The organism is Chthoniobacterales bacterium (assembly GCA_039930045.1).
Classification (GTDB): domain Bacteria; phylum Verrucomicrobiota; class Verrucomicrobiia; order Chthoniobacterales; family DASVRZ01; genus DASVRZ01.
In genome coordinates this window covers 1-115,343 of the sequence record JBDSQB010000010.1, presented here as the reverse complement: position 1 = coordinate 115,343, position 115,343 = coordinate 1, and the positions used below count along the sequence as shown (strand labels likewise).

94 protein-coding genes and 2 tRNA genes (1 of these 96 running past the window's edge) are annotated in these 115,343 nt (G+C 58.8%); 46 read left to right on the top strand and 50 right to left on the bottom strand.

The window, feature by feature from the left end; genetic code table 11:
* The 3 genes from rpiB to ABIT76_08305 all read right to left on the bottom strand — a co-directional run.
* Positions 1 to 176, bottom strand: the start of a protein-coding gene (gene rpiB, locus ABIT76_08315; protein MEO7933147.1) for a ribose 5-phosphate isomerase B. 2,002 nt of this gene lie to the left of the window's left edge; 176 of the gene's 2,178 nt are visible here — the first part of the coding sequence; it begins with the start codon at positions 174 to 176; its stop codon lies beyond the left edge, outside the window.
* A gap of 120 nt (positions 177 to 296) precedes the next feature.
* Positions 297 to 1,214 carry a DUF72 domain-containing protein gene (locus tag ABIT76_08310; GenBank protein MEO7933146.1) on the bottom strand — a complete coding sequence of 306 codons (918 nt, stop codon included), beginning with the start codon at positions 1,212 to 1,214 and terminating at the stop codon, positions 297 to 299.
* 83 nt (positions 1,215 to 1,297) lie between these two features.
* Positions 1,298 to 2,074 carry an enoyl-ACP reductase gene (locus ABIT76_08305; GenBank protein MEO7933145.1) on the bottom strand — a complete coding sequence of 259 codons (777 nt, stop codon included), beginning with the start codon at positions 2,072 to 2,074 and terminating at the stop codon, positions 1,298 to 1,300.
* Positions 2,075 to 2,386: 312 nt separating this feature from the next.
* On the opposite strand from ABIT76_08305, the gene ABIT76_08300 reads away from it, so the two are divergent.
* Entirely contained in the window at positions 2,387 to 3,784 is a 1,398-nt protein-coding gene (locus tag ABIT76_08300; GenBank protein ID MEO7933144.1) for a dipeptidase, read from the top strand.
* A 2-nt stretch (positions 3,785 to 3,786) separates the two neighbouring features.
* On the opposite strand, the gene mscL is transcribed toward ABIT76_08300, so the two are convergent.
* Together mscL and mrdA are read right to left on the bottom strand one after the other, a co-directional pair.
* A complete protein-coding gene (gene mscL, locus ABIT76_08295) occupies positions 3,787 to 4,251 on the bottom strand; it encodes a large conductance mechanosensitive channel protein MscL (GenBank protein MEO7933143.1) in 465 nt (154 codons plus the stop codon).
* 37 nt (positions 4,252 to 4,288) lie between these two features.
* The gene (gene mrdA, locus ABIT76_08290; protein MEO7933142.1) at positions 4,289 to 6,190 is read right to left on the bottom strand and encodes a penicillin-binding protein 2; all 1,902 of its coding nucleotides are present in this window, start codon (positions 6,188 to 6,190) and stop codon (positions 4,289 to 4,291) included.
* A 156-nt stretch (positions 6,191 to 6,346) separates the two neighbouring features.
* Between mrdA and bamD the strand changes: the two genes are divergently transcribed.
* The 4 genes from bamD to ABIT76_08270 all read left to right on the top strand — a co-directional run bounded on the left by bamD (position 6,347) and on the right by ABIT76_08270 (position 9,332).
* Positions 6,347 to 7,531, top strand: a complete 1,185-nt coding sequence (bamD, locus tag ABIT76_08285; GenBank protein ID MEO7933141.1) for an outer membrane protein assembly factor BamD — start codon at positions 6,347 to 6,349, stop codon at positions 7,529 to 7,531.
* Between the two features lie 12 nt (positions 7,532 to 7,543).
* On the top strand, positions 7,544 to 8,047 hold the full coding sequence (locus tag ABIT76_08280; protein ID MEO7933140.1) for an LptE family protein: 504 nt from the start codon (positions 7,544 to 7,546) through the stop codon (positions 8,045 to 8,047).
* A gap of 31 nt (positions 8,048 to 8,078) precedes the next feature.
* Entirely contained in the window at positions 8,079 to 8,798 is a 720-nt protein-coding gene (gene rsmI / locus ABIT76_08275) for a 16S rRNA (cytidine(1402)-2'-O)-methyltransferase (protein ID MEO7933139.1), read from the top strand.
* A 159-nt stretch (positions 8,799 to 8,957) separates the two neighbouring features.
* A complete protein-coding gene (locus tag ABIT76_08270) occupies positions 8,958 to 9,332 on the top strand; it encodes a hypothetical protein (GenBank protein ID MEO7933138.1) in 375 nt (124 codons plus the stop codon).
* A gap of 477 nt (positions 9,333 to 9,809) precedes the next feature.
* On the opposite strand, the gene ABIT76_08265 is transcribed toward ABIT76_08270, so the two are convergent.
* Together ABIT76_08265 and ABIT76_08260 are read right to left on the bottom strand one after the other, a co-directional pair.
* Entirely contained in the window at positions 9,810 to 10,490 is a 681-nt protein-coding gene (locus ABIT76_08265; GenBank protein ID MEO7933137.1) for a hypothetical protein, read from the bottom strand.
* A gap of 66 nt (positions 10,491 to 10,556) precedes the next feature.
* The gene (locus tag ABIT76_08260; protein MEO7933136.1) at positions 10,557 to 10,745 is read right to left on the bottom strand and encodes a 2-oxoisovalerate dehydrogenase; all 189 of its coding nucleotides are present in this window, start codon (positions 10,743 to 10,745) and stop codon (positions 10,557 to 10,559) included.
* A 104-nt stretch (positions 10,746 to 10,849) separates the two neighbouring features.
* Between ABIT76_08260 and ABIT76_08255 the strand changes: the two genes are divergently transcribed.
* The gene (locus tag ABIT76_08255; protein ID MEO7933135.1) at positions 10,850 to 13,060 is read left to right on the top strand and encodes an excinuclease ABC subunit UvrB; all 2,211 of its coding nucleotides are present in this window, start codon (positions 10,850 to 10,852) and stop codon (positions 13,058 to 13,060) included.
* Positions 13,061 to 13,267: 207 nt separating this feature from the next.
* Here the strand turns inward: ABIT76_08255 and ligD (ABIT76_08250) are convergent, their stop codons facing one another.
* The 6 genes from ligD (ABIT76_08250) to ABIT76_08225 all read right to left on the bottom strand — a co-directional run bounded on the left by ligD (ABIT76_08250) (position 13,268) and on the right by ABIT76_08225 (position 18,592).
* Positions 13,268 to 14,203, bottom strand: coding sequence for a non-homologous end-joining DNA ligase (ligD, locus tag ABIT76_08250; GenBank protein ID MEO7933134.1), 936 nt, complete (start codon positions 14,201 to 14,203; stop codon positions 13,268 to 13,270).
* A 3-nt stretch (positions 14,204 to 14,206) separates the two neighbouring features.
* The gene (gene ligD / locus ABIT76_08245; GenBank protein ID MEO7933133.1) at positions 14,207 to 15,805 is read right to left on the bottom strand and encodes a non-homologous end-joining DNA ligase; all 1,599 of its coding nucleotides are present in this window, start codon (positions 15,803 to 15,805) and stop codon (positions 14,207 to 14,209) included.
* 12 nt (positions 15,806 to 15,817) lie between these two features.
* Positions 15,818 to 16,651 carry a Ku protein gene (locus tag ABIT76_08240; protein ID MEO7933132.1) on the bottom strand — a complete coding sequence of 278 codons (834 nt, stop codon included), beginning with the start codon at positions 16,649 to 16,651 and terminating at the stop codon, positions 15,818 to 15,820.
* A 45-nt stretch (positions 16,652 to 16,696) separates the two neighbouring features.
* A complete protein-coding gene (locus ABIT76_08235) occupies positions 16,697 to 17,575 on the bottom strand; it encodes an SDR family oxidoreductase (GenBank protein MEO7933131.1) in 879 nt (292 codons plus the stop codon).
* Between the two features lie 76 nt (positions 17,576 to 17,651).
* Positions 17,652 to 18,359 (bottom strand): DUF72 domain-containing protein, encoded by a 708-nt coding sequence (locus ABIT76_08230; GenBank protein ID MEO7933130.1) that lies wholly within the window; start codon positions 18,357 to 18,359, stop codon positions 17,652 to 17,654.
* A 35-nt stretch (positions 18,360 to 18,394) separates the two neighbouring features.
* On the bottom strand, positions 18,395 to 18,592 hold the full coding sequence (locus ABIT76_08225; GenBank protein MEO7933129.1) for a hypothetical protein: 198 nt from the start codon (positions 18,590 to 18,592) through the stop codon (positions 18,395 to 18,397).
* A 124-nt stretch (positions 18,593 to 18,716) separates the two neighbouring features.
* On the opposite strand from ABIT76_08225, the gene ABIT76_08220 reads away from it, so the two are divergent.
* The 6 genes from ABIT76_08220 (at position 18,717) to ABIT76_08195 (ending at position 24,219) form a co-directional block, all read left to right on the top strand.
* Positions 18,717 to 19,568, top strand: coding sequence for an aldo/keto reductase (locus ABIT76_08220; GenBank protein MEO7933128.1), 852 nt, complete (start codon positions 18,717 to 18,719; stop codon positions 19,566 to 19,568).
* 123 nt (positions 19,569 to 19,691) lie between these two features.
* The gene (locus tag ABIT76_08215; protein MEO7933127.1) at positions 19,692 to 20,807 is read left to right on the top strand and encodes an ABC transporter substrate-binding protein; all 1,116 of its coding nucleotides are present in this window, start codon (positions 19,692 to 19,694) and stop codon (positions 20,805 to 20,807) included.
* A gap of 53 nt (positions 20,808 to 20,860) precedes the next feature.
* Positions 20,861 to 21,787 carry a branched-chain amino acid ABC transporter permease gene (locus ABIT76_08210; GenBank protein ID MEO7933126.1) on the top strand — a complete coding sequence of 309 codons (927 nt, stop codon included), beginning with the start codon at positions 20,861 to 20,863 and terminating at the stop codon, positions 21,785 to 21,787.
* Positions 21,787 to 22,749, top strand: a complete 963-nt coding sequence (locus ABIT76_08205) for a branched-chain amino acid ABC transporter permease (GenBank protein ID MEO7933125.1) — start codon at positions 21,787 to 21,789, stop codon at positions 22,747 to 22,749. Before ABIT76_08210 ends, ABIT76_08205 begins: the two co-directional genes overlap by 1 nt.
* A complete protein-coding gene (locus tag ABIT76_08200; protein ID MEO7933124.1) occupies positions 22,746 to 23,507 on the top strand; it encodes an ABC transporter ATP-binding protein in 762 nt (253 codons plus the stop codon). The genes ABIT76_08205 and ABIT76_08200 overlap by 4 nt, the downstream gene beginning before the upstream one ends.
* A 4-nt stretch (positions 23,508 to 23,511) precedes the next feature.
* Positions 23,512 to 24,219 (top strand): ABC transporter ATP-binding protein, encoded by a 708-nt coding sequence (locus ABIT76_08195; GenBank protein ID MEO7933123.1) that lies wholly within the window; start codon positions 23,512 to 23,514, stop codon positions 24,217 to 24,219.
* 96 nt (positions 24,220 to 24,315) lie between these two features.
* Here the strand turns inward: ABIT76_08195 and tsaB are convergent, their stop codons facing one another.
* From tsaB to ABIT76_08125, 14 genes are all read right to left on the bottom strand, one after another.
* Positions 24,316 to 24,906, bottom strand: coding sequence for a tRNA (adenosine(37)-N6)-threonylcarbamoyltransferase complex dimerization subunit type 1 TsaB (gene tsaB / locus ABIT76_08190; protein MEO7933122.1), 591 nt, complete (start codon positions 24,904 to 24,906; stop codon positions 24,316 to 24,318).
* Positions 24,887 to 25,309 (bottom strand): tRNA (adenosine(37)-N6)-threonylcarbamoyltransferase complex ATPase subunit type 1 TsaE, encoded by a 423-nt coding sequence (tsaE, locus tag ABIT76_08185; protein ID MEO7933121.1) that lies wholly within the window; start codon positions 25,307 to 25,309, stop codon positions 24,887 to 24,889. Before tsaE ends, tsaB begins: the two co-directional genes overlap by 20 nt.
* Positions 25,306 to 26,196 (bottom strand): thiamine-phosphate kinase, encoded by an 891-nt coding sequence (locus ABIT76_08180; GenBank protein MEO7933120.1) that lies wholly within the window; start codon positions 26,194 to 26,196, stop codon positions 25,306 to 25,308. The genes tsaE and ABIT76_08180 overlap by 4 nt, the downstream gene beginning before the upstream one ends.
* Positions 26,193 to 26,957 carry a CPBP family intramembrane glutamic endopeptidase gene (locus ABIT76_08175; GenBank protein MEO7933119.1) on the bottom strand — a complete coding sequence of 255 codons (765 nt, stop codon included), beginning with the start codon at positions 26,955 to 26,957 and terminating at the stop codon, positions 26,193 to 26,195. Before ABIT76_08175 ends, ABIT76_08180 begins: the two co-directional genes overlap by 4 nt.
* Before the next feature lie 3 nt (positions 26,958 to 26,960).
* Entirely contained in the window at positions 26,961 to 27,986 is a 1,026-nt protein-coding gene (gene sppA, locus ABIT76_08170) for a signal peptide peptidase SppA (protein ID MEO7933118.1), read from the bottom strand.
* A gap of 63 nt (positions 27,987 to 28,049) precedes the next feature.
* Positions 28,050 to 29,516 carry an NAD(P)H-hydrate dehydratase gene (locus ABIT76_08165; protein ID MEO7933117.1) on the bottom strand — a complete coding sequence of 489 codons (1,467 nt, stop codon included), beginning with the start codon at positions 29,514 to 29,516 and terminating at the stop codon, positions 28,050 to 28,052.
* A gap of 8 nt (positions 29,517 to 29,524) precedes the next feature.
* Positions 29,525 to 29,598 (bottom strand) — tRNA-Arg (locus ABIT76_08160).
* 133 nt (positions 29,599 to 29,731) lie between these two features.
* Positions 29,732 to 42,955 carry an autotransporter outer membrane beta-barrel domain-containing protein gene (locus ABIT76_08155; protein MEO7933116.1) on the bottom strand — a complete coding sequence of 4,408 codons (13,224 nt, stop codon included), beginning with the start codon at positions 42,953 to 42,955 and terminating at the stop codon, positions 29,732 to 29,734.
* A gap of 536 nt (positions 42,956 to 43,491) precedes the next feature.
* Positions 43,492 to 48,837 carry an autotransporter-associated beta strand repeat-containing protein gene (locus tag ABIT76_08150; protein ID MEO7933115.1) on the bottom strand — a complete coding sequence of 1,782 codons (5,346 nt, stop codon included), beginning with the start codon at positions 48,835 to 48,837 and terminating at the stop codon, positions 43,492 to 43,494.
* Between the two features lie 141 nt (positions 48,838 to 48,978).
* Positions 48,979 to 49,602 (bottom strand): response regulator transcription factor, encoded by a 624-nt coding sequence (locus ABIT76_08145; protein MEO7933114.1) that lies wholly within the window; start codon positions 49,600 to 49,602, stop codon positions 48,979 to 48,981.
* Complete coding sequence (locus tag ABIT76_08140) at positions 49,603 to 52,557, bottom strand: two-component regulator propeller domain-containing protein (protein ID MEO7933113.1); 2,955 nt, start codon at positions 52,555 to 52,557, stop codon at positions 49,603 to 49,605.
* Between the two features lie 160 nt (positions 52,558 to 52,717).
* Positions 52,718 to 53,341 (bottom strand): transcriptional repressor LexA, encoded by a 624-nt coding sequence (gene lexA, locus ABIT76_08135; GenBank protein MEO7933112.1) that lies wholly within the window; start codon positions 53,339 to 53,341, stop codon positions 52,718 to 52,720.
* A gap of 60 nt (positions 53,342 to 53,401) precedes the next feature.
* Positions 53,402 to 53,626, bottom strand: a complete 225-nt coding sequence (locus ABIT76_08130; protein ID MEO7933111.1) for a hypothetical protein — start codon at positions 53,624 to 53,626, stop codon at positions 53,402 to 53,404.
* 275 nt (positions 53,627 to 53,901) lie between these two features.
* On the bottom strand, positions 53,902 to 54,615 hold the full coding sequence (locus ABIT76_08125; GenBank protein ID MEO7933110.1) for a response regulator transcription factor: 714 nt from the start codon (positions 54,613 to 54,615) through the stop codon (positions 53,902 to 53,904).
* Between the two features lie 96 nt (positions 54,616 to 54,711).
* Here ABIT76_08125 and ABIT76_08120 point away from each other — a divergent pair, with 96 nt between their 5' ends.
* The 4 genes from ABIT76_08120 (at position 54,712) to ABIT76_08105 (ending at position 58,257) form a co-directional block, all read left to right on the top strand.
* On the top strand, positions 54,712 to 55,320 hold the full coding sequence (locus ABIT76_08120; protein MEO7933109.1) for a TetR/AcrR family transcriptional regulator: 609 nt from the start codon (positions 54,712 to 54,714) through the stop codon (positions 55,318 to 55,320).
* Positions 55,317 to 56,933: a DHA2 family efflux MFS transporter permease subunit gene (locus ABIT76_08115; GenBank protein ID MEO7933108.1), complete on the top strand. Its 1,617-nt coding sequence runs from the start codon at positions 55,317 to 55,319 to the stop codon at positions 56,931 to 56,933. Before ABIT76_08120 ends, ABIT76_08115 begins: the two co-directional genes overlap by 4 nt.
* Positions 56,934 to 56,945: 12 nt before the next feature.
* Positions 56,946 to 58,091 carry an HlyD family secretion protein gene (locus ABIT76_08110; protein MEO7933107.1) on the top strand — a complete coding sequence of 382 codons (1,146 nt, stop codon included), beginning with the start codon at positions 56,946 to 56,948 and terminating at the stop codon, positions 58,089 to 58,091.
* 92 nt (positions 58,092 to 58,183) lie between these two features.
* A tRNA-Gln gene (locus ABIT76_08105) sits at positions 58,184 to 58,257 on the top strand.
* A gap of 40 nt (positions 58,258 to 58,297) precedes the next feature.
* Here the strand turns inward: ABIT76_08105 and ABIT76_08100 are convergent.
* Together ABIT76_08100 and ABIT76_08095 are read right to left on the bottom strand one after the other, a co-directional pair.
* Entirely contained in the window at positions 58,298 to 61,495 is a 3,198-nt protein-coding gene (locus tag ABIT76_08100) for a metallophosphoesterase (GenBank protein ID MEO7933106.1), read from the bottom strand.
* Positions 61,496 to 61,751: 256 nt separating this feature from the next.
* Complete coding sequence (locus tag ABIT76_08095) at positions 61,752 to 62,015, bottom strand: hypothetical protein (protein ID MEO7933105.1); 264 nt, start codon at positions 62,013 to 62,015, stop codon at positions 61,752 to 61,754.
* Between the two features lie 9 nt (positions 62,016 to 62,024).
* Here ABIT76_08095 and ABIT76_08090 point away from each other — a divergent pair, with 9 nt between their 5' ends.
* The 4 genes from ABIT76_08090 (at position 62,025) to ABIT76_08075 (ending at position 66,071) form a co-directional block, all read left to right on the top strand.
* The gene (locus tag ABIT76_08090) at positions 62,025 to 62,726 is read left to right on the top strand and encodes a hypothetical protein (GenBank protein MEO7933104.1); all 702 of its coding nucleotides are present in this window, start codon (positions 62,025 to 62,027) and stop codon (positions 62,724 to 62,726) included.
* Positions 62,727 to 62,873: 147 nt separating this feature from the next.
* Entirely contained in the window at positions 62,874 to 63,266 is a 393-nt protein-coding gene (locus tag ABIT76_08085) for a hypothetical protein (GenBank protein MEO7933103.1), read from the top strand.
* A gap of 30 nt (positions 63,267 to 63,296) precedes the next feature.
* Entirely contained in the window at positions 63,297 to 63,845 is a 549-nt protein-coding gene (locus tag ABIT76_08080; protein ID MEO7933102.1) for a pyridoxamine 5'-phosphate oxidase family protein, read from the top strand.
* 243 nt (positions 63,846 to 64,088) lie between these two features.
* A complete protein-coding gene (locus tag ABIT76_08075) occupies positions 64,089 to 66,071 on the top strand; it encodes an SPFH domain-containing protein (protein ID MEO7933101.1) in 1,983 nt (660 codons plus the stop codon).
* 4 nt (positions 66,072 to 66,075) lie between these two features.
* Here ABIT76_08075 and ABIT76_08070 read toward each other — a convergent pair whose 3' ends face one another.
* The gene (locus tag ABIT76_08070; GenBank protein ID MEO7933100.1) at positions 66,076 to 67,137 is read right to left on the bottom strand and encodes a M20/M25/M40 family metallo-hydrolase; all 1,062 of its coding nucleotides are present in this window, start codon (positions 67,135 to 67,137) and stop codon (positions 66,076 to 66,078) included.
* 58 nt (positions 67,138 to 67,195) lie between these two features.
* On the opposite strand from ABIT76_08070, the gene ABIT76_08065 reads away from it, so the two are divergent.
* Positions 67,196 to 68,107 carry a lysophospholipid acyltransferase family protein gene (locus tag ABIT76_08065; protein MEO7933099.1) on the top strand — a complete coding sequence of 304 codons (912 nt, stop codon included), beginning with the start codon at positions 67,196 to 67,198 and terminating at the stop codon, positions 68,105 to 68,107.
* A gap of 13 nt (positions 68,108 to 68,120) precedes the next feature.
* The gene (locus ABIT76_08060) at positions 68,121 to 69,110 is read left to right on the top strand and encodes a glycoside hydrolase family 43 protein (protein MEO7933098.1); all 990 of its coding nucleotides are present in this window, start codon (positions 68,121 to 68,123) and stop codon (positions 69,108 to 69,110) included.
* On the opposite strand, the gene ABIT76_08055 is transcribed toward ABIT76_08060, so the two are convergent.
* Entirely contained in the window at positions 69,107 to 70,330 is a 1,224-nt protein-coding gene (locus tag ABIT76_08055; protein ID MEO7933097.1) for an NAD(P)/FAD-dependent oxidoreductase, read from the bottom strand. The genes ABIT76_08060 and ABIT76_08055 overlap by 4 nt on opposite strands.
* A 24-nt stretch (positions 70,331 to 70,354) precedes the next feature.
* Between ABIT76_08055 and rsmH the strand changes: the two genes are divergently transcribed.
* Both rsmH and bla read left to right on the top strand, forming a co-directional pair.
* Positions 70,355 to 71,362, top strand: a complete 1,008-nt coding sequence (rsmH, locus tag ABIT76_08050; GenBank protein ID MEO7933096.1) for a 16S rRNA (cytosine(1402)-N(4))-methyltransferase RsmH — start codon at positions 70,355 to 70,357, stop codon at positions 71,360 to 71,362.
* Between the two features lie 35 nt (positions 71,363 to 71,397).
* The gene (gene bla / locus ABIT76_08045) at positions 71,398 to 72,255 is read left to right on the top strand and encodes a class A beta-lactamase (GenBank protein ID MEO7933095.1); all 858 of its coding nucleotides are present in this window, start codon (positions 71,398 to 71,400) and stop codon (positions 72,253 to 72,255) included.
* A 29-nt stretch (positions 72,256 to 72,284) separates the two neighbouring features.
* On the opposite strand, the gene mqnE is transcribed toward bla, so the two are convergent.
* The gene (gene mqnE, locus ABIT76_08040) at positions 72,285 to 73,421 is read right to left on the bottom strand and encodes an aminofutalosine synthase MqnE (protein MEO7933094.1); all 1,137 of its coding nucleotides are present in this window, start codon (positions 73,419 to 73,421) and stop codon (positions 72,285 to 72,287) included.
* Between the two features lie 30 nt (positions 73,422 to 73,451).
* Here mqnE and ABIT76_08035 point away from each other — a divergent pair, with 30 nt between their 5' ends.
* The 8 genes from ABIT76_08035 (at position 73,452) to fabD (ending at position 79,189) form a co-directional block, all read left to right on the top strand.
* Positions 73,452 to 74,120 carry a sigma-70 family RNA polymerase sigma factor gene (locus ABIT76_08035; protein MEO7933093.1) on the top strand — a complete coding sequence of 223 codons (669 nt, stop codon included), beginning with the start codon at positions 73,452 to 73,454 and terminating at the stop codon, positions 74,118 to 74,120.
* 47 nt (positions 74,121 to 74,167) lie between these two features.
* The gene (coaD, locus tag ABIT76_08030; GenBank protein ID MEO7933092.1) at positions 74,168 to 74,659 is read left to right on the top strand and encodes a pantetheine-phosphate adenylyltransferase; all 492 of its coding nucleotides are present in this window, start codon (positions 74,168 to 74,170) and stop codon (positions 74,657 to 74,659) included.
* 46 nt (positions 74,660 to 74,705) lie between these two features.
* Entirely contained in the window at positions 74,706 to 75,182 is a 477-nt protein-coding gene (locus ABIT76_08025; GenBank protein ID MEO7933091.1) for a DUF177 domain-containing protein, read from the top strand.
* 1 nt (position 75,183) lies between these two features.
* A complete protein-coding gene (gene rpmF, locus ABIT76_08020) occupies positions 75,184 to 75,363 on the top strand; it encodes a 50S ribosomal protein L32 (protein MEO7933090.1) in 180 nt (59 codons plus the stop codon).
* 94 nt (positions 75,364 to 75,457) lie between these two features.
* The gene (plsX, locus tag ABIT76_08015) at positions 75,458 to 76,501 is read left to right on the top strand and encodes a phosphate acyltransferase PlsX (GenBank protein ID MEO7933089.1); all 1,044 of its coding nucleotides are present in this window, start codon (positions 75,458 to 75,460) and stop codon (positions 76,499 to 76,501) included.
* Entirely contained in the window at positions 76,473 to 77,477 is a 1,005-nt protein-coding gene (locus ABIT76_08010; GenBank protein MEO7933088.1) for a beta-ketoacyl-ACP synthase III, read from the top strand. The genes plsX and ABIT76_08010 overlap by 29 nt, the downstream gene beginning before the upstream one ends.
* Before the next feature lie 3 nt (positions 77,478 to 77,480).
* Positions 77,481 to 78,248, top strand: a complete 768-nt coding sequence (locus tag ABIT76_08005; GenBank protein MEO7933087.1) for a TatD family hydrolase — start codon at positions 77,481 to 77,483, stop codon at positions 78,246 to 78,248.
* Positions 78,245 to 79,189 (top strand): ACP S-malonyltransferase, encoded by a 945-nt coding sequence (gene fabD, locus ABIT76_08000; GenBank protein MEO7933086.1) that lies wholly within the window; start codon positions 78,245 to 78,247, stop codon positions 79,187 to 79,189. Before ABIT76_08005 ends, fabD begins: the two co-directional genes overlap by 4 nt.
* A 6-nt stretch (positions 79,190 to 79,195) precedes the next feature.
* On the opposite strand, the gene ABIT76_07995 is transcribed toward fabD, so the two are convergent.
* The 4 genes from ABIT76_07995 to ABIT76_07980 form a co-directional block, all read right to left on the bottom strand.
* On the bottom strand, positions 79,196 to 79,627 hold the full coding sequence (locus ABIT76_07995) for an OsmC family protein (protein ID MEO7933085.1): 432 nt from the start codon (positions 79,625 to 79,627) through the stop codon (positions 79,196 to 79,198).
* A 59-nt stretch (positions 79,628 to 79,686) separates the two neighbouring features.
* Positions 79,687 to 80,784 (bottom strand): crosslink repair DNA glycosylase YcaQ family protein, encoded by a 1,098-nt coding sequence (locus ABIT76_07990; GenBank protein MEO7933084.1) that lies wholly within the window; start codon positions 80,782 to 80,784, stop codon positions 79,687 to 79,689.
* Positions 80,785 to 80,899: 115 nt separating this feature from the next.
* Positions 80,900 to 82,582 carry a 30S ribosomal protein S1 gene (locus ABIT76_07985; GenBank protein MEO7933083.1) on the bottom strand — a complete coding sequence of 561 codons (1,683 nt, stop codon included), beginning with the start codon at positions 82,580 to 82,582 and terminating at the stop codon, positions 80,900 to 80,902.
* A 214-nt stretch (positions 82,583 to 82,796) separates the two neighbouring features.
* Positions 82,797 to 83,705 (bottom strand): acyl-CoA desaturase, encoded by a 909-nt coding sequence (locus ABIT76_07980; protein MEO7933082.1) that lies wholly within the window; start codon positions 83,703 to 83,705, stop codon positions 82,797 to 82,799.
* Between the two features lie 204 nt (positions 83,706 to 83,909).
* Here ABIT76_07980 and ABIT76_07975 point away from each other — a divergent pair, with 204 nt between their 5' ends.
* Together ABIT76_07975 and ABIT76_07970 are read left to right on the top strand one after the other, a co-directional pair.
* Complete coding sequence (locus tag ABIT76_07975; GenBank protein MEO7933081.1) at positions 83,910 to 84,560, top strand: hypothetical protein; 651 nt, start codon at positions 83,910 to 83,912, stop codon at positions 84,558 to 84,560.
* Positions 84,561 to 84,578: 18 nt separating this feature from the next.
* Positions 84,579 to 85,052, top strand: coding sequence for a hypothetical protein (locus tag ABIT76_07970; protein MEO7933080.1), 474 nt, complete (start codon positions 84,579 to 84,581; stop codon positions 85,050 to 85,052).
* On the opposite strand, the gene ABIT76_07965 is transcribed toward ABIT76_07970, so the two are convergent.
* Positions 85,049 to 85,840, bottom strand: coding sequence for an ABC-2 family transporter protein (locus ABIT76_07965; protein MEO7933079.1), 792 nt, complete (start codon positions 85,838 to 85,840; stop codon positions 85,049 to 85,051). The two genes, ABIT76_07970 and ABIT76_07965, sit on opposite strands and share 4 nt — an antisense overlap.
* 63 nt (positions 85,841 to 85,903) lie before the next feature.
* Here ABIT76_07965 and ABIT76_07960 point away from each other — a divergent pair, with 63 nt between their 5' ends.
* The 4 genes from ABIT76_07960 to ABIT76_07945 all read left to right on the top strand — a co-directional run bounded on the left by ABIT76_07960 (position 85,904) and on the right by ABIT76_07945 (position 90,185).
* Positions 85,904 to 86,728: a hypothetical protein gene (locus ABIT76_07960; GenBank protein MEO7933078.1), complete on the top strand. Its 825-nt coding sequence runs from the start codon at positions 85,904 to 85,906 to the stop codon at positions 86,726 to 86,728.
* Between the two features lie 210 nt (positions 86,729 to 86,938).
* The gene (locus ABIT76_07955; GenBank protein MEO7933077.1) at positions 86,939 to 88,921 is read left to right on the top strand and encodes a helicase C-terminal domain-containing protein; all 1,983 of its coding nucleotides are present in this window, start codon (positions 86,939 to 86,941) and stop codon (positions 88,919 to 88,921) included.
* A 143-nt stretch (positions 88,922 to 89,064) separates the two neighbouring features.
* Complete coding sequence (locus ABIT76_07950; GenBank protein MEO7933076.1) at positions 89,065 to 89,451, top strand: SHOCT domain-containing protein; 387 nt, start codon at positions 89,065 to 89,067, stop codon at positions 89,449 to 89,451.
* On the top strand, positions 89,451 to 90,185 hold the full coding sequence (locus ABIT76_07945; GenBank protein MEO7933075.1) for a glycosyltransferase family 25 protein: 735 nt from the start codon (positions 89,451 to 89,453) through the stop codon (positions 90,183 to 90,185). Before ABIT76_07950 ends, ABIT76_07945 begins: the two co-directional genes overlap by 1 nt.
* Here the strand turns inward: ABIT76_07945 and ABIT76_07940 are convergent.
* The gene (locus ABIT76_07940) at positions 90,182 to 91,630 is read right to left on the bottom strand and encodes a family 10 glycosylhydrolase (GenBank protein MEO7933074.1); all 1,449 of its coding nucleotides are present in this window, start codon (positions 91,628 to 91,630) and stop codon (positions 90,182 to 90,184) included. The two genes, ABIT76_07945 and ABIT76_07940, sit on opposite strands and share 4 nt — an antisense overlap.
* A 106-nt stretch (positions 91,631 to 91,736) precedes the next feature.
* Here ABIT76_07940 and modA point away from each other — a divergent pair, with 106 nt between their 5' ends.
* The 7 genes from modA (at position 91,737) to hisB (ending at position 97,986) form a co-directional block, all read left to right on the top strand.
* A complete protein-coding gene (gene modA, locus ABIT76_07935; protein ID MEO7933073.1) occupies positions 91,737 to 92,495 on the top strand; it encodes a molybdate ABC transporter substrate-binding protein in 759 nt (252 codons plus the stop codon).
* Positions 92,496 to 92,541: 46 nt separating this feature from the next.
* Positions 92,542 to 93,480 (top strand): hypothetical protein, encoded by a 939-nt coding sequence (locus ABIT76_07930; GenBank protein MEO7933072.1) that lies wholly within the window; start codon positions 92,542 to 92,544, stop codon positions 93,478 to 93,480.
* A 50-nt stretch (positions 93,481 to 93,530) separates the two neighbouring features.
* On the top strand, positions 93,531 to 94,340 hold the full coding sequence (locus ABIT76_07925; GenBank protein MEO7933071.1) for an SDR family NAD(P)-dependent oxidoreductase: 810 nt from the start codon (positions 93,531 to 93,533) through the stop codon (positions 94,338 to 94,340).
* 6 nt (positions 94,341 to 94,346) lie between these two features.
* Positions 94,347 to 95,609, top strand: coding sequence for a lactate racemase domain-containing protein (locus ABIT76_07920; GenBank protein MEO7933070.1), 1,263 nt, complete (start codon positions 94,347 to 94,349; stop codon positions 95,607 to 95,609).
* Positions 95,606 to 96,091: a gluconokinase gene (locus ABIT76_07915; protein MEO7933069.1), complete on the top strand. Its 486-nt coding sequence runs from the start codon at positions 95,606 to 95,608 to the stop codon at positions 96,089 to 96,091. The genes ABIT76_07920 and ABIT76_07915 overlap by 4 nt, the downstream gene beginning before the upstream one ends.
* Positions 96,092 to 96,201: 110 nt before the next feature.
* A complete protein-coding gene (locus ABIT76_07910; GenBank protein MEO7933068.1) occupies positions 96,202 to 97,338 on the top strand; it encodes a PTPDL family protein in 1,137 nt (378 codons plus the stop codon).
* Positions 97,339 to 97,395: 57 nt separating this feature from the next.
* A complete protein-coding gene (gene hisB / locus ABIT76_07905; protein ID MEO7933067.1) occupies positions 97,396 to 97,986 on the top strand; it encodes an imidazoleglycerol-phosphate dehydratase HisB in 591 nt (196 codons plus the stop codon).
* An 89-nt stretch (positions 97,987 to 98,075) separates the two neighbouring features.
* Here the strand turns inward: hisB and ybeY are convergent, their stop codons facing one another.
* The 8 genes from ybeY to ABIT76_07865 form a co-directional block, all read right to left on the bottom strand.
* Positions 98,076 to 98,405 (bottom strand): rRNA maturation RNase YbeY, encoded by a 330-nt coding sequence (gene ybeY, locus ABIT76_07900; GenBank protein MEO7933066.1) that lies wholly within the window; start codon positions 98,403 to 98,405, stop codon positions 98,076 to 98,078.
* 110 nt (positions 98,406 to 98,515) lie between these two features.
* Positions 98,516 to 100,123: an HDIG domain-containing metalloprotein gene (locus ABIT76_07895; GenBank protein MEO7933065.1), complete on the bottom strand. Its 1,608-nt coding sequence runs from the start codon at positions 100,121 to 100,123 to the stop codon at positions 98,516 to 98,518.
* A complete protein-coding gene (locus ABIT76_07890; protein MEO7933064.1) occupies positions 100,123 to 101,097 on the bottom strand; it encodes a PhoH family protein in 975 nt (324 codons plus the stop codon). Before ABIT76_07890 ends, ABIT76_07895 begins: the two co-directional genes overlap by 1 nt.
* An 83-nt stretch (positions 101,098 to 101,180) precedes the next feature.
* A complete protein-coding gene (locus ABIT76_07885) occupies positions 101,181 to 101,771 on the bottom strand; it encodes a SprT-like domain-containing protein (GenBank protein MEO7933063.1) in 591 nt (196 codons plus the stop codon).
* 5 nt (positions 101,772 to 101,776) lie between these two features.
* Positions 101,777 to 102,910 (bottom strand): cysteine desulfurase family protein, encoded by a 1,134-nt coding sequence (locus tag ABIT76_07880; GenBank protein MEO7933062.1) that lies wholly within the window; start codon positions 102,908 to 102,910, stop codon positions 101,777 to 101,779.
* A gap of 33 nt (positions 102,911 to 102,943) precedes the next feature.
* Positions 102,944 to 103,810: a formyltetrahydrofolate deformylase gene (gene purU, locus ABIT76_07875; GenBank protein MEO7933061.1), complete on the bottom strand. Its 867-nt coding sequence runs from the start codon at positions 103,808 to 103,810 to the stop codon at positions 102,944 to 102,946.
* A 51-nt stretch (positions 103,811 to 103,861) separates the two neighbouring features.
* Positions 103,862 to 106,279, bottom strand: a complete 2,418-nt coding sequence (locus ABIT76_07870; GenBank protein MEO7933060.1) for a DUF4349 domain-containing protein — start codon at positions 106,277 to 106,279, stop codon at positions 103,862 to 103,864.
* Complete coding sequence (locus ABIT76_07865) at positions 106,276 to 106,851, bottom strand: sigma-70 family RNA polymerase sigma factor (GenBank protein MEO7933059.1); 576 nt, start codon at positions 106,849 to 106,851, stop codon at positions 106,276 to 106,278. The genes ABIT76_07870 and ABIT76_07865 overlap by 4 nt, the downstream gene beginning before the upstream one ends.
* 144 nt (positions 106,852 to 106,995) lie before the next feature.
* Here ABIT76_07865 and ABIT76_07860 point away from each other — a divergent pair, with 144 nt between their 5' ends.
* Entirely contained in the window at positions 106,996 to 107,718 is a 723-nt protein-coding gene (locus tag ABIT76_07860) for a spermidine synthase (protein ID MEO7933058.1), read from the top strand.
* Here the strand turns inward: ABIT76_07860 and ABIT76_07855 are convergent.
* The 4 genes from ABIT76_07855 to ABIT76_07840 form a co-directional block, all read right to left on the bottom strand.
* Positions 107,715 to 110,171, bottom strand: coding sequence for a hypothetical protein (locus tag ABIT76_07855; GenBank protein ID MEO7933057.1), 2,457 nt, complete (start codon positions 110,169 to 110,171; stop codon positions 107,715 to 107,717). The genes ABIT76_07860 and ABIT76_07855 overlap by 4 nt on opposite strands.
* A gap of 131 nt (positions 110,172 to 110,302) precedes the next feature.
* Entirely contained in the window at positions 110,303 to 111,295 is a 993-nt protein-coding gene (locus ABIT76_07850) for a Gfo/Idh/MocA family oxidoreductase (protein MEO7933056.1), read from the bottom strand.
* 751 nt (positions 111,296 to 112,046) lie between these two features.
* Positions 112,047 to 113,087: a hypothetical protein gene (locus tag ABIT76_07845; GenBank protein MEO7933055.1), complete on the bottom strand. Its 1,041-nt coding sequence runs from the start codon at positions 113,085 to 113,087 to the stop codon at positions 112,047 to 112,049.
* Positions 113,088 to 113,728: 641 nt separating this feature from the next.
* Positions 113,729 to 114,715, bottom strand: a complete 987-nt coding sequence (locus tag ABIT76_07840) for an integron integrase (GenBank protein MEO7933054.1) — start codon at positions 114,713 to 114,715, stop codon at positions 113,729 to 113,731.
* Positions 114,716 to 115,343 lie beyond the last annotated feature (628 nt).

Sequence of the window (115,343 nt, the reverse complement as noted above, 5' to 3'; positions counted from 1 at the left end):
CCTTTTTCCTTCAACGCCTCAATGGCGTTGAAGCTCGTTTCCTGACCATTCATCGCCGCGACGCCAGCGGAAGCGACGGCGATGTCGCCCCGGTTTTTGACCATGTGCCGGAAGAGACCCTCAGCCATCGGGCTGCGGCAGATATTACCGGTACAGATAAAAAGGACGTTTTTCACGGGGCAATCGAAGAGAAAGAGATGGTAGAGGACTTTGCCCGCAAGTCAACGCGGCAGGGTTTGGCCGGAAGGTTTTTTGATCCTCCAAACCTGCACGCCGAATCGAAGCGGCGATCCGGGTTAGATCGCAATCTTAGCCGTTTTCCGGCCGAGCTGACGGCGGAGTTCCATTGCATTCTGGATCGCGAAGCCGTCGCGATCGTTGTTGAAGTAAGCCCAGACCCGTCTCGCCCCGCTGGCCCGGATACGTTCGGTCCAGACGGCCAATTCCTCTCGCGTGTAGTCGTGGCGATACCATTGTTTCAGCCCGTGGAAGCGGATGTAAATGTCGTCCGCCGTGGTGATGAGTTCGTCGGGCAGACGAGGGCCGCTGCAGGAGCAAAAGATGATGCCAGCAGCGCGAAACGCCTCATAGACGGCCTCATTCCACCAACTGCGATGGCGAAATTCGACGACGTTGCGCCTGGCGGGGTCGAGTTGCATCACGATCTGAGTCAGCCGCTCCTCGGTGTAGGTAAAACTCGGCGGAAGCTGGAAAAGAAAACAGCCCATGCGCGGTCCGAGCACGTCGGCGATGTGACCGAAGTCGCGCACGAGTTCGCCCGTGCCGTCGAAGCGTTTGACGTGGGTGATGAGTTCCGAGGCTTTCACCGTGTAAACAAACCGCCGCCGCCCGGCCTGCCGCAGCCAGGTCTGGACATTGGCGCTAGTCGGCCAGGAGTAAAACGGCGCGTTCAGTTCCACGGTTTTGAAGCGGCTGGCATAATGGGAAAACCAGTCGCGCGTCGCTAATTCCGCCGGATAAAACCCGCCGCGCCAGTGCCAGTAAAACCAGCCCGAGCAGCCAATGTTCACCGCTGGCAATTCAGCCGCCGGGCGCTTGGCGGGCTTCGGCGGGTGCGCCTCCCGTCGGAGACGCTCCAGATGCATCCTGGCGGCGCGACCGACATTGGCCTCGCGCTGCTTTGCCCGGCGCGCCTCCCGCCGGGCGCGACGCTCCTCCAGGGTCAGCGGGGGAGAATCGCTGGAGAGAGCCATCACCTTTCCATCGCGGGCCAAGCCAGCGGCGGCGGGCTTTTTTGCCTCACGCCAAGGAAGGACGGGATTGACCCGCAGCCGACTTACATGCCCATGATCTGGTAGCCGCCATCCACGTAGATGACCTGACCAGTGATGGAAGCCGCGCCGTCGCTGGCGAGGAAAACGCCCATCGCACCCAGCTCGTCGGGAGTGCAACTGCGCTTCAGCGGTGCGTGCTCCTCGTAGTGCTTCATCATGCTGGAAAATCCGCTGATGCCACGGGCGGCGAGCGTCTGAACGGGGCCGGCGCTGATGCAATTCACGCGCACTTTTTTTGCCCCGAGATCGGAGGCGAGGTAACGGCAGGAGGCTTCGAGACTGGCCTTGGCGACGCCCATGACGTTGTAATGCGGGACGACTTTTTCGGCTCCGTAATAGGTCATCGCAACGATGCTGCCGCCGTCGGTCATGAACGGAGCAGCGGCGCGGGCGAGGCCGACGAGCGAATAGGCGCTGATGTTGTGCGCGATTAAAAAGGCGTCGCGTGTGGTGTCGAGGAAGTTGCCCTCAAGCGCTTCTTTGGGAGCGAAGGCGACGGCGTGCAGGAGCAAATCGATGCGGTCGGTTTTCTTTTTTACCTCGGCGAAAAAGGTGTCGATCTCGGCGTCGCTGGTCACGTCGCAAGGGAATAGAAACGTCTCCGGGCCAAACTCTGTGACGAGGTCCTCGACGTTTTCCTTGAGGCGCTCGCCCTGGTAGTTGAAGTAAAGCGTGGCGCCAGCCTTCGACCAGGCTTTGGCGATGGCCCAGGCGATGCTGCGTTTATTGGCGACGCCGAAAACGACGCCGATCTTACCGGTAAGTGGGAGTTGGCTCATAGTCGGGCCATGTTTGGGGATTTTGGAAAAGGGCGCAAGCTCATCTTAGCGGAGGTCGCGCAACGAGGTGTGGCCCGGCTGAAACTGGCGTCCGTCCTTGGCCACGCCGATGCGCTGCGAGAGGTAGATTCCGGAGTGTCCGCTGCACAGATAAGAGATGAAACAGACCGTCGCTATAAACCGAAAGACACACTGGTGGCGAGCACTTTGAAGAACAGGATCGGACTCAAATGAAAAACGCCAGTCGGGAGTTCAAATCGCGTGCATCGCAAAAAACAGCCGGGTTCCATTTGCCTCGCGTAAGTAAAAGTCATGCAAAATCTCTTTTCCCTGCCCGGCGATCTTGCCGCCGCCGTCGAGCCCGCTACACTCGGCGGCATGAAATCCATGCAGGTCGAGCAACTCCTCCAATTTCTCAGTTTCCCCAGCATCTCGGCGGACCGCGCATACGCCGATTACGTGAGCGATTGCGCGGAATGGGTTTTACAAAAGCTGACTTCCATCGGACTCACCGCCGAGCTGCACAAGACGGCGGGTCATCCCATCGTCATCGGGAGAAATGAGCATCAGCCCGGCCTGCGCACCGTACTCATTTACGGCCATTACGACGTGCAACCAGTCGATCCGCTGGAACTCTGGGACTCGCCGCCGTTCGATCCGAGGATTGTCGATGAAGTCGTTTTCGCTCGCGGCGCGACGGACAACAAAGGCCAGATTCTCGCGCACATTCTCGGAGTCGAGGAGGCGCTGAAAACGGGTCCGCTGCCGGTGAATTTGATCTTCCTGATCGAAGGCGAGGAAGAAGTCGGCAGCGAGCATCTCGGGCCGTTTTTGCTGGAGCACCGGGACGAGTTGCAGTGCGATGTGATCGCCATTTCCGACACGGGAATGATCGCGCCGGGCGTGCCGACGTTCACCTACGGATTGCGCGGAATCGCCGCCATGGAAGTGGAACTTACCGGGCCGCAAATGGACCTGCACTCCGGCATTTACGGCGGCACGGTGGCGAATCCCCTCGCCGCGCTCTCGCGGCTGCTCGCCACGTTGCACGATGAGTCGGGTAAGGTCGCGATCTCGGGCTTTTACGACGACGTGGAGCCGCTACAGGACTGGGAGCGCGACGCCTGGAAAAAACTGCCAATGAACGACGCGAGTTTCATCGCACTCACCGGCGTGAGCGCACTTTTCGGCGAGTGCGGTTTTTCTGCGGTGGAACGCGTCTGGGCGCGTCCGACGGCGGAAATCAACGGCATTGGCGGCGGCTATCAGGGCGAAGGCTCGAAGACCGTGATCCCGTCGCGGGCGTTTGCGAAGCTGACGTTCAGGCTTGTGCCGAATCAGTCGCCCGCGAAGATTTTGGCGCTGGCCCAGGCGCATTTGGAAAAGCACTGCCCCGCTGGCGTGCAAATGAAAGTCACTCCCGGCCACTTTGGCAGCGCGTATGTGGTCGATCCGCACAATCGTTTCGGACTCGCCGCGCAAGGTGCTTTGCGCGACACATTTGGCTCCGAAGTGGCGTTGATTCGCGAGGGCGGCAGCATTCCAATCGTGCAGAATTTCAAGGATGTCCTCGGCGCGGACACGCTGCTGCTCGGCCTCGCGTTGCCCGATTGCCGGGCGCATTCGCCGAATGAAAATTTCCCGCTGGCCAATTTCTTCGCCGGCATCGAACTCAACCAGCACCTCCTCCGCAACCTCGCGGCGATCTAAGACTATTCCTTTTTCGCCACCAGCGCGTCGCGGATCTCGGTGAGGAGAATGGCTTCGCGGCTCGGCTCAGGAGCGGCGCTGGGTTTGGCTTCTTCCTTGCGCTTGAGGATGTTGACGACTTTTACGAGGAGAAAGACGCCGAGCATGGTGAAGAAGAAGGTGACCAGGGCGTTGAGCAGGTTGCCGTAGGAAATGACGGAGCCGAGTTTCTTTGCTTCCTCCAAGGGCAGCACGGGTGTGTGGGCGAGGATGGACTCCCGCAGCAGGGCGATGCCTTTGCCGGACAGGGGCAGGTAGAGGTTTTTGAAATCCACAGCCCCGAGCGGGATGGAGATGATGGGCATAATGATGTCCTCCACCATGGATTTGACGATGGGTGCGAAGGCCGCCCCGGCGATGACACCGACCGCGAGGTCGAAGGCGTTGCCCTTGGCGATGAAGTTTTTGAATTCGGAAATAAGGCTCATGGTTTTAGTTTCGGCAGAGTGGAGTAAGGGTGGAAAGCTATTCCTCATCGGGCGCTTCATCTTTCGCAGGTTTTTTGGCGTCGTCGTCGGCTTGATCTTTCTTATCCTGCTTGTCTTGCTTGTCCTTGGCGTCGCTGGCTTTTTTCTCTTCAGCAAACAATTGGCGTAGGACTTTGCCAATCAAGGGCGCGGCCTGGGTGCCGCCGTGGACGTTGTTATTATTGATCTCGCCTTCATAGACAACGGCGAAGGCATACTTCGGATTAGTGGCTGGAGCGAAGCCTGCAAACCACGCGGCGGTGCGCTGTTTCTTGGTCGGCCCCCATTGCGCGGTGCCGGTCTTGCCCGCGACTTCGATGCCGGGGACAGCAGCCTGATGCGCCGTGCCGGCAGCACCGGAGACGACGTTGATCATGGCGGCCTTGAGGAGTTTCTGCACGTCGGGCCGGATCTCGATCTTGGCTTTGGCGCGGGGTCCGTAGGCGTTGACGACCTTGTTGTCCGGCGTCTGGATTTGCAGGACGAGCCGGGGCTGGAATACGGTGCCGCCGTTGCCCACAGCCATCATCGCCTGCGCCATCTGGAGCGGCGAAATCTGCAAATCGCCCTGCCCGATCGCCATGTTTGCGGTGTCGCCGTTGAGCATCTTGCGTTTGTAAACCTTCGTCATGTACTCGTCGTTCGGGAGGCGGCCATTCGTCTCCGATCCCAATGGAACTCCCGTTTTTTTGCCAATGCCGAGGCGGCTGGCGTAGTCGATGATCGTTTTCGAGCCGGTCTTCATGCCGACCTGGTAAAACCACGTATTGCAAGACTGGGTGAGCGCCTGCATGAAATCGAGCGAGCCGGAATCTTTTTTCTTCCAGTTGCGCATCACCGTGTTGCCCACGGTAAGGGCGGCGGGGCAGTCGAAGTTGTCGCCGGGATCAATCGAACCACTCTCCAGCGCGGCGAGCCCGGTGATCACTTTGAAAGTCGAGCCCGGCGGATACGACGAGCGAAACGCACGGGGCAGCAGCGGGATGTTGATGTCCTTGTTGTAACGATCAAAGTCCTTCGGAGCGATGGTCGGGATGAAGTCGTTGGGGTTGTAGGACGGCCACGAGGCCATCGCGAGAATGTCGCCGTTGTTCGGGTCGAGAATGACCATCGCGCCGCGTTTGCAGCCTTTTTCGAGCGCGTCCTCGGCCAGTTTTTGAATATTCGCGTCGAGGCTGGTGACGACGTTGTAGCCGGGGTTTGGCGGCATCGCGATGTTGTCGGAAACCTTGCTGCCATTTTTGTCGAAGACGACCTTCGTCATGCCCGCCTGGCCGGTAAGCTGGGTGTTAAACGCCTGCTCCAGTCCGTCGCGGCCCTCGACTTCGGGCCAGAGTTTTTCGCCATTGTCGATGGGCCCGGTTTGAATGTGACCCTGACGCCCGGCGTAACCGATGACGTGTGCCGCCAGTTTTCCATTGGGATAAATCCGGAAATAATTCGGCAGAAGCACGAAGCCAGTCGGGAGTTGTTTCTTGAGCCGGTCACTGACGGCCTCGGGCAGGTTGCGGGCGAGTTCGAACGGCAGCACGCCTCGATTCCGATAATGCTTGATCAGCGCGGTCTCGTCGAAAGTCACCTCGCCACCGATCAAGGTCTGCGCGATGGCCGCCTGCCGCCGTGCGTAGGCCACGATCTCGGGATCTTTCATCGTCAGCGGCGGGGTAAACTTCAGCCCGAGATTGTAGCCGAGCCGGGTCTGCGCGAGCGGAGTTCCATTGCGATCTGAAATCTGACCGCGCGGAGCCGGGATGTTCAGCTCGTAATTTCCCGCGAGCGCCCGCGTTTCCCAGGCCGGAACGATGGCCGGCGCTGGCGGCTGCAAGGCAGGCGCGGTTTGTCCGTGCAGCGAGTGGATCGCAATCAGGGAGACGAGCACGGCGGGCGAGAAATTTTTCATGTTGGAGAGCCCCTGTAGTTTCCACGAACTGCCCGGGAGGTCCAATTGAAAAAGCGGCGTTTTCCGGGTGATTCCCACCTCGTGAAAACTCTCCCGATTTCACCCCAAGGCCCGCTTGACGCTGGGCGGCGCGCCCTATACTCTGCGACTTCTTATATGAGCCGCTGGTTTAGATTTTCCCTTATTCTCGTCATTGCCTGTGTCAGTTTCCCGCAGAAAAGCCCTGCTCCGGTCGTCTTTCGCGAAGGCGAAGGCATGACCACGACGGGCGTCGATGAGGAACCGGTGGAGCTCAAGAAAAATGCCGCCGAGCAGATGAAACTCGCCGAAGCCACCGAGGCCGAGGGCAATCTCAAAAAGGCCGTGTCGAGTTATCGCGTAGTGGTGAAGCGTTACCCCCGCTCCGACGTTGCCGCCCATGCGCAGTTCAAGGTCGCCCAACTTACCCAACAACTCGGCGACGCCAACCGTGCTTTTGCCGAGTATCAGAAAATGATCACGAAGTATCCGAAGAGCACCGACTTCGAGGCCGCCATCGAGGGTCAGTTTAACATCGCCAAGCTCTATCTGGACGGAAAGCGCCTGGAGTTGTTCGGCGTTCCGACCCTGCCCTCCATGGTGAAGGCCGAGGAAATGTTCACGACCGTCATCACCAACGCCCCTTTCAGCGCGAAATACGCTTCGGCGGCGCAGTTTGATATTGGTCAGGCTCGCGAGCGTCAGGGCGATTACAAACGCGCCATCGAGGCTTACCAGAAAATCATCGATGACTATCCGTATTCCGAAATGGCCGACGATGCGCAGTATCAGATCGGTTACGTTTATATGAAAGCCAGCCGCGAGGGCGAATACGACCAGTCGGCCTCAATCAAGGCGCGCGAGGCGTTTGAGGACTTCATTTATCGCTACCCGAACAGCGAGAAAGTCGCCCAAGCCAAGCAAAACATGGCCACGCTCGGAGCCAAGCAAACCGACAGCGCGTTTAACGTCGCGCAGTTCTACGACAAGCAAAAGAACTACAAGGCGGCCGCCATTTACTACAACGAGGTGATCAAGACCGAGCCCGACTCGCCCAACGCCAAGACCTCCCAGGAGCGTCTCTCCGCTCTCAAGGCTCAGGTCGGCGAGGACAAACTCACCTTCGCTGCTCCCGCGCAAAACGCCTCAAAGGCCAAGCTGAAGCAAAAGATGCAGGCTCAGGTGGACACCACATCGCGCCCCGATTTCGTTGGCCCGGCTCTCCCCGAGGAAACGCCCGCTCCGAAGACTCCGATGCGCACCTCGCCCGATGACGTGGCCCCCGTCGCCGCCCCGGTGGAACCCGCCCTGCCCACTCAATAGTCCGCCAGCCCGATGAAACACTGGCTCCTTCTTCTGCTCGCCGCCGCGCTCACTGGTTGCGCAGGCTACCAAATCGGACCCGCCAAACCCGCTTATCTGGCGTCGATTCATAGCGTCGCCGTCCCCATTTTCCGCAATAAAACCCTCGAGCCCCGCATCGAGGCGCTTGTGACCGACAGCGTCATCCAGCAAATCCAGCAGGACGGCACCTACACAGTCGAGTCTGAGTCCAATGCGGACGCCATTTTGGAAGGCGAGATCGAGACCATCAACCGCAAGCGCGCCCGCTCCGTTCGCGGAAATGTGGACGCCACCCGCGAGTTCACGCTCAACGTGAACCTCGTCTTCAAGCTCACCAACCGCGTCACCGGCGAACTGCTCAGCACCCAGAAAGTCACCGGCACCACCAGCTTCTTCGTCGGCGCCGACCTCCAGCAGCAGGAGCGCCAGGCCGTCGTCCTCGCCGCCCAGGACGCCGCCATTCGGCTCACGTCAAAAATCAGCGAAGGCTGGTAAAAAAATTCAGTCGAGTTCCATTCGACTCGCCATGCTCTACATCGTCGGCACGCCCATCGGAAACCTCGACGACATCAGCGAACGCTGCGCCCGCACCTTGCGCGAAGTCGATCTGATCGCCGCCGAGGACACGCGCCATTCGCTGCGGCTCTTGCAACGGCTCGAGCTCCACAAGCCGATGATCAGCTACCACGAGCACAACGAGGCCAGCCGCACCCCAGAGCTCATCGAACGCCTCCGCCAGGGGACAAACATCGCCCTCATCACCGACGCCGGCATGCCCAGCGTCTCCGATCCGGGCCGCCGCCTCATCGCCGCCTGCATCGAGGCGCAGTTGAGTTACACCGTTATCCCCGGCCCGTCCGCCGTCCTCGTCGCCCTTACCGGGTCCGGCTTTGAAAACGACCAGTGGAGTTTCAGCGGATTCCTCCCCAACAAAAGCGGCCAGCGCGAACGCATCCTCAGCGAAGCCTGCGCCACGGGAAACACCGCCATCTTCTTCGAGTCCCCTCATCGCTTGGTGAAATCGCTCGCTGTCCTCGTGCAACTCGCCCCCACCCGCCGCATCTGCGTCGCGCGCGAACTCACCAAGCAATTCGAGGAATTTCGCATCGGAGTCGCATCCGACTTGCTCGCGCACTACGAAGCGCACCCGCCCAAGGGCGAAATCACCCTCCTGATCGACGGCCTCAACCGCCAGGAAGTGAAAGACCAAAAACGCGCCGAGCGAGACGAGCGGCACAGTTACTAGCCTGTCAAAAAGAACAATTTTCCCGCGAGCCGCTGGATTTTTTTCTTCCTGCTAAAAAGAAGTCGCAATCTTTATTGCACGATCTAAAAGACTGCGGTGCAGCGGTCGATATTCCATCGGCCACGGCCAACAACCACGCAAAGAAAGGAAACAACCATCATGTCCAACCTCACCGACGCCGATAAAAAGTCGTTCATCGACAAAGTCATTGGCACCTTAAAGAACCCCGAAATCAAAGCGCGTCTGATCGCGAAAGAATGGGACCCCACCCTGCGCACCACGTCGCTGGAAAATGGCGTCACCTCCGTCAGGGCCGACGAGGGCATTATTTCCGGGCTCGAATCCACCCTCACCACCGCCATCAAAGTCCGCCGCGCCGATCTGGATAATAACTACGATATGGCCAGTTCCACCATCAGCTCCATCGAGGGAGCCTTGGGCAAGGACGACCCGCTCGTCCGTGATTTGCGCCAATTCCGAGGCTCGCTCTCCAACGCCAGCGCCCCCGCCACACCTCCCACCGGCGGCGGCTAAACTAGAACTGCCTGACCGACCATAACGATCCAACTGGGATCAAAAATCAAAGAGGACGCCGAGGTAAAACCGGCGTCCTCTTTTCGCGTCGCGACCCCGTTTCTTCGGCACCGTCTCCGCCTCACCGGCCCACTCCCTTCGCCAATAAAACCCAAAACGACGAGCATCGCTCCCCAAGGCTAAACCATCGCTCCTCAACGTCCGACCGCCTCCAGCCCTCTCTGTTTTCCCTCCATCCAAGGTCCGAGCCCCGCCAACTCTCAGGAAATCCCCTCCAGCCTCCTCTGATTGCACTCCAACTCCGGTCAAACCCGCACCATCCAAGTCTGTTTACAGTCTCCCCTTGTCTGTTTGCTCAATCCCAAAAGAAATCCCGGCTCCAACCCGATCTGTTTGGCAAATCCTCCTCATCCGCAACAACTTATGGAAGTTACGAAAATGTGAAGACGGCGTTTTCTCGTTTGCATTGGGCCGTCCTTAGCCAGCTACTAGGGACGCGTTCGCAGCACGAGTTGCACGATCCCAAAGCCCCCGGAGCCTCGCGAAATCATGTCCCCATCCGAAGAATTCATCGGATTTCCCATGTGGAATCTTTCGGATTGTTATGTCCATTTGGTTCCTCCGGATTTCGCGCCTCGGCATGATGTAAAATCCACAACGCGTAAGAAAAGCTGCGTCGTGCGGCCAAGTTGAATAATCGAAGGGCCGACCCGCAGCCAATTCCCGCTTCCGAAGAGCATGTAAATATTTCCAATATTCACGCGAATCCTCAAGGCCGGGTCCTAGAATCCCCACAGCGAAGAGTATCTCGTAATCGCAGCGCTCTGCTCCACTTGCAGATGAGCGCTTTAGTTTACTAAAATTCCAACGAGCAGCAGGATCGGCTGTCCGACGCGATTTTGCGGACATTATTTGTCGTGAGAGTTTTGTTTCGATGCTGTAGGAGCGACCTCCTATACGGATGCCAGCGTCGCAAAGGTCCTTATAGTTCCCTTCATCCCCTTGTCGTGAGATGGGAATGCGAATGTCTTTTTCTCTTATCCCGAGCACGTTCATTGCAAAGTTCTTTAGCAAAATCTTGCCAAGAATATCAGGGTCAAGATAGCGAGCGTATTCCGCCGGAATTGAGACGGCGGATGTATCAAGGAAGCCAGGCATACAAGTGTTGTAGCCTAGGGTCCAAACCGAGTCAGCGACTCTTTTATCTGAAACCAATTCCAACGATTAGTACGGTAGGAGTCGGATAATTTTCGGCTGCTCCTCCAGATTCACAAAATGACACGCCACAGCCTCTTTCACCATTGTCCGCAGTTCGTCCCAATCTTCTCCTTGGGTGAAGATTCCATATCCCAATGCCTTCGCCCAGAAACCGCCTTCCTCTGCTTCCTGCACCTCGAAAATGATTTCGCTCATGGTGAAATGAGACGTCGGGCGCTGATCAAAAGCAAGTTGTTCTCCATATTCCTCAAACTCCGCTCAACTTGCCGTTCCAGCCGCCTCGGTTTACTTTGCGGGCCATGCCTTTCCAACTGGCTTCCGACTACCAGCCGCAGGGCGATCAGGCGCAGGCGATTGCTAAATTGACGCAGTCCATCGCCTCGGGGAACCGGCATCAGACGTTGCTCGGGGTGACGGGGTCGGGGAAGACGTTTACGGCGGCGAACATCATCCGCAACATCGACCGGCCCACGCTCGTGATGTCGCACAACAAGACGCTCGCGGCCCAGCTTTACTCGGAGTTTAAGCAGTTTTTCCCTGACAACGCGGTGGAATATTTCGTTTCCTACTTCGATTACTACCAGCCCGAGGCCTACATCCCGCGGTCGGATACTTACATTGAAAAAGACTCGTCGATCAACGAGGAGATCGAGCGGTTGCGCCTCTCCACGACGAGTTCGCTGCTGACCCGGCGCGATGTGATCGTGATCGCCAGTGTGTCGTGCATTTACGGCTTGGGCTCGCCGGAGGATTACGCGCAGATGCTCTCGCAGCTCTATGTGGGCCAGCAAATTTCCCGCGAGGGGCTGCTGGCGAAGCTCGTGGACATGCTCTACGAGCGCAACGACATCGGGTTTACGCGGGGCAAGTTTCGCGTGCGCGGCGATGTGGTGGAGGTGCATCCGGCGAACGTGGATGAGGACGCGTTTCGGATCGAGTTTTTTGGCGACGAGATCGACCGCATCTCGCGCTTCGATCCGCTCACGGGGACGGTCGCGGAGTCGCTGAAGAAGCTGACGATTTTCCCGGCGAAACAATTCGTCACGCCCACGGACAAGCTGCGGCGGGCGCAAGTGACGATTCGTGAGGAACTGGACGAGCGCATCGCGTGGTTTGAGTCGCAGGGGAAGCTGCTGGAGGCGCAGCGGCTGAAAATGCGGACGGAATACGACCTGGAGATGATTCAGGAAATGGGCTTTTGCTCCGGGATCGAGAATTATTCGAGGCATCTCAGTGGGCGTCCGCCGGGTGCGCGACCGGGGACGTTGCTGGATTTTTTTCCCCGCGATTTCCTTTGCGTGATCGACGAAAGCCATGCGTCCGTGCCCCAGATCGGCGGCATGTATGAAGGCGACCGCTCGCGCAAATCGGTGCTGGTCGATTACGGATTTCGCCTGCCCAGCGCGATGGACAACCGCCCGCTGCGGTTCCCGGAATTCATGGAGCGCACTGGGCAGATTCTCTACATTTCGGCGACGCCAGCGGAGTTCGAGATCACGAATAGCGTCGTAGGAAACAAGGATTACGTGCCGCACAAACGCGACCGCATTGGCGTGGACGAGAGCGTTCCCTTCGCCATCGCCGGAGCCCCGCGCGTGGAATCCACCCAAGGCGCGAGCACCGTTTCGCCGGACACATTCGACACCAACTCGCCCGGGATGCCGCTCGTCGTGGAGCAGATTATTCGCCCGACCGGATTGCTCGATCCGCAGATCACGATCCGCCCGCTGAAGACGCAGATCGACGACACGCTGGAACTCTGCCGCGTCCGCATTGAAAAACAGGAGCGCGTGCTCGTGACAACGCTCACCAAGCGGACGGCGGAAGATCTCTCGGACTACTTTCGCGACCTCGGGATCAAGGTCCGCTACCTGCACAGCGACATCGACACCATCGAGCGCGTGGAGATTTTGCGGGCGTTGAGGGCGGGCGAATTCGACGTGCTGGTCGGCATCAATCTCCTCCGCGAAGGGCTCGACCTGCCCGAAGTCTCGCTGGTATGCATTCTCGACGCGGACAAGGAAGGCTACCTCCGTTCGCAGACTTCGCTCATTCAGACGGCCGGACGCGCGGCGCGTCACATCAACGGCGAGGTGATCCTTTTTGCCGACACCATCACCGGCTCGATGCAGCGGCTCATCGAAGTCACCGAATACCGCCGCGCCCGGCAAATCGCCTACAACACCGAGCACAACATCACGCCGAGGAGCGTCCGCCGCGCCGTTCAGGAATCGCTCCATCTCATTCTGAAGAGTGGAAAAAAAGAGACGAGTCTGAGAGAAATGACGGGTGATTTCGACCTGAGCGAAGTCCTCACGGAATTGGAAGTCGAAATGCAGGAAGCCAGTGCCAGCATGGAATACGAAAAAGCCGCCCTCCTGCGCGACCAGATCATGGAACTCAAAGCCGGCGCCGGCATCGACAAGATCGAGCCGAAGCGGCAACCGGTGAGCTACAAGGCAGCGGCCAAAGGGATGAAATTTGGCAAGAAACTCGGCAAGCGCGGCTAAATTGATTCTTTCTAACTCGCACCGGGAACAGATGTCCGCCTCCTCCTCGTTCCCAAACTCCTGTTTGGGAACGCACTTGCTCAGGAAACTCCAGTTTCCTTGGTCCGATGCGTCGCCCAAGCGAAACAGAGTTTCGGGGACAAGGCATTCCCAAACGGGAGTTTGGGAACGAGGAATAGGGCGTTTCGCCGCTGTGCGTGACTCGACTCAGATTGTTTTCGCAGCCTCGGCGATGGCGGTGAGGGGCGGGAGTTTTTGTTTGAGGGTGAGGACTTCGGCGAATAAATCGCCCTGCTCGGCGACGCGTTGCAGGACTTGCTCGGACTCGAAGGTGAGTAAATTCGGGTTCTTCTTTCGCAGCGCCAGCGTGACTTCATCCCAAGTCACGGGCGTCGATACGGTCGGGTGATCTTTCGCCCGCAACGAGTAAACATTCACCGTCGTTTTCTTGTCGTCGTTCTGGCTCCAATCGACGAGCACTTTGCCGGTGCGCAGGCTTTTTAGCATCTTGGAAACGACGCGGTCGGGGAATTTTTGCTCCAGCGTTTCTGCGATCCGCAGCGCGAAGGCCTTCGTTTTGTCGTAGGTCACAGGCGTGTTCAGCGGCACGTAAACTTGCAATCCCTTCGATCCCGAGGTCTTCGGAAAACTGGCCATGCCGAGCGCGTCGAAAATGGATTTCAGCCAGAGACCGACCTGGCTGCATGTGAGAATGTCCGCTGGCGGGCCGGGGTCGAGATCGAAGGCGATGGAAGTCGGCCGCTGCAGCGCGGGTGCCTTGTGCAGAAAGGTATGCAACTCCAGGTCCGCCAGGTTTGCCGCCCAGACGAGCGCGGCCAGATCGTTCATCACGCAATAGTTGATCTCGCCGCCGCTGTCTTTCGGGACCTTGGTGGTTTTGATCCACGGCGGGCGTCCTTTCGGGGCGTTTTTCTCGTAGAAAAAGAATCCCTCCACACCGTTGGGATAACGCTTCAAGCTGATCGCCCGGTTCTTCAAATGCGGCAGCAGCACCGGGGAAATCCGCACGTAATAGTCGATGATATTGCCCTTGGTGAACCCCGTCTTCGGATAGAAAATTTTGTCGAGATTCGTCACGTCCACCTTGCGTCCGTGGATGTCGAGTGTGGCTTTGGTCGGCATAAATCAGGTGGCCTTTTCGCGAATGACTTCGCTGGCTTTTTTGTCGTCGCGCAGGCCGAGAAAGACCGGCTGGCGCAGGTGCTCGTCGCGGGTCCATTCCGAGAATTTGATCTGGCAAACAATCACCGGTTCGACCCAATGGCAGCGCTTCATCTCGGATGCGGTAATGGTCTGACCCCACTTGCTCGCGCGCTTTTCCGGGAGGTTGACGAAGGGGCAATCCTCGCTGGCGATTTTCTGAAACGTCGCGTGCAGACTACGGAGGAGCTTCGCATTAAACCCGGTGCCGACCTTGCTGGCGTAAGTCAGTTTTCCATTCTTATGGAACCCGACCAGCAGCGCGCCGAAGTTTTTGCGCGTGCCCGCAGGTTCGGTGTAGCCGCCAATGACGAATTCCTGCTCCAGCACGAGTTTGAGCTTAATCCACGCGCCACTGCGATGGCCGCTTTCGTAAACGGAGTCGGCTTTTTTTCCGATCAAGCCTTCGAGCCCGAGCTTTTTCGCCTGTACCAGCAAGGGTGCAGCGTCGCTCCCCAGACTGGCGGAGAAACGAATCACACCCGGCGCGTCGGTGATGAGTTTTTCCAACTGCGTCTTGCGTTCTGCCAGCGGAAGCCCGCGCAGATCGCGTCCGTTCAGTTGCAGCAAATCGAAGACGTAGAAGAAAATCTGCGGTCGCTCCTCGCCCATGTCGTAGGCCTGGAGCAACTGAAATGACGACCTCCCCTGCTCGTCCAGCGCCACGATTTCGCCGTCGATGATCGCGTCCTGCGCATCGAGCGCGGCAACGGATTCCATAATCTCGGGGAACTTCGCGCCAAGGTCTTTTTCGTTGCGCGAGAGGAGCCGGGTCTGACTCCCGCCTTTCAATGCCAGCGCGCGCCAGCCGTCGAACTTGATTTCATACGCCCAATCTCCATGTGGCGCGGCGGCGGCGAGCCGGGCTTTCATCGGCTCGACGAACTTCGGTAACGGCGCGGCCTTGGCAGCTTTTGCGGCTTTTTTCTTTACTGGCACGTTTGCGGTGGAAGTCTCCTTCGACTGCCAGATCCGGTCGCCATGGGAGAGTTCCTCCATGTTTTTTCCGGAGAGAACGGACGTGTCGTCGAGCTTCTTCGAGAGCGGTTTCAGGTCCTCGCCGCCCTTGATCATGAGCCATTCGTCGCCGTCGCGCAGGCGAACGAGATACCATTCTCCCTGCAGTTTTTGACCACTCAGAATGAAATGCAACTTGCCCCCGGCGAGTTCCTTTTCGGCGTTCTCAGTCATGATCGGCTCGAACGTTCCCTGGTCCCAAACCATCACCGTTCCGCCGCCATATTGCCCCTTCGGAATCGTCCCCTCGAAGTCGATGTAGGCGATCGGATGATCCTCCACATGCACGGCCAGATGCTTTTCGCCCTTCGCGTAGGGCAACCTTTTCGGCACCGCCCAAGACTTCAATGTGCCGCCCATTTCCAATCGAAAATCGTAGTGCAAGCGACTTGCCGCGTGCTTTTGAATGACGAACCTGTGCCCACCTTTTTTCGCCGGGGCTGAAGTTGCATCGGGCTCAGCCGTCTTCTGGAAATTCCGTTTTCTGGCGTATTCCTTGAGCGACATCGCGAGGTCCCGTTAGGCGGCTTTCTTGCGTTTCGCGGGAGCCTTTGCCGGAGGCTTTTTCGCGGCCGGCTTGGACTTGGTTTGCTGAATGCTTTGCTGCAAGACGGAAACCAGATCGACCACGTTTGTTGGGCGCTTCGTTTTCGCCGGGGCAGGCGAGCCAGCGTCGCCTTTCTCGATTTTTTCCTCGATCATTTTTTCCACCGCCTCGTGGTATTCGTCGGTGTATTCCTCCGGGTCCCACTCGGTCGTCATGCTGGTAATGAGCTGCTGGGCCATTTGCATTTCGGCCTTCCCCACACTCTTCTCAGCGGGCGCGGTGAACTCAGAAACATCGACCAGTTCGCTCGGAAAATGCATCAGTTCCAGCATGAGGCCAGCTTTCTGTGGCTTCACCGCAGCGAGATGTTGCCGGGTGCGGATGACCACTTTTGCGATCGCGATCTTACCCGACTCGACGAGGGCGTCGCGCAGGAGCACGTAGGCTTTATCGCCGCCTTTGCCCGCTTCGAGAAAGTAGGGTTTGTAGAAAAGCAGCGGGTTCACGTCTTCGATTTTTACGAAGTTCATGATGTCCACCGTCTGCGTCGCCTCGACATCCACGCGGGCAAAATCCTCGTCCTTGATGACGACGAATTTCCCTTTCTCGTGCTCGTAGCCCTTCACGATTTGATCCCACGGCACCTCTTTGCCATCGGCTTCCGCGACCCGTTTATAACTGACCGGGCTGAGGTCGCTGGAGCGCAGCAACTTGAACTTCAACTCCTCCCGGCGCGTCGCCGGATAGAGCGACACCGGGATGGTGACCAGGCCAAAACTAATGGCACCTTTCCAGAGGGCTCTCATAACCCGAAATCGTTTTTAGCCCCGACGACGGCTGTAGATTTCGAGTTAGATCGGCATCTGAGCGCCCGTGGCTCCGTAGATTTCGCCGGAGACGTAGCTGGCCTCGTTGCTCGCGAGAAAGACAAAGATCGGAGCCATTTCCGCAGGCTGGCCGGGCCGCTCGAAGATGGTGTTCGCCCCAAACTGGCTCGCCTTTTCCGCCGGCATCGTCGAGGGAATAAGCGGCGTCCAGACGGGTCCGGGTGCAACCGCATTCACCCGCACGCCCTGCTTCATGGCGAGTGACGCGAGGGATTTCGTGAAGCTCGCAATCGCAGCCTTGGTCGCAGCGTAAGGGAGTAGATTCTCACTCGGATCGACGGACTGAATCGACGCGGTGTTGATGACCACGCCGCCCGCTGGCATCTGCGGGAGGAGGCGTTTACAGAGGCGAAACATCCCAAAAATATTCACCGCGAAATGCCGCTCAAACTCGTCGTCGGGGATTTCCTCCAATTTGGAATACGTCCTCTGATACGCGGCGTTGTTCACCAAAATATCGATGCAGCCCAGGGCTTCGAGCGACTCCTCGGCGATTCGCTGGCAATCCTCCGGCGACTCCAGATCACCTCGCACCAGCACCGCCTCGCGGCCGGCCTCGCGCACCAGCCGCCCGGTTTCCCGCGCGTCGTCGTCCTCCTCCAGATAGGCAATCGCCACGTCGGCTCCCTCGCGGGCAAAGGCAATCGCCACCGCGCGTCCGATCCCGCTGTCGGCCCCGGTGACGAGAGCTTTGCGGCCCTCCAATCGGCCCGTGCCTCGATAGGTGGATTCGCCGTGATCGGCGGGTGGATCCATCGCCTCTTCGCTGCCGGGAGGGGGTTGTTTAGCCTTGGAAAAGGGCGGTTTCGGGTAGAGTTCGCGCGGATCTTCGAGTGTGCTCATGGTAAAAGGAACTACGCACTCGCCGCCGCCATTGGACGGCTTCCATCCGCCGCCTGACCCACGATCAGGTGAAAACCTAGGACTCGACTAACATCCCGATCATCTGCCGAGCAAACTTCGGCCCGACTCCGCTTTCCTCGTGCTTGAAATAGATAAAAGCCTCACTCCACTGCGAGCTGGTTTTTTGAATCGTCTCCGCCCATTTCCGGATGTCCGTCGTCGTATAATCCTCGCGCCGTAAACGCAGATAACCGAAGTCTGCCGTGACCTCGGGCGGCGTGGAAAGATCGGCGCTCTCCGCGATGCAAAGCGCGGCATTGTGCGAGCGCAGCGTCTGGAAAACCGCGTCGTCAAACCACGAGGCATGACGAAACTCAAAGGCGACTCGCATCGATATCGGCACGTCTCGGAGGAAGTCGTCCAGCAAAACCGCGTCTTTCTGAAACGTCGGCGGCAACTGAAACAAGACCACGCCGCGCTTTTCTCCTAGCATCGCAATGATGCTCTCGAAGTAGTTCAGAGTGTCCGCAGAATCGCGCAGCTTGGCGAAGTGCGTCACCTTTTGCGGCGCCTTCAGGCTGAACTTGAACCGAGCCGGAGTTGCATCCGACCAGCCCTGGATCGTCTTCGGACTCGGGATGCGGCGGAAAGAATAATTGATCTCCGTGGTGGAAAATCGCTCCGCATAAAACGGCAGCATCTTGCTAACAGGCATCGTCTCTGGATAGAACGTCCCCTTCCATTCCGGATATTGAAATCCCGAGGTGCCTATCCAGTGTTTCATGCCGCGATGTTAGCCGTTTCTAACATCAGACCGCCCTACTCCTCGGTCTTCTTTTCCCCGGTTTCCTCGTCATCGGCGGCTTCCTCGCCCTCGGCGGGTTCGGTTTCACCGTCGCTCAGGCCGCTGGTGCCGGCGGCTTTTGCGGCCAGTTTGTCCAGGCGCTTCTGCTCCTTCTTTGCTTTCTTCTCCAGATCTCTGCGACGTTTTTCAAATGAATAGTTGGGTGTGGCCATGGGGGGTGTTTTAGCAGCAATTCGACCGCAAGCCCATGAAATAAATCAGCTTTCCCATTTCACCGCGATTCGAATCAGAGCACTCCGAAACAACCGCACGGCTCGCAACTTCGTTTCCCATGTAATGATCACCGATAATCCCGCGACCGACATTCGGAGCAGCGTCACCCTCGCCACCGGAGCCGCCATGCCGATGCTCGGCTTTGGCACCTGGAAAATGAAACCCGACGGCGAGGCGCAGACGGCTGTTCGCATCGCGCTCGAACTCGGCTATCGCCACATCGACACCGCAGCCGCATATGAAAACGAGGACGGCGTGGGCGAAGGCATTCGCGACAGCGGTATCCCGCGCGGTGAGATTTTTCTCACGACGAAGGTCTGGAACGACGACATTCGCGGCGGCACCGAGGCCGTTTTGAAGGCTGCCGATGATTCGCTCCGGCTCCTCGGCACGGATTATGTCGATCTTTTACTGCTGCACTGGCCGATTCCGACGGCCGACGCGGCGGCTTGGCGCGCGATGGAGACATTGCTCGCCGATGGTCGCGCCCGGGCGATCGGCGTTTGCAATTACATGCCCGACCAGTTGGAATCGTTTCTCACTCGCATCGACACGCCGCCGATGGTGAACCAGGTCGAGTTTCATCCGTATCTCACCCAACCCGAATTACTGGCGCTAAATCGCCGTCACGGCATTGTGCAGGAGGCGTGGTCGCCGATCATGCAAGGCACGGTGAAGGACGTGCCGGAACTCCGCGCCATCGCTGACGCGCACGGCAAATCGCCCTCGCAAATCGTCCTACGCTGGGATTTGCAGCAGGGCGTGGTCACGATTCCGAAGTCGTCGAACGCAGGTCGCATCCAAGAAAATACGGATCTCTACGACTTTGAGTTGAGTTCGAGCGAAATGGAGGCCATCTCGGCCTTGAATTGCGGCAAACGCTTCGGCCCCGACCCGCATCATTTCGGCTTTTGATCGCCGCCGTTGGTTAGATTAAAACTTCGGCTTTTGCAGAGTGGCGAGCCGTGTTTTTGATGATTGAAGTTTCTGGCGCATTACCTACTCTGGCGCGTCCACTTGACCAAACTCTCTTCTTTCATGAAAACACTTCTCCTTTCCATGCTCGCCACCGCCGGACTCGCTGCTTCTCTTTTTGCTGCCGATGAAATCGTCGTAGGCGAATTTGCCTCGCTCACTGGCGGCAACGCCAGCTTCGGCCAGTCGTCCCACAAAGGAACCCAACTCGCCGTGGACGAAATCAATGCCACCGGCGGCCTCCTCGGGAAAAAGATCAAGCTGATTACTGAGGACGATCAATCGACCGCAGGCCAGCCTGCGACCATTGTTCAGAAATTCATTTCCCAGGATAAAGTCATCGCCGTGCTCGGCGAGGTCGCGTCCTCCAAATCGCTCGAAGCCGCTCCGATCTGCCAGCAAAACAAGATCCCGATGATCTCCCCGGCTTCAACGAATCCGAAGGTGACTGAGGTGGGCGATTACATTTTCCGCGTCTGCTTCATCGACCCTTTTCAAGGCACGGTGATGGCCAAGTTTGCCCAGTCAAAGGGCTGGAAACGGGTCGCGGTGCTGACCGATGTGAAGCAGGATTACAGCGTGGGTCTGGCGAAATTCTTCGTCGAAGGCTTCAAAAAAAATGGCGGCGAGATTGTGAAGGAACAGAGCTACAGCACGGGCGACAAGGATTTCAAAGCCCAGCTCACCTCGATGAAATCGCTGAAGCCCGAGGCGATTTTTCTGCCCGGCTATTACGGCGAAGTCTCGCTGATCGCCAAGCAGGCGAAGCTCCTCGGGTTGAAATGTCCGCTGCTCGGCGGCGACGGCTGGGTGGGCGATTCGTTGTTGAAAGTCGCGGGCAACTCGCTCGACGGCTCGTTTTTCTCCTGCCATTTCTCGGCCCAGGACAAGTCGCCGGTCGTGCAGAGTTTTGTGGAGAAATTCAAAGCCAAAAACGGCGCAGTGCCTGACGACATGGCTGCGCTCGGCTATGACAGCGCGATGATTCTGGCTGAGGCGATCAAAAAGGCAGGCACCACCGACGGCGACAAACTGCGCGAAGCCATCGCCGCGACGAAGGATCACCCCGGCATCACGGGCAGCATCACGCTCGACGAGCAGCGCAACGCCCGTAAGCCAGCGGTGATTTTGAAAATCGCAGACGGCGGATTCCAGTTCGAGCAAGCTGTCGCTCCGTAAGGAAAATTAGCCACAGAGGGAATGCATGGAGACGAACTGAGTGTGGCTATAAAATGTTAGAGTTTCTCCAACAACTCATCAACGGACTGGCCCAAGGCTCCATTTACGCCCTGATCGCGCTGGGCTACACCATGGTCTTCGGGGTGTTGCGGTTTATCAATTTCGCCCACGGCGACGTCTATATGTTAGGAGCTTTTGCCGGATTTTATATCGGGCCAAAAATGCTTCGGCTCTTTGGCGATCAGCCGGGCTATGGCGTGCTGATTTCGATGCTACTCGTCACCATGATCCTCTGCGCGCTCATCGGCATTGGCATCGAGTGGCTTTGCTATCGCCCGTTGCGCAATCGTCCGAAACTCACTGTTCTCATCACCGCCATCGGAGTTTCATTGTTCTTGGAAAATGGCGGCCAGTTTCTCTTCGGAGCCGACCCCAAATCGTTCCCGGAAATCCTCACCGACCGCTACATCAGCCTGCCAGAAACGTGGGGACGAATCTCGGAATTGGGTATCCAACTGAGCGCCGCCATTTCGATGTTAGTCACCGTCATTTTGCTCTTTGGCCTGCGCCACATCGTGCTGCATACGAAGATGGGCATGGCCATGCGCGCGCTGTCCTTCAACCCCGTCGCCGCCTCGCTCATGGGCATTAACAACAGCGTCGTCATTGCGTTTACATTTGGGTTAGGTTCCGCTCTGGCCGGCGCGGCGGGCATCCTAACATCGATCCAGCAGCCCAGCATCGACCCGCTCATGGGCATCAGCGCTGGGCTCAAGGCCTTCGTCGCCGCAGTGTTAGGCGGCATCGGCAATCTTCCCGGCGCAGCGCTCGGCGGCATCCTCATCGGCGTCATTGAGACCATGGTCGTCGGCTATATTAGTCCTACCTATCGCGACGCCATCGTCTTCGGCGTGCTCATTCTCATTTTGCTGCTCAAACCCACCGGACTCCTCGGAGCCTCCGAACAGGAAAAAGTCTGATGCGCAGCCAGCTTGTCCTGCTCCTAACATTGATCGCGTGCGGCGTCATTTCGACCTTCGCCACCGGGATGAATCCCTACTACTACGACATCCTCGTCGGCATAGGGATCAACATCATCCTCGCCACTGGGCTTAATCTTGTAAACGGCTACACCGGCCAGTTTTCGCTCGGCCACGCGGGCTTCATGGCGGTCGGCGCGTATGGCTCCTCCTGGCTCACCCTCAGCTACGGCTATATTTTAGGTTCGAGTTCCATTGCTATCACAACTGGCTATGTAATTGCCCTCTTGCTTGGCGGTATTGGAGCGGCGCTCGCCGGCCTCATCGTCGGCATTCCCTCGCTGCGGCTGCGCGGCGATTACCTCGCCATCGTCACGCTGGGTTTCAATGAAATCATCAAGGGCATCATCCAGAATTGCGAGGCTCTCGGCGCACAACGCGGACTCGGTGGCATGGTGCTGCACACGAATTTCTTTTGGACCTTCGCCTTCGCCGCACTCACGGTTTACGTCGTTGTCAGCCTGGTGAATTCCACCTACGGACGCGGTTTTCTCGCGGTCAAGGATGACGAAATCGCCGCCGAAGCGATGGGCATCAACACCACTAAATACAAGGTCCTCGCCTTCGTCCTCGCCGCCTTTTTCGCCGGAATCGCCGGGGGACTTTACGCGCACTTCAAGCAATTCATCCACCCCGAGGGCTTCAACTTCATCAAGTCCGTGGACATCGTCGTCATGGTCATTCTTGGCGGCATGGGCAGCACGGTCGGCGTCTGTCTGGCGGCAGTTTTGCTAACTATTTTGCCAGAATTCCTCCGCAAGGTCTCCCACTACGAGTGGCTACCCGACTGGTTCCGGCATGTCGCGGAAAACCGGATGATTCTCTACTCACTGCTCCTCATCATCCTCATGCTCACGCGGCCGCAAGGCTTGTTTGGAGTTAGATTGGCCCGGAAAAAATGAGCGCGCTCCTCGATCTCAACCAAGTCACCGTCCAGTTTGGCGGACTCAAAGCCGTCTCCGACGTTTCCCTCCAAATCCACCCTGGCGAACTCGTCGGCCTGATTGGCCCCAACGGCGCGGGCAAGACCACCGTTTTCAACCTCATCACCGGCGTTTACCGTCCCACCTCGGGCACGATTTGTTTCGCCGACAAACCCGTCAGCGGTCAGCGGCCCTACCGCATCACCGCCCGTGGCATCGCCCGCACGTTCCAAAACATCCGCCTCTTCGCCTCGCTCACGGTTTATGACAACGTGCGCACCGCCTGCAACCTGCATCTGCGACATGGCATTTCCCAAGCCCTCCTGCGCGGCCCAAAATTCACCCATGAGGAAGCTTCCATCGAGGCCCAAGTCATGGAGCTGCTTGAAATCTTTGGACTCGAAAAAGAGCGCGACAACCACTGCCGCAGCCTGGCCTACGGCGACCAGCGCCGCCTCGAAATCGTTCGCGCTCTCGCCACAAAACCCAAGCTCCTCCTCCTCGACGAACCCGCTGCCGGCATGAACCCCACCGAGAAGGCCGAGCTGATGAAACTCATCCGTTTCACCCAGGAAAAATTTGGACTCGCCGTCTTGTTAGTCGAGCACGACATGAAAGTCGTCATGGGCATCTGCCAGCGCATCGCCGTCCTCGACTACGGCAAAAAAATCGCCGAAGGCACCCCCGAGGAAATCCGCTGCAACCCCACAGTCATCGCCGCGTATCTAGGCACCTAAGCCAATGTTAGAAATCAAAGATCTCGAAGTCTGCTACGGATCAATCTCGGCGCTGCAAGGCATATCGCTGAAAGTCGAATCTGGCAGCATTGTCACACTGGTCGGGGCGAATGGCGCGGGGAAGACGACGACTCTGCGGACGATCTCCGGGCTGGTCCGCGCGCGGTCGGGTTCCATTGTTTTCTGCGGGGAGGACATCACGAATCTGCCACCTCACAAACTAGTCGCACGCGGGCTGGCTCAGTCGCCGGAAGGCCGGATGGTTTTTGCCAATTTGACCGTGATGGAAAATCTACGGATGGGCGCTTATCTGCGGAACGACAAGGCCAATTTCCCGAAGGAACTCGATTATATTTTCGCGATTTTCCCTCGGCTGAAGGAGCGGGAAAAACAGACCGCAGGCACGCTGTCTGGAGGAGAGCAGCAGATGCTGGCCATCGGTCGCGCGCTGATGAGCAAGCCGAAGTTTCTGATGTTAGACGAGCCGTCGCTGGGCATTGCGCCGTTGCTGGTGAAGACGATCTTCGAGAAGATCATCGAGATCAATCAGACGCTCGGGATCACGATTTTGCTGGTCGAGCAGAATGCGAATCTGGCTCTGGAAGTTTCCAGTTACGGATATGTGCTGGAGACAGGCCGAATCATCTTGGAAGACGCGTCCCCTGCCCTGCGGGTGAATCCCCAAGTCCGCGAGGCGTATCTGGGAGGGTAGCACTGGGAGCCCGCGTCTCCGAGAAGCTCGAAACGCCACCGGGCGGGACGCCCGCTGGATGCACGCGAGACGCGTGCGCTCCCGAAGAATGTTTAGCTAGAAAAGCGGTATCGTTTTTGCGGCGGTGATGTGCGGCTTTTTTAGGTAGAGCGGTTGCAATGGAAGTGGAATCACGCCGCCAGCGAGGACGCGTTTTCCTAACATCGAGGCGAGTGGGAAGGATTTCGTCAGCGATAGATCACCGATCTCGTCGGGGCTGAACGTGATCCAACTCGAATCTATTTTTTCTAACATCTCCTCGCGTGTGCAGTTCTCGGGAGCGGCGACTAACATTCCATTCGCGACCTTCGCAAAGGTCGAGCTTCCGCGCGCGTCGAGCACGACTTGATAGTTGTCGCCCTCGAATCCTAACAACGAGACGATGCCCATCGCTGGAATTTCACGGGCGAGTTGCAGTCCTATCGCAGCGGAGATTCCGATGCGGATGCCGGAGTAACTGCCAGGGCCAACGCCGACGACTAGCTCGTCGAGTTGATCGACTAACTTCAGCGTGCGCTCCAAGATCGAAAAGAACTGGCTGACCGGGCCGCGTCCGCTGGGAAAAACTTCCTCGACTAACAATTCGCTCCCGGAGAAAAGCGCGACGCTGGCCTGCGCGGTGGAGGATTCAATGACGAGGCGATTCAACGGCGACCTCCCTGCTGTTTTCATCGAGAATGGTGAGCTGAATCTGCCAGCTTTGCTGCGGAAAAACCTCGGGAAACTTGCCCGCCCATTCCACCACGGTGATGCCTTCGCAGGGCAGATATTCCTGCAACCCGGCTGCAAAAATTTCGTCCTCAGTTTCCAGACGATAGAAGTCGATGTGGACTAACAATCGGTCGTTCCAGCGATACTCGTGAACGAGAGGAAAAGTCGGGCTCGAAACCTCATCGGGATAACCCAGCGCCGCGGCGAGCGCTTTCACAAAATGGGTTTTGCCCGCGCCCAAAGTTCCGTCGAGTCGGATGATCGCATTCGGCTCTAACTCGACTGCAATTTTTTCCGCGAGCGCGCCCAGCTCGGCCAAGGAATGGACGGTGGTTTTCAAAAGTGGTGAAAACCTCCGAAGCTGGCGGGGACATTTCCATCAGTGGACTCGACGATTTCGCCGATGACGCTGAGGGGCAACGCGGGGAAACTGGTCCGCCAGTCGATGAGCAAATCGGGCAGTTCGCGGACGCTCGCGGTGAAGAGCAATTCGTAGTCTTCGCCGTCGTTCAGCGCCTGATCGAGATTCGAGCCGCGTCGGATCGGAATGGCTTTTTCAAAGAGGCGAAAGTCGAGTTTGCTCGCCCGGGCGAGTCGCGGCAGATCGGCGGCCAGACCGTCGCTCAGGTCCATCATGGCGTGGACTTTTCCCGACTCTCCCAGCCAGCGTCCCTCGGCGACGCGGGGTTGAAACTTGAGATGCCAGCCAGCGAGGGAGCCGCCGAGTTTGCCAGTGACGAGAATGGCGTCGCCGCTTTTTGCGCCGCTGCGGAGGACGGCGCGACCGTGTTCGACGCGCCCGGTGAGGCTGGCAGTGATGAAGGCCGGGCCGGTGGTGCGGACGGTTTCGCCGCCGACGATTTCGACGTTGTAACGGCAGGCGGCGCGGCTGATGCCAGCGTAAAGTTTTTTCACCCAGGCGACGGTCACATCGGAGTTCAATCCCAATGTGATGAGGGCAAATTGCGACTCGCCCCCCATCGCTGCGACGTCGCTGATGGCGCGGCAAATGGCTTTCCAGCCGACGGCGGCGGGCGGTGCCGCAGGCTCGAAATGAATGCCCTCGACGATGGTGTCGGTCTTCAGGAGTTGATCCCATTTCGACCCGCGCTGGGCAATGACCGCGCAGTCGTCGCCGGGGCCGGTGGAGACTTCCTTGTGGAGATGTGGCAGGTCTGCCAGCAACTCGGAAACCAGTCGGTCCTCGCCGTAACCTTGCAGTCTCATCGGGCACCTTCGTTCAGTAAAAAGAGCAGGCTGATACCATTGAAAGTCGCATGCATGGCGATGTTCACGAGCAGGCTGCCGGTGAGCTCCAGCCCGGCGGTGAGGCCAAAGGCCAGCAGCGTGAGCGGCAGCAGCGTGGGAATGTTTCCGTGGATGGCGGCGAAGAGAACGGAGGTAAAAAACATCGCGGAGATTTTTCCAAAATACCCTTGGAAGATGCGATAAAGCAATCCGCGAAAGACCATTTCCTCGACGACGGGAGCGACGACGACGGCCATGAAGGCGAGCATGACTCGGGCTTGAAGCGAAGTGCTGCCGCGAAAGAATTTCACCGCCGCCTGCTCGCTGGCCGGCTCGGTGTTGAGGACGTTCGCGAGAATGCCGATGCAGGGTAAGATGCCCAGCATGAGGACGAATCCGAGGAGAATCGACTTCCAGGCGGATCGGTGGTCGAGGCCGAAGTAGTCCCGCAGCGGGATTTTTCGAATGGCGAGATAGCCTAGAACGGCGCTGCCAAAAAGCGCCTGCATGATGAGGCTGCCGAGGATGTCACTTTCGGTGAAGGGTTTTTCCGGCGCGCTGAAAAGTCCGATCGCCAGCCAGCCGAAAAGCACAGACAGAGTGAGCGCCACCGCGATGTCCATCTGGCCAAACAAGCTGGGGTGTCCGGCTGGTTTCGCCGGAAAAAATGCACGCTGGAGGAGCGCGAAAAGGAACACGCCGCTGACCAGTGCGAGGGCGATCTCGAGTGCGAGGGCCACGATTTATTCCGCGTAGAACGACGGCAGCAGATAGAGCCGACCCGACTCGAGATGCGGCAGAATTCCCTCGCCGAGCGAGACTTCGACCTTGGCATTCGACTTGGACTCGGCTCCAAAACTCCGCAGCAGATTGCCGAAGCGGAACTTCGCCTTGTATTCCACGATGGCGGCGTTCGGCGAGTTGGCGAGTTCGCGTGCCTTGTTGTAGGCGTCCTCGATGTAGCCGGTGGCGTTGATCAGCTTGGAACCCACGGCGTCTTTGCCAGAAATGATGCGTCCATCGGCGATGTTAGTCCGGAGATAGGCCTCGTCGATTTTTCGTTCGCTGGCGACGATGCCGACAAATTTGTCGTAGGTCTGCATGACCATCGCCTGAATGTAGGCGCGTTCGGGCTCGGTCATGTCGCGGCTGCCACTGAGGATGTCCTTGAATTGGCCGCTCTTGAAGACAACGGATTCGACGCCGATTTTGCCGAAGAGATCCTTGTATTTCAGCGTGTGCATGATGACGCCGATGCTGCCGGTGATGGTCGTTTCGTTGGCCATCAGATAGTCGCCGCCGCAGGCAATGTAGTAGCCGCCAGAGGCTGCGACGGAGCCCATGTAAACGACGACTTTTTTCTTCTGCCGCGCGGCGCGGACTTCGTTGTAAATGACGTCGGAGGCGGTGACTTCCCCGCCCGGCGAATCGATGTGCAGGACGATGGCGCGGACGTTTTCGTCATTGGTGGCCTGGCGCAAGGCGACCTTCGCGTCATCGACCATGGAGTCGGTGAGGCGACCAGGCGCCGAGCTGCTGATGACGCCCCGAATCTCGATGACAGCAATACGGTCGCCGGAGCCGCTGGTGGCGTTTTGCACGACGGTTTCATCGAAGCTCGGCAGGTCGGACTGGACACCCGATTTCATGGCCGAGTGCTTGATGGAGTTGCCGACTTTGGTGGAAAAAAGTCCGACGTTGATGAGAAGGCTGACGCAGAGGGCCAAAAATAATGACAGCGCGAGACACCCCGATTTTTTATCGCTCATAAGTGGGCGCAACTTGGCGGAGTACGCCGTCGTTCACAAGCGGCGATTTTCCCTGAACTCGCCTTAGTAAACGCCCGCGCGCAGATCGGAAAAGGCGCGTCCGAGAGTCGAATGCAAGTCGGATGGCAAGAGCGATTCCTGACTTTGGCCGCTCTCTTCCACGGCAATTTCGGCAGCGCGTCCGCAGACCCAGGCACCCACGCGCGCGGCATCGCGGGTGGAAAGTTTTTGCCCGAGCAGGGCGGCGCAAACTCCGGTAAGCGTGTCGCCCATGCCGCCGGTGGCCATGCCTGGATGCCCGGTGGAATTGTAACTCGCGGGCCAGTCGCGTTGTGCGACGAGGGTGCGGGAGCCTTTCAGCAGGAGCGTGACGTTGCCGTGAGTGGAAAGGCAGTCCGCCGCCCACTGAGCGCGGGTGCGATTTTGCCGGGGGAAAAGGCGTTCCATTTCTCCCGGATGCGGCGTGAGGAGAATGGGGCCTGGCAGTTTTTCCAACCGTGAAATGTCTTCGGCCAAAATGGTAAGCGCACCAGCATCGAGCACGAGCGGTTGGCCAATGGGGGCGGATTCGATGAGCGGCCAGATGGCGTCGCGCCACTTGGGGTCGAGTCCGGGTCCAATGGCGAGCACGTCCATCTTCGTTTCGCCCATCTGATCCCACGGACGCGCCATCACTTCGGGCGGCAGCATGGGAGCCAGGGTCGGGTAAATTTCTGGCGGGCAAACCAGTGAGACCAATCCGGCTCCGGCCCGCAACGCGCCATGGGCCGCCAGCACTGCCGCGCCCGCCGTGCCGAGGCTGCCCGCAACTAACATCACGCGCCCGCATTCGCCTTTGTGAATGTCGAACGAGCGCGGTGGCAGCACGGAACGCAGGGTCGCCGCGGTCGCGAGTTCATCCGCAGATTCGTCTGTAACTCGACTGGAAAGTTCCTCCAGCGGCAGGACAGAAATGCGTCCGACGAAGTGCGCCGCCGCGTCGGCCAGCAGCACGTCCTTGGCAAAACCAACGGTGAGTGTGTGATCCGCAACGACGCACGTTTCCGTTCCCAGTCCGCTGGGCAGATCGAGTGAAAAGACGACCGCGCCCTGCGCTCGTTGCCGTGCGATTTCGTGGATCATTTCGCGCAGCGGCGGGCGGACTTCGCCTTGCGCACCGATCCCGAGCAATCCATCCACGACGATGAACGGCGGTCGGCGATTGGGCGGTGTTGTTTCGGCGGAAGATTTTCGTCCTGTCCAACCCTCGATCGCGCGGCGAGCCAGCGGGGACATTTCGCCGATGGGAAACGGACATTCGACCTCCACTTTCCAGCCCGCCTCGTCTAACAATCGGGCGACCACCCAAGCGTCGCCAGCGTTGTTTCCTTTTCCCGCAAATACGCGGCAAAAGCCGGGTTGCGGAAATCTCTGACGAATCGCGCAAGCCATTTGCCGCCCGGCTTCCTGCATCAATTCCCATGCGTCCACTCCGCTGGCAAAGGCCCGCGTTTCAAGTTCGATCATCTGGCGGATGGAAAGGACAGTCATGGGAGGAATGCACCCAGCTGGACTCGAACCAGCGACCATCGGATTAGAAATCCGGTGCTCTATCCAACTGAGCTATGGGTGCTTATTGACTCTAGAATATCTAGTTTGAAACTGTGTTTCACCTGCTTTCTACGGTCGTCGTGAAGACGCAGGTTGGTTCGATATAAGAGTGGCCGGTACTATGCGTGACTCTAGGTCAACGGCAAGGAATGTTCTTAGAATGGCACACTGAACTTCACATTGATCAAGTCGCGGTCGTAATGGTCGCCAAAGGTTTTGCTGTATCCGACTCCAAAGCCGATGTTTTTCCGCGTGATGTATTCCAGTCCGATGGTGGCGTCGAAGAACGAATCGAGTTCAATCGGATCGTTGATCGGCGAAACTCCCGAAGGAGCGCCAGCAAAGCCAGCGCGGACAAAGGTGTCGCGTCCTTGGAAATAATATTGGTAGTCGATGACGCCATAGACTCGCAGAGTGGATCGATCTGCAAAGGTGAAGACATTGCCGAACTCCAGCGCGGGCCGGGTCCAGTAATGGCTTTCGTCATAATTCCGCAACGTCAGGCTGGTGGCTCCACCATTTTTTTCCGTCGCTGCATTGGTCATCAGGTAGGTATACCCGACGTCGATTATCGGCTTGAGATAGAAGCTGCGCAGATCGAAGACATGCGAAGCGCGAAGCATTGCGTTGAACGCCTCGATGTCCCGGGTCACGTCCGTCGTAAAGTGCGTCGTCACCCTGCCCTGGCGTTCGGTGTCTGTTTGATTCCAACTGTAAGAAACGACGCCTGCAAATTCCGTCGCCCCGATTTGCTTTTTCAGCACCGCGCCCAAATGCTCGGTGGTTCCATCGGATGTCCAAAGGCCGTTGTAGCCGCTGGCCTCATTTTTCTCGACAGAAAACGCCAGACCGGCAGTCCAGTGATCATTAAACTCCTGCTCGATGCCGACTGCCGCGCGCTCCGCTGTCTGGCGGACGGCTTTGTAATCGACGTAGGAACGATGCAGGGTGTCTTGGTTTTCCAAGTTGAACCAGAGGAGGCGTCCATGAGCATCGAACCGGTAATTTCCACCCTCCAACGTCAGTTGGTTAAAGCGTTCCGAACCACGAATCAAATCCGCCTGATGCTCGCCGTAAATGTCGGGAGCAAGTTGCGAAAGCGATTCTTTATACGCCTGGATGGTGGGGTCGTAGAGCAGCTTGACGATGGTATCGGCCAACGCTTTCGAGCTTCCGGCGTTCTGAATGCGATTGATGTAGTCGCCCACTGAACGCAGGTTGCGGCCCAAAGCTCCGCCAAGTGAGAAATCCACGTTGAAATCGAGGACCGCTGTTTCTTTGTCCGGATAAAGAATGTCGTAGTTGATCACCACCGACGGGGCCGTGGTCAGGAACATGCCGTCATCCGTGACTCCGCGCACGGCGTGATACAGCACTTTCTGGAAATGACCGGCAGGCACCAACTGCGGATTCAACAGCGAAATATTCATCTCGCCCGCGAGTTTGGCCGTGCCAGTGAGATAGTATTGGTCGAGCTCGCTCCGGGCGAAGTCCAGTTCTCCAAAAGTCACGCCGCGATCGGTCTGCACGAAGCTCCCCGTCACGTCCGTGTGCTGGGCATTGTTCACCCCGCCGGTGATCATGACGCCTTCGTTCAACAGCAGGTTTGTCGGAGCGCCCAGCAGGAAGAGCGGACCGGGAATCAAGGTCGCGTTGGAGTGGTTGGTGAAGCCGTTGATGCTCTTTCCGAGATCGACCTGGCCGATCATCGTTCCATAGTTGTCCACCATTTCGCGGCGGTATCCGCCGATCACTGACCAGCCTTTCACGCCATCGAATTCGCTGACCAATCCACGGTTGATGAACTCATTGTGACTGCCTCCAGAGATTTGCACCGCGACTCCCTTGGCACCGGCGTAGATGAAATGATCCCAAGCCGATGAGATGAGAATATTGCCTTGTCCTCCCATGGAACGAGACTGGGCAAAGATGCCAGTCCCGTGGAAGCCGCCAGCTGCGACGTCACCTTTCAAGAGCAATGTAACTGCACCGGAATTTCCCGCGCCACCGGCTGTGTCGGAGAAAATGCGGTCCACGGATCCGCCGCCACCGCCGATGGATTGGAGAAAGATGCCGACGGAATCTGTTCCGTCCACCTGGACATTGCCCAGTTGATTCAACAAAACGTCGCCGCCGTTTCCGGTGTTGTCGCTGCGCAATTGGAGTTTGATTCGATTCGCCGTTGTGTCTGTAAACACAGCGCCGCCGCCGCCGCCGATGGACTGGGCGATGATGCCGTTGGCTCGTGGGCCGCTGGTCATGATGTCTCCCGTGTTGTTCAAGACTATCGCACCACCGTTTCCAGAAGATCCGTTGGTTCCGCCGAGAGCGATTTTGGCCGCGTCAAATCCGGTCAGGTCCAGTTTTCCGCCACCGCCGCCGACGCTTTGCACCAGCAACGCATAGGAATTCTTGCCCATGGTTTGGACGTCGCCTGCATTGCTCACATTCATGTCGCCACCGTTGCTCAAAGTTCCGTTGTCGGCTCCGAGCGTGCCGTTGGCAGTGGTTATTCCGGGTGGAACTGGAGGCAAAATCCGAGGGGTCAGGCTCCGGGATTTGGTAATCTTCGGAAGAGCTGGCGCGGGAACTCGCGTGACACTGGCGGCCAAATTGCCGCCGCCACCGCCGATGGATTGAACCACGGACCCCGGTGAGCGGGAGCCGGTGGTGAGGATGTTTCCTGCGCGATCCAGACTGACCGCACCACCGCTATTGTTGGTGGAGTCTTTGCCACCGAGGCTGAGAGCCAGATTGACGATGGCATTCGTATCGACCTTCAGGTCGGAAGTATGATTGCCGCCGCCACCGCCAATGGACTGGATCAGGGAGCCCACCGAGGATTTTCCCTGGGTGACCAGATCGCCAACATGAGTGGAAAGGATGGCGCTGCCAGCGTTGTTAAGCTGAGATTCGCTGCCCAATTTGACCTTCGACTGCAAGAGCACTTTCGAGTCCTCAGCAGTGCCCGGACCTGGAGGAACGGCCACGCCGTTGTCGCCGAGCGCCACCGCGTGCTCGCTGAAGTCGAGGAAGAGATCGACGTTGCCGCCGCCGCCATTGATGGACTGGCCGAGCTGCGCAAAACTGTTTTTGCCCAGCATGGTGATGCTTCCCTTGGTGTTGATGGTGACCGTGCCTGCGATTCCATTGGAACCCGACTGGCCGCCAATGAGAGTGGAGATGTCAAAATCACCAGCCATCCAGGCGGGATTTTTTTCCGTCAGGCCCACGTTGCCGCCGCCGCCGCTAACGGATTGGGCGAAGATGCCATAAGAGTTGTCGCCGTGGGAAATGATGTTCCCATCGTGCTGGATCAAGACGTTGCCGCTGTCCGCGCCGTCGCCGCCCGCACCGCCGAGCGAAAGCTGGGAAGAGGAGCCTTTCATGTCAGCCTGCGGATTTTTTCGAAGGTCGCGGGAAGTGACAATGGACATGCCACCATCGCCGCCGCCACCACCGACGCTTTGGGCGTAGATGCCATAAGCTTTTTCGCCGAAGACCTCGATGCCGCCGGTGTTGTTCACCGTCACGTCGCCTCCTTTGTTGCCCGTGCCGCCGCTGCCGCCAATCGACAAGGCGACGGCTTTCTCTGCGGTGGGCGAGGTGTCGGACGATTTCGTGCCAATGGCTTTCTCGCCGGCCACGCTCATACCGCCGTTGCCGCCACCGCCGCCGATGGATTCGGCCAAAATGCCGTGGGCTTGAATGCCGTGCGTGGTAATGGTGCCGGAATTGTTGACCACCACCGCGCCGCCAGTGCCGCCGTCGCCGCCGAATCCACCCAGACTCAAGCTGTAGCTTTTTGAGTTGGAGGTCTCTGTGGGATTGGTGACGTTCTGAGTCGTTTCTGTGACGCTGCCTGTGCCGCCGCCGCCACCAACGCTCATGGCGAGGACGCCGTAGGAACGATCTCCCATGGTTTCGATGCGACCGGAGTTAGGGTCGATTCCTCCGATATTGGAAACGGTCACTGCCCTAGCCGCACCGCCGGTGCCACCGCTGCCGCCAATGCCCATAGAGTAGGTGTTGCCACCGCCCATGCCGTTGGCGATGCCTGTCATGACGCTGTCGGAATTTCCTCCGCCGCCGCCGATGGATTGCGCAAAGATGCCGACTGCGTTTGCCGAATTCGTCCCGATGCCGCCGGTGTTCACCACATTGACGGTTCCAGAGACGGCACCGTCGCCGCCACTGCCTCCCACGGACACCGCGAGTCGCTTGGCGGTATCTTTGTTGTCCTTCAAAATAGAGTTCACCGTCATGCCGGCATTACCGCCACCACCGGCGATCGATTGTGCGAGGACACCGTGGGAACTCAGCCCGTCCGTAACAATGATGCCGCTGTTCGCGACATCGACGTTTCCGCTTTTCATGCCAGTTCCACCGTTGCCTCCAACGCTCACGGTTGCGCCATCGGAGAGGGCTTCTTCGCCACCGGTGCGGGCCATGCCGCCAGTGCCGCCGCCGCCGCCGATGGACTGTGCGATGATGCCGAGGGCGCTTTCGCCTTTGGTGTGAACGATCGCGGAATTGGTCACCGAAACATTTCCACTCACGCCGCCGCTGCCGCCTTTGCCTCCCAGTGAGAGAGCGGCTGTCGGAGCCTTGGTCTTCCCGAAAGTATCCGCCGAACCGCCGTTGCCGCCGCCGCCGCCGACGCTTTGGGCGAAGATGGCGTGAGCGCCCTGGCCGTCGGTGGTCACGGTGCCTTTGGCTGTGAGAATCACTGCTCCCGCGCTGCCGCCGGTGCCGCCTTCGAGCCCCACGGAGAGAGCGAAGGATTCGGCGGGTTTGTCATCGTCTTTCTTCGGAGCGTCCGCTGTAATGGAAGTCGTCGAACTGTTGCCGCCACCGTTGCCGACGGATTGGGCGAGCATTCCAAAAGAGGTGTCGCCGTGGGTGATGACATTTCCATCGGAGGAGAGCGAAACGTCCGCGCCCGTGCCGCCCATGCCGCCCATGCGCCCGAGGGAAATGGTAAGTTTGCCACCGTCGTTTTTCGAGGAAATCGAGTTCAGAGTGGCGTTGCCGCCACCACCACCGATGGATTGCGAGAGGATGCCATAAGAATTGGAACCCTGGGTTTCAATATCGCCGACTTGGATAACATCGGAAGTCGAACCACTGCCGCCGTCGCCAGGCGCACCTCCGATGGCGAGGTTGAAGCCCATGTTCTTGTCGTTTTTATCCTCGTAAGTCGTGGCGAAATTGACGTTGGCATTGCCACCGCCACCGCCGATCGACTGCGAAATAATGCCGTGACTGTTGTCCTGAGCGGTCGTGATCACGCTGTAGTTTTCCACGCGCGCAGCACCGCCGTTGCCGGCCTCGCCGCCAGCGCCGCCGATGGCAATCTGCGCCTCAAAACCAGCCGCCGTATCGTCGTCACCCGCTTTGCTGACCGCTGCGATCACATTCATTCCGGCATCTCCGCCGCCGCCGCCGATGCTCGTGGCCTCAATGCCGTAAGCGCCTTTTCCATCCGTACTCACGATTCCAGTTGGACTTCCTGCCAAGCCGCGGAAAACCGAGGCCGAGCCCGCATTGCCGCCGCCCGAACCCGATCCGCCCACGCCCACGCTGACGGGCGAACTTTTCTTGGCGAGGATGCCTGTGACGTTCATCCCGCCCGTGCCGCCACCACCACCGATGGATTGCGCCGCAACTCCCCGTGCGTTGTCGCCCTTGGTGGAGACGATGCCGTTTTGTGTGACCGAGACATTTCCGGCATTGGCACCTTGGCCGCCATTTCCGCCGATACCGGCGACAATGGTGAGGTCTTTTTTGCCCCCTGAGTTTTCCGAATCCGCGAAATTGATTTCTCCGCTCACGTTCAGTCCACCGTTGCCGCCACCGCCCGCAATCGATTGGGCCATGACGCCGTGGATCCAGTTTCCGGAAGTGATGGCGTTCCCCGTTTGATTAACGACGACGTTACCGCTGGTCGATCCCGCACCGCCAAAGCCGCCGACGCCGACGGTGATGGACGGAACATCGGCCGCTTTGTTAAGCGAGACGCCTCCGCTGACATTCAGTCCGCCGTTGCCGCCGCCACCGCCAAGGCTTTGCGCCAGAATTCCAGCGGAACTGAAATTCTTCGAATCTCCCGCTGAGGCGAAAACGTTGGTCGCCGCAGCGACGTTGACGTTTCCAGCCGTTCCTGCGTCGGCTCCAAACCCGCCGACTCCAACGATTAGAGGCGAGTCAGATACGATTCCACCGCTGACGTTGGTGCCGCCATTGCCGCCACCGCCGCCCACGCTCTGGGCGAGAATGCCGGAATGCGCCGCGCCGTAGGAGGAGATGCTTTCATTTCCGTTCACGATCACGCCAACGTTGCCCGCGTTGCCGCCTTTTCCGCCAAAGCCACCGACTCCGACGACGATTCCATAACCGTCGCCATCGCCCCGGGCATAGGAAATTCCTGCGCTGACATTGATGGCGCCGTTGCCGCCACCGCCGCCAATCGACTGCGCCGCGATGCCATGTGAGCCGGTTCCTTCCTTCAACTCGAGATGAGCTGGAGTGAAGACGCTCGTAATGGGATCGGTAAAGTCAGGAACCAGCACACGCGGCTGGGCCACGATCGTTCCGGTGTAAGTCACATCGACATTGCCGGCCGTGCCGCCATCGCCGCCAAAGCCGCCGATACCAATGGAAGCCGCCACCGCCTTGGACGAGCCGCCGCTGGAACTGGTCATGGCCAAAGCGCCCGTGACATTGGTTCCGCCATTGCCGCCACCGCCGCCAATGGATTGCGCGAGAAGGCCGTGAGAATCATTTCCCTGGGTCGAAACCGGACCGGTGACACCGAGAACGACGTTGCCAGCATTTCCAGCGCCGCCGCCGAAACCGCCGACTCCGACTCCGATGGCCGCTCCGTTCTTGCCTGTTAGGTTAACTACGCCAGTGACGTTGACGCCGCCGTTGCCGCCACCTCCAGCCAAAGACTGGGCAATGATGGCGGAGGAGTTGTCGCCTAGGGTTGCGATTATGTTGTGAGCGACTGTCGTAGCAATCGTGCTGGTAACATCGCCGGAGTTGCCGCCGTCGCCGCCGAAACCGCCGATTCCAATGCCGAGCGCGCCGCCGTTTTCCTTGGAAAGATTGACTGCCGAGGTGACGTTGATGGCACCGTTGCCGCCGCCGCCGCCCAAGCTTTGGGCGACGATGCCATCGGAATGCGATCCGGTTGTTACCGTGCCTCCAGTGACATTGTTAATGACGTTTTTGCCAATACCGCCAGATCCTCCGAAGCCGCCCACGCCGACCGCGACGCCGCCGCTGCCAGTCTGGGCTGCGGTGATTGTGCCGCTAATATTGAGGCCGCCGTTGCCGCCACCGCCGCCGGCGGACTGCGCGAGGATGCCAGTTGCATTATCACCTAGCGTCTGCACGTAACCAGACACGGTGTTGCTCACATTCGCTGCGTCGCCCCCGTCACCGCCCGCTCCGCCGATGCCCACAGCAATTGCGCCGGAAGCGGTTTTCGCGAGGGAAAGAGCTCCGCTGACATTGAGTCCGCCATTTCCACCTCCACCACCGATCGACTGGGCGGCGATGCCGAAGCCATTGTCGCCCTCGGTCATGGTTGTCCCGGTCACGTTGTTGGTGACTTCGCCAGCCGCTCCACCGCCGCCACCCGCACCACCGACTCCCACGGAAACTGCGCCACTGGCGGTGTTGGCCAGAGACAGAGAACCACTAACAGAAATGCCGCCGTTGCCACCGCCGCCGCCCAATGATTGAGCCAGGATACCGCCAGAGTTTTCTTTTTTGGCTGTGACGTTTCCGGTGACGGTGTTGTTAACCGTCCCTGCGTAGCCGCCGCCGCCGCCCGTTCCACCGATGCTGACAGAAACAGCTCCGCTCGCGGTTTGCGCTGCGGAGATCGAGCCGGACACGGCGATGCCGCCATTACCGCCGCCGCCGCCCAGAGATTGTGCAATGATGCCCGAAGCGTCTTTGCCACCGGTGGAAACATCGCCTGTCAATGTGGATGTCACGTTCCCCGAGTGTCCGCCCGAACCGCCGCTGCCACCTAGGCCAACGGCGACCGCGCCACTGGCTGTGCCAGCTCCGGAAATGGCCGCGCTCACACTAAAACCACCATTGCCGCCACCACCACCGACCGATTGCGCGAGCAAACCGCCCGAGTTGTCGCCGGAAGTCGTGATGTCTCCGGTTACGTTGGAAGTCACCCGTTCGGCGTTCCCGCCCGATCCGGCGCTGCCGCCGAGGCTCACGCTAACCGCACCGCTGCCGGTGCCAGCTCCAGAACCGGAAGCACTAACGTCAAATCCACCATTTCCACCGCCACCGCCGACCGACTGGGCGACGATGCCTGGGGAAGTATTGCCACCCGTGAGGACTGAGTTGGTTACCGTCAGATCCACGGTCGATCCATCTCCGCCACCTGCGCCGGAGCCGCCCAAGCCGACTGAAACTGCCGCGCTGCCGGTGCCGGCACCCGATCCGGCTGCGGACACGTTGTATCCGCCGTTGCCGCCACCACCACCGACCGATTGGGCGAGGATGCCTCCCGATTGGTTTCCTTTGGTCTGAATAAAGTCGGAAGTCGTTACGGTGACCGCGCCGCCATTGCCGCCGCCCGCACCATTGCCGCCTAACCCGACGCTAACCGCGCCACTGCCTGCGCCGGCACCCGTGGCCGAGGCTGAAATATTGAAACCGCCATTGCCGCCGCCACCGCCGATGGACTGGCCGATGACCGCGTAAGACCGATTTTTATCGGTGTAAACGGTGTTCTGCACAGTGAGGTTGACCGTTCCCGCATTGGCTGCGGCACCACCCTTGCCACCCAACCCGACGTTGACCGAGCCACTGCCCGTGCCTGCCGCGGAAGCTCCTGCGGAAATATTGTAACCGCCGTTACCGCCACCGCCGCCCACGGATTGGGCGAGAATGCCGGTCGAGTCGAGGCCGAATGTCCAGACTTTGCCGGTGGAAAGAGCCGTCACGTTGCCCGCGACGTTGCCAACACCGCCGTCGCCTCCCAGCCCCACACTGATGGAACCGCTGCCTGTGCCAGCGCCGGAAAGGCTGCCGGAAATATTGAAGCCGCCACTGCCGCCACCGCCACCAATCGACTGGCTGACGAATCCGGCGGAGCGATCACCCATAGTGATGATTTCTCCAGTGGATGAGGAGTCGATGTCACCCGCGCGTCCGCCCGAGCCGCCATTGCCGCCGAGTCCGACAGAAATGCCGCCGCTGCCGGTGCCAGCGCCGGAAAGACTGCCGGAGATATTGAAGCCGCCATTGCCGCCGCCGCCGCCAACTGACTGGACCAGAATGCCGCCCGAATCATTTTTCATCGTGGTGACATCGGATGTCATCTGGGCAAAAACGCCTTTGCCACTGCCGCCGCTGCCACCGCTGCCGCCGAGTCCGACGGAAACGGCACCGCTGCCGCCGCCGGCCCCGGAAAGAGTGGCGGAGATGTTGTAACCGCCGTTGCCGCCACCGCCACCGATGGATTGCGCGATGATGCCAGCGGAGGAAATTCCGTTGGTAAATACAGATCCGTTGGAAAAGAGCGTCACGGCCCGATCTGTGTCCGATCTTCCGCCATTTCCAGCCATGCCGCCGGAACCGCCCAAGCCTATGGCAATGCCGCCGCTGCCGACTCCACCGCCGGATAAACCGCCCGAGATATTGAATCCACCGTTGCCACCACCACCGCCCACAGATTGGGCGAGGATGCCATACGAAAAGTCCGCCCCGGTGATGTAATCGCCGGTTGCCGTTGCGTTGACGAGGCCGCCGTCACCAGCGCCCGCGCCACTTCCGCCCAAGCCAACGCTGATCGAGCCGCTGCCCACGCCCGCACCTGAGCCGGCACCGGAAATGTTAAATCCACCATTGCCGCCGCCACCGCCGATGCTCTGCGCTGCGACCGCACCGGAACGGACCCCGGATGTAGTGACGTCGTTGGTGACGGTGAGCGTGACATTTTTTCCGTCGCCACCCGCGCCACCGTTGCCGCCGAGCCCGACGGAAATGGCTGCGCTGCCCACGCCCGCGCCGCTGCCGACACCGGAAACATTGAAGCCGCCGTTGCCACCGCCGCCGCCAATGGATTGCGCGACGATGCCTGCGGAGTCAGTGCCCAGGGTCGTGACTTTTCCCGAAGTCGTGGCGGTGACATCACCCGCGTTATTGCCGGCTCCGGCTTTTCCGCCCAATCCGACTGAAACTCCGCCGCTGGCAACTCCCGCGCCGGCCGCTCCGGCAGAAACATTGAAGCCGCCATTGCCGCCACCACCGCCGATGGATTGCACAACGATGCCGGAAGACCGGTCGTTGGTTGTTGAAATAATGCCGGTGGATTTCGCAATGACGGTGCCGCCGATTCCGCCGGTCCCACCGCTTCCACCCAAGCCCACGGAGACTGCGCCTGCGCCGCCCGCAGCTCCGGCCGCTCCGGCCGAGACGTTGAAGCCGCCATTGCCGCCGCCGCCGCCAACCGATTGCACAACGATGGCTCCGGAGTTTTCACCCGTGGTCGTCACATTGGAATGCAAGTCGGCTGTCACCAAACCGCCGTCGCCGCCGCCGCCGCCTTTGCCGCCTAATCCGACATTGATGGCAGCAGCCAGTCCGCCTGCGCCGGAACCTCCGGCCGAGACATTGAAGCCGCCGTTGCCGCCGCCGCCGCCGACCGATTGCGCAACGATACCGGCGGAACTTTGGCCGCTGGTTTTAATGGAACCCGACTGGGTGCCGAGACGGACGGTGCCGCCCTTGCTGCCAGTTCCGGCATTGCCGCCGATGCCGACGGAAACGCTGGCCGCGCCTCCGGCCGAGGCCGCGATGGAACCCGCCACAGATCCGCCGCCGTTGCCACCGCCGCCGCCGACCGATTGCGCGAGAAGTGCGGTGCTGGAGGCTTTCTGAGTTTCGATGTTGCCGTTGATTCCGAGCAGAACGTCACCGCCCTGACCGCCGCCCGCGCCCGCGCCACCGAGGCCGACCGCGATGGACCCGCTAAAGAAAAGTGAGCCGCCGCCTGCGCCGGAAACCGCCAGACCACCATTGCCGCCACCGCCGCCGATCGATTGCGCGATGAAGCCCGCCGAACGCTCGCCGGTCGTCAGGATGCTGCCGTTGAACCCGGTTGAAGCCAAAGTCCCGTCGCCATTGAATGTTCCGGCATTGATGTTGCCGCCAACGCCGCCCTTTGCGCCTTTGCCACCGATGGCCAGACTCAAGGAACCGGAAACCGGGCCTCCGGCAACCGCGACTGCGACCGCATAACCGCCATTGCCACCACCGCCGCCGACGCTTTGCAAAAATGCCGCGGTGGAATCGGTTCCGCCAGTTTCGATAATGCTCTGCCCGCCTCCGTTGCTGAGAGAAACGGTGCCGCCTTGGCCGCCTTCGCCGCCTTGGCCGCCGATGGCGAAAGATGCCGCTCCGCCAAATCCCACGGAAACCTGGACCGCGCCGCCGCCATTTCCGCCACCACCACCGACGGATTGCCCGAGTAGTCCCCCAGCCCGGTCGCCATCGGTATGAATGACTGAGGCCGTGTTGGCATCGATGCCTTGTAAAGTTAATGCGACGTTGCCGCCCGCTCCGCCCTTGCCGCCGCTGCCGCCGATGGCCACGCCTGCGAACAAGCCGATGGAACCTGAACTGCCGCCGTTGCCGCCGCCACCGCCGACCGATTGCGCGAGGATGCCGCGTGCGTCATTTCCAGCCGTCGTAATGCCGCCGCCATTTTTCACAGTGACCGTCCCGCTGGTGCCGCCGCCATCGCCGCTGCCACCCACGGAAACCATTCCGCCCGAGGAGCCGCCGTCGCCGCCACCGCCGCCGATGCTCTGAGCCACAATGCCGCGTGCGTTGTCCTTTTCAGTCGTGATTGTGCCGTAGTTTTCCACGGTCACATCGCTACCATTACCCGCCTTGCTGCCGCTGCCGCCGACGGCTACCAGACCGCCCGCATCCGAGCCGCTGCCACCGCTGCCGCCGACCGACTGCGCAAAAATGGCATCCGAACGCGTGCCTTTGGTATGAATACTGCCCGTGGCACCGTTGGTCACCGTGACCGTGCCGGCGCTGCCGCCATTCGAGCCAGAGCCGCCCAGGGCGATGAGTCCTCCCGAACTCCCGCCAGCGCCGCCGCCGCCGCCGATGGATTGTGCAAAAATGCCTCGCGCATCGTCGCCACCGGTATCAATGATGCCGTTATTCGTGACCGAGATGACTCCGCCGTTGCCGCCATTATCCGACGCGCCTTGCAGGGAAAGAATCAAATTTCCCGAGGTGCCCGACGATCCGCCGCTGCCGCCAATGCTCTGGGCGTAAATGCCGTGGGCGAAATTACCAGCGGTGTTGATCGTCCCTGTCGTGCCATTGGTGATGGTGACGGACCCGCCGCTGCCGCCAAATCCGCCGCTGCCGCTCTCGCCCACGAGACCCCATTGAGAGCCGCCGTTGCCACCGTTGTTACTCACACTCAAGCCATAAATGCCATAGGCGCTGGTTCCGGTGGTAATGATGTTACCCAGATTGTTTACATTCACACTGCCGCCATCGGCCGAATGGCCGCCTGTGCCGCCCCCGGGAGCCGCAAAGCCACTGCCGCCATTTCCCGCCTGACCGCTGCGGCTGTAGGCATAGATGCCAATCGCGTCGTCACCCGATGTCGCCACTTGGACTCCGGTTTGATTGGTCACATCGACTGGCCCACCGGCGCCGCCGTTGCCGCCATCGCGCCCGCTAAACACGGAGAGATAAGAATTGCCTCCCTTGCCGCCATTTCCGCCGATGCTGCCCGCCTCGATGCCGATTTGATTCGTAGTGGAAATCGTCGTGGAATTATTCACTGTGGCAGCCGGACCCGTGGCCCCGTTTCCTCCCGAAGTGGGCGGGACGACCAATGCGCCCGCGCGCCCATTGGAACCACCGGCCCCCGTCTGCACATTGCGAACGCCACTGGCCCCGGAGACTACGTCAGACGAACCTGGCGCCGAGGGAGCTGGAGTGGAATTGAACTGCGCTTGGAAGTCCACATACGGCTCCTGATAGGTGAAATCCGCCGTGGCTCCGCCCACCGGATCGGGATCCAACGTGGCGACTTTGGTGCCTGCATTTTTTGCCGTAACCGTGAAACCAAGCGGCGGCGTGTCGCTGTTGTAGATTTTTTCGCCGACGTTCTTGACTAAAAACGCATACCCGTCTGCCGTTCGGACGAAAGCTGTGCTGCCCGCCGTCGGCGTTCCCGCCGGATCGACGATAAGTTCCTGCACCGTCGTGTCCGTATTGGTCACCGGATTATGAACGGCCTGACCGACGGTGGATGCGGACGACGGATCGGGGTTGGCAGCGAATGCAGAAAGTCCCATGCAGAAAAGCGCGAACGCTGGGGACAAAACAGGCAGGGTGTGAAACCCAGGAACAGTGAAAGAACGGGGTACAGTATTCATAGGGCAGGTGGGGCGAAATGACGGCAAACTCTAGCCGTGATTTCTTTGGGGGGTTGCTGAACGCGGGAATGATCTGAATTTTCTCAACGAGAACACAACCACAAACTGCTTATGACTTCAGATTTTTTGCGCAGCGGTGCCATTTCACACGCCGAACGAGGCCGTGAGTTCTTCGACAAATGGGTTTTTGGCACCAAACTGCCCGCAATAGCCGACGCTGGTCGACGGCAGCCAGCCCCACTCTCACCTCAGACGAGGCGTTCTCCGCACATTGGTTCGAGACGTGACCGTCGTAAGTCTTCGTTTCGAGAATGCCGTACTCGCCCGAGACGCGCGTGCTGGCCCTGAATGCGTTCATCGCATTGCCAGTGCCAGCGTGTCTCATTACATTTGTCGCAAAGGCGAGGCGGTAGACAGCAACCAGTAGATCCCGTCGCTGCGGGACACTTGGCTAATTACGAGAGCTTGGCATTCGCCAGTCGGCGGCGCTGGCTCCAGCCCGCCAGTCCGGTGATCAGACCAGCACCCACCCAAGTGGAAGGCTCGGGAACAGGCGCGACACCGATTTCGTAGAAGCCACTGTCCAATTGGATCTGGGTCACGCCGACTGCCGATCCGTCAAACGTGATGTCGCCAGCCGTAATGAATGAAGACATGTCTTGGTTGAAGACCAGCCGGTCGTCGGTGCTCTGGCCCGAGTTCGTCGTGCCGTTGAAGTTCGCATTGGTCCAGTTGGTGATGTTCAACTTGAACGCGTTGCCCGCGTCCGTGAACCCGGTGGCGAAGACCAGCAGGTTGCCATTGCTGGCGCTGTCGAAGTCGAGCGTCGAATTTGCGCTCAGGGTCAGCGCCCCGAGTCCCACAGTGCTGGTTCCGGTGACAGTGCCGCCAGTCTTCGTGGCAGCCACACCCTCCTGAGCAGGATCAATGGCAAGGGTGCCGCCATTGAGGTTGATGGTAGCCGAATTGTTTACGTGATTGGTGCTGGCATTGTTGCTGATGAGCAATGTGCCCCCGGTGCTTACTGTAATTGCTGAGGTCGATTGCAACGCATTCGCGGCTGCCGCGTTCAATGTGCCGCCGCTCACCGTAGTGGTGCCGGTGTAGGCATTTGCTCCGGTGAGCGTCAGCATGCCAGAACCTACCTTCGTGAGAGCAATTATGCCCGTGCCGTTGTCTTTCATCGTGCCGCTAAACGTCGTACTAGTGCCGAGGGCACCCACGCTGATTGTCGATGTCGTTGCGGACGTATCGTTTTGCATCTGCCCGCTTCCCGCCAGCGATCCGAAGTTGATGGTGCCGCCGCCGGCGATCTTGATTCGCACGCGATCAACAGCGGCATCATTGAATACCCATGCCGCACTGGCGCTGCCCGCGTTGGCTGAGGTGAAATCGACCGCGTTACCATTGCCGTTGCCGCTCATGGTGAATGTTCCACTGAAGCCGCTGTTGTTTCCGCTTAAGGTAGCTGTGGAAGCGAGGCCGCTGTCGGTAAAGCTCACCGCCGACGAACCGCTGAGGTTGCCGTTGAACGCAGTATTGTTGCCAACCATGTCGATCACCGAGCTGGCGGAGACCACAATGTTATTGGCGAGGGTAAAGCCTCCTCCAGCCTGGATCGTGCCGCCATTGAGCGTGATCGATCCTGTGCCAAATGCCGAGGCGTTGCCGAAGTTAACGATGCCCGTAGTGACCGTAGTGCCGCCGGTGTAGGTGTTGCTGCTGGAGAGCGTCAACGTTCCCGCGCCAGTCTTGGTGAGCGCAAGGTTGTTTTGGTTGGTGCCTGCGCCGCCGAGTTTGCCGCTGTAGCTGACCGCGCCGCCGTTGTTGACCGTCAGCGTCGAGACTGCCGCGTCGCCACCGACCACGGCATTCAACGTTCCGGTGCCTGCCTTCGCGAGGCTGGTGACGGTGGTATTGACCGCTCCACCGCCATTGCCCAACTGGAAGATGCCGTTGGCGTTTGTTGAGGAATCACCCAGCGTCAGCGTGTTGCTGGTGGAAAGGCTGCCGCCTGTTCCTAGCACCAGCGTGCCGTTCTTAACCGTCGTGCCACCAGCGTAGGTGTTCGCGCCAGTAAGGCTCATCGTGCCGGTGCCGACTTTGGTGAATGCGATCGTGCCGCTGCCGTTCCCCGTGCTCGAATCTTTGATCGCACCGCTGAATGTATCAGTGGTTCCCAAGGCACCGGCTGAGATCGTTTGAGTCACGCCGCCCGCCGTGTTGTTCTGAAGAATGCCAGCGCCAGTCATCGAACCGAAGGAGATGGTCCCCGTGCCGAAATCCAGCGTGTCTCTATTGACGCCTGTGTTATTGAAGACCCACGCAACATTGGCATTGCCCGCGTTGGTGCTGGAGATGCGAACCGCGTTGGTATTGTTGGCCAGGGTAATGGTGCCGCTGGTCATGCTGTTGGTGCCGCCAAAAAAGATAGAAACGTTGTTGCTATCGTTGCCCATCGTCAGCGAACCGCTGCCGGAGATACCGCCGCTGATCGTCAGGTTCTTGTTAGTGCCTGGCTGGATGCTGTTCGCTCCAGTGAGCGCGATGTTGTTCGTCAGCGTGATGTCGCTGCCCGCCCCCGCGTTGTTCAATGTGGCGCCATTCAGATTCAGTGCACCGCTGCCCAATGCATTGTTGTTGGCCGCTGACAGAGTTCCCGCGTTGACCGTCGTTCCGCCGCTATAGGTATTGCTGCCGGAAAGCGTGAGCTGGCCGCTGTTCGTCTTCAGTAGCGCCAGGTTGTTCTGGTTGGTGCCCGCGCCGCCGAGTTTGCCGCCGTAGGTGACAGCGCCGCCGTTATTCACGTTCAAGGTAGAGACGTTCACGTTGCCGCCTACGATTGCGTTGGACGTGCCCGTGCCGGCGGTCGCGAGACTGGTCACCGTGGTGTTGACCGCGTTCAGACTGTCGCCGAGCTGGAAGGTGCCATTGGTGTTCGTCGCGGAATCACCGATGGTCAACGTAGTGCTTGCCGAAAGACTGCCGCCATAGCCGAGCACCAGTGTGCCGTTCTTGACCGTCGTGCCACCCGAGTAGCTATTCGCGCCGCTGAGGGTCAGCGTGCCGGTGCCGACTTTCGTGACGCCGCCCGCGAGTGAGATAATTCCCCAGAAGTTCGTGTTGGTGTTCAGATTGCCGATTTCAACCGTGCCGTTGTCTTCAATATAACCATAGCCACTCAGCGAACCGAATTTCGTGGCGAAACTCCCATTGGTCTTGAAGGCAGAATTCGTGACATTCCCCGGATTGAGGAAGTTAACTGCCGCGTTGGAAAGATCTAAGGTCGAGCCGGGGGCGAAGATGTTCACAACATTACCGCTCGTGAAGTAATTCAGCGTGCCGGTGAATCCGCTGTAGTTCGAACCGCCGAGGAAAGCCGACAGGTTGTTGCCGCTGGAGTTCCCGATGGTCAGGGTTCCAGAGCCGCTGATATTTCCATTCAGCGTTGAGTTGTTGCCCGTGTTATCAATCATCGCGGAGGCGTTCGCCCCAACGGCAATATTGTTCGAGATCGTCTTGGCATTCATCTGAAGCACACCACCGTTCATCGTGAGCGTGCCGGTGCCGAGCCCACTGTTGTTGCCCAAGACGATCACGCCCGCATTAAGTGTCGTGCCGCCAGCGTAAGTGTTCACGGAGTTCAGGTTCAGTGTTCCGAGACCGGACTTGGTGAGCGAGCTCGTGCTGTTGTCCAGAATCACCGTGCTGATCGTCAGAGTGTCACCCGAAGCGTTTGTGCGAATCACCATTTCACCGCCGCTCGAAGCTTGGATGCCACTGCCGCCGGTGATGGTTGCTGCATTGCCGCCCGATTTGAGGATGCCATCCACGGTGAGCGTATTGGCGGCCGTCATGGTGACGGCATTCGTGGTGCCGAGGCGGAGGGTATTGATCTGAGTCGTGGTCTGGTTGGTGATAGCTCCGGTCACATCCACGTTGCTCGCAGCAGTAGTCCCGACAAATCCGGTTGAACTTGCCGCCTGGGCAGAATAATTCGTATCACCGCTGCCGTAGGCGCGGACGGCGCTATTAGTAGCGTCATAAGCGGCATAGCTGGTGCCGCCGAAGTAGTCGCCCTTGTCGATCAAAGCTCCCGTTCCAGGAGCGGACGTGAAGGTAATCTTGTTGGTCGTGCCGTTCGTCCCGCCGCTCGTCGAATAGTTATTGGTCGTGCCAGCCGTGCGCGTCGAATTGGCGAGGCTCAGGCTGGTGTTGCCGCTGGTGCCATAGGTGGACTGGTAGTTGCGATCGCCACCGCCAAAGGTGTAGGCGGTCGCGTCGAGAGTGCTCCCCGCAGTAGCGCCTTGATAATTGAACGTGCCGCCATTGATATTGACCGTCGCAGTCGAGGAGAGGGAACCAGTGTTGCCGTTCAGGGTCAAAGTCCCGGCTCCGACCCCATTGTAAAGGGAAGCCGAATTGATGTTAATGGGGCCTGTCATCCCGGTCGAGTTGCCCGTGATGGACACCGTCGATGCCGCGACCGTGAGGCCGCCGGTGAACGTATTTGTGCCGTTGAGAGCCAGAGTTCCGCCCGAAGTGTTGCCGGAAGTCACCGACAAGCTTCCACTGCCGGACATCGCACCGATCGTCTCGCCGGTTGCAGCCGTGTTGGTATACCAATACTGCAAACGAGCATTGGCAGCTCCATTTAATGTGATCGCTCCAGAGTAAGTAACGTTGTTTACGTTGAAGCCGAGAATACCGCCGTTATTCACCGTGATGTCTTTCGCCAGACTGACGCCCAGAGAAATCTGGCCCTGATCGTTTAACGTAAAGGTGCCGCCGGTTCCCACTGCGCCGGCATTGGTAATCTCCGCGGTGCCGCCGCTTTGAAAAACCATGTTCCCGGTGTAGCCGCTGTTCGCATTGCCCATCACGAGAACGCTGTTGTATTTCGAGGCGTTGCCGCCAACGTTGATGCCGATACCGCGATCGCCGGTGACAGTTAACGTGCCGGAGCCAGTCAGGTCGCCCGCAACTCCCAGATTGTATGTCTGCACGTTACCCGCTGCCAGGATTCTCAGCACACCTCCATTAGAGCCGACCGTAATCACGTGGGTGTCTGTCTGGGACTGCGTAATCTGCAAAGCGCCGCCATTGAGCGTCACCGCACCTGCAGTGCCGGAAGTTCCGCCGAGAACCGCGTTGTTCGTGCCGATATCAACCGTGCCGGATGAGATGTTAAGCCCGCCCGAGAAGGTGTTCGTCGCGGAAAGCGTCAACGTGCCCGCACCGGTTTTCGTGAGGCCAAATGCTCCGGTGATGATGGACGAAATCGCAGAGGTCCCGGCGATATTGAAGTTGCCCGATTCGGCCAACGCAATACCCAACACACCTGTGCCGCCCCCGCCGTTGGTGCCGGTCAGGTTGAATGTGGACCCGTATGCCGCAAAGATCAGATCCGACGAAGATCCAGTCCCAAAGGTGCTGGAAATGCCGTTGCCGAGATTACCAGCGCCGCCGAGTGTCAAAGTCACGTTTGTCGCGCCGCTCGTATCATTGCGAAGCGTATAGGTGCCGCTGTTCGGCGTGACGTTGAAGGAACCCACGGTGAGGTTGGCCGGTGAAGCGCCAGTGCCGAAATTGCGGATGCCCGTGCCGTTGTTAAAAACAGCATCGTTGGTTACGAGGGGCGCAGTGCCGAGACTCCAGTTCGAACCAGTGGTCACGTTGCCCGTCACGCTGCCGGTGTAGGTATCGGCAGTATTCGCCGCCTGCGCAGAGTGACCGAGGGCGAGGGCCGCAGTAACAGCGAGGGCGAGGGCTGGGAATGAATTTGGGGAGGAGGATTTCATAGTGATGATCTGGTGAACGAAGGGGTTGATTTAGGAAGTGAGCAAAGTTCGGCGTCATAAAGATTCCGATATTCAACGGTGCCCCGCCATGGAACATACGTTCCCCCCCTCCGCCATCCCATCTGACTGCCGCCGCAGATATTAGCGGTCGAGATACTTCAGCACCGCCTCGGTGCGTGTCTGGACGTGAATCTTGCCGTAGATGCCGTGCAGATGGTTGCGCACGGTGTGCAGACTGATGCCGAGCTGATCGGCGATTTCCTTGTAAAGAGCTCCCTTTGCGAGCAGTGCCAGGATTTCCATTTCCCGTGCGCTGAGTTTGTCGGTTTCTCTTTCCGGTTTCTTGATCTGATGAAAATGGGAGACGACTTTGCGCGCGATCTGCATCGACATCGGAGAGCCGCCGTTGCGCACTTCTTCGATCGCCTTGACCAACTGCGCGGGTGCCGTCCGCTTGAGGAGGTAGCCGCTCGCCCCAGCCCGTAAGGATTCGAAGATGCGATCGCTGTCGTCGTAGGTCGTCAGCATTAAGACTTGGATATCCGGGTGAGCCGCCTTGAGCGCGGCGACACATTCGATGCCGTTGAGCCCGGGAAGGTTGATGTCCATGAGGACGACGTCTGGCTTTTCTCCCGGCAGATATCGCAATGCATCCTTCCCGTTTTCGTGCGCGCCGACGCAGACGAAATCAGCTCTGCGGCGCAGGTGCATCAGCAGACCTTCGCGGGTGAGTGCGTCATCTTCGACAATGGCAACGCGGATCATTTAGCGACGTGGTTTTTTCGACGGCAATGGCAGATCGAATCGCAAACGGGTGCCGTGCCCCGGCTGGCTTTCGATCTGACAGGTGCCATTCAGCGCAGCCGCCCGTTCCCGCATGTTGATCAATCCATTGGAACCTGACTGGATTTTGTCCTCAGAAAAACCTTGCCCGTCGTCTGCGATTTCGACCGTGAGTGCGGAGTCATAAATTTGGATTTTCATACGGATCTCGTGCGGGGCGGCGTGCCTCACAGCGTTGTTCAGTGCCTCGTTGACGATCAAGAAGAAATGATGCCGATAATCCGCAGGGAGCGGGAGCGGTGGCGGGTTGTGCGGCAAATCCAAGATGCAACGAATACCAATGCCGTGCAGATAATCGACTGTGCGCTGGCCGAGATAATCGAGAAGGCTGGGCAGGTTGTCGTGGCGCGGATTCACCGCCCAGACGATTTCGTCGAGTGCGTTGATGGCCTGATGTGCGGACGCTGCCGCTCGTGCCGCATGGGCTGCGCCCGGAGATTCCTTCTCACTTTCTGATTCGGCCAGCCCGGCGAACAATGCGATCTGTGTCAGGTTTGCGCCGACTTGATCGTGCATGTCACGCGCGATGCGAGTGCGCTCGCGCTCGACTGCATTTTCCTGCTCAAGCCTGCGCATCCGTGTCTGCATGCGTCGATTGACCACGTAACGAACCAATAAAGCCAAGCCCAGAGCGCAGGTGAGCCCTGCAGCGAATCGAAACCAAATGGTCTCCCACCATGCCGGTTGAATGGTAACCTCCAGCGATACAGTCGGCAGCCAAGTTCCGGCTAAATCCGTGGCCGCGACTTCAAAACGATAATCTGCGGCGGGAAGATGGGTGAAAGTAGCTGTCCGCTCACTCCCGGCATTGATCCATTCCTCCTCGCCACTTTGAATTAACCGATAGCGAAATCGAATCTCTTCCGGAGCGGTAAATTGCGGTGAGGCATAACGAATTTGCAGCGATGACGGGCGCGGTGGGATGACGAGCTTCTTATTATTGGAACGCATTACCGATACGCCTCCGATTTTAACCTCCTCGATCAAGAGCGGCTTCGATTCCACAGGCTTCGCCGATTGCAATGGATCGACCTCCAGTGCGCCGCTGTAAGTGGCAAACCAAAGATGTCCGTCGCGCGTCTGCGTGTTGCCATGGCGAAATCCGAAGCTGAACTCCATGCTTGGAAGTCCATCGTTGTGCCCGTAACGAATGACCCGCAAGTGTGCTGCACGCCCTCCCATGGCGGTTTCGAGTTGCTCCCGTTTTACCCGGAACAAACCACGCCCGGTGGCCAGCCAAAAATCTCCGCTGGAGTCGATCGTCAACGCGCGGAGATCCTCGTCCGGCAAATCGGTTCCATGCGGGAGTTGAGTCACCTTGCCAGCCCGCCAGCGATAAAGTCCCCCTTCGTAGGTGCCGATCCAGACCGCATCCTTCTCATCTGGCACGATAAAACGAACCTGATGGCCATTGCGCGATTCGGGCAAAAGAATTTCGACGAATTGATCTTTCTCACGCCGAAAGATTCTTCCTCTTTCCGTTCCCACCCACAGGCATCCCTCGCCGTCCTCAGCCAGTGCTCGAGGCCGTACAAGACCCTTCTTTTCAGGAATGTGCTCGATCTTTCCGTCCCGCCAGCGACAAAGACCAGCGTTGATCGTCGCGACCCAGAGAATGCCTTCTCGATCCATCAGCAAGCCCGTGCTCGGGGTCTCAAATTTTTCACGTTTGAAATCATTGCCGGTCCAGCGAAAGAGATCGCCGTAAGTAGCAAACCAAAGATCGCCTTTCGTTGCCTGCACGGCCAACACTCCGCTCAACACTCCCTTGGGAGCCGCTACGAATCGCCGATTGCCAGAGTCCACAGAGCGCACCACCGAACCATCGATTTCTGCAATCCAGAGTCGCCCTTCTCCATCTTCGTCCAGTGAAACTATGTCATTGCGCAGCAGGCCGTGGGTGGTCTGATGCAGGCGAAAACAGGTCTGGCGCAACCTGTCCAATCCACCTCCTCCGGTTCCCACCCAGAGATTGCCTTCATGATCTTCTGCGATTGTCCGCACGGCGGAATGAGAAGTCGGCACGCGAACAAATTGCCGATCACGAAAACGAATTAATCCGGCAATACGGGTTCCAATCCAGAGGTTGCCGACCTTATCCTCATAAAGGGCCAGCACAATGGAAGCCCCTTCAGACCACGGAAGATCGGCCACCACCTCCTTGCTCCCATCATCATGGTAGCGCAGAAGTTGCTGCCCCCGCACCGCCCACATTCCTCCGTTGCGCGAGGGCGTTAGCCAGATTGCCTGCCCGCCTTCGGGATCGACGGTTCGCACCTTCTCCCCTTCGAGAGTGCCGCATCTTAAGTTATTAGAAAACCACACCTGCCCCGCAATCGAGCCCTGGAGCCTGAGTTCAAAGGCGGCCTTGAATTCTAACTGATCGGTAAAGGCCGTTAAACTTCCATCGCGCCAGCGATCCACTCTATTGGCGGGTGTTTGGCTAAACCAAACTGCTCCCATTGGATCCTGCACAAACGAAGTGACGCTTGTTCTGGGCTCTGCGTCCTGCCGCTCCGGCAATATGACTTCAAAATTTCCTCCACGAAGCCGAGCCACTCCTCCACGTCCAAAGCCAGCCCATAAATCATTTTCCCGTGAGGCAAAAACCGCATCGAAACGGCTCGAGGTTAGCACGGGCGTGTTTTTTTTGTTAAACAAAGCGAACGTCGCCCCATCAAAGCGAGCCAGGCCATTTGGCGTGGCCACCCAGAGGTAGCCCTCGCTGGTCTCAACTACCCCATTGACGGTGTTGCTGGGCAGGCCATCGTTTACCTCCCAACTGCGCAAAACGTATTCTTCTGAGAGGGGGATTTCATAAATCGACGTTGCCTGCGTCGAGCCGATAGAAGCGATCAATTCGATGACGAAGATCAAGATGACCAACACACTCGGGCGATATGTGGTGAAAAGTGGAGACACTGGTTTTGTTTGCTTGGATTGACAGCACACAGCATCCAAAGCCGATTTAGTCGCTCAGCTTAAAACCGGCGAGTCGGGGAGGATTTGTGGAATCTCATGAAAACTTTTAGCGTCGCTAGTCGCGCACGAGTCCGCGAAAGACGCCGGCGACGATGACGTCGGATGCGTTCACGATGATTTCTGGAAAACGGTCGTTGCTGGGCTTGAGTCTAATCTTTGCGCCCTCGCGGTAGATTCGTTTCAAAGTCGCCTCGCGCTCATAGCCGACCTGGACGGCGGCGATCTCGCCATCGCGCCAGTCCACACCCGGACGCAGCAGGACTTTATCTCCATCGAGAATGCCGTCTCCCGTCATGGAATCGCCGGTGACGCGCAACAAAAAATCTCCATCCCTCGATGGCAGCAGGTCTTTGTAATCGATCATTTCCTCGGGCTCGGCCAGCGCCTCGGTGAGGTAACCAGCCGCGATTCTTCCCAATAACGGCAGGCCGCCGATGCCAGCCGCATTGCGTCCGAGAGTGGTCAATCTCACGACGCGCGAGCGGCCCTTGGCTCCGCCGCCGGCGACTTCGACAAGGCCGTTGCGTTGCATGGTTTTCAAGGTGGAATTCACGCTGCTGGCATTTGCGAGGCCGAGTTCCTGAACCAGTTCAGGCACAAACGCAGGCTGGTCGTTGCGCGCAAACTTGGCAATGGCAGTAATGATCCGCTGCTGGGCGGCGCTGATTCTAACATCCATGGCAGGAGCTTTATTTAGACGATTCGCCGGCGCGCTGGCAAGCAGAGATTGCACTACGACTCAAGCCGCGCGGAGGGCGCTGCCGACGAGAAGATAGCTCCCGTCCATGGTGCCGCGGCGGCGAAAGGCGAGCATGTTAGTGCACAGGTAGTCGGCCTGCGCGGCGGCGGCGGCCTGGGCGCGGTTGAGTCCCAGGTCGATGTAGATTTCGACCAGGCTCTCAAATTGCAAGGCCTCCACTTCGGGCGGCACCTGCAGGTAGGTTAGGATGTTTTCTGTGTTCATGGTTTTGTTTTGTTCTGGAGGGGGAAACAAAAAACCCACTGCTTTTCGGGCAGTGGGTTTTCTGGAAAAATGTTTGGTTAGATTTAAATCAGAAAGCTCCACGGCCCATGTTAGTATTCCAAATACGGACGACCATCTTCGCAGCGCGATAGGCAGCGGCGAGGCAGGTTGGTTTGGAATGGACGGCGAGTTTCATTGGAATGACGTTGTAAGACTTAGCAAGGATCGGGGACGCGTCAACCGGCAATCCCAAAAAACTTTCTACTAACCATTTCCTAACCAAGCTCGCGCACGCGGTAGCCGGTGCCGCGCACGGTCTCGATAAACTCAAATGGCGCAAACTTTTTCCTCACCGCCTTGATGTGCACATCGATGGTTCGGTCTGTGACTAGTCCGCCCTCGCCCCAGGCGCGATCGAGCACTTCGTCGCGGGTGAAGACCCGGCCGGGTCGCGATACTAACAATTCCAGCAGCCGCATTTCCTGCCGCGTGAGGCTCACCTCGCGATCCTCGCAAGTCGTACGAACCGTCTCGAAGTCGAGTGTGATCGGACCGTAAACTATCTTCCGGCGCGTCTCGGCTTCAGCTCCGCCGGAGGTGAGGCGGCGGCGCACAGCCTTGATTCGTGCCATCAATTCGCGCGGGCTGAACGGCTTCACCAGATAATCGTCGCCGCCCATTTCGAGGCCGACGATCCTATTCACCTCATCGCTGCGGGAGGAGAGAAATAAAATCGGAATCGAAGCTCCCACATTTCCCGCGCGGACCTGTCGGCAGACTTCAAAGCCATCGAAATCCGGCAGGCCGACATCGAGGATCACCATGTCCGTTTTCCCCTCGCCCACGATGGCCACAGCCTCGCGTCCACGGGCGGTCCAGCGCACGGCGAAGCCCTCGTTTTTCAGCGCATACTCCAGCACATCGCGGATCGACGGATCGTCCTCGACCACGAGCACGCGCCAGGTGGGATTCGTATCGGGAGCTGGCATCGGTGGAGAGCATGATTTCCCACTCGGCCCTTGCGCAATGCAATTTTGCCCGTTGCGTTTTCGAGATCGTGTTGGAAAATGCAAGCAACTACTTACATGAGCACTCTGCCCGCTGAATCCACTGAAACTCGTCTCCTCGAAGCCGCAGCACGCATTTTTGCATTGAAGGGAATCGAGGGTGCCAGCACTCGCGAGATCGCCCGCGAGGCGGGCGTGAACGAAGTCACGCTGTTCCGGAAATTTGGCAACAAGGACGGATTGCTCGCTGCCGTGGTCGAAAACATCTTCGGCCTGAAAGCTAAAATCGCCCCGGAAAAGCCCATTTCGGATGCACTCGACTTGCGGAGTTATCTGGTGGAATACGTGCGGATTTACTCGGAAATCATCACGACGAATCTCCCGCTGATACGCACGATGGTTGGAGAAATTCATCGGTTTCAGGACCATGAGCGCCAGGTTTTCCATGCGGTGTTTCGTCCTTTGCGTCAGATGCTGGCCGGGCGGCTGGACCGGGAAAAAGCCTCCCGCGGCGTTACCCATTCGACTTCCAGTGAAATGGTGGTGGATCAGCTCAACGGCATGATTTTCATGGACGTGCTGCGGCGTTCCTCGACGTTTGCCAAACTGAAATATTCCTCCGCAGCCTATCGGAAGTCATGCGTGGAAATGGTTCTGGCGACGGTGCTGGCGGAGGTAAAAAAATGAGCGCCGCCGCCCAGCGCGGACTCTACGGGTCCGATCTCAGTCTGCTCTCGCCGTGGGCGGCGTCGCTGGCGGAGCGTGGATTATTGAAATGGCTCATCGCGCTGACCGCCTCGCTCGGAGCGCTCCTCGAAATCGTGGACACGAGCATCGTCAATGTCGCCATGCCCGACATCCAGGGCAATCTCGGTGCGACGTTGTCCGAAGTCGGCTGGATCTCGACTGGCTACGCTTGCGCGAACGTCGTCCTGATTCCGCTGACCGCGTGGTTGAGCGACCGATTTGGCCGGAAACGCTATCTCATTTTCTCGCTCGTCGGTTTTACCGTCTCGTCGGTTTTGTGCGGGTTGTCGCCGAGCCTGATGTTTCTGATCGTTGCGCGTATTCTCCAAGGCTTGTGCGGCGGCGGCTTGCTGGCCAAGGCGCAATCGCTCCTTTTCGAGACGTTTCCCAAGGAAGAACAAGGTGTGGCGCAGGCGATGTTTGGCATCGCGATCATCGTCGGCCCGGCGCTGGGCCCGGTGCTCGGCGGCTATCTGACTGACACGATGGGCTGGCGCTGGATTTTCTTCATTAATATCCCGGTCGGCATCGTCGGCGTGCTCATGGCGACCACGTTTCTCCCGCGCGACCGCAGCGAGGATGCGGTGAATCAAAAAGTCGATTGGTTGGGTATCGGGCTGCTTGCCGGTGGACTGGCTTGTTTCCAGACCATGCTCGAGGAAGGGCAACAGGAAGACTGGTTTGCCTCGCAACTCATCACGTTCACCGCCATCGGCAGCGTGCTCGGGTTGGGCTTTTTTATCTGGCGCGAACTCACCACCGCGTATCCTGCGGTCGATCTGCGCGTGTTGCGTTACAAGACGCTCGCGGCGGGCAGCGTCTATTCATTCGTCCTCGGCATGGGCATCTTTGGCGTCATTTTTGCCGTGCCGATCTTTGTGCAAAACTACCTGCACTTCACCGCCATGCAGAGCGGCCTGCTGCAAGTCCCCGGAGCCATCGCCGCAGCGGTCACGATGGTCTTCATGGGGAAATTCTCTGGGAAAGCCGACGCGCGTCTTCTCGTCGGCACGGGTGCGCTCATCACCGTTTCCTCGGCCTTTCTCCTGTCCGACATCAACCCCGACACGGGCACGCACAGCCTGTTTCTACCGCTCATTTTGCGCAGCGTCGGCAGCGTGATGATGTTTCTTCCACTGAGCATTGCCTCGCTCGGCGGCCTGCCCAAGGACAAAATCGCCTCCGGTTCCGGCTTCTACAATCTCACCCGGCAGATCGGCAGCAGCGTCGGCATCGCCGTCATTACCACCTTACTCGTCCAGCGCGAAGCCATTCATCGCTCGGCTCTCGTGGAAAAAATCACCGTCTTCCATCCCGAAGCCATGCAGCGTTTGCGGGCCTATACCGGTGCCTTGCAAGCGCATAGCGGCGACGCCGTGGCCGCCAAAAAACAAGCCCTCCATCTCCTCGATTCCCTCATCAACGGCCAGTCCACCCTGCTCTCTTTTTCCGATATTTTTCTATACGTCGGCATCGCCTTCATCATCTCGCTGCCCCTGCTTTTCTTCCTCGGCAAAGGCGGCAACAAAGAACTCGCCTCCGCCGCCCACTAACCACATCCGCACATGAACGCCACACTCGCCTCGTCTAAAAAAGCCGCTGCCGCCAAATCCTCCGCCGTCAGCACGACCGCCAAACCGCCGATAAGCCGCATCCGCAAGGCCGTCTTCATCGTGATCGGACTCGCCGCACTCGTCCTCACGCTTCGTTTCGCCTACCACGCCTACGTATATGAAAAAAGCGACGACGCCTTCATCACCGCGCATCTACACCTCATCAGCCCGCAAATCAGCGGCACCGTCGTGGAAGTCCCCGTGAACGAAAACCAGGTCGTCCATAAAGGCGACATTCTTATCAAACTCGACCCGCTCGAGTTCGAGATCGCCCGCGACAAAGCCCGCGCCAGCCTCGCGCAGACCGAGGCCCAGCTCATTCAAACCAGCGCCGTCGTTCCCTATGCCGAGGCCCAGGTCTCCGCCGCTATTGCCCATGCCGACCAGGCTGACGCCCAGGCCCGCCAGACCGCCGCGCAACTCAGCCTCGCCGCTTCCAACCTTAGCCGCACGAAACAGCTCTTCGACAAAGGCAGCGGAGTCGTCACCAAAGCCGACCTCGACACCGCGCAATCCAACTTCGACACCGCCCAGGCCGCCGACAACGCCGCCCGCTCCAACCTCGAAGCCATGCAAGCCAGCGTCGCCTCGTCCAAGGTCCTGCTCGGCGCCGGCCCCTCGCAGGCGCAGGCCACCCAGGCCAGCATCGACTCCGCCCGCGCCGCCCTGCGCGACGCCGAGCGCCAGCTTTCCTACACCATCATCCGCGCCCCATCCGACGGACGCATCGGCAACAAAAACGTCGAGACCGGCAACCGCGTCCAGGTCGGCCAGGCCCTCTTCTCCGTCGTCGAAGACAACGTCTGGGTCGTGGCCAACTTCAAGGAAACCCAGCTTGCCCACATGCAACCCGGCCAGCCCGCCGACATCGAGATCGACGCACTCCCCGGCCACGATTTCCACGGGCACATCGACAGCTTCTCCCCCGGCACCGGTGCCCTCTTCACCCTGCTCCCGCCCGACAACGCCACCGGCAATTTTACCAAGGTCGTCCAGCGCGTCCCGGTAAAAATCCTCCTCGATCCGAATGAAACTCGCGACCTGCAGAGCCGCATCCACCCCGGCCTCTCCGCGTTGGTCTCCATTCGAGTTCGATAGCGCTCAGGCGGATGGAGGGCGATCCTCAGGCGGATGGAAAATTCCGTTTGCCCAAAACCCTCCCTGAGGTAAACTAACGCCCCCAAAAAGAGTGCCTCATGGTGTAACGGTAGCACAATTGATTCTGGATCAATTTGTCAAGGTTCAAATCCTTGTGAGGCAGCCATTTGGTGGCTTCAGAACGGCCTGCAATGATTTGAAGGGACTTATTGATTCTCATCCGGGAGAGAAGATTGAGGAGCACGCCTCTCATTCTCGGCCTTTACATCGAGATGCCGGATCTTTTGAACCTCAATCTGGAGAGCCGCGCAAATCTTTTGTTTGGTCGATTCCCGAGTTGGGAAAAGGTAAAAGTGTTCCACTACCAGTTGCTTCAATATCTGTTCACAAAATAGATTCTTGCTACGCCGAGGAACAGCAACGGGGTATTTAGAATTACTCGCGGGGCGCTGCATCGGCGAGCTAATTTGCGGAAGAAACTTTTGCGCCAGTTCTTTCAATCTGTCCTCAGGGAAACCTAAGTTCTCTAAGTGGATAGCAATGTCGATGAGTGCAGTTGCATTGCTTTCGTCCTGTTCCCTCACTTCTCTGTAGATTTCCCCGAGTTGAGAATGGCCCACCGCCTGAGCAATGCGCTTAATCATGCCAAAACTCGCGCTTTCAATCATCCAAAACATAAACTTTCGAACTTTGCTCTTTAGTTCGTCACGGTCATCAATTTCGCTATGTTTCTCGATCAATCGCTCATAAACGCAATCAACAAAAGCCTCTACATCACTTTGGAAGAGACCAAACAACATTGAAATTGTACGCAGACCAAGCGCATAACATTCCTGAACCAATGCGAGCTTGTCATCACCTTGAAGTGAACCGGGGAAATTTTTCACCAATTGCCCGAGCACTTCTAAAGTTCGAAGGGCAAGGTTCATCTTGGCAATTAGCTTAAGAGTCTCATTTGTCTCATCCTCACCTCCGTCGAAATCATCGCTCGTGTCAGGTAAGGCAGGAAGTGCATCAAGTGTCCTAAGTCTCTCCTCTTTAGATTCCCCTAAAGATTTGTCTTTTAAGACAATCTTTTCAACGCTGTCTGCAAGGGCCTGAAGAAATGAAACATCTTCTTCAAAACGGGCTGAGGGAAACTCAGAGTAAATCCGCTTTGCATGCTCTAGAATTGTTTCTAGCAGAAACGGATCCTTCGATAAATGTGTGAGAAACAGCCAGATGCTTGCGTGCTCTTCTTTGTAAAGCTTGCTCAACAAACCAGCTACTGCCGTTCGAGCTGAATCCTTCGATAAGTTATCTCGGAAATAGCGTGCTACGAAATAGTAGTATGAAGCCGGATGCCGAAATCCGTAACGCTCGTCTCTAAGATCAAATAAGCCGTTAGTTGCAAAATCCCTCTTTATTGATTCCTTTGATGGATGAATCTTGAATTTTTTGCAGTATATCCGGTGAAAGTATTCCCACTCATCATCTGTAATTCTCTTCTTTTGGGCCGCATGCATCCAATGCGCAATTTCGCTCAGATAAGTCATTTTAGTGTCGAGATCGACATTTGATGATTTCGAAGCTAGCGCCTGTGTGATAATAATCTCGTAAAGACTACCGTATGTTCCCGCACTAGTGTTAGGATGCGCTGCCGAATCGCTTGCTTGAATTAAGGTGAGAATGAAAACCGGAAAGTGCGGAAGATAATTCTTCCCGAGCATTGTTGAAACCATCTGTTCGGCAATATGGATACGCTTCCCTAACTCTATGGGATCCGCATCGTATTCACTTCCGATTGAGTACCACTGAGTGATGAGTTTGCTCCTGAGAAGATGGCCGAATTGAACTATTTCGAATTGTTCGAAATCTGTTAGCACATCACTTCCTTCCTTATAAACAGCGAGTTCTTCTAGCTTGATTATATCGTCAGCAAAGACAACCAAGCGATCGTAACGCTTCGTTGCTACTTCCAAAAGCTTGAGACGCCCCGCTGAGTTTAGTGCGCCATGGTCAAAATCATCGACGATCAAAATAGCCTTATCTTTATCAACTTGATCGAAAGCCGGAAGATTTGGATTTCGGTACTGTTTCGCGAATTGAGTCTCAACTAATGTATCTAACTTCTCACTGTTTAGGTGCGCTTTGGTAAGATCGTCTCCTGAGATGAGCACCGGAGTTAGATTCTTGTTGTAGAGGTCGGTAAAAAGCACCTTTGCAAGCGTCGTCTTGCCTGATTGCTGTCTTCCGAACAGCAAAACCTTCCGTTTCGAACCGAGTGTCTTGAGAACGTCTCGGCCTTCAATGAGAGATCCATAAACAAAATCGGTCTTCTTGCTGATCTCAAACTGCTTCAAATTGGGAAATACATAGATATCGGCAAGTCGCAGGTCTGGTTTTGCGGGGTGTTGATAACTTGCGCCAGGATCTTCAAGCGATTTTGCAAACTCCTCACTAAGATCAAACTCTCTTTTGCCGCCTCGGCTTCCGCGCTTGTAAGGGACCCATGACACTTCGATAGACTCAGGGGCAAACCTTTGTTCTTCCCAAGTAAAACTTACGGTCCTCTGTCTCTGGGCAATTAAATCCACAAATACGGCGTGGAATCCAGCTCGGTCGTCGCGATCATTCTCTTGGAATACGGCACCCTCGAGGTAGTCATTCACTTCCTGACTCTTGAATGAGTATTTCTGAAAATGATCAGCTTCGTGCTCGTGGCCAGTAAGAACCAGATCCGAAGACTCCTCCACTAATGTTTTGAAACGACGAAAAGTTGCTGATGGCATCCAGTTATACGGGTGGTGAAAAAGCGAGACCACGTAATCGCTCCCGTTGCTCGAATCCTCATGGTCGGCTACCAAATCGGGAACATGTAGTGTTCCTTGTGTCTCGTGCAGGACGGACATCCAGGCTGTGTTGAAGCAACGAAACTCAATGCTTGAAGAGACATCCTCTATTCGATACTGCCAGTGAAGAGGGCTGCTTTGGTGATCTGGCTTGGCATTTGGGTGGCTGTCCCGAAATTTTACGAATTCGGCTTGCGGCTTACAGCAAGAATCGATCATTTCATCGTCAGGGGCTTCTCCATTTCTGACAGCTTCAATGGCCAACATCCGCATTCTGTTGTTGCCGGAAAAATCACAATCGTGATTTCCGGGAATAAGCACGTAACGAACCTTTTCTACTTTGAGACGCTCCTGAAGGCCTGCTGTCAAAGAATCTAAGCACTTTTTAGCGAGCTCATATTCCGATTTCTTTCCCGCATAGGCTACGTCACCAGAAATGGCAACTACTACATGGGTAAGGTCATGTTCCTCATTCTGCAAAGCCGGGGCAATAAACCCAAATTTAGGAATGCTCGGATTCTGATGCTCTTCTCGTAGGTGGATGTCACTGATATGGAGGATAAGTATTTTCATAGATTTAAGGAGTGACCGTTAGAGATGGCGCTGGGTTCTGTGCAAAAGAAACCCATGATAGGCTAGTGAACAACTGGAAGGAAAAACAATAACCTCGTCACTTGATCCATAAAGCCCTTCCGAGCCGTGCGTTTAGCAGGTCCGTCTGCCATTACCTTGAAATAGCAGCCATTTAGCCACACATACCCGTCTCTCACCCAAACATAGGGCTCTGCAACCCAAACATACCGGCCTGCAAGTGAAACATAGGCTGCTCTCACCCAAACATACAGCAGGTGAGGTCAAACATACGGCTTTGCATTGGTGACATTTGCGCAGTGAAGGCAAACATACGCAATCCACTGTCGATCCTGCCGCCCTCACTGCGGCGCATGGCGGTCTCAAAGTGGAACATACGCTTCGTGCGATCAGACATAAGCCTCTGCAAACCGAATTTTTGGGTGATAAAGTGAGAAATCTTCACGCCAAGGCGGTGTTTTGAACGATTGCGGTTGAACTGGCTCACGCTCTGCTTGGACACGGGCGGTATATGACAAATCCACAGAAAAACAAACTCAGCATGTTTCTCGCCGTGCTCGGCATCATGCAGAAATACAACGCCCAATGGGTGTCGCTGACGGCGTTTGCCGCGCTGGTGACGCAACTCGGCGCTCTCGTGAAGTCGATTCAGGATGCGAGTGGCGTGCAAGGGACACCGCAGACGGGCATCGCCGGTGGCAAAAGCCGCAAGCAGATCGAGATGGCGGAGTTGACCGTGTCGGCGGTGGGCGATCTCCACACGGTGGCGGTGACGGCGCAGGATGATGAGCTGGCCGCAAAGACGGATGTGGAGCTAACGACGTTGCTCCGCATGGATGACGCCTTGGTGGGCCCGTATTGCCGCACGCTCTATGATCTCTGTCTGGCCCGTGCGGCGGACATCGATCTGCTGGGCACGACGGCGGAGGACCTGGCCGAACTGGATGCGGCGATCACGGTTTACCTCCCCCTGGCGACGGCTCCTCGACAGGCGATCGTGGCTGGCAAAGGGGTGACGGGCGACATCGGGCTCGATACAGCGAGCGCAATGACGTTACTCAAGAAGCAGATCGACAAGGCGATGCGAAAGTTTAAGCGGAAGAACCCGGAGTTCTTTAACGCCTACACGAGTGCCCGCCTGATCGTCGATCTAGGCGGCGGCCACGCGGAAGACGATGCTGAGGAGAATCCCACTCCTCCGGTGGCACCGTAGGGAAGAAAGGCCAACTGCTTTATTCTGCCGGTGTGTTAGGAACCAGCGGTGGCTGGGTCCCTCGTGCCCCTCGTTCCCAAACTGAAGTTTGGGAACGGGCTTGTCACGGCAACTGTGTTGCCCTGCTAACCTTCTCTTACTAACATTATGCGCACGCGTTATCACATTAACGACCCAGAGCGCGCCCATTTCATCACGGGCACGATTGTAAATTGGCTCCCGGTTTTCGCGACAAGTGCTTGTGCGGATATTTTGGTTAGCTCGCTGGTGCATTGTCGCGAGCAACGGGGGTTGAAGATTTACGCATGGGTCGTCCTCGATACGCACTTTCACGCGATATTAGGAGGACCGGAGTTGGAGAGGACGATTACGGCTATCAAACGGCACACGTCGTTAGTACTTCTCGAACAGGTGAAGCTGGAAGGGCGCGAGTGGTTAATGAATCAACTCGTTCCCAAACTTCAGTTTGGGAACGAGGGAGTCAGCTCTATTGACAGTTTGGAAACGAGGAAGCGAGTGCTTCCGAAAAACCGTCCATGATGCGATAGTTTGCCATACATTTCACCTACCATGAGCAAGCAACACGCGCAGATTAATACCGAACTCGCTGACTGGATGGCCAGGCAGCGCGTTTTCTTTGTCGCCACGGCACCACTTTCTCCTGACGGCCACATCAATGTCTCACCCAAGGGCGGCGATACTTTCCGGGTGCTCGGGCCGCTGGAGGTGGCTTATCTGGACTACACGGGCAGTGGCGCTGAGACGGCGGCGCATCTGCGCGAGAACGGGCGCATCGTAGTGATGTTTTGTGCCTTCGATGGACCACCGCAGATTGTGCGTTTGCACGGGCGCGGCTCGGTGATCGCGCGGGGCGATGCACGGTTTGAAGAGTTGGCGGCGCTCTTTCCAGAGAATCCCGGTACGCGGGCGATTGTGCATGTAGCGGTGTCGCGGGTGTCGGATTCCTGCGGCTACAGCGGGCCGCTCTATGAGTTCCAAGGTCAACGCGACACGCTGGACCGCTGGGCTCTCAACAAAGGCCCGGACGGGCTCGATACTTATCGAGAACTCAAGAATCGTCAGAGCATCGACGGCCTCCCTGCCTTCGTTGCCCCGTGATGGTTTTTGTTCTCCATCACCGTCGGCGGCGCTTGAGTGCTTAACGGCTGCCCGGGCGAGCGCCGGATTCGGGTTGATCCCAAGTGGACACGTCGCCTTGTTTCTCCTTGGGCGGGTTGTCTTGAGGGCGGGCGAAGAATCGCGGCTTGGCTCGACATTCGCCGCAGCAGGCTCATTCTCGCGGCAGCCTCACCTTCCGACTCCTCTAACTAACCAACTGCGGCTTTCTAAAAAAATAATCCCATGGACACGACTCACATTATTATCTGGGCGAGCATCGCTCTCTTTGGCATCGCGGTGCTCGTCTTTCTGCCCCGGCTGCTCGGGGTGGTTTACATTCCGCACACGTCGGTCGGCATTATTGAAAAACTCTGGAGTGCGCGCGGTTCGCTGGCCGAGGGGCGAATTATTGCGACGGAAGGCGAGGCCGGTGTGCAGAGCCGATTGCTGCGTGGCGGGCTGCATTTCGGTCTCGTGCCGTGGCAATATCGCATTCATCGCGCGCCGCTGGTGACGGTGGCCGAGGGGCGCATCGGCTACGTGTATGCGAAGGATGGCGCGCCGCTCGAAGCCACGCAAACCCTAGGTGCCACGGTCCAGTGCAATCACTTTCAAGAGGCCGATGCGTTTCTCGAAAAGGGCGGTCAGCGCGGACGCCAGCGGGCGATCCTGCGTGAGGGCGTGTATGCGATCAACACCGGGCTCTTTGTCGTGCTGACGGAGACGGCGATTTATTCCATGGAGGAAAACGGCACCTATCCGCAGTGGCAGCAGGAGCTCGCCAAGGTGGGCGGTTACCGTCCGGTGGTGATCGGTGGCGGCGTAATGCGCGACAACGAGCCCGTGGACATGATCGGAGTCGTGTCAGTGCAGGATGGACCGACGATTCCGGCGGGCGACATCATTGCGCCAGCGATTGCGGCGGATCACAATTATTTCCAAAACGCGGAGACGTTTCTCGCGAACGGCGGCTGCCGTGGACGCCAGTTGCAGGTGCTGACAGACGGCACATTTTTCATCAACCGCTGGTTTGCCACGATTGAGCTGGGTCAGAAAACACTCATCCCGATCGGCTACGTGGGCGTGGTGGTTTCCTACTACGGCGGCGTCGGCAGCGACACCACGGGCGATACTTTTCGCTACGGCGAACAGGTGAATCCGGGGGAGAAAGGTGTCTGGAAACAGGCGCTGACGCCGGGAAAATATCCGCTCAATCCTTACGCGGTAAAAATCGAACTCGTCCCCACGGTGAATTTCGTGCTCCGCTGGATTACTGGGCAAAGCGAAAACCATCGTTACGACGACCAGTTGGCCACCATTGAGATCATCACTGCCGATGGCTACGAGCCACTCCTGCCGCTGAGTCTTGTGCTCCACATTGATTACCAAAAAGCGCCCTCGGTCGTGCAGCGTTTCGGCGATGTGAAACGGCTCATCACACAGACACTCGACCCGATTCTCACCGCGTATTTCCGCGATGTGGCGCAGAGCTCGACCATGCTGGAACTGCTCACGCACCGGGAAGAAATTCAGAAGAGCGCCACAACTGAGTTGAGCCGTCGTTTCCAGGAATTCGACATCAACTGCGTCGCTGTGCTCATCGGTCGTCCCGAGACGCGGGCGCAGGACATTGGCAACGATCCGATTGAGAAGCTTTTTGATCAACTTCGCATCCGCCGTCTCGCCGAGGAACAGCGCGAGACCTATTCCAAACAGCAGGAGGCCGCCGTCCATCTCAAGGCGCTGAAGGAAGCCGAGGCGGTCGCTGGAAAACAAGCCGAACTTACGCAGTCGAAGGTCGAAATCGAAGTCGCCGCCAACCGCGCCGAAGCCCAGCTCGCCGAGGCGCAGCGCATGGCCAAACGCGACATCACACTGGCCGAGGGCCGCGCCAAAGCCCAGCGACTGGAAGGTGAGGGCGAGGCCGCGAAGATCACGCAAGTCGGTCTGGCCGAGGCCAGTGTGTTTCAGGAAAAGATCAAGGCTTACGGCGATCCTCGTTTGTTTGCGCTGCGCGATCTCTCGGAGCGGTTTGCGAATTCCACGCAGCCGCTCGTGCCTGAGCGCGTCTTCATTTCCGGCGGAAAAGACGGCGAAGGAGGCCAGTCTGGTTTGCTGCAAACCTTGCTCAGTCTGCTCGTTTCCGAAAAGAGCGGGATGCACATCGCCGAGCCGAAACCGGCCCGTCCGAAACATTCCGAGCCGACGAAAACTGAGCCGAGTTAGATCGTTATCGAGCCCGTTTCTTGACCACGGGTTTTTTCGCTGCCGCTCTTTTCAACGGCACCGGCTCGGGCACGTAGTAGGGCTCATAATTGCGGCTGTTCTGCTCGAGGTCGCGGCGCATGTCTTTGTGAAAGGTGTTTGGCGCGGGGACTTCCGAGACCAGAGAGACGCACAATTCGATCAGCCCGATCATGTCGCTCAGGGAAACGTATTCGCGGGCGATATTCATGCTCTGGCCGCAGTTGTGGTAGTTGCCCAATGCGATGCAAAGTGCGCCGGTGCGAATGCCGAAATTCTGATACGCCGTGCCCTCGCAGGTGCCGCCCGACATGAGGCAGCGCTGGTGCGGGATTTTGTGTTTCCGGGCGAGCTGGGTGAGTTGCAGGGTAACCTCGGGATCGAAAATCGACGACCGGTCGCCCACGCGCACGATGGGCCCCGCGCCCATCTTCGCAGGCGGCACTTCCGCGCTCGTCTCGATGGATAGCAGCGTGATGTTTTTCAGCACATGACGCGACTTCGCGAGATGAATCGCCCCGAGAAATCCGACCTCCTCAGCCCGGGTAAAAAACACCAGCACATTGGCCACGACGGCGTTTTCCTCCAGGTCGGAAAGCATCGCGATCATCGCCGCGCAGCCGATCAAATCATCGCAGGCGCGACCGTAAATTTTGTCGTCCTTCACATCGAAGGCCGGGATATTCCACATGCCAAATTTCCCAAAAGACTGCACGGTTCCCTTGTCGAGATACTCCTTTTTCACACCGCCGAGAAAGGTCATTTCGCCCGCAGGCGCGCCGGGTTTTTGCACCCAGCCCGGATGATCCATGTGAACGCTGAAGGCGTAGCGCGTGCGCGATTTCCCGTGGTTGTAGCGCACGATTAGGTTGCCAAAGGCGTCCTCCTGCACAGTTACGGAACGCAGCTTTTCGAGTTGCACCCGAATCTCGGCCTTCACCTTGTCCTCGTGAAACGGCGCGGTGGGTTGCGAAAGGATGGATCGAGTGAGGCGAATGAGCTTTTCCTTGTGCATCGTGCGAATTTCAGGCGAATGAATGGCTGACATGCGCCGTTTATGGAAGACAATTCGCCAAAGGCTGGAGGTGGCCGGGATGCGAATCTTCGTGGCGTTGGTCCCAAAACTGAGCCGGGTCGCATTGTTATCACTGGCCGATTTCGCGGGCGATCTCGTCTTCGGTCTCGATCATCGCGGACGCAAAGTCGCCTTGGAAAATCTTACCGCCGCCTTCGGGGATCGCTATCTGCCGGGTGAACGCGAGCGCATCGCGCGGCTCTCCTTTCGCAATCTGGCGCGGACCTTTCTCGATCTTTTCTGGGTGCGAAATCTCAGCGCGGAAAACTTTCGGGAACTGATCGATGTGCGCGGGTTCGATTCCTTTTTGGCGCAGGGAAAACCCGGCCAGGGCTGTCTTTTCTACGGCGGCCACCTGGGAAATTTCGAGTGGCTGCCGCCGACGCTTTGCCTGCTCGGGTTGCCGCCGCTGGCCATCGCGCAAGACATCAAGAACCCGGAGATCACCCCGTTTTTCGTGGCGGCTCGCTCTTCATTTGGGTCGCAATTGATTCCCCAGGAACGCGCGGTTCTGCGGATGTTGAAGGCTCTCAAGCGCGGCAAGACCTGCGGCTTCCTCGTCGATCTCACGCTCAAACTCGACCAGCCCGGACACCTCGTCGAAGCCTTTGGGATGAAGAAATACGTCACCGGCGTCCATGTGACTTTGAGTCAAATGGCGGAGGCGCGTCTCGTTCCGCTGCTCTTTTTGCCCATCGAAAATGGCCGCTACGAATTCCGTTTTCTGGAGGAAACGCGCCCTGATCCGTCGGCTTCCGAGCAACAAACCACCCAGCGCTGCTGGGACGTTTTGGAAGCCGGCATCCGCGAGCGCCCCGAGTGCTGGCTCTGGAATTACAAGCACTGGCGCTATCGCCCCGAAGGCGTGGAAAATTATCCTTCCTACGCGCGGCCCGGCAAAAAAATCCAGAAGCTCATTGACCAATCAGCCCGCCTTTCCTAACCATTCCCCACCCATGAAAAGACTCCTGCTCCTCCTCGTTCTCGCTGTCTCCAGCACTGCCGCACGTGCCGCCGAAGGCGGGTTTCTCTTCGTCACTTTCAAAGGCGAGGCCAGCCCCATGACCGAACAAATCTATTTCGGCACCAGTTCGGACGGACTCCAATGGGAGCAGACCAACGGCGGCGAGCCCGTGCTGGTCAGCCAGCTTGGCGAAAAAGGCGTGCGTGATCCCTTCATTATGCGGTCCGCCGACGGGAAAAAATTCTTCATTCTCGCTACCGACCTCTCGATTAACCTCCATCGCGATTGGACTCGCGCCACCCAGAAAGGCAGCCGGTCGCTCGTCATTTGGGAATCCAACGACCTCGTGCATTGGTCCGAGCCGCGCCTCGTGCCGGTCGCTCCCGGGGACGCCGGCTGCACCTGGGCACCCGAGGCGGTTTATGATCCAGAAACGAAGGATTACCTCGTCTTCTGGGCGTCGAAAACTGGCAGCGACCACTTCGCCAAGCACCGCATCTGGGCGGCGCGCACCACGGATTTCATCACCTTCGGCAAGCCCTTCATCTACATCGAAAAAGAGAGCGACATCATCGACACCACCATCGTCCGCGAAAACGGCCAGTATTATCGTTTCTCCAAGGACGAAAAATCCAAGGCCATCATCGCCGAGACCAGCACCAAAGTCATGGGACCGTGGACTGAGCAATCGTCATTCTCACTTGGCACTTTGCGCGGTTACGAAGGCCCCACTTGCTTCGTGATGAAGCCCGCCGCTCAACCTGGCCAGCCCGCGACATGGTGCCTGCTCCTCGATTATTACAGCCGCGGCCAGGGCTATCAGCCCTACGTCACGAAGGACTTGAAGGCCGGTCAGTTCACCGCGCTGACGGAGGCCCATTTCCCCTACAAATTTCGCCACGGCTCGGTCCTGCCGATCAGCGCCGCGGAGATGCAGCGTGTAAAAGCCGCCTACCCCAACACCGCGCCGAAAGCTCCCTAACTCGTCGCCGCCAGCGCGGTTCCAGCGATATGGCCGGTCGTCCAGGCCGCCTGAAAATTGTAACCGCCGGTGATGCCGTCGATGTCGAGGATTTCCCCGGCCAAGTGGAGTCCGGGACACACGCGGCTCTCCATCGTGCGGAAATCCACCTCGGGCAAAACCACGCCGCCGCACGTGACGAATTCGTCCTTGTTTAGGCTTTTGCCCGTCACCGGCAGTTCGGTGCGATGGAGCAGTTCGATCAGTTTCTGCGTCTGCGCACGCGGGAGTCGATTCCAAGTCGTCCCCGGCGCGACCTCTGCCAGCGAGGTTAGTTTTTCCCAAAGCCGGGCAGGCAAAGGCGCGGGCGGAAGTCCGGTTACTTGCTTGGCCGGATGTTTCTCGCGTAACGATGTTAGTCGATTGGAAATATCCTCGCGACTCGCGCCGCCGAGCCAGTTGATGAACAACGGAAACTGATAATCCAGCTCCGCCAAACCGCGGGCACCCCAGGCCGACAACCGCAAAATCGACGGTCCGCTGCCGCCCCAGTGCGTGACTAACATCGGCCCGCGTTCGCGCAATCCGACAGCCGGAATGCTGGCCTCGACTTCCGCAACCACGCCCGGAATATCGCGCAACCACGGGACGTGAATTTCAAAGGTGAACAGCGACGGGATCGCCGAGGCCAGAGTGTGACCTAACTCCGCTGCCAGTTTTCCCACACTGGCGGCTCGCGTTCCTCCGGCTGCCAGCAAAACTCTGTCGGCAACTAAAATTTCGCCATTCGCCAGAGTCGCATGGAACTCGCCCGCGTTTTTTTTCAGTCGAGTCACATCGCCATGCAGGCGGCAGACGACTCCGGCGTTTTGCGCGGCATTCATCAGCGTGTCGATGATCGTTTGCGAGGAGTCGCTGACGGGGAAAACGCGTCCATCGTTCTCGATCTTCAACGCCGCGCCCCGGCTTTCAAACCACTCCATCGTGTCGCGCGATTGGAAACGATTAAATGGCCCGATCAGCGCCCGTCCACCGCGCGGATAACGCGTCGAAAGTTCGCGCGGATCGAAGCAGGCATGAGTCACATTGCAACGTCCGCCGCCCGAGATGCGCACCTTCGAGAGAAAGTGCGAACCGCGCTCCAGCAACGTGACCGATGCGCCATTTTCTGCCGCCGCAATGGCTCCGAAAAAACCCGCGGCTCCCCCGCCGATGACGATGATTTTGCGTGAGGTGGACATGGAACTCGGGCGATACTTTGCGGGATGCCAGATTTACCCCATAAACGCCGCGTGCGATACAGCGGAAAAAATCCGCGCCGTTTCGAGGAAAAATACAAGGAGCACCGTGGCGACGCCGAGACGCTGGCCAAGGTTTTGGAGTCGGGCAAGACGCCCGCCGGAGCGCACCGCCCGATCCTGGTGGATGAAATTCTGGAGGTGTTGCAGCCGCAGCCGGGGAAGAAATTTGTCGATGCGACCCTGGGTTTTGGTGGTCATGCGAGTGCGATTTTGCCGCGTCTGCAGCCGGGTGGCGTGTTGCTCGGGCTCGACCTCGATCCAATCGAGCAACCGAAGACGGAGGCGCGCTTGCGGGCATTGGGTTTCGACGAATCCAGCTTGATTATCCGCCAGAGCAACTACGCTGGGCTGGCGAAAATTACAGGCGAGTTAGGGTGGAATGGCGTCGATGGTGTGCTGGCCGATTTGGGTTTGTCTTCGATGCAAATCGACGATCCGCAGCGGGGGTTTTCCGTGAAATTCGACGGTCCGCTCGACATGCGGATGAATCCGGGCCGCGGACTTTCCGCGTCGCAATGGCTGGAGAAAATCGACACCGCCAAACTGGCCGATGCGCTCCGCGAGAACGCCGACGAACCTCACGCAGAGTCGATTGCGAGCCGACTCGCCGGTCGGAAATTCGAGACCACACTGCAACTCCGCTCCGAGATCGCCGCTGCCGCCAAGGCCGCCGAGTTGGATGCGACTGTGCGCCGGGTTTTTCAAGCGATCCGGATCGCGGTGAATGAGGAATTTTCCGCGCTCGACACGTTTTTGCGGAACCTCCCGTTTGTCCTCAACCCCGGCGCGCGGGTGGCGATTCTCACCTTTCATTCCGGCGAAGATCGTCGGGTGAAACACGCCTTGAAAGCCGGTCTGGCCGACGGGAGTTACAGTGAAATCTGCCGCACCGTCATCCGCGCCAGCCCACAGGAGCAGCACGCGAATCCCCGCTCCACCTCCGCCAAACTCCGCTGGGCGATTCGCGGTTGAGCATTCATAGGATGAGCTACAGTCATCCTATGATCATGCGGCTTTTGACCTTCCTATTTCTTCTCTTATCGAGCTGTCTGTCGTTGCCAGCGGCGGATGAGAAGCGCTTTGAACAGAGTCTGATCGAACTCGAAGAAAAGAGCGCGAGCCGGCTCGGAGTGGCGGTGCTGGATACGGAAACGGGCCAAGTTTTTAGCCATCGAGGTGATGAGCGTTTTGCCATGGCCAGCACGTTCAAAGTGGTGCTTGTGGCTGCGGTGCTGGCCAGGGTCGATGCGGGTCAGGAGAATCTGTCGCGGAAGATCACTTACGGTTCTTCCGACCTTCTTTCCTACGCGCCTGTGACGGGCAAACACATCGCGAAAGGCGAAATGTCGGTGGCCGATCTTTGCCAGGCAGCAGTCGAGTGGAGCGATAACACGGCGGCCAATCTGCTCCTCGCCACGATCGACGGCCCGGCGGGACTGACGAAATATCTGCGCTCGATTGGTGACCAAGCGACGCGGCTGGATCGCAACGAGCCGACGCTCAACACGAATCTGCCCGACGACGAGCGCGACACCACTACTCCGGTCGCCATGGCGCAGACGCTGGCGAAACTGCTTACCAGTGACATTCTTTCCGCCCAATCCCGCCAGCATCTCACCGATTGGATGGTGGGTTGCCAGACTGGAGCCAAGAAGTTGCGTGCCGGGCTCAATCCGACTTGGAAAGTGGGTGACAAGACGGGTTCCGGCGAAAATGGGGCTTCCAATGACATTGCCATCGTCTGGATTCCGGGTCGGAAACCCCTTGTGATCGCCGCCTATTCCTCCGGCTCCCAAGCCAGCGGCGATGAAAAAGACGCCGTGATCGCAGAGATCGGGAAAATCATTTCCGCTGAATTTCGTTAGAGAGGCTGTGCCTCACTGATTTTCGTCGTTTAAGCGGGTGCCAAGTCCTCGATGGCGTTGTAAAAACTGTCGCGTTGAAACGGCTCGAAGCCGGCTTCGCGGATGGTTTTTTCCATGGTTTTCACGGTCTGCGATTGCGGGGTGGTCGCGCCGGCCATGTGGAAGATTTTTTCCTCCATAATCGTGCCGTGGAGGTCGTCCACGCCGTAGTTCAGCGAGAGCTGCGCAAGCGGGAGTCCCATTGCAATCCAGTAGCCGGTGATGTGGTCGAAATTATCGAGGTAGATGCGGCTGACGGCGAGGTTGCGGAGTTCGTCAAAGGCGGTGGCGGGTGGAATGTGGGCCATCTCGGTGGTTTCTGGGACAAAGGCGAACGGGACGAAGCCGGTGAAGCCGCCGATGTCGTCCTGGAGTTCGCGGAGCTGGCGGAGGTGGTCGACCCGGTGCGCCGACGTTTCGAGGTGACCGAAGAGCATGGTGGAAGTCGAACGCCCGCCCATTTCGTGCCAGGTGCGATGGACTTCGAGCCATTCGGCGCCGGATTCTTTGCCGCGGCAGATCTGGTCGCGAATCTCGGGGTCGAAAATTTCTGCGCCGCCGCCAGTGAGCGAGCCGAGACCGGCTTCGCGGAGGAGTTCCAGCGTTTCGCGGATGGATTTCTTAAAAACGCGCTGCGCAAGGTGGCGGATCTCGATGGCGGTGAAGGTTTTTAGATGCAAGTCGGGGTCGAGTGCGCGCAGCGAACTGAGGAGTTCGAGATACCAGTCGCCCTTCAAAGTGGGATGCAAACCGCCGACCATGTGAATCTCGGTGATGCCCTGGGCGAGCGCTTCCTTCGTTTTGGCGATGACTTCGGGGATGGCCATCTCGAAGGCGTGCGCGTCGCGTTTCCTCGCGGCAAAGGCGCAGAACTGGCAGGAGAGGATGCAGAGATTCGAATAATTGATGTAGCGATTGAGAATGTAGGAGGCGCGACTTCCATTCTTCTGACGGCGCACATGATCGGCGATGAGGCCGATGGCCTGGAGGTCGTTGGAGGCGTAGAGGGTGAGCGCGTCCTGGTCGCTGATGCGGACGCCTTCGACGACTTTGGCAAAAATGGGCCGAAGATTGGCAGGAAGGAGTCGGTCGAAAAAGGCGTGCATGGACTTTGTGAAAGTTTTCACAATCCGGGGTTTATTCAAGAAGACATCCGAGTGCGACTCGAATCTGGACGCAACTTTCCCGCCGACGCGCAGTTCCAAATGGGAATGACTTGTGCCCTGCCGAGGATCGGAACATCGTTGTCGCTGGTGAGTTCCCCTGCCCTGCCCGACATCGAAAATGAGCGCGATCTGGCTCTCATGCGCCTGATCGCGTCGGGTGATGAGTCGGCAATGCGGGAACTAATTGAGCGTCATCAAAATCGCGTTTATGGGACGATTGTGCGGATGCTTGGCTCGGAGCGCGAGGCGGAGGATTTGGCACAACAAGTCTTTGTCCGCGTCTGGAAATCATCAGGTCGCTACCAGCCGAGTGCGAAATTTACCACGTGGCTCTACACCATTGTGCGGAATCTGGTTTTCAATGAATCACGCCGTCGGACCCGGGCGGATTTGCAGGATTCGGTGGACGACGAAATGCGCGACGACCAGCAAAAAACTCCCTCCGCCGAGTTGCTCGACGCGGAGAAAATGTCGGCGATTCAGTCGGCCATCGACGCTTTACCCGAGCAGCAGCGCATGGCGATCATCCTGCGACGCTATGAGGAAATGCCCTACGAAGAAATGGCCATCGTGCTAAAACAGACCGTGCCCGGCGTGAAAAGTCTGCTCTTCCGCGCGCGCACCGCGCTACGCGAATCGCTGGCAAAATATCTGGAGTAGCCATTTTTTTATTTCCGAAGTCTGCGGAGAAGCGCAGAGTCGCTGGCGTGCGCAAAGCGATTTACCCCGGGAGTTTCGATCCAATGACGTTTGGTCACCTGGATGTGCTGGAGCGCGCGGCGCATCTTTTCGATGAAATTATCGTAGCGGCGGCTTTCAATCGCTCGAAAGGCCCGCTTTTTTCGATGGAGGAACGGGTGGAACTCATCCGCGAATGCACGAGCCATCTCGGAAACGTGCGTGTGGTGCGTTTCGACGGGTTGCTGGTCGATCTGGTGCGCGAGGAAAAAGCGGTGGCCGTCGTTCGCGGACTCCGCGCGGTGTCGGATTTTGAATTCGAGTTCCAAATGGCTCTGATGAATCGCAAGCTGGAGGCCTCGTTCGAGACGATTTTCCTGACTCCGAAAGAGGATTACACCTACATAAGCTCGCGAATCGTGAAGGAAGTGGCCCGGCTCGGCGGCGATGTCTCGCATTTCGTGCCCAAAGTCGTCCTACAGGCGCTGACCCGGAAATTTGCCGTCAGCTCCATCGGATAAATTCCTGACTGGCGTTTCCCGTTTTCTGCCAGAAATTAGCTGCATTATGAAAGTCCATCTCAACCAAATACCGCCGGAGGGTCTCCATCTCGAAGGGGATGAGGATCGTGATATTTTAGAGCTGAACGCCGAGGATTTGATCAAACCGGTCTCGCCGGTGCATTACTCGATTGACGTCGGATTGTCGGAAGGCGGGCTCTTTGCCACGGGCCAGCTTTCCGTGGGATTGGAAATGGAATGTGTGCGCTGCTTGCAGAAGTTTGAGCGGACATTTCACTTTGATGAATTTGCCACGCAAATGGAACTCACCGGACCCGAAATGATCGACTTGACGCCCGCCATGAGGGAGGACATATTGCTGGCCCTTCCGACCCACCCGCATTGCGATTGGGATGGCCAGACGATTTGCCCCGGCGTTCGTCTGACTTCGGTAGAAATCAATTTAACCGACGAACCAATTACGTCCAACGCTCCCAAGGCGTGGGACGCTTTAGACCAATTACAGATTAGACCAAGGAGTTAACATGGGAGTTCCAAAACGTAAAACCTCGAAAATGCGCTTGCGCACCCGCCGTGCGGCCAACCGCTGGCATGCCCCTCAATTCGGCAAATGCGGCCAGTGCGGCAGCCGGAAGCCATCCCACATTGCCTGCGCCTCCTGCGGCTACTACAACGGCCGCCAAGTCCTCACCATCGAGGGCTGAGCCACGAGCCACATTCCAATCTTGCGAGATGCCACTGTGATTTGATTCACTGGCATCTCGTTTTGTTTATGTTGAAGAATAGGATGTTACTCGAATGAAGGTTGCCCTCGACGCAATGGGCGGCGACTTTGCCCCAAAAAATGAAATCGCTGGAGCCATTCAGGCGCTTCAGGAGTTTCCTGAAATTGAAAAACTCTATCTGGTCGGCGATGAATCCGCCATTCGACTGGAACTCGAATCACAAAAATTCTCCGATCCGCGCATCGAGTTTTTGCACACCACGGAAGTCGTCCTGATGACCGATGCCGCGCTCGACGCGGTGCGGAAAAAGAAAGATTCCTCCTTAGCGAGAGCAATGGAACTCGTGAAATCCGGCCACGCCGACGCCTTCGTCTCGGCGGGTCACACCGGGGCGGTCGTCACCGCCGCACAGATCAAACTCCGCACATTGCCCGGCGTGGATCGTCCCGGTATCGCCACCGTCATGCCGACGGAGACCAACCTTTTTCTCATCATAGACGCCGGGGCGAATCCCGATCCCAAGGCGATGCATTTGCTCCAATACGGCATCATGGGCTCGGTTTATTCCAAGCACGTTCTCGGCTACGAAAACCCGTCCGTCGGCCTGATGTCGATCGGCGGCGAAGATACGAAAGGCACTGGATTCACCAAGGAAGTTTTCCCGTTGTTGAAGCAGTCGGGCCTCAATTTCCGGGGCAATGTCGAGGGCCACGATCTCTTTGAAGACCCCGTCGAAGTCGTCGTCTGCGACGGCTTTGTCGGCAATGTCGTCCTGAAAACTTGCGAATCCATCGCTGTCGCCATCATGTCGTGGCTCAAGCACGAACTCGTGAAAAGCCCCATTCGCATGGCCGGCGCTTATCTGGCGAAAGGAGCCTTCCGCGCCCTGAAAAAACGCATCGACCCCGACGAATACGGCGGCAGTCCGCTCCTCGGCGTCAATGGCATCGTCATCATCGCCCATGGATCGAGCAGCCCGCGTGCGATGAAAAATGCGATTCGAGTTGCAGTGGAATCTGTTTCCCACAAAGTAAATCCGCACATTGTCGAGCAGATCGCCGCTTACGATGCGCGTTTCGCCACACCTCATGAAGCTGCGTCCCATTCAGCCCCGTAGGCCCGTCTCCATCGTCGGAACCGGCAGTTATGTTCCCGAGAAAATCCTGACCAACGCCGAGCTCGAAAAACTCGTCGAGACCTCCGACGAATGGATCGTCAGCCGCACCGGCATCAAGGAACGCCGCATCGCCGCCGACGGCGAACAGACCAGCGACATGTGCGTTTCCGCAGCCCAGCGCGCGATGGAACAGGCCGGGGTCACCGCTGAAGAGATCGACATGATCATCGTGGCCACGGTCACGCCCGACACGTTTTTCCCCGCCACCGCCTGCTGGGTGCAAAAGAAACTCGGCGCAAAAAATGCCGCCTGCTTCGACCTTTCCGCCGCCTGCTCCGGCTTCCTCTACGGTATTGAAGTCGCCCAGCAATTCATCTGCAACCACACCTACGAGACCATCCTCGTCATCGGTGCGGACAAACTGAGCAGTTGCGTCGATTGGACCGACCGCAACACCTGCGTGCTCTTCGGCGACGGCGCGGGCGCAGCCATTTTGCAATCCCGCGAGGGCACCCACGGCATCCTCAGCACCGACATGGGCAGCGACGGCAACTACTCCGACATCCTCATCATGCCCGGCGGTGGCTCGGCCTGTCCCGTCACGCCCGAGAACTTCGACGCGCATCTGAACACCATCAAGATGAACGGCAAGGAGACCTACAAACAAGCCGTCACCGCCATGCTCCGCGCCGCCACCACCGCGCTCGACGAGGCCGGCATCACCACCGACCAGATCGCCTGCGTCATCCCGCATCAGGCCAACATTCGCATCATCGAGGCCATCGCCGACCGAATGAAACTCCCCATGGACCGCTTCTTCGTAAACCTCGACAAATACGGCAACACCTCCGCAGCCGCCGTCGCCATCGCGCTAGACGAGGCCAACCGCTCCGGCCGCATGAAAGAAGGCGACTACGTCCTGTTAGTCGTCTTCGGCGGCGGCCTCACCTGGGCCAGCTCGGTCATTCAATGGTGAGTCATGCTGATCGACACTCATGCGCATCTGGATTACCCGGATTTTGCGCCGGATTTTTTGGAGATTCTGGCACGCGCGGCGGAGTCGGGTGTGACTCGGATGGTGAGCATTGCGACCGGACTCGAGAGCAGCCGGGCGGTGATCGGGCTGGCGGAAATGCACCCGCAAATTTTTCCGGTCATCGGGATGCATCCGAATGCGGTCGATGAGGAGCCGGATGATTTTCAGTCGAGTTTGAGGGAAATGGCGGCCAGCCATCGCATCGCGGCTATTGGGGAAACCGGATTGGATTATTATCGCAACGAGACGGACAAACAGAAGGTGCGGCAGGCAGTTTTCTTCCGTCAGCAACTGGAGCTGGCGGCGGAGTTTCATTTGAATGTGGTCATTCACCAGCGCGCGGCTTGGGACGATACCGTGGCCATTCTCGCGGAATATGGCAGCCAGATTCGGGCGGTTTTTCACTGTTTTGGCGAGGACCTGGATCGGCTCCGGCAGGTGATCGACATGGGGCATCTCGTTTCCTTTACCGGCATCGCGACGTTTAAGAATGGCGAAAACATGCGCACCGCTGCACGGGCGTTGCAGCCGGGTCAATTCATGGTCGAGACCGACTGTCCGTATCTGGCCCCGGTCCCGTTTCGCGGAAAGCGCTGCGAACCGGCTCACACCCGGCTCGTCGCAGAAACTCTCGCTGCCGCGCGCGGTGAGACGCTCGAAACATTTGCCAAACACACCACGGTCACGGCAGAATCTTTCTTCCAATTATGAATACCTCCACCAAACGCATTGCCCTCCTTTTTTCCGGTCAAGGCGCCCAGGCCGTCGGCATGGGCCAGGACCTCGCCGCCGCCTTTCCCATTGTCCAGGCACTCTTCAATGAGGCGGATGAACGGCTCGCTTTTCCGTTGAGTCAGATCGCTTTCACCGGTCCGGCGGAGGAATTGACCCGCACCTCGGTCTGTCAGCCCGCGCTTTACGTTCATGGGATCGCTTGTCTGAGCGCACTGCTGCAGCGGGTGCCGGACCTGACTTTTGTCGCGACAGCGGGGTTGTCGCTTGGGGAATTTACAGCGCATTGCGCGGCGGGGACGTTTGATTTTCCGACTGGACTGGAACTCGTGGCCCAGCGCAGCCGTTTCATGGAGGAAGCCTGCAACAGCACGAACGGCGGCATGGCGGCGATGATCGGCGGTGAGGAAAACGATGTGCGCTCGCTCGCCGCGCAGACCGATGTGGATGTGGCAAATTTGAATTGTCCGGGTCAGATCGTGCTCTCGGGCGAGGCGTCGAAGATCGCGCTGGCGGTGTCGATGGCCAAGGAAGCGGGCGTGCGCCGGGCGACGACGCTGAATGTGGCGGGCGCGTTTCACTCGCGGCTGATGGAGCCGGCGTATCAGAAATTGTCCACCGCGCTGGCGGCGACGACGATGAATGTGCCCTCGGTGCCGGTGGTCTGCAATGTGGACGCGGCGGCGGTGACGGAGCCAGGGCGCATTCGCGAAACGCTGGCTGAGCAAGTCACCGGCAGCGTGCGCTGGACGGAGTCGATCACCTACCTGCTGGACGAGTTGAAGGTCGATCTGTTTCTCGAACTCGGTCCCGGCGCGGTGATCGCCGGTTTGGTCAACCGTATCCGCAAGGACACGCCGGTGATTTCAATTTCCGACGTGGCCTCGCTGGAGAAAGCGGTCGCAGCGCTGACGGCTTAAGGCGTCTTAAGCCAGTTTCGCGTTGAGCGTGATGGTCGCGTTGAGCAATTTTGAAATCGGGCAGCCGGCTTTGGCTTGGCCCGCGCATTCCTGAAATTTCGCGTCGTCGATTCCGGGAACGGTGGCAGTCAGATCAAGATGGCTCGCGGTCACGGCAAAGCCGCCGTCCTTTTGCTCCAGTGTGATGGTGGCGGTGGTTTCGATTTTTTCAGGAGTGAATCCCGCTCCGCCCAAAATCATGGAGAATGCCATCGAGAAGCAACTCGCATGAGCGGCGCCGATGAGTTCCTCGGGATTGGTGCCTGCCTCGCCGTTTTCGGCCTCGAAGCGGGCTTTGAAGGAATATGGTTTGCCGACGAGTGCGCCGGATGCGGTGGAGATGGTGCCGGTGCCTTCCTTGAGGCTGCCCTGCCAGATGGCGGATGCTTTTTGTTTCATAATGATTGGGTTGTAAGTGGAATCTATTCGTTCCAGAACGGGCGGCGGGATGCGAATCTTTATTTCAATCCGAGAAAACGGGCGAGCTCGCGGACGGCGGGAGCGGCGGAGTAACCCCGGCGCAAGGAACGGTGGATAATGGCCAGTTTTTTTGCTTTCCGGTCGGCTTTCGGATCGATGTGGCCGACCAGCTCCAGCCCTGCGAGCACGGGCAGCGCGTAGTAGCCGCGGACGCGTTTCTCCGGAGGCACATAGACTTCCCAAGTGTAGTCGAAGTCCCACAGGCTGCGGGTGACGCGCCGGTGGTAGATGAGCGGATCGAGCGGCGCGAGCAAGAGTGGAATGGAACTCGGATCAGCGGCGAGGTCGAGCAGCGGGAGGTCGCTTTTCAGGCAAAAGAGCGGTGGGCATCCGTCCACGGCGATTTCCTGAATATCGTCTGCAACCAGTGGAATCTCGGCCCGCAAGAGCGGAGTCAGACGCCATTGACGGAGCTTGAGCAAAGTGATCCAACGGGCCGTTTCCGTCGGCGACGGCTCGGGTCGGGCGAGGATGGCAGCGGGCAGCACGCGCTCGGGGAGGTCGTAGAGTCGCCGCTGATTTTCCCGTCGAGAGATGAGGATACGACCGTGAAAGAAGAGTTTGTGCAGCGTGGTTTTGGCGAGTGTGGCGTGAGTTCCCCAGCCGTGCGCGTCGCGTTCCTTGTTTGCAATCGAGTCTGAGGCAAATGGCCCGCGCGCGGCGAGTTCGGCCAGAATCTGCGGCGCGAGCTCCGTCTGGCGCTCGTCCAATTTTCCCGACCAGGCACTCTCGTATTCGGTGCGCTGGCGCATGGCGGATTGCAGAAACGGCCACGCGGAAACGGGCAGTGCGGCGAGGTTGTTGCTGTGCGGCAGATGATGCTCAAAGGCGGTGCGCTCCTCGGCAGGCAGCGGCTGGGTGCCGTGCAAGTGGCGCATGAGGTCGCCCTCGCGGTAATCGGCGACGCGGTTTCGCAAAATGAGATCGTGCATTCGCCCGCAGACATTGATCGGGTCGATCTGGATGAAGCCGTGGTGAGTGAGAACACTCTCCAAGTCCGCAGCCGGGGCGTCGAGAAGCACGGCGTGCCGCTGAAATCGCCGGGCGTCGGCTGGAGAAAGGTGAAGCGCAGGCACGCGATCAGTTTATCGAAACGTGGCCGTTTTGCAGGCGAGTTCCATCGTTATGGACAACAAAAAACCGGACCCACTTGCGCAGGTCCGGTTTTTTTGATTCGAGTTAGAGCGGACTCTATTTTTTCTTGTTGTCGCCGGGACGATACTCTTCCTCGGCAGCCGCGAAGGCTTGTTCGAGGCCGACCATGTCTTCGCCGGGACGCATGTTGTCGAAGGCTTCGCTCTCGCGCTTGAGCTCTTCGTCGCTGTAGTTGGCAGCCTTGATCGAGAGACCGATGCGGCGCTCGGCTTTGTCCACCTTGATGACGCGGGCTTCGACTTCGTCGCCCACTTTGATGACGTCCTTGACCTTGGCCACGTGGTCTTCGCTAAGTTGCGAGATGTGGACGAGGCCGTCGATGTCGCCATCGAGAGCCACGAAGGCTCCGAAGCTGGCGAGTTTGGTGACTTTGCCTTTGACGAGATCGCCGATCTTGTAACGGGTGTCGATTTCCTTCCAAGGATCGTTCTCCAGTTGCTTCATGCCGAGACTGATGCGCTGGTTGGTTTTGTCGATGTCGATGACGACGGCTTCGATTTCGTCGCCCTTTTTCAGCATTTCGCTTGGGTGATTGATCTTGCGAGTCCAACTGAGATCGGACACGTGAACCATGCCGTCGATGCCTTCTTCAAGCTCCACAAACGCGCCATAAGCGGTGGTGTTGCGGACCTTGCCTTTGACTTGCTTGCCAATGATGTAGCGCTGTTCGATCTCGTCCCATGGATTTGGCTCGAGCTGACGCAGGCCGAGCGAGATTTTCTGCTCGTCTTTGTTGACGCCGAGAACGGCGGCTTCGACTTCCTGTCCGATCGTAAGCACGTCGGATGGACGGGCAATGCGTTTGGTCCAGGAGAGTTCGGAGACGTGGATGAGGCCTTCGACGCCCTCTTCGATCTGCACGAATGCGCCGTAAGGAACGAGGTTGGTGATTTTTCCCTTGATGCGAGCCCCGGTGGGGAAACGCTCTTCGATTTTGTCCCAAGGATTGTTTTGGGTCTGCTTGAGACCGAGCGAGACGCGCTCTTTTTCCTTGTTGATGTCGAGAACGACGACTTCGATTTCCTGGCCGACTTTGAGAAGTTCGGAAGGATGGTTAAGGCGGCTCCAAGTCATATCGGTGATGTGCAGGAGGCCGTCCATGCCGTTGAGGTCGATGAACGCGCCGAAGTCGGTGAGGTTCTTGACCTTGCCCACGACGGTGGAGCCGATGGCGACTTCGCCGAGGAATTTCGCGCGCTGTTCGCTGCGTTCGGCCTCGATGAGTTCGCGACGGGAAAGAACGACGTTTTTGCGGTCGTCGTTGATTTTGACAATTTTGAAGTCGTAGGTGTTGCCCACGAATTGCTGGAGATCCTTGGGAGGAATGATGTCGATCTGGGAGCCGGGTAGAAACGCCTCGACGCCGATATTAACAATGAGGCCGCCTTTAACGACGGAGCGGACTTTGCCTTTGATGAGACCGTCGCCGTGAAACACTTTGACGATTTTTTCCCAGTTCTGACGATAAGCGGCTTTGGCCTTCGAGAGGATAACCATGCCTTCGTCGTTTTCGAGGCGCTCGAGGAGCACTTCGACTTCTTCGCCGACTTCGAGACTTTCAACGTCATCGAACTCGGATGAGGGAATCACGCCCTCGGATTTGTAGCCAATATCGACGAGCACTTCGCGGTTGCGAATCTCGAGGATGCGGCCTTTGACAATACTGCCTTCGCGGAAATCACGCATGGATTTCGCGATCAGGTCCTTCATTTCAATCATAACATTTGCTTTCTTCCTGCCACGGTTGCCTTGTTTTTAACATTTCAACACACCGTCTCGCACACGCGGGAAAGTGTTCCCCTGCCTTTGCAAGGGGCCGAGAAACTACGCTCTTTCCCCTTGCTGGCAACTTGAAATTGTCTCATCCGAAAAACAAAACAGGCGACTCCCATCGGAATCGCCTGTTTGTAAAATTTTAGATTCGAGTTGCAGCTTATTCGGAAGCCAGTTTTTGGCCCGGTTCCATGACCTTGGCCAGCAGCGCGGTGGCTTGGGTGGGAATGGAAACGACCTCTGTCTCGGACTCAGCGGTCTCAGTTTTTGGCCAGGCCACTTGCCAGGCGAGGCCGAGTTTTTCGAGGGTCCAGATGAGGTATTTGGTGGCGTCGATTTCCCACCATTGCAGACCGTGCGCGGCGCATTTCGGCTTGGCGTGGTGATTGTTATGGAAGCCCTCGCCAAAGGAACCGAGGCCAACCCAGAAGTTATTGCGGCTGGCGTCGGTGGTTTCGTGCGTACGATAGCCGAGGCTCGGCATGTGGCAGATGGAATTCACTGCCCACGTGAAGTTATAAAGCACCAGCATGGGAAAATAGAGACACCAGAGCAAACCAGCGCCACCAAGGGTGAAATAAAGGGTCAGCGCCACAAGAATATGGGGCACGACGTAAAACATCGGGGTTTCCAGAATCTTGCAATACCAGATCTTGCGAACGTCCGAAGCATAACGCAGAGAGCGCAGGCGGAAGCTCTCCGGTTTCCGAACGAGCCACATCATATGCGCATAAGGGAAGCCATGGAGCGGGCTGTGAATGTCCTCATCGGTGTCGGATTTGAGATGGTGATAACGATGGTCGCCCACCCAGGTTACCGGATCGCCGGAAAGGCAAACCGCCGAGCCCATGGCCCAGAAAAACTTCAGCCATTCCGGCATTTCCATTCCGCGATGAGTCAGATAACGATGCAAATAGAGTGTCGTGCTGAAGCAGCCCCAAGCATAAATCGGGATCATGATCGCGAGGTAGAAGAGCTGGAAATGATGCAGCAGGGCGAAGACACCCGCGACTTGAATGGCGATTAAAGCTATGAGGATGACAGCTTGAAGTTTATCGTTCTTAAACATGGTGTTTTAATGAAATGAGGGTTTTTCCCTGATGGCAAGGAAGCGGCTAAAGTGGCTCAAAATGCGCTTTTCGGCAACATTAAGTTTTCCCATGCGCGCTCCCCGTTCCATTCGCAGCTGAGTGAAGAAGCTCCACACGTGGCCTTAAAATTGCTCGACGATAGCTTGAACTATGATAAACTCTGCGCGGCTCGATTCTGGCTTATGAAACATCGCTTCCTTTCTCTGGTCCTGCTTTCCGCAGCCCTCTCTTTTACCGGCTGCTCCACGGTCTCCAAAATGGCGGCAAATCTCTCGGACAAAAAGAAAGCCGACGAGCTTGGCCGCAATCCCGAGCAGATGCGCATCTCCACCGATGCGGCCATTTTTCAGCCCGTCGTCCGGGTCGATGTGCCGCAGTTTGCCGGGTTGCAGACTCCGCTCGTGGGCGGCAGCCGTCAGCGCGGCAGTGCGAACGATCACTCCATTACCCTGCCCCGGTTTACTCCGGTGAAAGTCCTCAGCAACAACGGCCGCAACGCCCTCGTGCAGATCGCCAGTGGCCAGCGCGGCTTCATTCCCGCCGCCTGCATCGCCAGCGAATCGGAGATTCTCGCCAGCGCGCAACCCGCCATTCCCGTCCAGCCCGCGGCGAATCCGCAGGATTTGTACGTACCCCAAATCGACACCGGCGACGCTCCCGTGGATCAGGCGATGCTGAATAACATCGACAGCATTCCCCTGCCCGAATCGGAAAAACACACGCCCCAACATCCTGAAGGTCAGGACGTGGACGGCATCGTCATTCGCAACCCCGGCACGGCGGTGCCGACGCCTGCACCGGCTGCTCCGAACACTTCCGCGCAGGCTGACTAAGCGGCCCATCCACGCACCATGCCTGCGGTCAATACGTTTCCCTTTTATCTCTGCGTCTTCGGCAGCGGGCTTTTGCTCGGCTTGATTTTCGCGCTGATGGCCTGGAACAACGCCCGCGTCGCCCGCAATGAGCGGAATAAATTCAAGATGATGCTCGGCGAGAAAATGGAGATCGAGGCCGCCTCATCGGCGAAACTCAAAGCCGAGTTGGAGTCGCTTCGGAAGCAGAACGAAAACCTGCGCATCAAGATTTCTGAGTTGAATCAGACTCCCGAGAAACGGCTCCAGCGCGAGTTGGAGATCTATGCGCGGGCGGAAAAACGGCTCGTGGAAAAGTCGCCCGGCTTTCCCGCCGCTTGGGAAAGCGCCAAGCTGGAATCGCATGACGAACTGGCCTTGGAAGAATCCGGGCAGACGCTGCCAAAGCGGATTTTTCAGAAATTCACCGCACTGACCGGCGGAAACCGGATCGCGGACATCGACAAAATCTAGGAGCTCGCGCTCGAGTAACGGCGCAACGCGACTTTCCAGAAGAGCCGGCTCAGGACAACCACTGTGCCCGAGGCGAGGGCGAGCTGGAGAAAAAGCGCGGGCGTGTTTCCGAGATTCATCAGGACGCGAGCCGGAGTGTTCGCGACGATGATCACCGGAATCGCGAAGCTGAAAATCGCCCGAAACACCCCGCGAAAAACCACGTCGGGATAGCGCGCGATGTTGAAGAGGTTGTAATACCCATGGATCACGCCCTGCGCGCGCACGATCCAAAAGCTGACCGTCGCCAGCGAAAACATGATCGAATAATGAATGCCAATCCCGAACACGACGGCCCCGGCGTAGGCCAGAATCTGCCAGAGCGAGGGTTGAATCCCGAGTTTCACGAGAGAAAAAATCACGATCGCGACGCCGACCAGGCTGTTGATAACGCTGTCGGCTCCGAAGCGGCTCGTGGAGACGATGAATTGTGAATCCACCGGTTGCAGGAGGAGGAAATCCAGTTTCCCGGTGCGGACGAGTTCGGGCAGATTCGCGAGGTTGGTGTAGAAAAACGCTTGGAAAAGCTGGCCGATGATTTGATGCGTTCCGACGAGGAGCACGACCTGCCATTTCGACCAATCGCCGATTTTGTCCACGTAGTTGAAGAGGACTTCGATGAAAAAAATCTGGCCGACGAACCAGAGCAGCTCGACCGCCATCCAGAGCAGGAAGTTCGCCTTGAAATTCATCTCGCGAATCAGTGAATTGCGAAAAAGCATCTGGTAAATCTCGAAGTAGCGGCGCATTCAATTATAGAAGACCGTGCGGCGCGACCGGCGTCAAGACCCACCCATTTCAATGCAACTCCCATGAAACTGCCCCTGATTCTTTGCGTCTGCCTGCTGGCCGTTTGGCCGTCGCAGGCCATCGACATCGTCACGCTTTCCGGCAAGAAATATTTCGACGTTCACGATGTGCAGGTGCGAGGAAATCAACTCACTTTCACCACGGACAGCGACATTGTGCGCGTGCCGCTGGCCGATGTACCGCCCGCGTTGAAGGCGCGTTACCTGCCGAAATCGACGCCCGCTCCGGCGGAGGTGGTTCGACCGCAACTCGACTCAGCGACGCCCGCTCCCGTCGTGGCCGCGAACCCGACCGGGCTTACTCCGCACGATCTGGTGGTGAACACCGGCAATAAATATCTAACTCAAATGGCCGCCGACTTGCAATCGACCCGCACGAGCGCGGCGGCGACGTATTCGGCGGCGAGTGCGTTCCCCATTTCGCAGATCGACGACGCGCGGAAGGACGCCCTGGTCAATGGCCGCGCCGTGGCGTTTTTCATTCTCGACGACACTCTGCTGGGAGTCCCGTGTGTGGCCAGTGAGGCGAATCCGAAGGGTGCATTCGCGCATTTTTTCCAGACTTTCAGCCGCAGTGTGACGCCGGTTTTCGTATTTCCAACGCGCGATCTGGCGAAGCTGCCGGACGTTCTCACCATTGCCCTCGGCAAACCGGCGGCGGTTCCGGCGCCGCGGGTGATTTTCACCAATTCCGACATCAGCGAGATGCTCTACGATCTGACTTTGAGTTCTCCCGCGCTGACGGTGGCGCAGCGCGACGAGGCGATCTATCCAGCGGTCGGCATGATCAAGCGCTGGTATGTGAAGATTGCCAACTCGGTTCCATAAAGACGGCGGAGGCAATTCCCCGGGAGCACACGCGTCTCGCGTGTTCCCTTTTTTGCGTCTCACGAAAGGGCTTTGTTCGTAAGTAGTCCTCTCGCGGAGAAAGCTTTGAGGCGAGACACCTCAAAGGACACGCGAGACGCGTGCGCTCCCGGAAGAACGTCTTCCCAGATTGACGCCGCCCTGGTTCTCGCCGATGGAGACGGTCCTCAAATGATTGCCCTTCGCGAAGACATCCCCGGCGACCTCGGTGAACGCGTCGGCGGGATGTTTTCTCCGACGGGTCTGCTGGCGAAGGCGAAAAACTTCGAGCATCGCCAGGAGCAGCAACAGATGGCGGCGCTCGTCGCAGGTGCGTTAGAAAATCAGGAACACCTCATCGTGGAGGCCGGCACGGGCGTGGGAAAGTCGCTGGCGTATCTCATTCCCGCCGTGCTTTACGCGCAGGAGGCGAAGAAAAAAGCGGTCATTTCCACGCACACGATCAATTTGCAGGAGCAGTTGATTTATAAGGACATCCCGCTGGTGCAGAAGATTTTGCCAAACGAGTTTGAGGCGGTTCTGCTGAAGGGCCGGCACAACTATTTTTGCCCGCGCCGGCTGGAGCGTGCGCTGTCGCAGGCCGGGGAACTTTTCACCTCGCCGGAGCAGGAGGAATTGAAACGCATCTGGACCTGGAGCCAGACGACGAAGGACGGCACGCTCTCGGATTTTTCCATCGAACCGGACAGCCAGGTGTGGAGTCACGTCTGCAGCGAGCAGCATATTTGCACGCCGAAATCGTGCGGAGCCGACGGGAAATGTTTCTACCAGCAGGCGCGCAAACGCTTCCTCTCCGCCGACGTCGTGGTGATGAATCACACGCTTCTTTTCATGCTCCTCGGCTCGCCGGCAGAGTTGGGCGACAAGGAGAGCGGATTCCTATTTGCGAATGATTTTCTGATTCTCGACGAAGCGCACACGGTCGAGGCGGTGGCCGCGAAACATATCGGACTCGGCGTCTCGCAATACGGCCTAAAGCACGCGATCCAGCGGCTTTACAACGCCAAGACGAAGAAGGGACTTTTCACGATTCTGGGCGACGGCGACGGCGTGCGCCAATCGACGCGGGCCTTCGAGCAAGTGGACACGTTTTTCGATTCCATCGAGGAAGCGTGCGATTTCAAAAAGGGCCGCGAATACCGTGTGCGCCATCCGGAACTGGTTGCGGACACGATCACGAGCACGCTGGCGGATTTGCAAAATGCCGTCGTGAATTGCCTGAAACGGGTCGATGACGACATGACCAAGGCCGAGCTGCAGGACATGGGCCGCCGGGTGCGCGACGCGCGGCTGGGCATCGCGGATTTCCTGAACCAGCAGGCGGAGCAGAGCGTGTATTGGGTGGAGAAAACCGGGAAAGCCGGCACTTCCATCGCACTCAACGCCGCGCCTATCGACCTCTCGGCGCATCTCCGGCAGATGTTTTTTCGGGAGAATAATTCGTGCATTCTTACCAGCGCCACGCTGGCGACGGGCCGCGGCGACCTCGATTACTTTCGGACTCGCATGGGCGCTGACGACGTGACCGGTGAGATGATTGGAAGTCCCTTCGACTACGAGAAGCAGATGAAGGTGTTTGTGGTCAAAAAGATGTCCGACCCGCGCGATGCCGACTACGAGGACGCGCTGCAAAAGTGGATCGCGCATTTTCTCGAGCACAGCAACGGGCGCGCGTTTGTGCTTTTCACCAGCTACAAAACGCTCCAGTCGCTTGCGGAAAAAATGGAAGGCTACTTCGCGAGATCGAAGTGGAATTTCCTCGTGCAAGGCAAGGGCATGCCGCGCCACCGGCTCGTGGAGGAGTTTAAGTCCACTGGAAACGCCGTCCTTTTCGGCACCGACAGCTTCTGGCAGGGCGTCGATGTGCCCGGCGAGGCGCTGAGCAATGTCGTCATCACGCGGCTGCCGTTTGCGGTGCCGGATCACCCGCTGATCGAGGCCCGGCTAGAGCACATCGAGTCGCAAGGCGGCGATCCGTTTTCGGAGTTTTCTTTACCCGAGGCGATCCTGAAATTCCGCCAGGGCGTGGGACGGCTCATTCGCACGCAGCAGGATCGCGGGATCATCGTCGTGCTGGACAACCGGATTCTGACCAAGCAATACGGCAAGGCGTTTCTCAATTCCCTGCCCCCATGCCCGGTGGAGATCGTCTGAGAAAGACTCGTCAAATCCAAGTGCGTGACCCATCTTCCATTTCGATGACACCCCGCAGACAGCTCTCACCCCGACGCAAGGGCGTTTATTATACGGGCCTCGGCTTGGCGACATTGGGCGGGCTGATTTTTGCGTCCTGCTTCGTGTCATTTGCACTCCATTTTGGCGACTTCAGCATGGGTGTGAACTTTGGCCGTTCCATGGCGATTCGCGGTTTTGGCGGGATGGCGCTAATTGTTTTGGGAATGATTTTAGCAGGTTTGGGAAGGGCTGGCGCGGCGGGGTCTGGCATCGTTCTTGACCCCGAAAAAGCACGACGCGATGTGGAGCCGTGGTCGCGAATGCAGGGCGGCATGGCGAAGGACGCGCTGGACGAGGCAGGCATTTCCCTAGGCGCTTCCAGCGATCGGCGCATCAATCACCTGCCGCTCGACGAGCAGCTTCGCCGCCTTTACCAACTGCGCGACGACGGCATCATCACCGAGGACGAATACACCTCGAAGAAACGCCAGATTTTGGAGAGAATGTAGTGCGCGCTTACATCATCAATCTCGACTCCGCGACGGATCGCTGGGCATCTGTTTCCCAGTCGTTTGCTGGCACACAGTTCGACATTCACCGCGTCTCCGGCGTCAATGGCCACGCCTTGCAACTGCCGATTCCCGAGTATTCGGAGGGACTTTATCGCTGGTTTCACGGGCGCCCCACGAGCCTGGGTCACGTCGGTTGCTATCTCAGTCACGTGAAGGCGATGCGGGAATTTCTCACGAGCGAGGACGATTACGCGCTCATCGCCGAGGACGATCTCACGCTCGAACCCGACTTCGAGGCCGCCATTCAGGAGGCGATGCATTACCACCGGAGCTGGAACATTCTGCGCCTGACCGGTCTCTCCCGAGGCAAACCCGCCGTGATCGGGAAACTTTTTGGCCACTACCAGATTTGCATCGGCTTTGGGCGGCTGAAGGGCACCGGTGCCTACGTCGTGGACCGCCGCGCCGCGGAAGCGCTGGTCGAAGGGCTCATTCCGATGCGACTCCCGATCGACCACGCCATGGATCGCGAATGGTGCTTCGGCCTGAGCGCGGCCTACATTTACCCGTTTCCCGCGTCGCAGACTGAGACCGGCTTTAAGTCCTCCATCCAAATCGGGAAATCGCTCAAGCTCTCCTCGTTTCGCCGCTACCTGGCGACTTACCCGTATCAAGTTTACAACGAAATCAGCCGCTGGCTCTTTCGCGGCTGGCACTATCTGCGCGCCTAGCGTTGCAGCCAGGCCACGTCGCTCAGGATGCCAGTTCTGCTGACCGTGCGCACGGCGACCGACCGCACCACATCGCTTCCGCTCGGCCAGGCGACGCCCGTGTTCGTTGAGCCGATGATTTGGCTCGTCCACCCGGTCGTTGTCTGCCATTGCACGAGGTAGCTGGCCACATTCGACTGCGACTCACCCCAGTCCACATAATGCGAGCCCTCCTGGATCTTGGAAACCAGCGCGGGTTTCGACGGTTTGTCGCGGTCCAGCCAGGGCGAGGCCGGCACGAGCGCGAGGGTGGCGTAAGTCGTCTTTGCCAGCGCTGTCGCGATGCCGCCGCGATTCTGCATGAGCGATTTGTTGCTCCAATGAATGTGCCCCGCGTCGCCGCGCCCCCGGCGAATCGTGTTGATCTGCCGTGCCTGCTCGGCGGCGTTGCGGCCCGCGCCGATCCGCTCGGTGGCGATGCCCGGCCAGAGATGGCGGCCCGTCGCGTTTTGCTCGCTCCACCAGTCGTAAAGTTTCGTAAAACTCTGCCCCGGCGAATCACTCGTCCAATACAACTGCGGCGACAAATAATCCACCCAGCCCTTTTGCAGCCAGAGCTTCGCGTCGCAAGCCAGCGACCCGTAGGCATCCACTCCCGCCGTCGTTCCCTCAGGCACGCCCGGACGCCAGATTCCAAACGGGCTTACCCCGAAAAGCACCGTGCGTTTCTCGCTCTTGATCGCCGAGTAGAGCCCGGAAATGAAGCGGTCGATATTCTGCCGCCGCCACTCCGCTCGCGCCAGGCCGCCGCTGTATTTCTTGTAACTCGCCCCGTCGGGAAACTCCGCGCTGCCCGCCGGATACGGATAAAAATAATCGTCCAAATGCACCCCGTCCACGTCGTAGCGACGCACGATGTCGAGGATCACCCGCTGCACATACTCCCGCGCCTCCGGCACACCCGGATCGATGAAAAGCTGCGTCCCAAATCGCCGAATCCACTCGGGATGCCGCTGCGAAATGTGACGCTCCGACATTCCTCCCTCCGTCGTTGCGAGCGCGCGAAAGGGATTCACCCACGCGTGCAATTGCAGCCCGCGCCGGTGCGCCTCCGCCACCGCAAACGCCAGTGGATCGTAACCCGGATCAGCCCCCATGCTGCCCGTCAGCCAGGCCGACCAAGGCTCCATCGACGACCGATAAAGCGCGTCGCTGTTGGGCCGCACCTGGAGAATGACAGCGTTGAGTTTCAGTCGTTTCGCGTTGTCGAGGATGGCCACGAGCTGCGCCTGCTGCACCGAGGCCGATGTATGACTGCTCGACGGCCAGTCGAGATTAAACACCGTCGCCACCCATGTTCCGCGAAACTCCCGCATCGGCTCCGGCGGCACTGGATTTTGCGCGGCAGCGTGGGTGATCAGACCCAAAACCGCGGCCAGAATAAACGCCGCACGCCTGATAACCATGGAACTCGACTGGAAGAAAAACACAGCCCTCTCATAACACAATCACCCGACCAAAGGAACGGCGGAATGTTTGACCCAGCCCACAAAATTCCCCAGCCTCATTCGCATGAGACTCGTCCTCTTTTTTCTCCTCATCGGAGTCGCATCGTTATCGGCCGAACCCGTCCTTGTCGCCGCCGCATCCGACCTCCAATTCGTTCTCCCCGAGCTCATTGCCCAATACCAGACCACTCATCCTGACGTGAAAATCGGCCCCACCTACGGCGCCTCCGGCAAATTCTACGAGCAACTCAAAAACGGCGCGCCCTTCGATCTCTTCCTCTCCGCCGACGCCGCATTTCCGAGAAAATTGATCGCCGACGGACTGGCATCCGAGTCCGATTTCTTCCTCTACGGCACCGGCCACCTCGTCCTTTGGGTGCCGAAAAACTCCCCTCTCGATCTTCCGAAACAAGGTATCCGCGCCCTGCTCGATCCGTCGGTGAAAAAAATCGCCATCGCCAACCCCGACCACGCCCCCTACGGACGCGCCGCCGTCGCCGCCCTGCGCTCGCTCGGCGTTTACGACGCCGTGAAAGACCGCCTCGTCCTCGGCGAAAACGTCGTGCAAGCCGCCCAATTCGTCCAAACTGGCGCCGCCGAAGCCGGCCTCATCGGACTCTCACTCGCCCTCGCCCCGAAACTGCAGGCCGAGGGCCGATACTGGGAAATCCCCTCCGATGCCTACCCCCGGCTGGAGCAAGCCGGCATTCTCCTGCGCAACGCCCCGAACGCCCCCGACGCCCGCGAATTCAAACTCTGGCTGCAAACCCCAGAAGCCCAGATCGTCTGGAAAAAAGCCGGCTTCACCCTGCCAGCGGAGTAAAAAAGCCACAGTCTGTGGCGTGGGGGCTGCTTGTAGAAGGGACACGATGCGTTTTCCATTTCACTTCAAGTCGATTCACCTCGCCAGTCTGGCCTTGCTCCTCTGGTCCGGCCTCGCCCCGGCGCAACTTCCGAAGCCGGGAACGCCGGAGAAACGCGGGCTCGATGGCATCGCCACGAAGGCTTGGGGCGACTTGAGCAACAAATATTTTTCCAACCTCGGAGTCCGCGCCCTGACGATCAATCCGCCCGCCTGGCAGCACGCGGAGACGGCGAATTTCATCTACCACTTTCGCAGCGCGGTGGCCGCGACCGAGGCGTCGGTCGAGGCGGAGTTTTATTACCGGGTGATCGCCGCCGACTTGAAAAAAGAGAGCGCGACCTGGCAGCGCAAGGCCCACATTTTCATCTTCGAGAACGAGGCGGAATGGGCGGAGTTTCAGAAATCCGGCGGGCTCGATCCCTGGACCGGCGGATTGCAGACGGGCAGCGAATTGTTTGTTTTCCGCGATGGCAAGGCGCGCTGGAAGGGTCGCACACTGGGGCATGAGATCGCGCATCTGGTGGTGAGCCGGTTTTTTCCGGGTCAGATCCCGCTCTGGCTAAACGAGGGCTACGCGGAAAACGTCTCGCGCAAGGCCTACGCCGCGTATTACCGGGCTCGCGGTTACGCCAGCAAACCGGGCGGCGCGCTCGTGCCACGGGCGAGTTACATCCCATTGGAGCGCCTGATGAATCTGCAAAGTTACCCGACAGACGCGCACGAGGTGGAGACGTTTTATGGCGAGTCCGACGCGCTGGTGCGGTTTCTGGTGGGCAAGGATGACGACAAGTTTCTGAAATTTTTCGGTCTGCTGGCGACCGGCGCGACGAACGACAGCGCGCTGGCTGCGACGTATTTCGGAGATTTTTCCTCGGTCGCGAAGCTCGATGAGGCGTTTCGCAAGGACACGGAAAACGACGGCGTGCTGGCCCGGAAGTGGTAGGTTTTTTCTACGCAAAAGGGCGGCCCTCTGTTTAGATGCCGGTCCTTCCTATGAATTCTCTTTTTGATCTGACGGGTGATGTGGCGGTGGTGATTGGCGCGACGGGTGTGCTCGGCGGTGCGCTGGCCGAGGGGCTGGCGGCGGCGGGGGCGACGGTGGCGGTACTTGGTCGCAGCGCCGAACGCGGTGAATCGTGTGTGACTCGAATCAAAAACGCGGGTGGAAAAGCGCAGTTTTTTTCCGCCGATGCGATGGACCCGGCGAGCCTGAAGCAGGCGCACGAGGCCATTCAAGTTGCATTCGGATCACCGACGATCCTGGTGAATGCCGCCGGTGGAAACAACCCGAAGGTGACTGTGACCGCCGAGAAAGCGTTTGAATCCATCGCGCTGGAAGATTGGAAGGAAAGCTTCGATCTCAATCTGGCGGGCGGCGCATTTTTGCCGTGCCAGGAGTTTGGCCCGGCGATGGTCGCAGCAAAAAAGGGCAGCATCATCAACATCGCCAGCGTCTCGGCGCATCTGCCGTTGAGTCGAGTCGTGGCCTATTCAGCGGCGAAGGCGGCGGTGTTGAACTTGAGCCAATTTCTCGCCCGCGAATGGGCTGCGAGCGGCGTCCGTGTGAACACGCTCACGCCCGGTTTCTTCCCGGCGGAACAAAATCGCGCCCTGCTTTTCCAATCCGATGGAACTCCCACGCCGCGTGCGCAGTCGATCCTCGGTCACACGCCGATGGGCCGTTTCGGGACATCGAATGAACTCATCGGCGCGGTCATTTTCCTCGCCAGCGCGCAGGCCAGCAGCTTCGTCACAGGAATCGACCTCGCCGTCGATGGTGGTTTCTTGAGTCAAACCATTTAGCCCCAAATGAGCACCACCGTTTCCCCCGCCGCCGTTCGCGACATCGTCACGCAGGCTTGTCCGAAGGCGAATTATCTCGGCAAGAAAATCCTCCTCGTCGTGCCCGATGCGACCCGCGGTTGCCCGCTCGGGATGGTTTTCAAGGCCGTTCATGAACAGCTCGCTGAGGTCACTTCCGCCATCGACGTGATGATTGCCCTCGGGACGCATCCGCCAATGAGCGAGGAGGCGATTTGCGAACGCCTGGAGATCACGCTGGACGAGCGACGGACGACTTACAGTCGAATGCAACTCCTCAACCACGAGTGGGACAATCCCGCCGCGCTGCGCAGCCTGGGCATGATCACTGCGGACGAAATCTCCGCGTTGACCGACGGGTTGTTTGCGATGGAAGTCGAGGTGAAGATCAACAAACTCGTCTTCGACTACGATCAAATCGTCATCATCGGCCCGGTTTTCCCGCACGAAGTCGTCGGCTTTTCGGGCGGAAACAAATATCTTTTCCCCGGCATCGGCGGACCGGAAATCCTGAATTTTTTCCACTGGCTCGGCGCTGTTGTCACGAACCCGATGATCATCGGCAACAAATGGACGCCCGTTCGCAAGGTCGTGGATCGCGCCGGGGCGCTGGTGAATGTGGACAAGCTGTGCTTCTGCATGGTGGTCGAAAAAGGCGAGCTCGCCGGGCTCTATTCCGGCACGCCGGAGGGCGCGTGGGATCAGGCGTCGGAGCTGTCGCGGCAGTTACATATCGTTTACAAAGAGAAGCCGTTTCACACGATTCTCTCCTGCGCGCCGAAGATGTATGACGAGCTCTGGGTCGGCGGCAAATGCATGTATAAGCTTGAGCCGGTGCTGGCCGACGGAGGCGAATTGATCATTTACGCGCCGCACATTCACGAGGTCTCGGTCGTTCACGGGAAATTGATCGAGGAAATCGGCTACCACTGCCGCGACTATTTTCTGGCCGATTGGGACCGTTTCAAGGACAAGCCTTGGGGCATCCTGGCGCACAGCACGCACGTTCGCGGCATTGGAAAAATGGTCGATGGCGTCGAGCACTGCCGGGCGAAAGTCACGCTCGCGACAGGTATTCCGCGGGAGATTTGCGAGAAGATCAACATGGGCTACCGCGATCCGAGTTCCATCGATATCGAGAGCTTCGCCGACCGCGAGGACGAGGGCGTTCTCCTCGTGCGCAAGGCCGGGGAAATGCTCTATCACCTGCGCCAGCAACCCGCATGGGCCGGAGGAAATCTCCCGAAATGAGCCTCTACATCGTCATGGGAGTCGCCGGGTGCGGCAAAAGCAGCGTCGCGTCCCAGCTCGCGGAGAAAACCGGCGGCCTTTTCCTCGACGGGGACGACTTTCATCCGCTTGCAAACAAGGCAAAAATGGCCGCCGGCACGCCGCTGACCGACGAGGATCGCTGGGGCTGGCTAGACACGTTGAATCGCGAATTGAAAGCGCGGCAAAGCCTGGCGACACCGGTTTTCCTCGCCTGCTCCGCGCTGCGCCAAGTCTATCGCGACCGGCTCGCCGCAGGTTTGGCGGGGCTGCGATTCATCTATTTGCACGGCACGAAGGAGCTCATCCGCTCCCGGCTTGTGGCGCGTCAGAATCACTTCATGTCCCCCGCCCTGCTCGACAGCCAGTTTGCCACTTTGGAAGAACCGACAGACGCGATTGTGGCCGAAATCGCCGATCCAGTGCCGATGATTGTGGAAAAAATCCTCGCCCAGCTCGGATAAATACGGCCAAAACGCCGCGTATTACGCATTTACAGGGTAAATAAGTTTCGCCAACAGCGAAGCTGATTTCCGTTTTTATTGTCTTACATACCGCTTAAAGTCCCGTTCAAATGAAATTTCCCCAGCCTCATCCGTTCTTTTGCCTGCTTTTGTTTCTTCAGTCTTCTTGGCTGATGGCTGACACGATTGTCCTAAAAACCGGCGAACGTCTCGAAGCTAAGATCACCAAGACCACCGACACCACGGTCGAAGCGGAGGTGAAAATGAGCGCGTCGATCACCGACGTGCGGGTGATTCAAAAAGCGGACATCGCCAGCATCGAAAAACCCGATCCTGCCGAGGCGGAATTTGCCGCTGTGAAAGCCGCCGGACCGGGGCCGAATTCATTCACACCCGCCGATTACGACACGGCGATTCACACCAAGATCAATGCCTTCATCGGCAAATATCCCACGAGCCCACACGTGGCGGAGGCCCGCGAAATGATCGCCACCTTGGAAAAGGAAAAAGAGCGCGTCGCCTTTGGTGAAGTGAAGATCGAAAACATCTGGTACACGCCCCAGGAAGTGGAGAAACAAAAGGATCAGATCAACGCCACGCTGCTTTTGCAGCAGATGATCGCGCTGGGTCAAGCCGGCGATTCTCTCGGAGCTTTGAACCTTTTCACCAAGCTGGAAAAAACCTATCCCGGTACCCGCGCCTATCCGTCAGCGGTGGAATATGCGCAGCAGTTGATCCCGAATGTGCAGACGGAGGTCACCACGAAAAAGGCGATTTTTGCCAACGAAATGATCGAGCGCAAGAAAGGCATGGAACTGCTGCCCGACTTCAAAAAGGCACCGCTGATCGCTGCCGCCGCCTCTGAGGAAGCCAAGGCCAACGCTGCCCTCGAAGCCGCAATCAAGGCCGGCACAAAATGGACCCCGATTTATCCGCGGAACCAGAAAAGCCTCGATGAATTGCAAAAAACCGTCACCGCCGAGAACACCAGGCTGGCGGCGATCAAGACCGCCCCGATGCTCGCCTCCATCGCCGCCGTGGACGAGGCAAAGAAGCAAATGGCCGCTGGCGATCTGCCCGGCGCGACCGCTTCCCTGCAAACAGCGTCCAGCCTCTGGAGCGCCAATTTGCTTCTGAAAGACGCCAACGCTCAACTCACCCTTGCCAAGGCGACTCCGATTCCAACGCCCACGCCGAGTCCAACGCCAAAGGGCGCGATGAAAACGCCGTTGCCGAGGAAGCCGTAGGGTTTTCAGGTAAAAAAACGCTTCCAGACCTGCGGCAGTTTCTCCTAGTCTGCCGCCATGTCCCGAAGCGCCCTGATCGAACGCCATACCGCTGAAACTCAAATCCGCGTGGAGTTGAACCTCGATGGCACGGGAAAGGCAACCGTCGCCACCGGCATCGCGTTTCTCGATCACATGCTGAACTTGTTTTCCAAGCACAGTCTGATTGATCTCAACGTCCAGGCGAAGGGCGACCTCGAAGTGGACTTCCATCACACTGTGGAAGATTGCGGGATCAGTCTCGGCCAAGCCGTCAGCAAAGCTCTCGGCGATAAACGCGGGATACGCCGCTACGGTTTTGCCTATCTGCCGATGGATGAGACGCTCGCCCGGGTCGTGATCGACCTGAGCGGACGCCCGTTTCTGGAATATCGCGCCCCGCAAAACGCGTCGCCGATTGGCGGCCAATTCGAGTTCCAGTTGGTTGAGGAATTTTTTCGCGGATTCGCGGTTCATGCCGGGGCCAATCTCCACGCCGAGATTCTCTACGGACGCGACTCACATCATTTGGCCGAGGCACTTTTTAAAGGCTTGGCCCGTGCGCTCGACATGGCCTGCCAGATCGATCCCCGAGTCACCGGCATTCCCAGCACCAAAGGCGTGCTTTAACGGGGAGCGCACGTCTCGTTCGATGGCGAGAACCGGCCCTTTCGCGAGACGCAAAAGGGAACACGCGAGACGCGTGCGCTCCCGAAGAATTACGTGTCGAGACGCGAAAAAATCTCACTCTGGACGCGGTACATTTCCTCGTGATCGGACGGGGTCTGGTCGTCGAAACCACGCAAATGGAGCAGTCCGTGAAGAATGTAGAGCGCGATCTCCTGGAGCGGAGTTAGATCGTATTCGCCGGCATAAGACGCGGCGGTTTCGGCACTAATCAGAATCTCGCCGTGTTCAAAAGTCAGAACATCGGTCGGCCCAGAGATGCCCATGAATCTCAAATGGAAATCCGCTATCGCACGGTCTGAAACGAGTGAGATCGCTATCTCGTCGAGCTGGTTGAGAACGTCGCTGGGTTGGGGCGTCAATTCGCCAACTGCCTTCAGAGCCCGATCGGCAAATTTCCTTAAAAACGCCAAATCAACGGGAATTTTCCGCTGCCGATTTTGCAGCATCAACTCGGGGAGTGAACTGGAACTCACGCGGCGGCAGAGGCTTTCTTTTCCGCCAAAGTCGCTGCGTCCTTGTCCGCTTTGCTGTCTTCCTTCGGATAAGCGATGCGGCTGTGGAGCATGTTTTTCAGCGAAAACCGGAAGCTTTCGCCAATACAGCGAATCTCGTGGAGCGTCATGCCGCACTCGTCGAGCTGGCCGTCGGCGATGCGCGATTCGATGATGTCGTTCACGAGCTGCTCAATGCGCTGCGGGCTGGGTTTGACCAGACTGCGCGAGGCGCTTTCGACCGCGTCGGCGAGGCTGATGATGCCCGCTTCCTTAAACTGCGGGATCGGCCCCGGATAGCGGAAACTTTCCTCCCTCACCTCGGGAATGTCCTCCTCGCGCATGTTCATAATCTTGCCGCCGGCGCGAGTGTCCTCCTGCTGCTGCTGGGCGCGCTTGAAGAAATACATCACCAGCGAGGTGCCGTGGTGCTGCTGGATGACGTCGATAATCTGGTGGTTGAGCTTCGATTTAAGAGCTAGATCGATGCCTTCCTTGACGTGAGCGATGATGATGAGGGCGCTCATCGTCGGCGCGAGATCGTCGTGAGGATTGCGATCTTCGTTGATGTTTTCGGTGAAATACTCGGGCTTCACCAGTTTGCCAACATCGTGAAAATAGGCGCAGACGCGGCAAAGTGTGGCGTTGGCCTTGATCTTTTCCGCAGCGGCCTCGGCCAGACTGGCAACCATCAAGCTGTGATGATACGTGCCCGGCGCCTCGGTCGAAAGTCGCCGCAGGAGCGGGTGATTGAGATCGGCGATTTCCAGCCAGGAAATGTCGGTCGTGATGCCGAATGGCGTTTCCAAAAGTGGCAGCGCGCCACCGACGAGCATCGCGGTAATCATTCCACTGCCGACGGCGGCAAGCGTCTGCCAGCCAAATAAATTCCAGTCGGTTCTGGGCAAATCCATGATGTTCAGCGTGATCAAACCGAAGCTCAACGCGAGCAGCCAGGTCGCGACGCCGACATAAAAACCAGCGCGCAAAAGTCGGCTGCGGCGGCGCACTTGCAACGTGACGAAGACGGAAATGAACCCGCTGATCAAGCTAAGAACGAGAATGAAGGCGTCAATTCCCCGGAAGAGAATCGCGCTCCACAAGCTCACGAAAACAGCGGTAAACAAGCCCAGATTTCTCCCGAGCAGCACCGACATGACGAGCGGCGCAAATGCATACGGGATGAGCAAAATTGGGACGACCTGCCAGAGAACGTGTTCGCTGGTTTTCGAGATTTCGTAGCAGACCTGCATGACCAGTTTGCAGACGGCGAGATGCGCCAGGATGACGCCTAATATCAATGTAACTCGACTGTTGCTCTTAAAAGTCTCCGGGTGGCCGATCCAGAGTTGCGCGATCGCCGTGCATAAAATCAGCAGGCTGATCAGGAAAAACTGCGCGGGAGATTGCTGCTGCCCGTAAAAGATGAGCGCGGCCAGTCCGCCGATAAACAACGCGATAATCACGCCCTTCACCCACGGATCGGTGGCCAGCGTTTGGCGAAATTCACTGTGCGTCTTCTGGCGGCGGGTTTTACCCGTCGAAAGACCCTGCTTGATCAGTTTCTTTTTGGCGAATTGGAACATCAGGCAATGCGCTCGGGATGGGCGTCGCGGTATTTTTTGTAGGCGCCGATGATGTAGCGGACGAGTTCGTGACGGACCACGTCGCGTTCCTCAAATTGGATGAAACCGATCCCCGGTCCCTTTGAGAGCGCGTCGCAGGCTTCGATGAGGCCGGATTTTTTATTCCTCGGCAAATCGATCTGAGTCCGGTCGCCCGTGACGACGCACTTTGATTCCGCTCCGAGTCGGGTCAAAAACATAAACATTTGCTCGGTCGTCGTGTTTTGCGCCTCGTCCAAGATCACAAACGCATCCTGCAACGTCCGCCCGCGCATGTAGGCGAGCGGCGCGATTTCGATGACGCCCTTCTCGGTGTAACGCTCGATTTCCTCCGGCTCCAGCATGTCGTAGAGCGCGTCGTAAAGCGGGCGGAGATAGGGCAGAATTTTGTCGTTCAGATCGCCTGGAAGAAAACCCAGAGCCTCGCCAGCCTCGACGGCGGGCCGGGTGAGAATGATGCGCCGCACTTTGTCCTGCTTGAGCGAGGAGATCGCCAGTGCCATTGCGAGATAGGTTTTTCCCGTGCCGGCGGGGCCGAGGCCAAAGGTTAGATCGTGACTGAGAATGGTCTGCACGTAGCGCTTCTGGCTCATCGTACGGGCAATGATCGGCGGTTTGCGGGCCGAGCATTGGATCTTGATCGAAGCGAGTTGCGCCAGAGTCTCGGTCGAGCCGTCGAGGACGGAATTGAGCGCGTAGATAAATTCCTGCCGTCGAATCGGCGTGCCTTTTTTGTAGGCGTCCTCCAATTGGCCGAGGAGGCTTTTGGCGTGCGCCACCGAGGAATCTTCGCCCTCGAATCGAATCCAGCCGTCGCGCGTGGTGACTTGGACGCCGAGGGATTCCTCCATTTTTTTCAGCAAACGCGGATCGTTGGCGTAGAGCGATTGGAGCGTGCGGGCGCTGTCAAATTCGATGGTTTCCGTGGCTGGCATGTGTGGCAGAGACAACTAAGCGACGGCACCCTAGCAGAATCCAAATTTAATACAAAAGCGGAAACTCAGGGTTCGCCCTGAACTCAGCGGACCTTCCGCAGGACGAAGCGCTCGTGAAACTGGCCGCGGTTGTGGGCGCGGCAACATTTCAGGCAGGCGACTTTGCGGCGAATCGGGCGGACACGCGGGTAGCTGGCCCCGCAATGGCTGCAGGCGTAGAAATGGCGGCGGGCCACGGTGCGGCGCGGGAGAGGGAGTTCGTGGCAGCGTTTTTCGTCGTGCAAACCGAGGTCGCGGCAGGCCTGCTGCCATTCGTCGCCGTGCGGGGCGATGCGGCGTCGGCGAGAGCGGGCGTGGGCGAGCAAATGGGCGAGCTCGTGGCGCAGGGTGCGGTCCACTTCCGCGTCGCTGAAATCCTGCAAACGCGGGTTGAGCACCACGAGATGTTCGCGATAGCGGGCCATGCCGGCGGTGGTGGTGAGACGGGAGTTCCATGCGACTCGCACTTTTTGGGCGACTTCGGGCGCACCCGCTTCGGCTAGCAAATCGACGGCTTGGGTCGTTAACGCGTCATCCACCCGCAGCCCGCCTGTCCCACATGGCAACCGTCGGATCGGGGTGCGAAACAGATCAAGGAAAAGCTGACCTGCCCGCTGAATGCTTTTTTTCACCATGTCTTTTACGAGCTTCGCAACCGTCGAATAACGTGCCCGAGTCGTCCAATGGTTTCCTCGATTTCGTCGGCGGTGTTGCTGCGACCAAGGGAAAATCGCACCGTGGCGGCGGCAGTTTCCTCGGCGACTCCCATGGCCATGAGGACGTGCGACGGCTGGATGCTGCCGACCATGCAGGCCGATCCGCTGGAGACGCAGACGCCTGCTAGGTCGAGTCCGATGAGGAGCGCCTCGCCGTCGAGTCCGGGAAAACTGACGTTCAATGTGTTCGCCAGACGCCGGTCCGGGTGGCCGTTCAAAATGGCCGACGCGTCTAATGCGCGGATGCCCTCCCAGAGTTGATCGCGCAGGATGCGTTCGTGGGTTTGCTCGGCGACCCGTTTCTCCTCCGCCTCGCACGCCGCCGCCGCCAGGCCAACGATGGACGCCACGTTTTCCGTTCCGGGCCGACGCTGATTTTCGTGCGCGCCACCGTGGTGCAGGGTGCGGATCGAGACGCCTGCGTGCAGGTAAAGCAATCCCGCTCCAAGTGGACCGTAAAATTTATGCGCCGCAAACGACGCCGCATCGACCAGCGAGAGATCGACGGTTTCCTTGCCGAGCACCTGAATCATGTCGCTGTGCAGGAGCACGGCGCGAGCGCGGCAGACGCGGCTGATTTCCGCGAGCGGCTGGAGCACGCCCGTCTCGTTGTTCGCGGCCATGATCGAGACGAGCGTCGTGTCGGGCCGGATCGCTTTTTCCAACGCCGCCACGTCCACAATGCCCTGGAAGTCCACTGGCAAAAAAGTGACCTCGTAGCCTTCGTGCTTCGCCAGATATTCAAACGCCTGGAGCACCGCGTGATGCTCCGTCTGCGCGGTGATGAGGTGTTTCCCCTTCGACTGGAGCTCGCGTGCCAGCCCGAGAATCGCGAGGTTATCCGACTCCGTGCCGCCGCTGGTGAAGATCAATTCGTGCGGCTTCACGGCAAATTGCCGGGCCAGCGCGTCGCGGGCGTCGTCGAGCGCCGCTCGGGTGATCCGGCCCGCCGCGTGAATGCTTGAGGGATTTCCGTGATGTTGCTCGAGATAAGGCCGCATCGCCGCCAGAGCCACGGGCGAGAGCGGAGTCGTGGCGTTATGGTCGAGGTAAATCATGCGAACGGCAGGTTACTCCAATGAGCGAGCCGCTCAATCGTGGAAAACCACCGTGCGTCCGCCATGGATCAGCACGCGGTCGTGGATGTGCGCGCGCACGCCGCGGGAGAGCGCGAGGCGTTCGCAATCGCGTCCCAGCCGGAGCAAATCTTCGGGCTGGTGGAAGTGCTCCACGCGGACGACTTCCTGGTCGATGATCGGGCCGGCGTCGAGTTCGCTGGTGACGTAATGACAGGTCGCGCCGATCAGTTTCACACCGCGCTCGTAGGCTTTTTTGTAAGGATTCGCGCCAACGAAGGACGGCAAAAACGAGTGGTGAATGTTCATGATCCGACCTGCATACGACTCGCAGAGATCGGGCGGCAGGATTTGCATGTAGCGGGCGAGGACGACGAGATCGACCTGCGCCTCGGCGACGGCTTTTTCGACCTGGGCAAACCCGGCGGACTTGTTTGTTGCGTCGATTGGCACGTGGAGAAACGGGATTCCCTCGCGTTCGACCGTGGAGCGAAATTGCTCGTGGTTCGACAGCACGAGCGGGATTTCCATTTCGAGTTCACCCGAGTGCCAGCGCCAGAGCAGGTCGGCGAGGCAATGGCCAAGCCTGCTGACAAAGATCGCGACCCGCATTTTTTGCCGCGCGTCGCGGATCGTCCAATCGGCCTGCAACTCCAGTCCAATCGGCTCAAACTCGGCCCGGAGCTGAGTCACATCCAACTCCAGGGACTCGGTGGCGATCGCCATGCGGGTGAAAAACCAGCCGCTGGAACTGTCGCTCGCCGGATCGGTAAATTGATTGACCTCCAGTAGATTTCCCCCGCGCTCCGCTACGAAATTTGTCAGGCGCGCGAGCAATCCCACTCGGTCGGGACAGGCGAGTTTTAGAATCGTGGCGCTCATGGGAACGTGCATCATCCGGCGTCGGCGCGTCGCACGGCAAGTGGAATTTTCCTAGTGTTTGCGGCGGCGAAGGCGGCTGATTACGAGCCATATCACTGCAACTCCGATGGCCCACGGTGCCAAAAAGGCGAGGGCGACTCCGATCATTTGCACGCTCCAGAGCAGGCTGCGAATGGCCTGGCTGAGGGTGTGCCGCAGGGTGGCGAGGAGGCCGGTGTCGGCGGCGACGATGCCGCTTTCCGTGGCCAGGCTGACGGTCAATTCAGCGGGCGCGGAGTTTTCCACGAGCGGAGTTGCAGTGCTATCGCGGCGCTGGACGGAGAGTTCCTGCGTCTTGCCGAGCGCCTGCGCCTGGGCGAGCAGACTGGCGTATTTATTGAGCGGAAACCGCAGGACGATCTGGGCGGTTTCGCGTCCGTCGGGCTGGCGCTGATAACCGGAATCGCGCACCGTCGCACCGGCAGCGATGGCCTCTTTTTTGAAAGTTTGCAGGCGCGTTTCGATGTCACTCGACTGGAGGCTCAGGCGGGTTTGCTGCACGCTCGGCTCCTCGTCGGTGAGGCTGAGGCTCACCAGAACCGGCGACGCATCGTCATCACTGGCCGCGTCGCGCTGGACTTGATAATCACTGGCGCGCCCGAGTTTTTGCAAGGTGGCGACGAGTTCCGCGTGTTTCTGCGCGGGCACCCGGAGAACGAGCGTCGCGCTCCCGCCGCCGTCGCGGGGTCGATTGAGATTGGAATTGACCACTTCGGCGCCAGATTCGAGCGCCGATTTTTTAGCAGCATCGAAGGCTTGGTCGAGGTCGCGGGCAAAGACGGTGAAACGAATCTGCCGATGCGTTTGCTCGTCGTGCTGGATGCTCAGACGTATGGACGCGGGCGCATTTTCGACCTTGGCGTTTTCCATTCCAGCGTCGCCGTTGCTGCCGTTTTGCGCGGTGCGCTGGGTTTGCGAAGTGAAGTTCTGGATGCGTCCGAGGGCTTTCAAACGAGTCAGGGCGCTATCAGCGGCGGGCGCGGGAATGAGGAGTTGCATCGAGGCGTTGACGCGTCCATTGCTGTCGCGAGAGACGTCGGCGTGGCTGATCTGCGCCTGGACCGACTCGGCGATGCGCCGGGCTTCGGCGTAGGTTTTTTCCACGTCGGCAGCGAGCAGATCGAGGTTGCCATTTTGCCGCAGGAGAAACGCCGCAGGCTGGTTGAGGTCTTTTTCGGCGAGGCTGAGTGTGACGGTCGCGTAGGAAACGAGCGAATCGTAGAGCTTGAGCTCGCCCTGCATCGTCTCGATGCTTTCGCGGACGCGGCCGAGTTCCTTTTCCACCTGGAGGATCTCGCTGATCCTGCCTTTGGCCTCTTCGAGCATCTTCAGGAGGCGGTCCTCCATGCGCTGGGCGTTGCGCAAATGGGCAGCGGTGTCGGTGTATTCCTTGGTAACGTCCTGGGTGGCGAGCGTCTGGTTTTTCACCTCGCCGATGGTGCGGAGATCGAGGAGAAATCCGTCGAGGTGCTGCGGCAGGACTTTGATAACAATGGTGCCGCGCAGTTTGCCGTTGCCGCCGCGAGCGGAGTTTTTCGTGGCCACATAGCCGCCAGCCTGGGTCGCGGCGGTGGCGAGTTTGTCGAGGGCGGTGTCGAAGCTGGCGACTTCGAGTTCGACGCTGGCGTTGCGGATGAGTTTGCGGGCGTCCACGGGACTCGCGGTCGGATCAACCGGCGGCTGCATCTGCGGGGCGGGTGCGTCGGCGCTGGCTAGAGAGTTTTCGAGAGACTTCTGGGCAAATTGCTTGTCTCGCCGCTCGTCGTCCACGGGTTGGGAACGAACCGGCTGATTCAAGGCGAGCTTTGATTTATCGAAACCATCGCTTTCTTTGGAAAGTGCTCCCTTATCTCCATCAAGACCGAGTGCGTCCACCGCGCCGCCGGCCACGTCTTTGTTTGACTCCGCTATCGCTTTGTCTTTGGCCGCCAATGAACCCCACGAATGGGCGAACGCAGCCGTCGGAGCAGCCGCTGTTCGCGTTTTCAGACTCTCCGACGTGTCGGCGAAAGCGGTCGGCGAATTTGAAATAATCATTGTCCGACTCCCTCCTCGTGTGTGCACCGGAGTGAATGGCGACTGCGTCAATTGATTCCCCACGGCCACGAGCAGCGTCAGTGCTGCCAGCACGCCTGCGGTTTGCACGCCGCGCAGCCGCAGCACCCAGGCAATCGTCGCCGGGACTTGCGACAGCCACGACTTGCGCTCGCCCTCGCGGAAGGCGGCGACCAGTTTGTTTTCAAAATTCGGAGCCGGACGCTCCAGGTCAAAGGCGTTGGTGAGAGTCTGGTTCATGGCTTCGGTGTGTTGATAGAGAGCGCGGCATTGCGCACAGGCGGCGAGATGGGAATGGAACTCGGCTCTCTCCGCAGGCGACAGACCGTCGGTCAATGCAGCCGCCGCCCAGTCGTCGAAATCGTCGTGAATCATAGTGGATGCTCTCCTTTCGTCATTTGAGTTGGCGAAAACTGCCGGAGCCGGTCCCGCATCGTGGCCAGCGCCCGGCCCAGCACACCGCGCAGGGCGCCGTCGCTTAGCTCCATCGCCTCGCCGATCTCGCGGTAATCGAGACCTTCCAAATAACGCAGCGTGAGCGCAGTCCTATGACGCTCCGGAAGCGTGGCCAGTGCGGCGTGCATTTCGCGCGATTGCTCCGCTGCGGCGAGCGCGCCATCGGGAGTTGGGTTCGACTCATCGGCGGCCTCGGGGAAATCCTCTTCCGGCAGCGGGGCGCGACGTTTCTTGCGCAGCCGGTCGAGAGAAAGATTGCGCGCAATCGTCGAGAGCCAGGGCACAAACCGCTCCGGCTCCCGCAGTTTCCGCCGGTCGCGAAACGCTCGCAAAAACGATTCCTGCGCCACATCCTCCGCCTCCTCGCGATCCTGCAACACCGCATAAGCTACCGCATACACCCGCATCGCATTGGCCCGGATGAGTCCCTCGAAGGCGGGACGATCCCCGGCAAGCGCGGCAGCAATGGTATCAGGATCGGGGGAAATCATGCGTGTGTCTTCAATGAGCCTAGACGCCGCACCCGCGCAATCCGCGCGAATTATTTTTCATCAAATCTGCATGGGCCGGAAACCAATCGAGTTCCATTCCTTTCTTGGTGCCTCGACGTCTTGCTGGTTCAATCCCCTCCTTCCATGAGCGCCAACTTTGCCGAACTCGACTTCCGTGAAACCCCGCTCGGCGATCTCACCCTTTGCCGGCGCCGCGTCGCCGCCCTCGATAATCTCGACGTTTACGAAGTGAAACTGAACGGCGACTGGCTCATGTCGAGCCTCTTTCACGATGTGGAAGTCGCCCTCGCCGATCTTGGCCTCGCTGCCACCGACGCCCCCTCGCTCGACGTTGTGGTCGGCGGCCTCGGCCTCGGCTACACCGCCGTCGCCGCCCTGAAAAACCTGCGCGTGCGCCACCTGCTCGTCGTCGATTTCCTTGAGGCCGTCATCGAATGGCACCAGCGCGCCCTCGTTCCGCTCGGCCCCACTCTCACCGGCGACCCGCGCTGCCGGCTCGTCCACGGAGACTTCTTCGCCCTCGCTGCCGCGCCCGAAGTTGGGTTCGATCCTAACCTGCCCGCGCGCCGCTTCCACGCCATACTCCTCGACATCGACCACTCCCCGCGCAATCTCCTCCACCCGCGCAACGCCGCCTTCTACAGCCCGCGCGGCCTGGCACTCCTCGCCGACCAACTCCACCCCGGCGGCGTCTTCGCCCTCTGGTCCGACGATGCGCCAGACGCGAGTTTCATTGGAATGTTGGAAGCCGTCTTCGCCGAGGTAAAAACGCACGTCGTCACGTTTCCCAATCCGTTGCTGGAAACCGAATCCGCCAGCACCGTTTACGTCGCGCGAAAAAACTAGGGCTCGGCTGGGGTGACGACGCGATAGAAACGACGCGGGACGCCGGGGGCCGGATCGGTGAAGGGGGCCGGGCCGGTGAGCGTGGCGTTGATGTCGAGGAGTTTGCTCCAGGTGATGAGGTCGGCGGTGTATTTCACGCTGTAGCTGTGGCCCGCGACTGCCGGGAAGGTGGCGCTGAAGGAGCCGTCGGCCTGCCCTGCTGCCGCGGTGATGGCAAATCGGCTAGCCGGGTCGAGCGGTTGGGTGCCGGTGAGGTATTCCTGGGCATTGTTCTGGCCGTCGCCGTCGGGGTCGCCAACCGCGCCGTCGCTGCCGGTGCCGAGGCGCGGGTTCAGGCCGGTGGCTTGTTCCCAGGCCAGCGGCAGGCCGTCGCCGTCTTCGTCGGAGGCCGGGTTCGGCGCGATGCCACGGTAGAGATCGTGCCAGTGCTGGAGGAGCGGCTGGAAGGCGGCGACGTCGAGGTCGGCGGCATAGATCTCGACATAGGCCGCGCCAAAGGTGTTGTAACCCGTTTCCAAACCGTCAGCAGGGGTGCCGTTGAGGGTGTTGAGGGCGATGCTGTTGGTGGTGCCGCTTTTGAAGGGCTGGATCCAGGGGCCGAGTGCTTCGAAGCCGTTGAAGGCGGCGGTGCGGGAGTTATACATGGGGGCGGCAAAGGTGGTATTGGGAAAGCCGGTGGCGGGGTCCTGGCCGGGAGCAGCGCGATTGGCGGCGAGGTTGTCCATGAAGAAGCCGAGGTGCGGACGGGTGAGGCCATTGAATTCGGCGAGGAGTTGCTGCCGCAACCAGTCCCAGGCCGGGGTGCCGCTGTAGCTGGCGTTTTCGTTGTCGAGGATGGGCCAGAAGCCGAGCTGGATGTAGTGGAGCGGAAATTCGGAGCTGAGGGTGCGGAGTTCGTCCTGGACGGCGCCAAGGAGTTTGGCGCGGGTGTAGCCGGGGAGGCTGCTGAGGGGCTGGGCGGGCGAGGGGTCGCGCAGGCCACCGCCGCCGCCGGGCAGGAAGGGGTTGAGGATGGCGAGCTGGGGGTTATCGCGAAAGATGAGGCCGTGGATGCTGGCGCTGGCGAGGGCGTGGAGAAAGGTGTCGCGACGCAGGCGCAGGGTGGGGTCCCAGGGGACGGCGCGGGTGAGCGGGGTGCCGCCGGAGGAGTCGATCCAGGTGGCGACGCCGCTGGTGGTGGCGATGTCGGGCGGTTCGGCGGGGGTGATGATGAGCGAGAGGGTCTGCCCGGCGGGGAGTTTGCTGAGGGTGTTTTGGATGAGGAAGAAATCATAGACGCCGGGGCTGGTTTCCAGTTGGTTCCAGGCGGCGTGGAGGACGTAGCCATCGACAAAGGGGTAGTCGCGCAGGTTGGCGTCGCGCAGGCTGTAGCCGTTGTAGGTGCCGCCGAGGGCGCTATCGAGCGAGTAGATGCCCTGGGGCCGCAGGAATTGTTCGCCGGGGGTGCCGAGGTCGCGGACGATGAAGAGGGTTTGCCCGGTGACGCTCATGCCGCCGCCGTCGGTGACGGTGAGGGTGAGGGTGGCGACGCCGGTCTGGCCGCTGGCGGGTGCGCAGGAGAGGGTGCGGGTATTTCCCGATCCGCCCAGAGCGAGGCCCGCGTCGGGGAGGAGGGTTTGGTTGGAGGAGCGGGCGGTGATCCAGAGCCTGTCCGCCGCAGTCTCGGCGTCGGCGATGGTGAAGCTCAAGGCCGGGGGCGTGGCACCGAGGGCGAGGCTTTGGTTCGGGAGCGCGGAGAGGGTCGGGAGGGTGTTCGCGGCGGTGACGGTGAGGATGAAGGCGGTGCTGGCGGTGAGTCCGCCGCCGTCGGTGGTGGTGAGGGTGAGGGTAGCTGTGCCGGTCTGGCCGCTGGCAGGTGTGATGGTGATGGTGCGGCTGCTGGCGGTGCCGCCGAGCTGGATGGTGGCGGTGAGGGCTGGGTTCGAGGAAACGGCGGTGACGGGCAGGGTGCTGTTGCTGGTGACGGCGTCGGCGACGACGAAGTTAACGGGGCCCATTTTCTGGTTCAGCGCGACGATTTGGTTCGGGATGCCGCCGATGACTGGCGGTGCGTTGCCACTGACGGTGGCGCCGTTGTTGATGGTGACGGTGAACCGCAGGCTGCCGGTGAGGGTGCCGTCGCTGACGGTGAGGGTGAGGATGGCGGTGCCCAGTTGATCAACCGCCGGGGTAATGGTGAGGGTGCGATTTGCCCCGGTGCCGTCCAGCAGGAGGCCAGCCGAGGGGAGCAAGGTGGTGTTCGAGGACGCGGCGGTGACGGTGAGGGCGCTGGCGGCGGTTTCTGCATCGGCGATGCTAAAACTCAGCGGGCCGATGACGGCACTGGAGCCTTGCGTTTGATTGACGATGCCGGTGATGAAAGGAGCGGTGTTCGCCGCCTGGATAGTCTGCGTGGCCAGCAGGGCGGCAGCGAAGACGAGAAAGAAAATGACGATCAAACGAAGGGGGATCATGGCAGGGTCGATATACCTCCTTTTGAACCGGGCCAGGTAGAGAAAGTTCTGCACAAATTTCTCCGCTGGCAGTAGGTCCACCCCGATACCTCTTGGCAAGGAGCCTCACGCCATGCACCCGGCTTCCGATGCTAGGAAGCCGCCTTCTCAAACGGATACATCAGCCCGATCTCGCGGCGGATCGCATCCATCAGCGTCATCGTCGCCAGCGTGTCGGCGTGCGGCAGGAGCGGACTCTCCATTTCTCCGGCACGCAGGCAGCGCATCGCCTCCTCGATCTCGTATTCAAAGCCCTCGCCGCGAAACGGCTCCCGCGCCGTTTCCACCACGTCGCCCACCGTCAGCGTCGCCTCCTCCGCGCAGATGAAATTCGACGGCAGCCGGATGCAACCCTCCTCGCCGCCAATAATAAACGCATTGTCGAAATGCGCCGTCATGCCGCAGGTAAACTGGCCCGCGCGATTCCCCGGATACCGCAGTGCCACCGAAGTCATCTCATCCACCCCCGTCTCCGCCATCTGCGCCTGCGCGACGAAGCTCTCGGGCGCCTCACGCATCAGCCATTGCAGCATGGTGAGATTGTAAATGCCGAGGTCCAGGAGCGCGCCGCCCGCGAGATGGGGATTATACATTCGCCCCTCGGGATCGCTCCCGGCCTTCACGCAAAAAGTGGAGCTGGCAAACCGCACCGGGCCGATGCGCCCCGCCTCCAGCCATTCCCGCACCCGGGCGTAGATCGGCAGGAAGCGCGTCCACACCGCCTCCATCAGAAACACTCCCCTCGCCCGCGCCGTCGCGATCAAGAGGCGCGTCTCCGCCGCATTCACCGTCATCGGCTTTTCGCAGAGCACCGCCTTGCCCGCCTCCAGCATCGCCAGCGCCGGAGCGAAATGCGCCTGGTGCGGCGAGGCGATGTAAACAATGTCGATGTTCGGATCGTCCGCCAGTGCGCGGTAATCGTCATAGGCCAGATCCGCCTCAAACTCCGCCGCGAACGCCTGGGCACGAGTCAGATCGCGTCCTGCCACCGCCACCAGCCGGGCATTCCCTGCCACGCGCAGATCGCGCGCAAATTTCCGGGCAATCGCCCCCGGTCCCACCAAGCCCCATCGAATCGTCGTCATGGTCCAATAAAACCAAACCACGCCGCGCCGTCACTGGCTATTTTTGTTCCCTGGCTGGGTCTCGCACTTACCGAGGGTCGCTTCCTGTTGGCCTTACGGTGCTGCCCTCCCCCTCATAGTCGCTCCCCACGGGCACGGATGACATGAATGGTACTGATTATGGAACCTCCGGAGGCTCCCTCCGCTTGGTGCCGCTCCGATGGAGCTGAAATTTTTTTGGGTGCGGGTTGCTAGAGATATGCCGACCCGATGGGTCTCGGAAAGGCGCAGGGTTAGCATGGAAGCGACAGATCAAACGCCAAAAGCACTTGAGGACAAGGGCCCTCCATCCGCGTCCACGGGCGGGCAATTTGCTTCGATTTGTTGGAAGCCATTTGCCTTGGTGGTTGGAGGGCATCTGTCCCCAGATGCCAAAACCAAGGGCGATCTCCGGTTGTCCCCAGATGCCAAGCCAAGGCGATCTCCCGGTTGTCCCCCCAATGCCAGAGCAAGGCGACCTCCGATTAACCTTAGATCGCCAGACGGGATTTCCATCAGCGGCTGGGTCTCAGCTGGGGTTCAAATCCAACGGAACATCCGGCGGCTCCCTTGGGAGCCTGATATCTATAGAAAACCCATCGTCACCCCGGCTCCAACTCCGTAGGAGTGGCATCTGGGGCCTGCCGCTTCATCCCCCCGTGCAAAAAAAAGGGAGCCGCGCCTCGTCAGGCAGCGGCTCCACTCTTATTTTCAGTTAGCTTTGATTCCACCCTTACACGGTCCTCCGGTGGCTGGTGGTTCCGCTGGCCGCTTGGCCATTGCCGTTCGCCTGGCCGTTGCCGTTTGCATGGCCGTTGGCAGCCACAGGGGCGATCACTGCCGCGCTGGGTTTCGTCTCCGGCAGGAGCACGGTGTAGGAGATGGGCTCGCTCGCCACCCCTTGCAGGCTGCCGTTGGCCGCCTCCATGGTAATGAGCACCGTCTGGCCAGGAGCCACGCCGCCGAAGCTCACCATCGGCTCGGTGCCACTGCCCGCCAGGCTGTATTTCGTCTGCACACCCACGATCATCGTGCGCACACGGTAACGCGTCGCCAGCGGAGTGGGATCGCACTGCACCACGATGTTTCCATTCGGGTCGAGGTGGACGCTCACGTTGGTGGGCTGGCCGGGAGTCGCCGGGGTGCCGGGCATCGGCAGGCCAAACAAGAGCCAGCGCGTGTCGTTATTATCGAGCGTGGCCTGGAGGATCTTAATGAGCGACCACATGACGTCGGTGAGGGCATTGTAAGCCGTCGTCCAAGCCTGGCTGAGATCGGCCTGGGCGCGGGTGGAGTTCGTTACGGCGAGTTGCGTGGTGAGCGCGCTGGCTTTTACCGTGGCACCTTGCGCGGCAGTGACGCCCATGGAGGCGACTTCGCGGTCGGGATTGGCGGTGAAGAACGCCACGAGGCGGCCCACCAGCGCGATGCGATCCTCGATCTTGGCAGGGAGCGCCGTGCTGCTATTAATGAACCCCGCCTGCGCCCACATCGTGGACCAGCGGAATCCAAAGACGCCCGTGAGGACGCTTTTGGTGGTGCCGAGCCAATCGTCGAGCACGACCATCGACGCGATGTAAGCGTCGGAGGCGGTCTGCTTGGCGCTGCGGGCGGCGTTGAATGCGTTATCCGCATCCTCAAACGCGTTGAGGGTGACCAGAAAACCAGGAGCGGTGATCTGTGTGATGCCGAGGGCTTGGCCGACTTCGACCAGACCGCTGTGCATCTTATAGCCGAGCCCGATGAGGAGCCCGGAGTTTGTAGGTAGCTTCATATTATTTTTTCTATTGGAAGAGTTCGTTGGAACTCATTTTGTTATGCCTCGGTGTTATTTAACCTCAGCCAGGTTTCTACCTAGCAGCGGCCATGCCACACTGTCATGGGCCGGAGAAAATAGCGGCTGCGCCACCCCAGATTTATCTCCTGACGACCTATTCCGGGGATATTCAGTGAAAACGGGCCCCGTTTCGGCTAAATATCGCGAACTTTGGGCGATTCTGTTCTCATAAAATGGAATTTCCGTGAGAAGAGGGTCATTTTTATTCTCAGTTTTGCGGAATACTGCCAATTGAAGCAAAAGACCCAATCGTTTCCGTCTAAATATATCTGTAGAGGTCGAAACGGGGCCCGTTTGGGTCAATATTGTGCGCAGCCGGCAGCCGACACTCGCCCAAAGGCTTTTTTGGGGAGTCTTCATCTTATCAGCCGCTTATTTTCCCTCATTCCTGCTCGAAATGCCCGCCGCTCCATCCCTTGGCCTTTTTTACAGCCTTCCTCACCCTGCCTCTGGCGCTCATTCTCTCGTTCCCAAACTCAGCCTTCATCTCTCGTTCCCAAACTCCAGTTTGGGAATGCCCTTGTTCCCGAAACTCCTGTTTCCTTCCGCAACACCACACACGCGATACCCCTGCCCTCCTAATCCAGCGGACTCCGCACCGCCATGCCCGGTTTGTTTAATACGTGTGTGTAAATCATCGTCGTGGAGACGTCGCTGTGGCCGAGGAGCTCTTGCACCGTGCGGATGTCGTAGCCGGCTTCGAGGAGGTGGGTGGCGAAAGAGTGCCGGAAGGTGTGTGGCGACACGGGTTTGGTGATGCCCGAGAGTTTCGCGGCGGCTTTGACGGCATTTTGCAGGTTTTTCTCGCCCACATGATGCCGATGCGACTCGCCTGACACCGGATCGATGCTGCGTTTCCCGGCCGGGAAGACCCATTGCCAGGCCCATTGTCTGGCCGCCGCCGGGTTTTTGCGCGCATAGGCCTCGGGCAGCCAGACGGTGCCGAAGCCAGCCGCCAGATCCTGCTCGTGCGCGGCTTTCACACCTTCCAGATGCGACCGCAGCGCGGGGATGATCAAGGTGGGCAGCATGGTCACCCGGTCCTTGCCGCCTTTGCCATCACGGAGGGTGATCTGGTGTTGGTAGAAGTCGATGTCTTTTACGCGCAGGCGCAGGCATTCCATGAGGCGCAGTCCGCTGCCGTAGAGGAGGTCGCCCATGAGCCGGTAGCCGCCGGTGAGTTCCTGGAGAACGGCCCGCACTTCGGGCTTGGAAAGCACCGTGGGCAATTTCGGGGGGCGTTTGACCCGCTGAAGTCCCTCGAAGGTGCCGAGCGGCTGCTCGAGGACGATATTAAAGAGGAAAAGGAGGGCGCTGAGGGCTTGGTTTTGCGTGGAGGCGGAGACATGGCCGTCGTTGGCAAGGTGGTTGAGAAAGGCGGCGATCTCCGGTTCGCCCATTTCCTGCGGGTGTCGTTTCCCGTGGAAAACGATGAAGCGCCGAATCCAGTCGAGATAGGATTGCTCGGTGCGAAGAGCGTAGTGGCGGGTGCGAAGAATAATTTTGCATTGTTCAAGGAGTTTGGGCTTGGCACTTTCGCTTTTCACGGGCAGACTGTTCGACATGCCTTCGTTTTATTCTACAGAAGCAGCCCTGCCAATGTAGAAATAGACGAAAGTCATGCAAAATGTTCGCCTTACAAAACGAAACTTTTACGCCTACAATATGTTAGGCGTCTAGCCGCATTTTCCATGAATCTCAGAACGAAGTGCGCGACATTCTTTCTTGGTTGGCTTGTCGCAACAGTGATATTCGTTGAGGGCTTTCCTGCCCTTTATCGCGAGATAGCAAGCCCGTTTCTTGGATTTGTTTGGCTTCTTGTTGGCGGCTTGGGTTTATCACTCATTGCGCGGTGCCCACATTGTCATCACTATGCTATTGGCCAGCCTATTGGTGCAGATGTCTCCGGTATTGGCACGCATTGCCGTCATTGTAAGCGACCGTATTGAACACGAACTATGAATCGACCGCCGCCTAACCAAGCGATGCAGCGAACACTCCGGGCTCGTCACGAGCTGTGCTGTCGCACATCTCGCGCCGTTCCCTACGTGTCGCTGATCTTTGTCTCGTTAGGCGATTGTCGTGCGCTGTGTTAGAAGGCCGGGTTTTTCATGCGAGTTCCATTCTTATGTTAAGTTCGGTTTCCAGATTTTCTTCGTTGTCCCTTCCAGTTCCAGTGCCTTTGCGCGTTTG

What these genes read in the sequence shown, in the direction of transcription:
- ABIT76_08310 (MEO7933146.1), bottom strand. Translation starts at nt 1,214, where the DNA reads ATGGCTCTCTCCAGCGATTCTCCCCCGCTGACCCTGGAGGAGCGTCGC.
- ABIT76_08305 (MEO7933145.1), bottom strand. Translation starts at nt 2,074, where the DNA reads ATGAGCCAACTCCCACTTACCGGTAAGATCGGCGTCGTTTTCGGCGTC.
- ABIT76_08300 (MEO7933144.1), top strand. Translation starts at nt 2,387, where the DNA reads ATGCAAAATCTCTTTTCCCTGCCCGGCGATCTTGCCGCCGCCGTCGAG.
- mscL (MEO7933143.1), bottom strand. Translation starts at nt 4,251, where the DNA reads ATGAGCCTTATTTCCGAATTCAAAAACTTCATCGCCAAGGGCAACGCC.
- mrdA (MEO7933142.1), bottom strand. Translation starts at nt 6,190, where the DNA reads ATGAAAAATTTCTCGCCCGCCGTGCTCGTCTCCCTGATTGCGATCCAC.
- bamD (MEO7933141.1), top strand. Translation starts at nt 6,347, where the DNA reads ATGAGCCGCTGGTTTAGATTTTCCCTTATTCTCGTCATTGCCTGTGTC.
- ABIT76_08280 (MEO7933140.1), top strand. Translation starts at nt 7,544, where the DNA reads ATGAAACACTGGCTCCTTCTTCTGCTCGCCGCCGCGCTCACTGGTTGC.
- rsmI (MEO7933139.1), top strand. Translation starts at nt 8,079, where the DNA reads ATGCTCTACATCGTCGGCACGCCCATCGGAAACCTCGACGACATCAGC.
- ABIT76_08270 (MEO7933138.1), top strand. Translation starts at nt 8,958, where the DNA reads ATGTCCAACCTCACCGACGCCGATAAAAAGTCGTTCATCGACAAAGTC.
- ABIT76_08265 (MEO7933137.1), bottom strand. Translation starts at nt 10,490, where the DNA reads ATGCCTGGCTTCCTTGATACATCCGCCGTCTCAATTCCGGCGGAATAC.
- ABIT76_08260 (MEO7933136.1), bottom strand. Translation starts at nt 10,745, where the DNA reads ATGAGCGAAATCATTTTCGAGGTGCAGGAAGCAGAGGAAGGCGGTTTC.
- ABIT76_08255 (MEO7933135.1), top strand. Translation starts at nt 10,850, where the DNA reads ATGCCTTTCCAACTGGCTTCCGACTACCAGCCGCAGGGCGATCAGGCG.
- ligD (MEO7933134.1), bottom strand. Translation starts at nt 14,203, where the DNA reads ATGCCGACCAAAGCCACACTCGACATCCACGGACGCAAGGTGGACGTG.
- ligD (MEO7933133.1), bottom strand. Translation starts at nt 15,805, where the DNA reads ATGTCGCTCAAGGAATACGCCAGAAAACGGAATTTCCAGAAGACGGCT.
- ABIT76_08240 (MEO7933132.1), bottom strand. Translation starts at nt 16,651, where the DNA reads ATGAGAGCCCTCTGGAAAGGTGCCATTAGTTTTGGCCTGGTCACCATC.
- ABIT76_08235 (MEO7933131.1), bottom strand. Translation starts at nt 17,575, where the DNA reads ATGAGCACACTCGAAGATCCGCGCGAACTCTACCCGAAACCGCCCTTT.
- ABIT76_08230 (MEO7933130.1), bottom strand. Translation starts at nt 18,359, where the DNA reads ATGAAACACTGGATAGGCACCTCGGGATTTCAATATCCGGAATGGAAG.
- ABIT76_08225 (MEO7933129.1), bottom strand. Translation starts at nt 18,592, where the DNA reads ATGGCCACACCCAACTATTCATTTGAAAAACGTCGCAGAGATCTGGAG.
- ABIT76_08220 (MEO7933128.1), top strand. Translation starts at nt 18,717, where the DNA reads ATGATCACCGATAATCCCGCGACCGACATTCGGAGCAGCGTCACCCTC.
- ABIT76_08215 (MEO7933127.1), top strand. Translation starts at nt 19,692, where the DNA reads ATGAAAACACTTCTCCTTTCCATGCTCGCCACCGCCGGACTCGCTGCT.
- ABIT76_08210 (MEO7933126.1), top strand. Translation starts at nt 20,861, where the DNA reads ATGTTAGAGTTTCTCCAACAACTCATCAACGGACTGGCCCAAGGCTCC.
- ABIT76_08205 (MEO7933125.1), top strand. Translation starts at nt 21,787, where the DNA reads ATGCGCAGCCAGCTTGTCCTGCTCCTAACATTGATCGCGTGCGGCGTC.
- ABIT76_08200 (MEO7933124.1), top strand. Translation starts at nt 22,746, where the DNA reads ATGAGCGCGCTCCTCGATCTCAACCAAGTCACCGTCCAGTTTGGCGGA.
- ABIT76_08195 (MEO7933123.1), top strand. Translation starts at nt 23,512, where the DNA reads ATGTTAGAAATCAAAGATCTCGAAGTCTGCTACGGATCAATCTCGGCG.
- ABIT76_08180 (MEO7933120.1), bottom strand. Translation starts at nt 26,196, where the DNA reads ATGAGACTGCAAGGTTACGGCGAGGACCGACTGGTTTCCGAGTTGCTG.
- sppA (MEO7933118.1), bottom strand. Translation starts at nt 27,986, where the DNA reads ATGAGCGATAAAAAATCGGGGTGTCTCGCGCTGTCATTATTTTTGGCC.
- ABIT76_08165 (MEO7933117.1), bottom strand. Translation starts at nt 29,516, where the DNA reads ATGACTGTCCTTTCCATCCGCCAGATGATCGAACTTGAAACGCGGGCC.
- ABIT76_08155 (MEO7933116.1), bottom strand. Translation starts at nt 42,955, where the DNA reads ATGGGACTTTCTGCATTCGCTGCCAACCCCGATCCGTCGTCCGCATCC.
- ABIT76_08150 (MEO7933115.1), bottom strand. Translation starts at nt 48,837, where the DNA reads ATGAAATCCTCCTCCCCAAATTCATTCCCAGCCCTCGCCCTCGCTGTT.
- ABIT76_08145 (MEO7933114.1), bottom strand. Translation starts at nt 49,602, where the DNA reads ATGATCCGCGTTGCCATTGTCGAAGATGACGCACTCACCCGCGAAGGT.
- lexA (MEO7933112.1), bottom strand. Translation starts at nt 53,341, where the DNA reads ATGGATGTTAGAATCAGCGCCGCCCAGCAGCGGATCATTACTGCCATT.
- ABIT76_08130 (MEO7933111.1), bottom strand. Translation starts at nt 53,626, where the DNA reads ATGAACACAGAAAACATCCTAACCTACCTGCAGGTGCCGCCCGAAGTG.
- ABIT76_08125 (MEO7933110.1), bottom strand. Translation starts at nt 54,615, where the DNA reads ATGCCAGCTCCCGATACGAATCCCACCTGGCGCGTGCTCGTGGTCGAG.
- ABIT76_08120 (MEO7933109.1), top strand. Translation starts at nt 54,712, where the DNA reads ATGAGCACTCTGCCCGCTGAATCCACTGAAACTCGTCTCCTCGAAGCC.
- ABIT76_08115 (MEO7933108.1), top strand. Translation starts at nt 55,317, where the DNA reads ATGAGCGCCGCCGCCCAGCGCGGACTCTACGGGTCCGATCTCAGTCTG.
- ABIT76_08110 (MEO7933107.1), top strand. Translation starts at nt 56,946, where the DNA reads ATGAACGCCACACTCGCCTCGTCTAAAAAAGCCGCTGCCGCCAAATCC.
- ABIT76_08100 (MEO7933106.1), bottom strand. Translation starts at nt 61,495, where the DNA reads ATGAAAATACTTATCCTCCATATCAGTGACATCCACCTACGAGAAGAG.
- ABIT76_08090 (MEO7933104.1), top strand. Translation starts at nt 62,025, where the DNA reads ATGACAAATCCACAGAAAAACAAACTCAGCATGTTTCTCGCCGTGCTC.
- ABIT76_08085 (MEO7933103.1), top strand. Translation starts at nt 62,874, where the DNA reads ATGCGCACGCGTTATCACATTAACGACCCAGAGCGCGCCCATTTCATC.
- ABIT76_08080 (MEO7933102.1), top strand. Translation starts at nt 63,297, where the DNA reads ATGAGCAAGCAACACGCGCAGATTAATACCGAACTCGCTGACTGGATG.
- ABIT76_08075 (MEO7933101.1), top strand. Translation starts at nt 64,089, where the DNA reads ATGGACACGACTCACATTATTATCTGGGCGAGCATCGCTCTCTTTGGC.
- ABIT76_08070 (MEO7933100.1), bottom strand. Translation starts at nt 67,137, where the DNA reads ATGTCAGCCATTCATTCGCCTGAAATTCGCACGATGCACAAGGAAAAG.
- ABIT76_08060 (MEO7933098.1), top strand. Translation starts at nt 68,121, where the DNA reads ATGAAAAGACTCCTGCTCCTCCTCGTTCTCGCTGTCTCCAGCACTGCC.
- ABIT76_08055 (MEO7933097.1), bottom strand. Translation starts at nt 70,330, where the DNA reads ATGTCCACCTCACGCAAAATCATCGTCATCGGCGGGGGAGCCGCGGGT.
- rsmH (MEO7933096.1), top strand. Translation starts at nt 70,355, where the DNA reads ATGCCAGATTTACCCCATAAACGCCGCGTGCGATACAGCGGAAAAAAT.
- bla (MEO7933095.1), top strand. Translation starts at nt 71,398, where the DNA reads ATGCGGCTTTTGACCTTCCTATTTCTTCTCTTATCGAGCTGTCTGTCG.
- ABIT76_08025 (MEO7933091.1), top strand. Translation starts at nt 74,706, where the DNA reads ATGAAAGTCCATCTCAACCAAATACCGCCGGAGGGTCTCCATCTCGAA.
- rpmF (MEO7933090.1), top strand. Translation starts at nt 75,184, where the DNA reads ATGGGAGTTCCAAAACGTAAAACCTCGAAAATGCGCTTGCGCACCCGC.
- plsX (MEO7933089.1), top strand. Translation starts at nt 75,458, where the DNA reads ATGAAGGTTGCCCTCGACGCAATGGGCGGCGACTTTGCCCCAAAAAAT.
- ABIT76_08010 (MEO7933088.1), top strand. Translation starts at nt 76,473, where the DNA reads ATGAAGCTGCGTCCCATTCAGCCCCGTAGGCCCGTCTCCATCGTCGGA.
- ABIT76_08005 (MEO7933087.1), top strand. Translation starts at nt 77,481, where the DNA reads ATGCTGATCGACACTCATGCGCATCTGGATTACCCGGATTTTGCGCCG.
- fabD (MEO7933086.1), top strand. Translation starts at nt 78,245, where the DNA reads ATGAATACCTCCACCAAACGCATTGCCCTCCTTTTTTCCGGTCAAGGC.
- ABIT76_07995 (MEO7933085.1), bottom strand. Translation starts at nt 79,627, where the DNA reads ATGAAACAAAAAGCATCCGCCATCTGGCAGGGCAGCCTCAAGGAAGGC.
- ABIT76_07985 (MEO7933083.1), bottom strand. Translation starts at nt 82,582, where the DNA reads ATGATTGAAATGAAGGACCTGATCGCGAAATCCATGCGTGATTTCCGC.
- ABIT76_07980 (MEO7933082.1), bottom strand. Translation starts at nt 83,705, where the DNA reads ATGTTTAAGAACGATAAACTTCAAGCTGTCATCCTCATAGCTTTAATC.
- ABIT76_07975 (MEO7933081.1), top strand. Translation starts at nt 83,910, where the DNA reads ATGAAACATCGCTTCCTTTCTCTGGTCCTGCTTTCCGCAGCCCTCTCT.
- ABIT76_07970 (MEO7933080.1), top strand. Translation starts at nt 84,579, where the DNA reads ATGCCTGCGGTCAATACGTTTCCCTTTTATCTCTGCGTCTTCGGCAGC.
- ABIT76_07965 (MEO7933079.1), bottom strand. Translation starts at nt 85,840, where the DNA reads ATGCGCCGCTACTTCGAGATTTACCAGATGCTTTTTCGCAATTCACTG.
- ABIT76_07960 (MEO7933078.1), top strand. Translation starts at nt 85,904, where the DNA reads ATGAAACTGCCCCTGATTCTTTGCGTCTGCCTGCTGGCCGTTTGGCCG.
- ABIT76_07955 (MEO7933077.1), top strand. Translation starts at nt 86,939, where the DNA reads ATGATTGCCCTTCGCGAAGACATCCCCGGCGACCTCGGTGAACGCGTC.
- ABIT76_07940 (MEO7933074.1), bottom strand. Translation starts at nt 91,630, where the DNA reads ATGGTTATCAGGCGTGCGGCGTTTATTCTGGCCGCGGTTTTGGGTCTG.
- modA (MEO7933073.1), top strand. Translation starts at nt 91,737, where the DNA reads ATGAGACTCGTCCTCTTTTTTCTCCTCATCGGAGTCGCATCGTTATCG.
- ABIT76_07930 (MEO7933072.1), top strand. Translation starts at nt 92,542, where the DNA reads ATGCGTTTTCCATTTCACTTCAAGTCGATTCACCTCGCCAGTCTGGCC.
- ABIT76_07925 (MEO7933071.1), top strand. Translation starts at nt 93,531, where the DNA reads ATGAATTCTCTTTTTGATCTGACGGGTGATGTGGCGGTGGTGATTGGC.
- ABIT76_07920 (MEO7933070.1), top strand. Translation starts at nt 94,347, where the DNA reads ATGAGCACCACCGTTTCCCCCGCCGCCGTTCGCGACATCGTCACGCAG.
- ABIT76_07915 (MEO7933069.1), top strand. Translation starts at nt 95,606, where the DNA reads ATGAGCCTCTACATCGTCATGGGAGTCGCCGGGTGCGGCAAAAGCAGC.
- ABIT76_07910 (MEO7933068.1), top strand. Translation starts at nt 96,202, where the DNA reads ATGAAATTTCCCCAGCCTCATCCGTTCTTTTGCCTGCTTTTGTTTCTT.
- hisB (MEO7933067.1), top strand. Translation starts at nt 97,396, where the DNA reads ATGTCCCGAAGCGCCCTGATCGAACGCCATACCGCTGAAACTCAAATC.
- ABIT76_07895 (MEO7933065.1), bottom strand. Translation starts at nt 100,123, where the DNA reads ATGTTCCAATTCGCCAAAAAGAAACTGATCAAGCAGGGTCTTTCGACG.
- ABIT76_07890 (MEO7933064.1), bottom strand. Translation starts at nt 101,097, where the DNA reads ATGCCAGCCACGGAAACCATCGAATTTGACAGCGCCCGCACGCTCCAA.
- ABIT76_07885 (MEO7933063.1), bottom strand. Translation starts at nt 101,771, where the DNA reads ATGGTGAAAAAAAGCATTCAGCGGGCAGGTCAGCTTTTCCTTGATCTG.
- ABIT76_07880 (MEO7933062.1), bottom strand. Translation starts at nt 102,910, where the DNA reads ATGATTTACCTCGACCATAACGCCACGACTCCGCTCTCGCCCGTGGCT.
- purU (MEO7933061.1), bottom strand. Translation starts at nt 103,810, where the DNA reads ATGAGCGCCACGATTCTAAAACTCGCCTGTCCCGACCGAGTGGGATTG.
- ABIT76_07870 (MEO7933060.1), bottom strand. Translation starts at nt 106,279, where the DNA reads ATGATTCACGACGATTTCGACGACTGGGCGGCGGCTGCATTGACCGAC.
- ABIT76_07865 (MEO7933059.1), bottom strand. Translation starts at nt 106,851, where the DNA reads ATGATTTCCCCCGATCCTGATACCATTGCTGCCGCGCTTGCCGGGGAT.
- ABIT76_07860 (MEO7933058.1), top strand. Translation starts at nt 106,996, where the DNA reads ATGAGCGCCAACTTTGCCGAACTCGACTTCCGTGAAACCCCGCTCGGC.
- ABIT76_07855 (MEO7933057.1), bottom strand. Translation starts at nt 110,171, where the DNA reads ATGATCCCCCTTCGTTTGATCGTCATTTTCTTTCTCGTCTTCGCTGCC.
- ABIT76_07850 (MEO7933056.1), bottom strand. Translation starts at nt 111,295, where the DNA reads ATGACGACGATTCGATGGGGCTTGGTGGGACCGGGGGCGATTGCCCGG.
- ABIT76_07845 (MEO7933055.1), bottom strand. Translation starts at nt 113,087, where the DNA reads ATGAAGCTACCTACAAACTCCGGGCTCCTCATCGGGCTCGGCTATAAG.
- ABIT76_07840 (MEO7933054.1), bottom strand. Translation starts at nt 114,715, where the DNA reads ATGTCGAACAGTCTGCCCGTGAAAAGCGAAAGTGCCAAGCCCAAACTC.